This is a genomic window from Sphingopyxis witflariensis, from assembly GCF_002205635.1.
Classification (GTDB): domain Bacteria; phylum Pseudomonadota; class Alphaproteobacteria; order Sphingomonadales; family Sphingomonadaceae; genus Sphingopyxis; species Sphingopyxis witflariensis.
Genome location: NZ_NISJ01000003.1, coordinates 32397 through 145758, shown reverse-complemented (window position 1 = coordinate 145758; position 113362 = coordinate 32397). Strand labels below are relative to the sequence as shown.

Annotated in this window: 107 protein-coding genes, 1 tRNA gene and 3 pseudogenes (1 of these 111 running past the window's edge); 52 read left to right on the top strand and 59 right to left on the bottom strand. The window is 63.8% G+C overall.

The window, feature by feature from the left end; translation table 11 throughout:
* The 5 genes from CDQ91_RS07245 to CDQ91_RS07225 form a co-directional block, all read left to right on the top strand.
* Positions 1 to 1154, top strand: the 3' portion of a protein-coding gene (locus CDQ91_RS07245; RefSeq protein ID WP_088472068.1) for a D-arabinono-1,4-lactone oxidase. Its footprint begins 100 nt before the window's first position; the window shows 1154 of its 1254 coding nt (coding positions 101-1254); its start codon lies beyond the left edge, outside the window; its stop codon occupies positions 1152 to 1154.
* Positions 1151 to 2293, top strand: a complete 1143-nt coding sequence (locus CDQ91_RS07240; RefSeq protein WP_088472067.1) for a DSD1 family PLP-dependent enzyme — start codon at positions 1151 to 1153, stop codon at positions 2291 to 2293. The genes CDQ91_RS07245 and CDQ91_RS07240 overlap by 4 nt, the downstream gene beginning before the upstream one ends.
* A gap of 204 nt (positions 2294 to 2497) precedes the next feature.
* On the top strand, positions 2498 to 5014 hold the full coding sequence (locus tag CDQ91_RS07235; RefSeq protein ID WP_088472066.1) for a penicillin-binding protein 1A: 2517 nt from the start codon (positions 2498 to 2500) through the stop codon (positions 5012 to 5014).
* 89 nt (positions 5015 to 5103) lie between these two features.
* Entirely contained in the window at positions 5104 to 6231 is a 1128-nt protein-coding gene (gene prfB / locus CDQ91_RS07230) for a peptide chain release factor 2 (RefSeq protein ID WP_088472065.1), read from the top strand.
* The gene (locus CDQ91_RS07225; RefSeq protein ID WP_088472064.1) at positions 6231 to 6944 is read left to right on the top strand and encodes a class I SAM-dependent methyltransferase; all 714 of its coding nucleotides are present in this window, start codon (positions 6231 to 6233) and stop codon (positions 6942 to 6944) included. Before prfB ends, CDQ91_RS07225 begins: the two co-directional genes overlap by 1 nt.
* A gap of 38 nt (positions 6945 to 6982) precedes the next feature.
* Here CDQ91_RS07225 and CDQ91_RS07220 read toward each other — a convergent pair whose 3' ends face one another.
* The 8 genes and pseudogenes from CDQ91_RS07220 to CDQ91_RS07185 all read right to left on the bottom strand — a co-directional run bounded on the left by CDQ91_RS07220 (position 6983) and on the right by CDQ91_RS07185 (position 12881).
* On the bottom strand, positions 6983 to 7357 hold the full coding sequence (locus CDQ91_RS07220) for a DsrE family protein (RefSeq protein ID WP_237245865.1): 375 nt from the start codon (positions 7355 to 7357) through the stop codon (positions 6983 to 6985).
* A complete protein-coding gene (locus CDQ91_RS07215; RefSeq protein ID WP_088472062.1) occupies positions 7336 to 8085 on the bottom strand; it encodes a HesA/MoeB/ThiF family protein in 750 nt (249 codons plus the stop codon). The genes CDQ91_RS07220 and CDQ91_RS07215 overlap by 22 nt, the downstream gene beginning before the upstream one ends.
* A 90-nt stretch (positions 8086 to 8175) precedes the next feature.
* Positions 8176 to 8628: pseudogene (dut, locus tag CDQ91_RS07210) on the bottom strand (dUTP diphosphatase); the annotation flags it as partial.
* Positions 8600 to 9853, bottom strand: coding sequence for a bifunctional phosphopantothenoylcysteine decarboxylase/phosphopantothenate--cysteine ligase CoaBC (gene coaBC, locus CDQ91_RS07205; RefSeq protein WP_088472061.1), 1254 nt, complete (start codon positions 9851 to 9853; stop codon positions 8600 to 8602). The gene coaBC and the pseudogene dut, both read right to left, overlap by 29 nt.
* Before the next feature lie 2 nt (positions 9854 to 9855).
* Positions 9856 to 10152, bottom strand: a complete 297-nt coding sequence (locus CDQ91_RS07200; RefSeq protein ID WP_088472060.1) for a CcdB family protein — start codon at positions 10150 to 10152, stop codon at positions 9856 to 9858.
* Positions 10152 to 10397 carry a type II toxin-antitoxin system CcdA family antitoxin gene (locus CDQ91_RS07195; protein WP_088472059.1) on the bottom strand — a complete coding sequence of 82 codons (246 nt, stop codon included), beginning with the start codon at positions 10395 to 10397 and terminating at the stop codon, positions 10152 to 10154. Before CDQ91_RS07195 ends, CDQ91_RS07200 begins: the two co-directional genes overlap by 1 nt.
* 44 nt (positions 10398 to 10441) lie before the next feature.
* Positions 10442 to 11986 carry a 2-polyprenylphenol 6-hydroxylase gene (gene ubiB, locus CDQ91_RS07190; RefSeq protein WP_088472058.1) on the bottom strand — a complete coding sequence of 515 codons (1545 nt, stop codon included), beginning with the start codon at positions 11984 to 11986 and terminating at the stop codon, positions 10442 to 10444.
* A 157-nt stretch (positions 11987 to 12143) separates the two neighbouring features.
* Entirely contained in the window at positions 12144 to 12881 is a 738-nt protein-coding gene (locus CDQ91_RS07185; protein WP_088472057.1) for a class I SAM-dependent methyltransferase, read from the bottom strand.
* Positions 12882 to 12974: 93 nt separating this feature from the next.
* Between CDQ91_RS07185 and mutM the strand changes: the two genes are divergently transcribed.
* The 3 genes from mutM (at position 12975) to dnaA (ending at position 16092) form a co-directional block, all read left to right on the top strand.
* Positions 12975 to 13787, top strand: coding sequence for a bifunctional DNA-formamidopyrimidine glycosylase/DNA-(apurinic or apyrimidinic site) lyase (mutM, locus tag CDQ91_RS07180; RefSeq protein WP_088472056.1), 813 nt, complete (start codon positions 12975 to 12977; stop codon positions 13785 to 13787).
* Between the two features lie 188 nt (positions 13788 to 13975).
* Entirely contained in the window at positions 13976 to 14239 is a 264-nt protein-coding gene (gene rpsT / locus CDQ91_RS07175) for a 30S ribosomal protein S20 (RefSeq protein WP_088472055.1), read from the top strand.
* Positions 14240 to 14733: 494 nt separating this feature from the next.
* Positions 14734 to 16092, top strand: coding sequence for a chromosomal replication initiator protein DnaA (gene dnaA / locus CDQ91_RS07170; protein WP_088472054.1), 1359 nt, complete (start codon positions 14734 to 14736; stop codon positions 16090 to 16092).
* An 81-nt stretch (positions 16093 to 16173) separates the two neighbouring features.
* Here dnaA and CDQ91_RS07165 read toward each other — a convergent pair whose 3' ends face one another.
* The 4 genes from CDQ91_RS07165 to secB form a co-directional block, all read right to left on the bottom strand.
* A complete protein-coding gene (locus CDQ91_RS07165) occupies positions 16174 to 16851 on the bottom strand; it encodes a DUF4136 domain-containing protein (protein ID WP_088472295.1) in 678 nt (225 codons plus the stop codon).
* A 132-nt stretch (positions 16852 to 16983) separates the two neighbouring features.
* Entirely contained in the window at positions 16984 to 18000 is a 1017-nt protein-coding gene (trpS, locus tag CDQ91_RS07160; RefSeq protein ID WP_088472053.1) for a tryptophan--tRNA ligase, read from the bottom strand.
* Between the two features lie 18 nt (positions 18001 to 18018).
* Positions 18019 to 19617 (bottom strand): murein biosynthesis integral membrane protein MurJ, encoded by a 1599-nt coding sequence (gene murJ / locus CDQ91_RS07155; protein ID WP_088472052.1) that lies wholly within the window; start codon positions 19615 to 19617, stop codon positions 18019 to 18021.
* A 28-nt stretch (positions 19618 to 19645) separates the two neighbouring features.
* Entirely contained in the window at positions 19646 to 20161 is a 516-nt protein-coding gene (gene secB, locus CDQ91_RS07150) for a protein-export chaperone SecB (RefSeq protein ID WP_088472051.1), read from the bottom strand.
* A 274-nt stretch (positions 20162 to 20435) separates the two neighbouring features.
* Between secB and CDQ91_RS07145 the strand changes: the two genes are divergently transcribed.
* The 3 genes from CDQ91_RS07145 to CDQ91_RS07135 are packed head-to-tail and all read left to right on the top strand — an operon-like array spanning position 20436 to position 22978.
* A complete protein-coding gene (locus tag CDQ91_RS07145) occupies positions 20436 to 21065 on the top strand; it encodes a Tim44/TimA family putative adaptor protein (protein WP_088472294.1) in 630 nt (209 codons plus the stop codon).
* A 14-nt stretch (positions 21066 to 21079) separates the two neighbouring features.
* Complete coding sequence (gene mltA / locus CDQ91_RS07140) at positions 21080 to 22396, top strand: murein transglycosylase A (protein WP_419722552.1); 1317 nt, start codon at positions 21080 to 21082, stop codon at positions 22394 to 22396.
* A gap of 6 nt (positions 22397 to 22402) precedes the next feature.
* On the top strand, positions 22403 to 22978 hold the full coding sequence (locus CDQ91_RS07135; RefSeq protein WP_088472050.1) for a Smr/MutS family protein: 576 nt from the start codon (positions 22403 to 22405) through the stop codon (positions 22976 to 22978).
* Here CDQ91_RS07135 and dapE read toward each other — a convergent pair.
* Entirely contained in the window at positions 22975 to 24102 is a 1128-nt protein-coding gene (dapE, locus tag CDQ91_RS07130; protein WP_088472049.1) for a succinyl-diaminopimelate desuccinylase, read from the bottom strand. The two genes, CDQ91_RS07135 and dapE, sit on opposite strands and share 4 nt — an antisense overlap.
* Before the next feature lie 118 nt (positions 24103 to 24220).
* On the opposite strand from dapE, the gene CDQ91_RS07125 reads away from it, so the two are divergent.
* Entirely contained in the window at positions 24221 to 24688 is a 468-nt protein-coding gene (locus tag CDQ91_RS07125; RefSeq protein ID WP_088472048.1) for a cupin domain-containing protein, read from the top strand.
* Positions 24689 to 24832: 144 nt separating this feature from the next.
* On the opposite strand, the gene CDQ91_RS07120 is transcribed toward CDQ91_RS07125, so the two are convergent.
* From CDQ91_RS07120 to CDQ91_RS07010, 23 genes are all read right to left on the bottom strand, one after another.
* Positions 24833 to 25504, bottom strand: coding sequence for a glutathione S-transferase family protein (locus CDQ91_RS07120; protein WP_088472047.1), 672 nt, complete (start codon positions 25502 to 25504; stop codon positions 24833 to 24835).
* Positions 25505 to 25622: 118 nt separating this feature from the next.
* Positions 25623 to 26288 (bottom strand): ribosome biogenesis GTP-binding protein YihA/YsxC, encoded by a 666-nt coding sequence (gene yihA, locus CDQ91_RS07115; protein ID WP_088472046.1) that lies wholly within the window; start codon positions 26286 to 26288, stop codon positions 25623 to 25625.
* Positions 26285 to 28030 carry a membrane protein insertase YidC gene (gene yidC / locus CDQ91_RS07110; protein ID WP_088472045.1) on the bottom strand — a complete coding sequence of 582 codons (1746 nt, stop codon included), beginning with the start codon at positions 28028 to 28030 and terminating at the stop codon, positions 26285 to 26287. Before yidC ends, yihA begins: the two co-directional genes overlap by 4 nt.
* A gap of 56 nt (positions 28031 to 28086) precedes the next feature.
* Entirely contained in the window at positions 28087 to 28299 is a 213-nt protein-coding gene (gene yidD, locus CDQ91_RS07105; protein ID WP_088472044.1) for a membrane protein insertion efficiency factor YidD, read from the bottom strand.
* A 55-nt stretch (positions 28300 to 28354) separates the two neighbouring features.
* Positions 28355 to 28717: a ribonuclease P protein component gene (gene rnpA / locus CDQ91_RS07100; RefSeq protein ID WP_088472292.1), complete on the bottom strand. Its 363-nt coding sequence runs from the start codon at positions 28715 to 28717 to the stop codon at positions 28355 to 28357.
* Between the two features lie 20 nt (positions 28718 to 28737).
* The gene (rpmH, locus tag CDQ91_RS07095; protein ID WP_039570342.1) at positions 28738 to 28872 is read right to left on the bottom strand and encodes a 50S ribosomal protein L34; all 135 of its coding nucleotides are present in this window, start codon (positions 28870 to 28872) and stop codon (positions 28738 to 28740) included.
* Between the two features lie 128 nt (positions 28873 to 29000).
* Positions 29001 to 29318, bottom strand: a complete 318-nt coding sequence (locus CDQ91_RS07090; protein WP_088472043.1) for a hypothetical protein — start codon at positions 29316 to 29318, stop codon at positions 29001 to 29003.
* Positions 29319 to 29369: 51 nt separating this feature from the next.
* Positions 29370 to 30155 carry an alpha/beta hydrolase gene (locus CDQ91_RS07085; RefSeq protein ID WP_088472042.1) on the bottom strand — a complete coding sequence of 262 codons (786 nt, stop codon included), beginning with the start codon at positions 30153 to 30155 and terminating at the stop codon, positions 29370 to 29372.
* A 123-nt stretch (positions 30156 to 30278) separates the two neighbouring features.
* A complete protein-coding gene (locus CDQ91_RS07080; protein WP_174688477.1) occupies positions 30279 to 30932 on the bottom strand; it encodes a glutathione S-transferase family protein in 654 nt (217 codons plus the stop codon).
* On the bottom strand, positions 30932 to 31381 hold the full coding sequence (locus tag CDQ91_RS07075) for a hypothetical protein (protein WP_088472041.1): 450 nt from the start codon (positions 31379 to 31381) through the stop codon (positions 30932 to 30934). Before CDQ91_RS07075 ends, CDQ91_RS07080 begins: the two co-directional genes overlap by 1 nt.
* A complete protein-coding gene (locus CDQ91_RS07070; protein ID WP_162290833.1) occupies positions 31368 to 31865 on the bottom strand; it encodes a VOC family protein in 498 nt (165 codons plus the stop codon). The genes CDQ91_RS07075 and CDQ91_RS07070 overlap by 14 nt, the downstream gene beginning before the upstream one ends.
* Positions 31862 to 32281 (bottom strand): VOC family protein, encoded by a 420-nt coding sequence (locus tag CDQ91_RS07065; protein ID WP_088472039.1) that lies wholly within the window; start codon positions 32279 to 32281, stop codon positions 31862 to 31864. The genes CDQ91_RS07070 and CDQ91_RS07065 overlap by 4 nt, the downstream gene beginning before the upstream one ends.
* A 23-nt stretch (positions 32282 to 32304) precedes the next feature.
* The gene (locus CDQ91_RS07060; RefSeq protein WP_088472038.1) at positions 32305 to 33102 is read right to left on the bottom strand and encodes a VOC family protein; all 798 of its coding nucleotides are present in this window, start codon (positions 33100 to 33102) and stop codon (positions 32305 to 32307) included.
* 24 nt (positions 33103 to 33126) lie between these two features.
* Positions 33127 to 33843: a DUF899 family protein gene (locus CDQ91_RS07055; RefSeq protein WP_088472037.1), complete on the bottom strand. Its 717-nt coding sequence runs from the start codon at positions 33841 to 33843 to the stop codon at positions 33127 to 33129.
* A gap of 130 nt (positions 33844 to 33973) precedes the next feature.
* Entirely contained in the window at positions 33974 to 34273 is a 300-nt protein-coding gene (locus CDQ91_RS07050; protein WP_088472036.1) for a DUF6958 family protein, read from the bottom strand.
* On the bottom strand, positions 34270 to 34821 hold the full coding sequence (locus CDQ91_RS07045; protein WP_088472035.1) for a GFA family protein: 552 nt from the start codon (positions 34819 to 34821) through the stop codon (positions 34270 to 34272). Before CDQ91_RS07045 ends, CDQ91_RS07050 begins: the two co-directional genes overlap by 4 nt.
* Before the next feature lie 11 nt (positions 34822 to 34832).
* On the bottom strand, positions 34833 to 35552 hold the full coding sequence (locus CDQ91_RS22125) for a DUF1428 domain-containing protein (protein ID WP_088472034.1): 720 nt from the start codon (positions 35550 to 35552) through the stop codon (positions 34833 to 34835).
* 21 nt (positions 35553 to 35573) lie between these two features.
* Entirely contained in the window at positions 35574 to 36245 is a 672-nt protein-coding gene (locus CDQ91_RS07035; protein ID WP_088472033.1) for a glutathione S-transferase family protein, read from the bottom strand.
* Between the two features lie 33 nt (positions 36246 to 36278).
* A complete protein-coding gene (locus CDQ91_RS07030; RefSeq protein ID WP_158213631.1) occupies positions 36279 to 37238 on the bottom strand; it encodes an alpha/beta fold hydrolase in 960 nt (319 codons plus the stop codon).
* Between the two features lie 31 nt (positions 37239 to 37269).
* On the bottom strand, positions 37270 to 37488 hold the full coding sequence (locus tag CDQ91_RS07025) for a DUF4287 domain-containing protein (protein ID WP_088472031.1): 219 nt from the start codon (positions 37486 to 37488) through the stop codon (positions 37270 to 37272).
* On the bottom strand, positions 37485 to 37901 hold the full coding sequence (locus CDQ91_RS07020) for a DoxX family protein (RefSeq protein ID WP_088472030.1): 417 nt from the start codon (positions 37899 to 37901) through the stop codon (positions 37485 to 37487). Before CDQ91_RS07020 ends, CDQ91_RS07025 begins: the two co-directional genes overlap by 4 nt.
* 26 nt (positions 37902 to 37927) lie before the next feature.
* Positions 37928 to 38362 (bottom strand): VOC family protein, encoded by a 435-nt coding sequence (locus tag CDQ91_RS07015; protein ID WP_088472029.1) that lies wholly within the window; start codon positions 38360 to 38362, stop codon positions 37928 to 37930.
* Positions 38363 to 38487: 125 nt separating this feature from the next.
* Positions 38488 to 39159 (bottom strand): TetR/AcrR family transcriptional regulator, encoded by a 672-nt coding sequence (locus tag CDQ91_RS07010; protein WP_088472290.1) that lies wholly within the window; start codon positions 39157 to 39159, stop codon positions 38488 to 38490.
* 166 nt (positions 39160 to 39325) lie between these two features.
* On the opposite strand from CDQ91_RS07010, the pseudogene CDQ91_RS07005 reads away from it, so the two are divergent.
* The 4 genes and pseudogenes from CDQ91_RS07005 to CDQ91_RS06990 all read left to right on the top strand — a co-directional run.
* Positions 39326 to 39961, top strand: a pseudogene (locus CDQ91_RS07005) (magnesium chelatase domain-containing protein); the annotation flags it as partial.
* An 83-nt stretch (positions 39962 to 40044) separates the two neighbouring features.
* Positions 40045 to 41628 (top strand): recombinase family protein, encoded by a 1584-nt coding sequence (locus CDQ91_RS07000; RefSeq protein WP_088472027.1) that lies wholly within the window; start codon positions 40045 to 40047, stop codon positions 41626 to 41628.
* A 162-nt stretch (positions 41629 to 41790) separates the two neighbouring features.
* Positions 41791 to 42114 (top strand): hypothetical protein, encoded by a 324-nt coding sequence (locus CDQ91_RS06995; protein WP_088472026.1) that lies wholly within the window; start codon positions 41791 to 41793, stop codon positions 42112 to 42114.
* Positions 42115 to 42138: 24 nt separating this feature from the next.
* On the top strand, positions 42139 to 42426 hold the full coding sequence (locus CDQ91_RS06990) for an antA/AntB antirepressor family protein (RefSeq protein WP_088472025.1): 288 nt from the start codon (positions 42139 to 42141) through the stop codon (positions 42424 to 42426).
* Positions 42427 to 42440: 14 nt separating this feature from the next.
* Here CDQ91_RS06990 and CDQ91_RS06985 read toward each other — a convergent pair whose 3' ends face one another.
* Entirely contained in the window at positions 42441 to 43211 is a 771-nt protein-coding gene (locus CDQ91_RS06985; protein ID WP_088472024.1) for a DUF2971 domain-containing protein, read from the bottom strand.
* 285 nt (positions 43212 to 43496) lie between these two features.
* Between CDQ91_RS06985 and CDQ91_RS06980 the strand changes: the two genes are divergently transcribed.
* The 5 genes from CDQ91_RS06980 (at position 43497) to CDQ91_RS06950 (ending at position 48815) form a co-directional block, all read left to right on the top strand.
* Positions 43497 to 43844, top strand: a complete 348-nt coding sequence (locus CDQ91_RS06980; RefSeq protein WP_088472023.1) for a BRO-N domain-containing protein — start codon at positions 43497 to 43499, stop codon at positions 43842 to 43844.
* A 520-nt stretch (positions 43845 to 44364) separates the two neighbouring features.
* Positions 44365 to 45111 carry a hypothetical protein gene (locus tag CDQ91_RS06975; RefSeq protein ID WP_088472022.1) on the top strand — a complete coding sequence of 249 codons (747 nt, stop codon included), beginning with the start codon at positions 44365 to 44367 and terminating at the stop codon, positions 45109 to 45111.
* A gap of 3 nt (positions 45112 to 45114) precedes the next feature.
* Positions 45115 to 45324, top strand: coding sequence for a hypothetical protein (locus CDQ91_RS06970; RefSeq protein ID WP_088472021.1), 210 nt, complete (start codon positions 45115 to 45117; stop codon positions 45322 to 45324).
* A 609-nt stretch (positions 45325 to 45933) separates the two neighbouring features.
* Complete coding sequence (locus CDQ91_RS06955; RefSeq protein ID WP_088472018.1) at positions 45934 to 46125, top strand: hypothetical protein; 192 nt, start codon at positions 45934 to 45936, stop codon at positions 46123 to 46125.
* Positions 46126 to 46394: 269 nt separating this feature from the next.
* Complete coding sequence (locus tag CDQ91_RS06950) at positions 46395 to 48815, top strand: hypothetical protein (protein WP_088472017.1); 2421 nt, start codon at positions 46395 to 46397, stop codon at positions 48813 to 48815.
* A gap of 88 nt (positions 48816 to 48903) precedes the next feature.
* On the opposite strand, the gene CDQ91_RS06945 is transcribed toward CDQ91_RS06950, so the two are convergent.
* Positions 48904 to 49275 carry a hypothetical protein gene (locus CDQ91_RS06945; RefSeq protein ID WP_088472016.1) on the bottom strand — a complete coding sequence of 124 codons (372 nt, stop codon included), beginning with the start codon at positions 49273 to 49275 and terminating at the stop codon, positions 48904 to 48906.
* Between the two features lie 303 nt (positions 49276 to 49578).
* Between CDQ91_RS06945 and CDQ91_RS06940 the strand changes: the two genes are divergently transcribed.
* From CDQ91_RS06940 to CDQ91_RS06925, 4 genes and pseudogenes are all read left to right on the top strand, one after another.
* Complete coding sequence (locus tag CDQ91_RS06940) at positions 49579 to 50166, top strand: recombinase family protein (protein WP_088472015.1); 588 nt, start codon at positions 49579 to 49581, stop codon at positions 50164 to 50166.
* A 102-nt stretch (positions 50167 to 50268) separates the two neighbouring features.
* Complete coding sequence (locus CDQ91_RS06935) at positions 50269 to 51528, top strand: DUF6161 domain-containing protein (RefSeq protein ID WP_144036713.1); 1260 nt, start codon at positions 50269 to 50271, stop codon at positions 51526 to 51528.
* Between the two features lie 20 nt (positions 51529 to 51548).
* Complete coding sequence (locus CDQ91_RS06930) at positions 51549 to 52367, top strand: hypothetical protein (protein WP_088472013.1); 819 nt, start codon at positions 51549 to 51551, stop codon at positions 52365 to 52367.
* A gap of 17 nt (positions 52368 to 52384) precedes the next feature.
* Positions 52385 to 53263, top strand: a pseudogene (locus tag CDQ91_RS06925) (YifB family Mg chelatase-like AAA ATPase); the annotation flags it as partial.
* A 28-nt stretch (positions 53264 to 53291) separates the two neighbouring features.
* Here the strand turns inward: CDQ91_RS06925 and CDQ91_RS06920 are convergent.
* Entirely contained in the window at positions 53292 to 53792 is a 501-nt protein-coding gene (locus CDQ91_RS06920) for a hypothetical protein (protein WP_144036712.1), read from the bottom strand.
* A gap of 25 nt (positions 53793 to 53817) precedes the next feature.
* Between CDQ91_RS06920 and CDQ91_RS06915 the strand changes: the two genes are divergently transcribed.
* Entirely contained in the window at positions 53818 to 54312 is a 495-nt protein-coding gene (locus CDQ91_RS06915; RefSeq protein WP_088472011.1) for a hypothetical protein, read from the top strand.
* Positions 54313 to 54500: 188 nt separating this feature from the next.
* Here the strand turns inward: CDQ91_RS06915 and CDQ91_RS06910 are convergent, their stop codons facing one another.
* Together CDQ91_RS06910 and CDQ91_RS06905 are read right to left on the bottom strand one after the other, a co-directional pair.
* Positions 54501 to 54881, bottom strand: a complete 381-nt coding sequence (locus tag CDQ91_RS06910; protein ID WP_088472010.1) for a bactofilin family protein — start codon at positions 54879 to 54881, stop codon at positions 54501 to 54503.
* Between the two features lies 1 nt (position 54882).
* Complete coding sequence (locus CDQ91_RS06905; RefSeq protein ID WP_088472009.1) at positions 54883 to 56103, bottom strand: M23 family metallopeptidase; 1221 nt, start codon at positions 56101 to 56103, stop codon at positions 54883 to 54885.
* Positions 56104 to 56345: 242 nt separating this feature from the next.
* Between CDQ91_RS06905 and CDQ91_RS06900 the strand changes: the two genes are divergently transcribed.
* Positions 56346 to 57743: a methyltransferase family protein gene (locus tag CDQ91_RS06900; protein WP_088472008.1), complete on the top strand. Its 1398-nt coding sequence runs from the start codon at positions 56346 to 56348 to the stop codon at positions 57741 to 57743.
* Here the strand turns inward: CDQ91_RS06900 and CDQ91_RS06895 are convergent.
* The 3 genes from CDQ91_RS06895 to CDQ91_RS06885 all read right to left on the bottom strand — a co-directional run bounded on the left by CDQ91_RS06895 (position 57740) and on the right by CDQ91_RS06885 (position 62002).
* On the bottom strand, positions 57740 to 59113 hold the full coding sequence (locus CDQ91_RS06895) for a glutamate--cysteine ligase (protein WP_088472007.1): 1374 nt from the start codon (positions 59111 to 59113) through the stop codon (positions 57740 to 57742). The two genes, CDQ91_RS06900 and CDQ91_RS06895, sit on opposite strands and share 4 nt — an antisense overlap.
* 66 nt (positions 59114 to 59179) lie before the next feature.
* On the bottom strand, positions 59180 to 61120 hold the full coding sequence (locus CDQ91_RS06890) for a proprotein convertase P-domain-containing protein (RefSeq protein ID WP_237245861.1): 1941 nt from the start codon (positions 61118 to 61120) through the stop codon (positions 59180 to 59182).
* Positions 61121 to 61252: 132 nt separating this feature from the next.
* Positions 61253 to 62002 (bottom strand): 16S rRNA (uracil(1498)-N(3))-methyltransferase, encoded by a 750-nt coding sequence (locus CDQ91_RS06885; protein WP_088472006.1) that lies wholly within the window; start codon positions 62000 to 62002, stop codon positions 61253 to 61255.
* 169 nt (positions 62003 to 62171) lie between these two features.
* Here CDQ91_RS06885 and CDQ91_RS06880 point away from each other — a divergent pair, with 169 nt between their 5' ends.
* The 4 genes from CDQ91_RS06880 to ubiA all read left to right on the top strand — a co-directional run bounded on the left by CDQ91_RS06880 (position 62172) and on the right by ubiA (position 66009).
* The gene (locus CDQ91_RS06880; RefSeq protein WP_088472005.1) at positions 62172 to 63776 is read left to right on the top strand and encodes a pilus assembly protein; all 1605 of its coding nucleotides are present in this window, start codon (positions 62172 to 62174) and stop codon (positions 63774 to 63776) included.
* Positions 63773 to 64372: a TadE/TadG family type IV pilus assembly protein gene (locus CDQ91_RS06875; RefSeq protein WP_088472004.1), complete on the top strand. Its 600-nt coding sequence runs from the start codon at positions 63773 to 63775 to the stop codon at positions 64370 to 64372. Before CDQ91_RS06880 ends, CDQ91_RS06875 begins: the two co-directional genes overlap by 4 nt.
* Positions 64369 to 65028, top strand: a complete 660-nt coding sequence (locus CDQ91_RS06870) for a TadE/TadG family type IV pilus assembly protein (protein WP_237245860.1) — start codon at positions 64369 to 64371, stop codon at positions 65026 to 65028. The genes CDQ91_RS06875 and CDQ91_RS06870 overlap by 4 nt, the downstream gene beginning before the upstream one ends.
* A 72-nt stretch (positions 65029 to 65100) precedes the next feature.
* The gene (gene ubiA, locus CDQ91_RS06865) at positions 65101 to 66009 is read left to right on the top strand and encodes a 4-hydroxybenzoate octaprenyltransferase (protein ID WP_088472002.1); all 909 of its coding nucleotides are present in this window, start codon (positions 65101 to 65103) and stop codon (positions 66007 to 66009) included.
* On the opposite strand, the gene CDQ91_RS06860 is transcribed toward ubiA, so the two are convergent.
* The 5 genes from CDQ91_RS06860 to CDQ91_RS06840 all read right to left on the bottom strand — a co-directional run bounded on the left by CDQ91_RS06860 (position 66006) and on the right by CDQ91_RS06840 (position 72542).
* Positions 66006 to 66734 carry a class I SAM-dependent methyltransferase gene (locus tag CDQ91_RS06860; RefSeq protein ID WP_088472001.1) on the bottom strand — a complete coding sequence of 243 codons (729 nt, stop codon included), beginning with the start codon at positions 66732 to 66734 and terminating at the stop codon, positions 66006 to 66008. The genes ubiA and CDQ91_RS06860 overlap by 4 nt on opposite strands.
* Positions 66731 to 70174, bottom strand: coding sequence for a chromosome segregation protein SMC (gene smc / locus CDQ91_RS06855; RefSeq protein WP_088472000.1), 3444 nt, complete (start codon positions 70172 to 70174; stop codon positions 66731 to 66733). Before smc ends, CDQ91_RS06860 begins: the two co-directional genes overlap by 4 nt.
* Before the next feature lie 265 nt (positions 70175 to 70439).
* Entirely contained in the window at positions 70440 to 71186 is a 747-nt protein-coding gene (locus CDQ91_RS06850; protein ID WP_088471999.1) for a thioredoxin domain-containing protein, read from the bottom strand.
* A 40-nt stretch (positions 71187 to 71226) separates the two neighbouring features.
* The gene (locus CDQ91_RS06845; protein WP_088471998.1) at positions 71227 to 71952 is read right to left on the bottom strand and encodes a DsbA family protein; all 726 of its coding nucleotides are present in this window, start codon (positions 71950 to 71952) and stop codon (positions 71227 to 71229) included.
* 17 nt (positions 71953 to 71969) lie between these two features.
* Positions 71970 to 72542: a DUF721 domain-containing protein gene (locus tag CDQ91_RS06840; protein WP_237245859.1), complete on the bottom strand. Its 573-nt coding sequence runs from the start codon at positions 72540 to 72542 to the stop codon at positions 71970 to 71972.
* Between the two features lie 26 nt (positions 72543 to 72568).
* On the opposite strand from CDQ91_RS06840, the gene CDQ91_RS06835 reads away from it, so the two are divergent.
* Genes CDQ91_RS06835 through nudC form a run of 3 tightly spaced genes read left to right on the top strand, consistent with a single transcriptional unit; the run spans position 72569 to position 75749 of the window.
* Entirely contained in the window at positions 72569 to 73597 is a 1029-nt protein-coding gene (locus tag CDQ91_RS06835; RefSeq protein ID WP_088471996.1) for an A/G-specific adenine glycosylase, read from the top strand.
* Positions 73594 to 74880 carry a serine hydrolase domain-containing protein gene (locus CDQ91_RS06830; protein WP_088471995.1) on the top strand — a complete coding sequence of 429 codons (1287 nt, stop codon included), beginning with the start codon at positions 73594 to 73596 and terminating at the stop codon, positions 74878 to 74880. Before CDQ91_RS06835 ends, CDQ91_RS06830 begins: the two co-directional genes overlap by 4 nt.
* Complete coding sequence (gene nudC / locus CDQ91_RS06825; RefSeq protein ID WP_088471994.1) at positions 74880 to 75749, top strand: NAD(+) diphosphatase; 870 nt, start codon at positions 74880 to 74882, stop codon at positions 75747 to 75749. Before CDQ91_RS06830 ends, nudC begins: the two co-directional genes overlap by 1 nt.
* 136 nt (positions 75750 to 75885) lie before the next feature.
* Here the strand turns inward: nudC and CDQ91_RS06820 are convergent, their stop codons facing one another.
* The 3 genes from CDQ91_RS06820 to CDQ91_RS06810 form a co-directional block, all read right to left on the bottom strand.
* Positions 75886 to 76317 (bottom strand): DUF2497 domain-containing protein, encoded by a 432-nt coding sequence (locus CDQ91_RS06820; RefSeq protein ID WP_088471993.1) that lies wholly within the window; start codon positions 76315 to 76317, stop codon positions 75886 to 75888.
* A gap of 77 nt (positions 76318 to 76394) precedes the next feature.
* Positions 76395 to 77885: a TolC family outer membrane protein gene (locus CDQ91_RS06815; RefSeq protein WP_088471992.1), complete on the bottom strand. Its 1491-nt coding sequence runs from the start codon at positions 77883 to 77885 to the stop codon at positions 76395 to 76397.
* 38 nt (positions 77886 to 77923) lie between these two features.
* Positions 77924 to 78580 (bottom strand): protein-L-isoaspartate O-methyltransferase family protein, encoded by a 657-nt coding sequence (locus CDQ91_RS06810; RefSeq protein ID WP_088471991.1) that lies wholly within the window; start codon positions 78578 to 78580, stop codon positions 77924 to 77926.
* 245 nt (positions 78581 to 78825) lie between these two features.
* Between CDQ91_RS06810 and CDQ91_RS06805 the strand changes: the two genes are divergently transcribed.
* The 11 genes from CDQ91_RS06805 (at position 78826) to CDQ91_RS06755 (ending at position 89684) form a co-directional block, all read left to right on the top strand.
* A tRNA-Cys gene (locus CDQ91_RS06805) sits at positions 78826 to 78899 on the top strand.
* 164 nt (positions 78900 to 79063) lie between these two features.
* Positions 79064 to 80260: a tyrosine-type recombinase/integrase gene (locus CDQ91_RS06800; protein ID WP_164499241.1), complete on the top strand. Its 1197-nt coding sequence runs from the start codon at positions 79064 to 79066 to the stop codon at positions 80258 to 80260.
* Positions 80257 to 81156 carry a hypothetical protein gene (locus tag CDQ91_RS06795; RefSeq protein WP_088471989.1) on the top strand — a complete coding sequence of 300 codons (900 nt, stop codon included), beginning with the start codon at positions 80257 to 80259 and terminating at the stop codon, positions 81154 to 81156. Before CDQ91_RS06800 ends, CDQ91_RS06795 begins: the two co-directional genes overlap by 4 nt.
* A 174-nt stretch (positions 81157 to 81330) precedes the next feature.
* The gene (locus CDQ91_RS06790; protein WP_088471988.1) at positions 81331 to 81504 is read left to right on the top strand and encodes a helix-turn-helix domain-containing protein; all 174 of its coding nucleotides are present in this window, start codon (positions 81331 to 81333) and stop codon (positions 81502 to 81504) included.
* 107 nt (positions 81505 to 81611) lie between these two features.
* Positions 81612 to 82226 carry a hypothetical protein gene (locus tag CDQ91_RS06785; protein ID WP_174688476.1) on the top strand — a complete coding sequence of 205 codons (615 nt, stop codon included), beginning with the start codon at positions 81612 to 81614 and terminating at the stop codon, positions 82224 to 82226.
* A 207-nt stretch (positions 82227 to 82433) separates the two neighbouring features.
* Complete coding sequence (locus tag CDQ91_RS06780) at positions 82434 to 82802, top strand: hypothetical protein (RefSeq protein ID WP_088471987.1); 369 nt, start codon at positions 82434 to 82436, stop codon at positions 82800 to 82802.
* On the top strand, positions 82799 to 84697 hold the full coding sequence (locus CDQ91_RS06775) for a type IV secretion system DNA-binding domain-containing protein (protein ID WP_088471986.1): 1899 nt from the start codon (positions 82799 to 82801) through the stop codon (positions 84695 to 84697). Before CDQ91_RS06780 ends, CDQ91_RS06775 begins: the two co-directional genes overlap by 4 nt.
* A complete protein-coding gene (gene mobF, locus CDQ91_RS06770; protein WP_088471985.1) occupies positions 84697 to 87507 on the top strand; it encodes a MobF family relaxase in 2811 nt (936 codons plus the stop codon). Before CDQ91_RS06775 ends, mobF begins: the two co-directional genes overlap by 1 nt.
* A gap of 40 nt (positions 87508 to 87547) precedes the next feature.
* Positions 87548 to 88468 (top strand): HEPN domain-containing protein, encoded by a 921-nt coding sequence (locus CDQ91_RS06765; RefSeq protein ID WP_088471984.1) that lies wholly within the window; start codon positions 87548 to 87550, stop codon positions 88466 to 88468.
* A 218-nt stretch (positions 88469 to 88686) separates the two neighbouring features.
* Positions 88687 to 89178 carry a hypothetical protein gene (locus CDQ91_RS06760; protein ID WP_237245858.1) on the top strand — a complete coding sequence of 164 codons (492 nt, stop codon included), beginning with the start codon at positions 88687 to 88689 and terminating at the stop codon, positions 89176 to 89178.
* On the top strand, positions 89175 to 89684 hold the full coding sequence (locus CDQ91_RS06755; protein WP_088471983.1) for an RNA polymerase sigma factor: 510 nt from the start codon (positions 89175 to 89177) through the stop codon (positions 89682 to 89684). The genes CDQ91_RS06760 and CDQ91_RS06755 overlap by 4 nt, the downstream gene beginning before the upstream one ends.
* 41 nt (positions 89685 to 89725) lie before the next feature.
* Here the strand turns inward: CDQ91_RS06755 and CDQ91_RS06750 are convergent, their stop codons facing one another.
* Entirely contained in the window at positions 89726 to 90262 is a 537-nt protein-coding gene (locus CDQ91_RS06750) for an AfsR/SARP family transcriptional regulator (RefSeq protein WP_144036711.1), read from the bottom strand.
* 305 nt (positions 90263 to 90567) lie between these two features.
* Between CDQ91_RS06750 and CDQ91_RS06745 the strand changes: the two genes are divergently transcribed.
* The 3 genes from CDQ91_RS06745 to CDQ91_RS06735 all read left to right on the top strand — a co-directional run bounded on the left by CDQ91_RS06745 (position 90568) and on the right by CDQ91_RS06735 (position 98955).
* On the top strand, positions 90568 to 96537 hold the full coding sequence (locus tag CDQ91_RS06745) for an autotransporter domain-containing protein (RefSeq protein WP_158213630.1): 5970 nt from the start codon (positions 90568 to 90570) through the stop codon (positions 96535 to 96537).
* A 77-nt stretch (positions 96538 to 96614) separates the two neighbouring features.
* Complete coding sequence (locus CDQ91_RS06740) at positions 96615 to 98147, top strand: methyltransferase regulatory domain-containing protein (protein WP_088471980.1); 1533 nt, start codon at positions 96615 to 96617, stop codon at positions 98145 to 98147.
* A gap of 241 nt (positions 98148 to 98388) precedes the next feature.
* Positions 98389 to 98955: a hypothetical protein gene (locus tag CDQ91_RS06735; RefSeq protein WP_088471979.1), complete on the top strand. Its 567-nt coding sequence runs from the start codon at positions 98389 to 98391 to the stop codon at positions 98953 to 98955.
* Between the two features lie 210 nt (positions 98956 to 99165).
* On the opposite strand, the gene CDQ91_RS20960 is transcribed toward CDQ91_RS06735, so the two are convergent.
* Positions 99166 to 99681: an AfsR/SARP family transcriptional regulator gene (locus CDQ91_RS20960; RefSeq protein ID WP_144036710.1), complete on the bottom strand. Its 516-nt coding sequence runs from the start codon at positions 99679 to 99681 to the stop codon at positions 99166 to 99168.
* Positions 99682 to 100548: 867 nt separating this feature from the next.
* Here CDQ91_RS20960 and CDQ91_RS06730 point away from each other — a divergent pair.
* The gene (locus tag CDQ91_RS06730) at positions 100549 to 103641 is read left to right on the top strand and encodes a CHAT domain-containing protein (RefSeq protein WP_158213629.1); all 3093 of its coding nucleotides are present in this window, start codon (positions 100549 to 100551) and stop codon (positions 103639 to 103641) included.
* Here the strand turns inward: CDQ91_RS06730 and CDQ91_RS06725 are convergent.
* Both CDQ91_RS06725 and CDQ91_RS06720 read right to left on the bottom strand, forming a co-directional pair.
* Positions 103551 to 104900, bottom strand: coding sequence for a sensor histidine kinase (locus CDQ91_RS06725; protein WP_144036709.1), 1350 nt, complete (start codon positions 104898 to 104900; stop codon positions 103551 to 103553). The two genes, CDQ91_RS06730 and CDQ91_RS06725, sit on opposite strands and share 91 nt — an antisense overlap.
* On the bottom strand, positions 104897 to 105580 hold the full coding sequence (locus CDQ91_RS06720) for a response regulator transcription factor (protein WP_088471976.1): 684 nt from the start codon (positions 105578 to 105580) through the stop codon (positions 104897 to 104899). Before CDQ91_RS06720 ends, CDQ91_RS06725 begins: the two co-directional genes overlap by 4 nt.
* Before the next feature lie 47 nt (positions 105581 to 105627).
* On the opposite strand from CDQ91_RS06720, the gene CDQ91_RS06715 reads away from it, so the two are divergent.
* From CDQ91_RS06715 to CDQ91_RS06705, 3 genes are all read left to right on the top strand, one after another.
* Entirely contained in the window at positions 105628 to 106311 is a 684-nt protein-coding gene (locus CDQ91_RS06715) for a hypothetical protein (RefSeq protein ID WP_088471975.1), read from the top strand.
* Between the two features lie 979 nt (positions 106312 to 107290).
* Positions 107291 to 107734: a DUF2958 domain-containing protein gene (locus CDQ91_RS06710; RefSeq protein ID WP_088471974.1), complete on the top strand. Its 444-nt coding sequence runs from the start codon at positions 107291 to 107293 to the stop codon at positions 107732 to 107734.
* A gap of 98 nt (positions 107735 to 107832) precedes the next feature.
* Positions 107833 to 109566 (top strand): ParB/RepB/Spo0J family partition protein, encoded by a 1734-nt coding sequence (locus tag CDQ91_RS06705; RefSeq protein WP_088471973.1) that lies wholly within the window; start codon positions 107833 to 107835, stop codon positions 109564 to 109566.
* 308 nt (positions 109567 to 109874) lie between these two features.
* On the opposite strand, the gene CDQ91_RS06700 is transcribed toward CDQ91_RS06705, so the two are convergent.
* The 3 genes from CDQ91_RS06700 to istA all read right to left on the bottom strand — a co-directional run bounded on the left by CDQ91_RS06700 (position 109875) and on the right by istA (position 113249).
* Entirely contained in the window at positions 109875 to 110789 is a 915-nt protein-coding gene (locus CDQ91_RS06700) for a tyrosine-type recombinase/integrase (RefSeq protein WP_201791871.1), read from the bottom strand.
* A gap of 230 nt (positions 110790 to 111019) precedes the next feature.
* Positions 111020 to 111748, bottom strand: coding sequence for an IS21-like element helper ATPase IstB (istB, locus tag CDQ91_RS06695; protein WP_088471092.1), 729 nt, complete (start codon positions 111746 to 111748; stop codon positions 111020 to 111022).
* A complete protein-coding gene (istA, locus tag CDQ91_RS06690) occupies positions 111735 to 113249 on the bottom strand; it encodes an IS21 family transposase (RefSeq protein WP_088471093.1) in 1515 nt (504 codons plus the stop codon). The genes istB and istA overlap by 14 nt, the downstream gene beginning before the upstream one ends.
* Between the last annotated feature and the right edge of the window lie 113 nt (positions 113250 to 113362).

The window sequence follows — 113362 nt, the reverse complement described above, 5'->3', positions numbered from 1 at the left end:
GGGTGCGCGCGACCGGGGCGGGGCACAGCTTTATGCCTTTGTGCGAATCGGATGATACGATCATCAACCTTGACGATCTGGTGGGCGAAATAACCATTGCTGCCGATCGCCGGACTGCGCGCATTCCGGCGGGTTGGAGTATCAAGCGTCTGACCGCCGCATTGTGGGATGAGGGGCTGGCGCTCGCCAATCAGGGCGACGTCAATCCGCAGTCGCTGGCGGGCGCGCTGGCGACGGGCACCCACGGCACGGGGGCGAGCCTCGGGTCGCTCGCGACCTTCGCCAAGGGATATCGCTTGATCGGCGCCGACGGCGAGGCACGCTGGTGCGACGCCCGCAGCAACCCCGATTTGTTCGAAGCGCAGCGCCTGTCGCTCGGCCTGTTCGGGATTGCGACCGAGATAGAGATCGCGGTCGTTCCCGCTTATTATCTGGCCGAACGGCTTGAAAGGCGGCCGTGGGCCGAAATCCGTGAATCGTTTGACGAACTTGCCGACGGGCAACGGCATATCGAATTCTGGCTGTTTCCGCACAGCGATCAGGTGATTTTGAAGACGCTCACGCCGACCGACCCCTGCGATCCGCCGCCGACCACGACCGATATCGAGGAAACCGCTTTTCGCCGCGTTCTCGACATTGCGGCCAAGGCGCCCGCGCTCACTCCCTGGCTTCAGCGTGCAATGATGCGAACCCGAATCGAGGGCGAACGAAGCGGCCCGGCGCACAATATTTTCCCTTCCGACCGCACGGCGCGGTTTGAGGAGATGGAATATGAAGTGCCGCGCGCGGCGGGGCTTGCGGCGCTCGACGAAGTGATCGGGTGGATCCGGCGCGGGCGTTTGCCGGTGACATTTCCCTTCGAATATCGCACCGTCGCGGCCGACGATATCTGGATGAGTCCGATGAACGCGGGGCCGGTCGCTGCGATTTCGATGCACCAATATAACAAAATGCCCTGGGCCAAGCTGTTCGCCGACGCCGAAGCGATTTTCCGCGGCCATGGCGGACGCCCGCACTGGGCGAAGCGGCATACGCTGACCCGCGCCGATGTTGACACGCTCTATCCGATGGCTGAGCGTTATCGTGCCGTCCGCCGTGCTGCCGATCCGGGCGGCAAATTCCTCAATCCGCATCTCGAGGCGCTGTTTTCATGAGTGACGATCTGACGCTTCACGCCCATCTGGTTGGGCGGCAGGGAAGCCGCGCTGACCTTAATACTCCGGCGCTGGTGCTCAATGTCGATGCGCTCGACCGCAATATCTCCCAAATGGCGGGCCTTGTGGCGGAGCGGGGCGTCCGGCTGCGCCCCCATGCCAAGACGCACAAGAGCGTCGATATCGCGAAGCGCCAGATTGCGGCGGGGGCGGTCGGCGTCTGTTGCGCCAAGATCGGCGAGGCCGAGGTGCTGGTCGACGGCGCCATTGCGGGGATATTGATTACCTCGCCCATCGCTGCGCCGCGTGCGATCGAGCGGCTCGCATTGCTGGCGAAGCGCGCACGCGGGTTGATGGCGGTGGTCGATCATCCGCAGGTCGCGAGGCGAATTGACGCGGCGCTGGCGGCGGCCGATGCGCGGCTTGATGTCATCATCGACATTGATCCCGGCATCGCGCGCACCGGCGTTGCTTCGGCCGAAGCGGCGGTCGCGCTGGCACAGGCGATCGCCGTCGCGCCGCGCCTTCGCTATCAGGGCGTTCAATTTTATTGCGGGTCGCAACAGCATATCGAGGATTATGCCGAACGCCGATCCGCGATCGTCGAACGCACCGACTATTTGAACGAGGTCATCGCGGCGCTGACCGCGGCGGGCTTCGCACCGTCGATCGTCACCGGTTCGGGAACGGGGACGCATCATATCGATCTTGAACTCGGCACCTTCACCGAACTTCAGGCGGGCTCCTATGTGTTTATGGACAAGCAGTATCTCGATTGCGACCTGACCGGCGGCGGGGTTCCATTCGAAGTATCGCTCACCGTCGATGCGCGCGTCGTCAGCGCGAATCATTCGGGGCTCGTCACCATCGACGCTGGTTTCAAATCGCTCTCGACCGATGGCGGAGTGGCAGTGGTCCAGCGCGGCGCGCCCGAAACCGCCTTTTTCGCTTTTATGGGCGACGAACATGCGGCGCTGATCGCGCCGGACATCGGGACCCAATTGCAACCCGGTGATCCGGTGAGCCTGACCGTGCCGCACTGCGACCCGACAGTGAATCTCTACGATCATTATCATGTCGTCGCCGACGACACGCTGGTCGCGATCTGGCCCGTCAGCGCGCGCGGTCGGTCGCGCTGACGGGGTTAATTCCCCTCCCGCTTGCGGGAGGGGTTAGGGGTGGGCGCGAGCGAAGCGAGTTCCTGCCCTCTCCATGCCCACCGGGCTGCGACTAGCGAACAAGTTCGCAAGTCTCGCTGCCCCTCCCGCATATGGGAGGGGAGTTACGTCGCCCACCGCAACCATCTTCCCTTTCATCGATACAGGCGATAGAGGCTTGGACATATGGTCGCCGACAGTCCGCCCGATTTCCGCTTGCGCCTGCGCCGCGACAGCAATGCCGTCCTTGGCTGGTTTCGCGACATGTGGACCCGGCGCTGGTTCCGATGGCTTGGTTATCTGGCGCTTTCGGGCCTGCTCGGCCTTTTCCTGATCTGGCTGATTTTCGCGCGCGACCTGCCATCGGTCGATCAGCTGCGCGACTATGAACCGCCGCTGCCGACGATGGTCCGCGATGCGGAGGGTAAGCCGGTGCATGCCTATGCCCGCGAACGCCGCGTCCAGCTCGACTATAACGAATATCCCAAGACGCTCGTCAACGCCTTCCTCTCGGCCGAGGACAAGACTTTCTTCAGCCATGGCGGGATCGACTATCCCGGCATTGCGAGCGCGATCATCACCAATGTGACGAGCAGCGGCCGTCCGGTCGGCGCCTCGACGATCACCCAGCAGGTGGCAAAGAATCTGCTGCTCACCAACGAGCTGAGCTATCGCCGCAAGGTTCGTGAGGCGATCCTCGCGATGCGCATCGAAAATGCGCTGACCAAGGAACAGATTCTCGAACTCTACCTCAACGAAATTCCGCTCGGCCGCCGCAGCTTCGGCGTCCAGGCCGCGGCGCGCGCTTATTTCGACAAGGATGTCGACCAGCTCGCGCTGCACGAAATGGCCTTCCTCGCCATTCTGCCCAAAGCACCCGAAAAATATGGCCGCGCGCGCTTCGTCGACGAAGCGCTGGCGCGGCGCAATTTTGTTCTCGGTTCGATGGCGAGCAATGGCGCGATCACTGCGGCGCAGCGCGACGCGGCGCGGGCGATGCCGCTAGGGCTCACCGACAGCGGCAACCGGGCGGTCGCTCAGGTCGGCGGCTATTATATGGAAGAGGTGCGGCGCCAGCTGATCGCCGAATTCGGCGAAACCGCCGAGGACGGACGACTCAGCGTCTATGCGGGCGGCCTTTGGGTGCGCACTCCCTATGATGCCAAGATGCAGGCTGCGGCGACCAACGCGCTGCGCCGCGGCCTCATCCGCTACGACGCGGGCAAGGGCTGGTCGGGACCGATTGCGACGATCGAGGCCGACGACAAATGGGCCAGCCGCCTCGCATCCAGCTTCATCGGTATCGATTATGACGGCTGGCGAATCGCCGCCGTGGTTTCCAAATCGCCCGGCGCGGCGCAGATCGGCTTTGCCGACGGCACAACCGGTACGCTGCCCGCGGGCGCCGCGACGCTCGGCTATCGCAAGACCGGCGGCAGCGCCTTTTCGGCGATGCGCCCCGGCGACCTGATCGCGGTCAAAGCGACCGGCGGCAATTCCTACGCGCTTAAGAATATTCCCGAAGTCTCGGGCGGCTTCATCGCCGAAAGCCCGCATTCGGGACGCATCTATGCGATGCAGGGCGGCTTCGATGTCCGCCTCTCGCCCTTCAACCGCGCGACGCAGGCCGAACGCCAGCCGGGCTCGACGATCAAGCCCTTCGTTTATGCGACCGCGCTCGACAATGGCATGACCCCCGCGACGCTGATCGTCGATGGCCCCTTTTGCGTCTATCAGGGCGCCAATCTCGGCAACAAATGCTTCCGCAACTATGGCGGCGCGGGCGGTTCGGGTGAGCATACGATGCGCTGGGGCCTCGAACAGTCGCGCAACCTGATGACGGTCAAGACCGCAAGCCAGGTCGGCATGGAACCGATCGTGGAAACGATCCAGGCCATGGGCATGGGCAAACACGAACCCTATCTCTCGACCGCGCTCGGCGCCGGATCGACGACGGTCGAAAAAATCACCAATGCCTATGCGATGCTCGCCAACCACGGCCGCGAACTGAAACCGCGCGTAATCGATTATGCGCAGGATCGCCGCGGCAAGGTGATCTTCCCGAAGAACTGGAAGCCCTGCGATGGCTGTAACAAAAAGGATTGGGATGGCCGGCCGATGCCGCGCTTCGCCAAGTCGGGCAAGCAGCTGATGGACCCGATGACCGCCTATCAGGTCGTCCATATGCTCGAAGGGGTGGTCCAGCGCGGCACCGCAGTACGCCTGCGCGATCTCGGTGTGCCGCTGTTCGGCAAGACCGGTACGACGACGGGGCCGAATGATGTCTGGTTCGTCGGCGGGACCCCCAATGTCGTCGCGGGCGTCTATGTCGGTTTCGACCAGCCGCGCAACATGGGCGGCTATGCGCAGGGCGGCAGTATGGCGGCGCCTATCTTCAAGCAATTTTTCGAAGAATCGCTCGCCGACAGCCAGCCCGTTCCCTTCGTGGCGCCCAAGGGCGTGCGGATGGTGCGGATCGACCGCCAGTCGGGCCGCCGCGTCTATGGCAGCTGGCCGGGCAGCGATCCCAAGGCGTCGATCATCTGGGAGGCTTTCAAGCCCGAAAGTGAGCCGCGCCGGACGATCCGCGAAGAGGAAATCAAGCCGATCAAGCCGGCCAGGCGGCAGGACGCACCAGTTCAGCAGGGCCCGTCGCGGCGCACCGACAGCGAATTTCTGGAGGATCGCGGCGGTATCATCTGACCCGCTGGCGCTTTCTTCTTTCCACTTTTCTTTCCTTGGGGGCCGACAAGCCCTAAGGGCATGACCACTATTTTTTCAGGAGCAAAGACATGCGCGCCGAAGCGCAGGATCATATTGACAAGATCGGTGCCGCGCTGGCGCTGCTGCGCCGTTTCCTTGACTGGGACCGCGCGGTGCGCCGGCTCGATGAGCTGAACGCGAAGGTCGAGGACCCGACGCTGTGGAACGATCCCAGAGCGGCGCAAGAGGTTATGCGCGAACGCCGCCGGCTCGACGAAGCCATCAACGCGACGCGCGCGATCGAAAAGGAATGCGCCGACACCGCCGAACTGATCGAGCTCGCCGAGATGGAAGGCGACGACGCGCTGGCTGATGAAGCCGTGGCTTCGCTGGGCATTCTCGCCGCGCGAGCCGAAGTGGACAAGATCAAGGCCTTGCTCGCGGGCGAGGCCGATGCCAACGATGCCTATATCGAGGTCCATGCGGGCGCCGGCGGTACCGAAAGCCAGGACTGGGCCGAAATGCTCCAGCGCATGTACAGCCGTTGGGCCGAAAAGCGCGGGTTCAAGGTCGAGCTTGTCGAATATCAGGCGGGCGAGCAGGCTGGCATCAAATCGGCGACGATGCTGGTCAAGGGCGAGAATGCCTATGGCTATGCCAAGACCGAAAGCGGCGTCCACCGTCTGGTCCGTATCTCTCCCTATGACAGCTCGGCGCGGCGCCACACCAGCTTTTCCAGCGTCTGGGTCTATCCGGTGATCGACGATAATATCGAAATCGAGATCAACGAAGGCGACCTCAAGATCGATACGTACCGCGCCTCGGGCGCGGGTGGCCAGCACGTCAACACGACCGATTCGGCGGTGCGTATCACGCACATCCCGACCGGGATCGTCGTCGCGAGCCAGAACGACCGTTCGCAGCACAAGAACCGCGCGACCGCGATGGGGATGCTGAAGGCGCGGATGTACGAGGCCGAGCTGCAAAAGCGCGAAGCGGCGGCGTCGGGCGAATATCAGGCCAAGACCGAAATCGGCTGGGGCCATCAGATCCGTTCTTATGTCCTTCAGCCCTATCAGTTGGTGAAGGATTTGCGGACGGGTGTGACCTCGACCGCCCCCGGCGACGTGCTCGATGGCGCGCTCGATCCCTTCATGGCGGCGGCATTGTCGCAGAAGGTGACGGGCGAAAAGGTCGAAGTGGAAGATATTGACTGATGAAGCGCGCGGTCGTCCTCGCGGCGCTGTTGCTGCTCGGCGGCTGCGATGCGCCGTGGGATGACGACAGCGATCGCTTGGAGACGGCGCGCGAATTCCCGCCCGCTGACCGTCCCGTGGCGCCGACCGTCTCGACAAAATGGTCGACCGAGGAAGCGCGCGATCGCGTCAACGAGGCCGAAGATGTCATGGATTCGGCCGACGTCCGCCCCGGCATGACTGTTGCCGACCTTGGCGCGGGTGACGGCTATTATACCGTCCGTCTCGCGCCGCGCGTCGGCGCACGCGGCCGTGTGCTGGCGCAGGACATCATGCCCGAGGTGATCGAGCGGCTTGCCGATCGCGTCGCGCGCGAACGGCTTGATAATGTCTCGCTGAAACTCGGCGCGGTCGACGATCCGCGCCTGCCCGCGGCCAGCTTCGACCGCGTTTTCATGGTCCATATGTATCATGAGATCGGCGAGCCTTACGCCTTCCTGTGGCGCCTGCGCCCCGCACTGCGCAAGGGCGGGCAGGTGATCGTCGTCGACGGCGACCGGCCGATTGCCGAGCATGGCACGCCCTTCCGCCTGCTCGTCTGCGAGTTTCAGGCGGTCGGTTACAAACTCGTGTCCTATGACGATAAGCAGCATGCCGGCGGCTATCTCGCGCGCTTCGTGCCGACCGGAAAACGCCCCGCTCCCGACCAGATCACCGTCTGCGATAATCCGTAGTGACTTCCTCACTCCCGCGGGCGGGAGGGGAGTTTCCTCTAATAAACCAGCAACCGTTCCTCGGGCGCCACATCGGCCATGAAACTGACCAGCCCCCCGGCGCAGACCTGCGGTACCAGTTGGGTCGCGTTGATGCCGGCCAGCGCCATCCCCGATTGGCACACGAACAGGCGAACCTCCATCGTGATGGCTTCCGCGACCAGCCCGGCGAGGTCGGGCTGTCCCGCTGCGCGCCGCGCTTCGTCGCCAGCGAAGGCGACGGGATCGCGCAGCAACCCTGCGGCTTCGCCCTGCAGAAAGATGCGAGCCGGACGACCGAGTGCTGTCGCTGCCATCGCAGTTTCAAGCGCAGCGTAAAGCCGCTCGCCCTCGGCCCCCGCGACGATGATACTCAGCCCCGGCATATCGTGCATCCCGGATCCTTGGCGACGCCCATCTCGCGCCAGCGCCGCTCGAGCATGTCGATGATCGCGAGGCGGCCCGAAAGCGGCGGGCCCCAGCCGGTCAGTGCGCGCACCGCTTCCAAAGCCGCCATCGTTCCGATCATTCCGGCGAGCGCGCCCATCACCCCCGCTTCGGCGCAGTTGATGCCTTCGCGGTCGGGGTCGCTGCCAACAAGGCAGGCATAGCAGGGGCGGTCGGCGCGCCAGCCTTCATAAAGCGCGACCTGCCCGTCGAACGCACCGATCGCGGCGCTGAGCAGCGGAATGTGCAGCGCGACCGAGGTTCGGTTGACGGTCAGCCGGGTTCCGAAATTGTCACAGCCGTCGAGGATCAGGTTCGTGCCCGCCAGCAACGCTTCGGCATTGGCATCGCCGAGCCGTTCGACGACCGCCACCGCATCGACATGCGGGTTGATCCGCTGCGCTACCGCAGCCGCAATCTCGGCCTTCGGGGCGGCGATGTCGGCGTCGGTGAACAGCGGCTGGCGATGCAGGTTCGAAAGCTCGATCCGGTCATCGTCGATGATTGTCAGCTTACCGATGCCCGCCGCCGCCAGATAGGTGATCGCCGGACAGCCGATCCCGCCCGCGCCGATCACGGCGACATGTGCGGCCTTCAGCTTCGCCTGCCCCACGCCGCCAAAGGCCGGCAGGATGATCTGGCGGGCGTAACGGTCGAGTTCGGCGTCGCTCAGCAACGCCTATTCGCCCGATCGCCGCGTCTTGATCGCGGCCAGCGAAGCAAGCCCTGCGGGTTCGACGTCCTTGTCGAGGCTCTCGCTTGCGACCCCGGTCGACCCGAAGCCGCCGACGCCGCGTGCGGTATCGTCGAGCGTCGCCACTTCGGCGAAGGTCGCGCGCTGGACGGGGGCGGGGACGAGTTGCGCGATGCGGTCGCCGCGCTTGATGTCGAAACTCTCGTCGCCGAGGTTGGCGAGGATCACCTTCACCTCACCGCGATAGTCGCTGTCGATCGTGCCCGGCGTGTTGAGGCAGGTGATGCCATGCTTCAATGCGAGGCCCGAGCGCGGGCGCACCTGCACTTCATAACCCGGCGGGATTGCCATTGCGAAGCCCGTCGCGACCGCGTGTCGCGTTCCGGGACGGATCGTCAGCGTCTCGGCCGCGACGACATCCATCCCCGCCGCGCCGTCAGACGCATAGGCGGGCAGGGGGAGGCCGCCGCCGTTGGGCAGGCGCTGGATGGCGATTTCAATCGCGGGAAAGGGGTGTGCGGGCATCGAGGTCATCGGCAATTTTTTCCATCAGTTTGCGGGCGACGGCCTCTTTCGGCAGCCGGTCCCAGCTGTCAACGCCGTCGGGGGTGACGATATGGACGCGGTTCAATTCGCCGCCCATCGGGTCGGACGCAACGTCATTGGCGACGATCCAGTCGCAGCCCTTGCGCGCAAGCTTCGCCTGCGCATGGGCGAGAACATCGTTGGTCTCGGCGGCAAAGCCGATCAGCAGCGGCGGCCGTCTGGGACTTTTGGCGAGGCCTGCCAGAATGTCAGGATTTTCGGCGAGCGCGAGCGGCGGGACCGCGCCCGAACCGTCCTTCTTGAGCTTTTGCACCGCGGTATCGGCGGCGCGCCAGTCGGCGACCGCGGCGACCATGATCGCGGCATCGACCGGCAGACCCTGCTCGACCTCATCGGCCATTTCGCGCGCGGTTTCTACATCGACGCGGATCACGCCGGGCGGGGTCGGCAGCTCGACAGGGCCGGCGATCAGCAATACCTCAGCGCCGGCTTCAGCGGCGGCGGCGGCGATGGCGAAGCCCTGACGTCCGCTCGACCGGTTGGCGATATAGCGCACCGGGTCGATTGGCTCATGCGTCGGCCCGGCGGTGATCAGGATGCGGCGGCCGAACAGTGGGCGGTGGTTCGCCGGGGCGAAATCGGGTTGGTTCGCCAGCGTTGCGGGCGCGGCCAGCGCAGCATCGATCGCCGCCTTGATTGCTTCGGGCTCGGGAAGCCGTCCCGGCCCATATTCACCGCATGCCATCTCGCCCTCGTCGGGCTCCATCACCGTCACCCCGTCGCCGCGCAGCGTTACGACATTGCGGCGCGTCGCAGCGTGGAGCCACATGCGGACATTCATCGCTGGCGCGGCGAGCACGGGCTTGTCGGTCGCGAGCAGCAAGGTGGTCGCGAGATCGTCTGCGATCCCCGCCGCCATCTTTGCCAGCAAATCGGCGGTCGCGGGCGCAACGACGACCAGATCGGCTTCGCGGCTCAGCTGGATATGCCCCATTTCGACCTCGTCCTTCAGGTCGAACAGACTGGTATAAACCTTATTCTCGCTCAAGGCGGCGAGGGTCAGCGGCGTCACAAATTGCTCGCCCGCGCGCGTGATGACACAGCGCACGACATAGCCCGATTTCCGGAGCAACCGGACAAGCTCGATCGATTTATAGGCGGCGATACCGCCACCGATGATCAGCAGGATGCGTTTCGCCGCCATCGTCAAACCCCTGTCAGCAGCATATCGAGGGCATTCATGATCTCGAAGCTTCTGCCTTCCAACGACATGACCGTCTCACAAATCTGATTGGCCGGAATGGCCGAAGCAAATTGGGTGTACATCACATGCTGGACCTCATCGACCATGAAAAGTGGGTTGAGCCGACGTGCAACAACCTCGAACTGGTCGGCGGTAAGGAGCGGTACGACCAACCTCGTGTTGAGATGAGCGAGCAAATCGGATTGGCAATCGAGCACCAGATCGCCATCGGCCGTCCGGCATACGTCAAATTGCGCCATCAAAATTGCCGATATTTGGCGAGCGGCAGCCCATGTTTGCGGACATATTCGTTGGAGGCTTCGATCGCGGCGCGATTCTCGTCCTTCCACGCGGTTTCACGCGCTTCCTTGACCTGCGCGGCGAGTCCCGACTGACATGCTTCGCTGACATTGATCCTGAGTCGCTTGGCCTCTTCGACCAACTCGGCGTTCAGCGACACATTCGTCGCCTTCTTCGGGCCTTCGAATCGCGCGGGACGGTTCATCGCCATTCTCCTTGCGCATAAGTTATGCGCATTCACGCGAGGGTTCAACCCAGCCAGTTCAGCGCCGCCGCCCCCGCCGCCGCGCCGGCAATCGCGGTCAGCGCATAGCGCCACCAACGCTTCCGCTCGCCCTTGTCCCACATCAGCGCGATTTCGGGCAGCGGCGGCGCCGGGGGGGCGCCGCCCTTGCGCGGCAATTGCGCGTCGAGGCGGCGGATGATGTCGGGGATCAGCGCCAGCGTCTTGCCCTGTTCGCGAATTCCGTCGGCGAGCGCGGCCTCGGGGCCCAACTCGTCGCGGATCCATTCGCTGACGAACGGTCCCGACACGTCCCACATGTTGATCTTGGGATTGAGCATCGTCGCGACGCCCTCGACCATCACCATCGTCTTTTGCAGCAGCAGCAGATGCGGCTGGGTCTGCATGTCGAAATCGCGGGTGATCGCGAACAGCCCGTCGAGCATCTGCCCGACGCTGAGTTCGCTCACCGGCTTGCCGCGCATCGGCTCGCCGACCGCGCGCAGTGCGGTCGCGAATTCTTCTACGCTGTGATAGTCGGGCACATACTGCGCCTCGAAATGGATTTCGGCGACGCGGCGGTAGTTTCCGGTGGTCAGGCCATAGAGGATTTCGGCGAGCCAGTAGCGTGCCTGCCGGTTGATCCGCCCCATGATGCCAAAGTCGACCGCCGCGATCGTGCCGTCGGCTTTTACGAACAAATTGCCCTGGTGCATGTCGGCGTGGAAATAGCCCTCGGCAATCGCCTGACGCAGGAAGGCGTGGACGAGGTTGCCTGCCAGCGCCTCCATATCGTGCCCCGCTGCGACCAGCGCGTCGCGGTGCGAAATCTTGATGCCGTCGATCCAGTCGAGCGTCATCACCCGGCTGGTCGTGCGATCCCAGTCGATTGCGGGAACCTGGAAGGTCGGCACCGCGACCATCGCATCGGCGAGTTCGGACGCCGAGGCGGCCTCGCGCCGCAGGTCGAGCTCGCGCAGCGTCCAGCGGCGGAAATTGGCAATTACCTCGCGCGGGCGCAGCCGGGCCACTTCGCCGCCAAAGGCTTCGACATGCGCCGCCGCCCATTCATAGGTTTCGATGTCGCGCGCGAACTGCTTGTCGATGCCGGGGCGGCGGACTTTTACTGCGACCTGCCGGCCGTCGCTCGTCACCGCGCGGTGGACCTGTGCGATCGACGCCGACCCGACGGGTATGGGATCGAATTCGCTATAGATGGATTCGAGCGGCGCTTCGAAAGCGGCCTCGATCTCCTGCCTTATGCGTTCGAACGCGACGGGTGCGAGCGCGTCCTGCAGCATCAGCAGGTTGCGTGCGGCGTCTTCGCCGACAAGGTCGGGGCGCGTCGCGAGCGTCTGGCCCAGCTTGACTGCGGCAGGGCCGATCGCCTGGAAGGCAGCGGCATAATCGGGGTTTTTGGGCTGGATCGTCCCGAGGCGAGCGATGCGGCACAGCCGCTTGACGCTCGTGGGCGTCGTCGGCGCAGCTTCGATTCCGCGCAACGCGCCATGGCGCGCGAGGGTGCGGCCCCATTTCAGCAGGCGGAAAATATGGGTTATGGGACGTGTCATGCCTTAGTCCCCCTCCCGCTTGCGGGAGGGGTTAGGGGTGGGGCGAGCCGCAGGCGAGCGTCTGCCGTTGCGATGCCCACCCCGTTGCGACTAACGAACAAGTTCGCAAGTCTCGCTGCCCCTCCCGCGAGCGGGAGGGGATGATCTATGTCAGTTCTCACGCTTTCCACCCGCTGTGAATCGCGACGAGGCCGCCCATGATCGGTTCGACCTTCACCGAAGTGAAGCCGGCTTCGCGGATCATCTTCGCAAATGCGGGCATCGGCGGGAAGCGGCGGATCGATTCGATGAGGTAGCGATAGCTGTCCTCATCCTGCGCGATCAGCTTGCCGAGCTTGGGCACCAGATGGTGCGAATAGGCGTCATAGGCCTGCGCGAAGCCCGGCCATTCGTTGGTAGAAAATTCGAGGCAGAAGAAGCGCCCGCCATAGCGCAGCACGCGGTGGGCTTCCTTCAGCGCGGCGGGAATGTCGGTGACGTTGCGGATGCCAAAGGCGATCGTATAGGCGTCGAAAAACTGGTCGGGAAAGCTCAGCGTCTCGGCATTTTGCTCGCTCCACACCAACGTATCGATGCCGCGTTCGGCGGCGCGTTCGACGCCGACGCCCAGCATGTCTGGGTTGATGTCGGCGACGGTGATGCTCGCGCCGCTTCTTTCCATGCGGAACGCGATGTCGCCAGTGCCGCCCGCCATGTCGAGGATCGACTCGCCTTCGCGCGGCTTCACGCGGCGCACGAAGCGGTCTTTCCAGAGGCGATGCATACCGCCCGACATCGCGTCGTTCATAATGTCATATTTTTTGGCGACGCGGCTGAACACCTCGCCGACCTTGGCGGTCTTTTCGGTCGCGGCGACCTCTTCATAGCCAAAGCTGACGGTTTCTGGGGTCGACATGGAGATGCGCCTTTGCGGGGAGTGCGGGACGTGCGCCCCGGCCTTTAGCCAAGGCTTGTTCGCCAAGCAAATGCCAGTTACCGCCGGGGCACGATGCCCGAACTTCCCGAAGTCGAAACCACCGTCCGCGGGCTTGCGCCGCACCTGATCGGCCAGCGCCTGACCCGCGTCTCGACGATGCGCCCCGATTTGCGCCGGCCGTTCCCCGTTGATCTCGCCCAGCGGCTGACCGGGGCGACCGTCACCGGCCTCTCACGCCGCGCCAAATATGGCATCATCGCCACCGACCGCGACGACCATATGATCTTTCACCTCGGCATGTCGGGCAGCTGGCGGATCGGGCCGGGCGAGCCGGGCAAGCACGACCATCTGCTCATCGACACGGCGGCTGGGCAGCGGCTGATGCTTCACGATCCGCGCCGTTTTGGTTCGGTCGATCTCGTTGCAGGCGACCCGCTGACCGGCTTTCCGGCCTTTGTGTCGCTCGGACCCGAACCTTTGTCGGACGCGTTCGATGCGCTCTATCTCGCGCAGGCGCTCGGCGGCCGCCGCGCGCCGATCAAGGCGATGCTGCTCGACCAGACGATCGTCGCCGGGCTGGGCAATATCTATGTCTGCGAGGCGCTGAACATGGCGCGCATAGCCCCGACTCGCGCGGCGACCGACGTGTCGAAGGCGAAGCTCGCGGCTCTGGTGCCCGCGATAAAGGATGTGCTCGCGGCGGCGATCGCGGCGGGCGGCTCGACCTTGCGCGACTATAAGCAGCCCGATGGCGAGCTTGGCTATTTCGCCAAGGACTGGCGCGTCTATGGCGGCGAGGGCGATGCCTGCGAATGTGGCGGCACGATCGCGCGCATCGTCCAGAGCGGGCGATCGACCTTCTTTTGCCCCAAATGCCAACGGTAATGCGGGCGATATGGCGCAATAAGGATTGACCAATCGGGCCGCTCTGGCTATGCGCGCACCCTTCGAGCAGGGTTCGGTCATCCGGTCCCGGCTTTATCCGGACATTGATTCGCCGCTTTGCGCGATTCGGCTGCTTCGGGTGATGCTGCGCTCCGACTGACTTTGACCGTTTGGAAACCGAGGAATTTATGGCCAATACGCCGCAGGCAAAAAAGCGCATCCGCCGCAACCAGGCGCGCACCGTCGTCAACAAGAATCGCGTTTCGCGCATCCGCACGCTGGTGAAGAAGGTCGAGAACGCCGTCGCCGCCGGTGACAAGGACGCTGCTGCGATCGCGCTGAAGGCTGCGCAGCCCGAAATGGCACGCGGCATTGCCAAGGGCGTTCTGCACAAGAACACTGTGGCTCGCAAATATTCGCGCCTGACCAAAAGCGTCAACGCGATCGCCTGATTCGGCTTTTCGCCGACAAGCAAAACCAAAAGACCCGCCGGTACTTCCGGCGGGTCTTTTTTGTGACTCCGACAAGTCAGATTTGTTGCGCCGCGGTAAGTGACGGATTTATCGCGATTCGTTTCGGCTGCAAATTTCTCGAGTCCGGTTTGTTCAAATAAGCATCTGAAATATAACGAAAAAAAAGTGCCTCGACGATTTTTCAAGGGGTGGGTTGAGTCAAGAATTATATTTCAGAATTTTTACAGGGCCTGCCCTTGATCGACTCTCTCAACCCTGACTAGACAGTTGTGTCGTCGGCCTTCGCCGGTGGCCGCCACAATGACATGATTCGCAATTTATCGGGCTTCGGCGCGAGACAATATGCTTGCGCCTGCCGCAAGCGACGAATCGGCGCGTGGTCGGCCCAGCGAAGCCCGGCAGGGGACATCAAGGGGCGGCACAGGGTGATACGGAGCAACGACAGGCATGGCACAGACACGCAGGATCGAGCGATGAGCGGCGACGCCGCCACGCTCTGGCTGCGCGTCGCCGAGGGGCTGCGCCGTGATCTGGGTGCGCGCACCTTCGATCATTGGCTCAAGCCCGTGCGCTTTGCCGATTATTGCGCGATGTCGGGTGTGGTGACGCTCGAGACCGCCAGCCGTTTCTCGGCCAATTGGGTCAATGAACGCTTCGGCGACCGGCTCGAGCTCGCCTGGCGCCATCATCTGCCCGCAGTCCGCAGCGTGATGGTGCGCGGCGGTGCGGCGGCAAGCGATCGCGCTGCGGCTTTGGCATCGCCCGAATTGCCGGTGTTCGACACGCCGCCTGCGCCGGCGATCATGGTGCCATCGCCCTTCGACGCGCGATTGAGCTTCGACCGCTTCATCGTCGCGCGCAGCAATATCCTTGCCGCCAATGCCGCGCGCCGCATGGCGATGGCGGAAGCGCCGCAGTTCAACCCGCTCTATCTCTGCTCGGGCACCGGGCAGGGCAAGACGCACCTGCTCCACGCGATCGCACAGGATTATGCCGCGGTGCATCCGGGCGCGACCATCATCCTGATGTCGGCCGAGAAATTCATGCTCGAATTCGTCGGCGCGATGCGTGGCGGCGATATGATGGCGTTCAAGGCGCGGCTGCGGGCCGCCGACCTGCTGCTGCTCGACGATCTGCAGTTTGTGATCGGCAAAAATTCGACGCAGGAAGAATTGCTCCACACGATCGACGATCTGATGACCGCGGGCAAACGCCTCGTCGTCACCGCCGATCGCCCGCCGGCGATGCTCGACGGGGTCGAGGCGCGGCTGTTGTCGCGCCTGTCAGGCGGGCTCGTCGCCGATATCGAGGCGCCTGAGGATGATTTGCGCGAACGCATTATCCGCCAGCGGCTCGCGGCGATGCCGATGCTCGATGTGCCCGACAATGTCGTCGCCTATCTGGTCAAGCATTTCACCCGCAACATCCGCGAGCTCGAAGGCGCGCTCAACAAGCTGCTTGCCTATGCTGCGCTCACCGGGACGACGGTCGACCTCGCGCTCGCCGAAGACCGGCTCGCCGAGAATGTGCGCAGCGCGCGCCCGCGGATCACGATTGACGAGATTCAGCGTGCGGTGTGCGCCCATTACCGGCTCGACAAGTCGGAGATGGCGTCGAAGCGCCGCGTCCGCGCGATCGCCCGCCCGCGTCAGGTCGCCATGTATCTGGCGAAAGAGCTGACGCCGCGTTCCTATCCCGAAATCGGCCGCCGCTTCGGCGGGCGCGATCATAGCACGGTGATCCACGCGGTCCGCACAGTCGAGGCGCTGCGGGTCAACGATGGCGAACTCGATGCCGAAATTGCGGCGATCCGGCGCAGCCTCAACGGCTGATCGCCCGCGAACAAAATATAACAAAAAGGGCCCGCCTTCGATGTGAAGGCGGGCCCTTTTTGTTGCTTCTGACGGCCGCGCTTACTTGGGCGGCGGCGCCACGGTGATCTGCACCTTCTCGCCCGAATTGCCGGGGAAGTCGGTGAACATCGCCTCGATCAGATTGGGGATGATCAGGGTCAGATTGTTATCGCGTGACTGTGCCTCGGCGCGGCCTTCGAACAGGCGCATGCCGTCCGATGCGCGGTTGATCGTCAGCTGGAGCCCGCTGGTATAGACGGTATAGCTTTCAACGTCGTTATAGCCGGGACCGAAGCCGCCCCACATGAAGGGGTCGCGCCAGCCATAGATATAGCGGCGGCCATTGGGGCCGCGCACGACGACGGGGCGATAGCCGGGGCCATAGAAGCCGCCGCCATACCAGGGGTCATTGAAACCGGTGCTGCGCACCCGCTCACGGCCCTTGTCGATGCCATAGTTCATCCGCACGAGCAGTTCGGGCTTTTCGCCCGGCGCCGCGGCGCGATAGCCAAAGCGGGTCAGCTCGCCGGCGACGAGATTGGCATATTGGCCGAATTCGATCCCGCCATCGAGGCTCGGATCGCCGGCTTCGACGACGAAGGTCTGACCCTGCGGCGCGGGCAGCTGCGACTGGAAGCGTGCGACATCGGCGCGGAAGGGGGTGGCGCAGCCAGCGAGCGCCAGCGCGGCGCCTGTCAGGACGGCCAGACCCAGTCGCCGAAAGTTCATCTTGCTCATCATTTTGCTCCGTTTCTCGGTGCGTGCATAAGTACCGCTTTATACCATGACTATGCCGATGCGACTTAACCTTGGTTGAACCCGCTTCGTCGCAACTTTGTTCCGGGCTGGTTCATGGTCGTTGTCGCAGTTTCAACGACATAGACCAAGAACATCATAAGTGGCATCGAGCGTCGGTTTTGCAAGGGTTCGCGCCTTTTCTGCGCCCTTGTCCAGGATGGCATCGAGCGCCGCGCGATCATCCTTCAGCGCGACGAAGCGCGCATTGATCGGCCCCAGCTTCTCGACCAGCAGTTCGCCGAGCGCGGGTTTGAAGGCGCCGAAACCCTGTCCGGCATAGTCGCGCAGCACGTCGGCCGCCGAAACATCGGCCAATGTCGCGTAAATGCCGACGAGGTTGCGCGCTTCGGGACGTCCCTCAAGCCCTGCGGGCTCAGACGGCAATGGTTCGGCGTCGGTCTTCGCCTTCTTGACCTTCTGCATCATCGTGTCGGCGTCGTCGGTCAGGTTGATCCGGCTCATGTCCGACGGGTCCGACTTCGACATTTTCGATCCGCCGTCGCGCAGGCTCATGATCCGCGCGGCGCTCGACGGGATGATCGGGTCGGGCAGGGTGAAGACCGGCGCGTCGGGGGTGGCATAGTCATTGTTGAACTTTTGCGCGACGTCGCGCGCGAGTTCGAGATGCTGTTTCTGATCCTCGCCGACGGGGACGTGCGTGGCCTGATAGAGCAGCACGTCGGCCGCCTGCAGCACCGGATAGGTGTAGAGCGCCGCCGAAGCACCCTCGCGATTCTTGCCCGACTTGTCCTTGAATTGGGTCATCCGGTTGAGCCAGCCGATCCGCGCGGTGCCGTTGAGCAGCCATTGCAGCTCGGCGTGCGCCGGGACGCGCGCCTGGTTGAACAGGGTCGAGCGGTCGGGGTCGATCCCGCAGGCGACGAGCGCGGCAGTCATCGCACGCGTGTTGGCGGACAGCTCGGCGGGGACGTGCGGCATCGAAAGTGCGTGGAGATCGGCGAGGAAGAACAGGCAATCGCCGCCCGCCTTTTCGGCATCGTCCTGCATCCGCACCCAGTTGCGGATCGCGCCCAGATAATTGCCAAGGTGCAAATGTCCGGTGGGCTGGATGCCCGATACGATCCGCATGATATTCTCCTGTTTGACTTAGGGCGCGGCCTTTTTGGCGCGTCGCCGCGTGAGCATGGCGACCAGATCCTTGTCAAGCGCGCCGACAAGGAAGGCGGCGGCGAAAAACACCGCGCCGCCCGCTACGACCAGCGCGGCCAGCGACCAGATGCGATCGATGACGCCGCCGCCATAATAGGGGGCGAGCATTGGCATCATCCACCAGAGCAGCGCCGACATCGCCGCGACCGCGACGATCTGGCGCGCGACCTTGCCCGCGAGTTTCGCGGTGAAATGGAACCAGCCGCGGCGGTGGAGGACGGCGTAAAGCAACAGGCAGTTGATGCTCGCCGACACCGCCGTCGCTCCCGCCAGTCCGACGATGCCGTAACGCTCGACGACATAAAGGTTGATCGCGATATTAATGATCAGCGATGCGAGTGCGGTCCACACCGGGGTCCGCATATCCTCGCGCGCGAAAAAGCCGGGGTTCAAAATCTTGACGATGACATAGGCAGGAAGCCCCGCGACCAGCGCGACGACGATATTCGCCATGATCGCGCCATCGGCGAGCGTGAATTTGCCGCCGACGAAAAAGGCGGTGACGAAGGCGGGCGCGCAGATCGCGAGCGCGGCGGCGGCGGGCAGCGTCAGCAATGTCGCCATCTCGAACGCATTGGTCTGTAACCGCTGCGCCTCGGCATTGTCGCCGCTGTGAATATGGCGTGCCAGCATCGGCAGGATCGCAGTGCCGAGCGCGATGCCGACGATGCCCAGCGGCATCTGGTTGAGCCGGTCGGCAAGCTTGAGCAGGGTCAACGATCCCTGTGGCAGCGAGGTCGCGAAGAAGGTGTCGACGAACTGGCTGATCTGGTAAATTCCGGCGCCAAAGGTTGCGGGCAGGATCAGCATGCCGAGTTTCTTCACCTGGGGGGTGAATTTGGGTAGCCGCATATGGAGCTTCAGCCCGGCGCGGCGCACCGACCACCAAAGATAGGCAAGCTGTGCGACCCCGGCGAGGCTCACCGAAATGGCGAGCGCGACCGCGACGATGCGGTCATCGCCGCTGTCGCCGCGCAGCCACCAGCCCGCGGTGATCCCGCTGATCAGCACGATGTTGAGCAAGACCGGGGCAAGCGCGCCGGGAGCGAAGCGCGAGCGGGCGTTGAGCAGCCCCGACAGCATCGCAACCAGGCTGATCAGCGCCAGATAGGGAAAGGTCATGCGGCTGAGGAACACCGCAAGCTCGAACTTGCCGGGCACGGCCTGAAAATCGCGCGCGAGCAGCCAGACGATGCCCGGCATCGCGATCATCGCGACCGCGGAAAAGACCAGCAGCACCCACAGGAAGACGGCGAGCACATCGTCGGCGAATTTCGCCGCCGCCGCTTCGCCGCCGCCCTCGGCTTCGGAACCGTGCAGCGCGCGGCTGTACATCGGCACGAAGGCGACCGAAAAGGCGCCTTCGGCGAACAGCCGGCGAAAGGTGTTCGGCAGGGTGAAGGCGAGCTGGAAGGCGTCGGCCGCAAGCCCGGCGCCGAGCACGCGTGCGAGCAGCATGTCGCGGGCAAAGCCGAAAATGCGGCTGATCAGCGTCAGTCCGCCGATCGTCCCGACATTTTTGACAAGGCTGCTCATCGCACGCGCCCCGCCAGCTCAGCCAAAATCAGGCTTCGCCGACCGGATTTGCCATTTCGGCCTGGCCTTCGGCCTGCGCCTGGACCTGCTGCGCAAAGAGGCCGTGGAAATCGATCGGTTCGAGCAGCAGCGGCGGGAAGCCGCCGTCGCGCACGGCATCGGCGACAACGCGGCGGGCGAAGGGGAACAGAATGCGCGGTGCTTCGGCGAGGAAGAAGGGCTGAAGCTGGTCGTCGGGGACGTTGCGGACGCCGAACAGGCCGGCATATTGCAGCTCGATGACGAAGGCGGTGCCTTCGTCGGCCTTCGACGTCACGTCGATCTTCAGCGTCACTTCAAACAGGCCTTCGCCCACGCCTTCGGCGGCAATGTTGAACTGGACGTCCAGCTGCGGGGCCGACTGCCACTGGAATGCGGCGGGCGCGCTCGGATTCTCGAACGACAAATCCTTCACATATTGCGAGATCAGGCCGATCGCCGGGCTCGTGTCTTCGCCGTTCGCCTGCGGGGCCGGGTTGATGTCGGTGCTGGTCTCGTCAGCCATGATGTCGCGCTTTCGTTGGTATGAAAAAATATCCGTACCACAGGCCGTGCAAGGCCTGCGATGGACGGTTGCGGCGGCGTTAGCAGCGCGACGCGGCCAGCACAATGGGGGCGGTAATGCCCTGTCGGCGCGGTGAATCGTTGACCTGCCGCCATGCTCCGGCCAAGGGAGATTTGAAACATGGCGGCGGATCGCCTATGTAGAGATCAAGACTTTTCCACATGTCTGCATTGGACTTTTGCCTGTGACCGCTTTTTCGATCGTCTTGCTCGCCATGATTGCCGCGTTTCTCGGCATGCGGCTCTATTCGGTCCTCGGGAAACGGACCGGGCATGAACAGGAGCCCGTGCTGCCGCGTCGCGACGAGCGTGCGGCGCCGGCCCCGGTGCGGCTCGACGACAGCGACGGGCAGGCAGTTCCTGCGGTAGAGCCTTCGGGCCTGGTCTATGAGCCCGCTGCCGAAGCTGGGCTGCGCCAGTTGCTTGCGACCGATCGCAATTTCGATGCCGGGCGCTTCATGGAGGGCGCCGAGGCGGCCTATCGCATGATTCTCGAGGCATTTTGGGCGGGCGACCGCGATGTGCTGCGCGACCTGTGCGACGACGACAGCTATGAAGCCTTTGTCGAGGCGATCGAAGCACGCGAGGCGCGGGGCGAGCGGCTTGAAAACCGCCTGATGAGCGTCGATTCGGCGAAGATCACCGGGGTTGAAGTGGGGCGCACCGAAGCGCGAATCACCGTCCAGTATCGCGCCGACATCAGCGCGGTGACCCGTGACGCTGAAGGCAAGATGATCGCGGGCTCGATGAGCGATGCATCGCAGACTGACGATCGGTGGACCTTCCGCCGTAAGGTTGGCAGCAACGATCCCAATTGGCTGCTCGACGAAACCGAAGCAGCCTGATTCTTATGCCGGCGATGATGATGGCCCGCGCGCCGCGTGCGCTCGGGTTCGCTCTTCTTGTCGCCCTGCCGCTGCTTTCGGGCTGCTCTATGGCCGATCCCGGCCCTATCGCCGGCACGCCGCCGCCGCTTGCCGCGACAAAGCCCGCGCCGACCGGCACTCCGCGCCCCTATCATCCGCGCCCATCCGAAACCGGGGCGGTCGCCGCGACCCCAATCCCCGCCACCCCCAATCCGCCGCTCGCCGTACCGCCGGTTCCGGCCGACGCCACCACTGCAGCAACTGCCGGGGTCATTGCCGGGCCTGATGTCGCTTCGCTCGGCGTGTCGCCAGAGCGCGCGAGCGCTGCGCTCGCCGCCTTCCGCATCAGCTGCCCCTCGGTCCAGCGCCGTGCCGATAGCAGCGGGCTGACGCAAAATGCCGACTGGACCGAAAGCTGCGCTGCCGCCGAAAACTGGGCCGACGGTGATGCCGTCGCCTTCTTCACCCGCTATTTCGGCACGGTGCAGGTCGGTGGTGGCACCGCCTTCGTCACCGGCTATTATGAGCCTGAAATTGCAGGATCGCGGACCAGACAGGCGGGCTATGACATTCCCGTCTATCGCCGCCCCGCCGATTTGATCGACGCCGATCTCGGCCAATTTTCCGACGATCTCAAAGGCCGCAAGATTCGCGGCCGCGTCGATGGCAGCAATTTCGTGCGCTATTACGACCGCACCGCGATCGAAAGCGGCGTCCTCGACGGGCGCGGGCTCGAAATCGCTTATGCCGCCGACGCCGCCGAATTTTTCTTCCTGCAAATCCAGGGCTCGGGGCGCCTGCGGTTGCCCGACGGTCAGATCATGCGCATCGGCTATGATACGCAGAATGGCCGCGGCTATGTCGGCATCGGCAAGCTGCTGCTCGATCGCGGCGAACTCAAGCCCGGACAGGCGTCGATGCAGGGCATCCTCGACTATCTGCGCGCCGATCCCGTGCGCGGCGCGGCGGTGATGAACGAAAATCCCAGCTGGGTCTTCTTTCGCGAACTCACCGGTCCCGGTCCGCTCGGTGCGCTCGGCGTTCCGGTAACGGGCCGCGTCAGCGTCGCCGCCGATCCCAAATATGTGCCGCTGGGCGTCCCGATCTTCCTTTCGCTCGATCGTGCGGAGCCCAACGGCCTGTGGATCGCGCAGGACACCGGCGGCGCGATCAAGGGCGCCAACCGCTTCGACAGCTTCTGGGGTGCGGGCGACGATGCGCGCGCGATCGCCGGCGGCATGGCGGGGCGCGGTTCGGCGCTGCTCCTGCTGCCGCGCGCCAGCATCGCGCGGCTGTTCCCGGCGCCCTGACACGCCATGCCGCGGCGTCTCGATCCACAGGAAAGCGCGCTCTGGAAAAAGGTCGCGGCGACGGTCAAGCCGCTGCGCAAGCCCGCATCGCCGCTCGCGCCCGTCGCGCCGCCGACGGTCGCCGTGCCCAAGCCGACGCCGCGTAGCATCGCCAAACCTGCCGCCACGTCGCTGCCGCCGATCAAATTGCCGCCGCCGCGCCGCACCCATCAGGCGGCGACGCTCGATGGGCATTGGGACCGGCGGCTGCGCAAGGGGCTTGTTCGCCCCGACATGAGCATCGACCTTCATGGCCACAGCCTTGCTTCGGCGCAGTCGCTGCTCGATGACAGTATTGGCCGGGCGCTCATTCGTGGCGCGCGCGTGGTGTTGGTGGTGGCGGGACGGCTACGCCCCGGCGCCGATCGCTTGCCGCTGATGCACGGCGATCCGCGTCCGCGTGGCGCGATTCGCGCCTCGCTCCCCGACTGGCTCGCCTTCTCGCCCTACGCCGACCAGATCGTCGCGCTCCGCCCCGCGCATGTCAGCCACGGCGGCGCGGGGGCGGTCTATGTCATCCTGCGCCGTGCGCGAGAGGATTAGGCGAAGGCGCGCACCAGTATCCCGCGATAAATGGCGGCCAGTGTGTGCAGATCGGCAACCGTAACCGCCTCGTCGAGCTTGTGCATCGTGGCATTGGTCAGCCCGAATTCGACCACCGGGCACAGCGCGTGCAGGAAGCGCGCGTCCGACGTCCCGCCGGTCGTCGACATATCGGGGGCGATATCGGTTTCGGCTTGGATCGCCTCGGCGACCAGTTCGGACAAATCGCCCGGCGGGGTGAGGAAGGCTTCGCCCGAAATCTTGCCCAATATCTTGGCATTGGGTTCGATATCATGCGCGATGCGCTCGATCATCGCCACCAGATCGGCGCCCTTGTGGGCATCGTTGAAACGGATCGACAGCCGTGCGCGCGCCGAGGCGGGGATGACATTGGTCGCGCCATTGCCGACCTCGATATCGGTGAATTCGATGTTCGACGGCTGGAACCAGTCATTGCCCTCGTCGAGCACGACCGCATCGATCGCCGCCAGTATCTTGACCAGTTTCGGGATCGGATTGTCGGCGAGGTGGGGATAGGCGACATGCCCCTGCGTCCCCGGAACGTCGATCCAGATATTGACCGACCCGCGCCGTCCGATCTTCACCATATCGCCGAGCCTGTTCACCGAGGTTGGCTCGCCGACGACGATCATGTCGGGGCGGATCCCGCGGGCATCCATATGCTCCATCAGCGCGCGGGTGCCGAAGATCGCGGGGCCTTCCTCGTCGCCGGTGATGATCAGGCTGATCGTTCCGGCCTCGGCGGGCGTTTCCGCGGCGGCGGCGACAAAGGCCGCGATCGAACCCTTCATATCGACCGCGCCGCGGCCATAGAGCAGGTCGCCGCGAATCTCGGGCGCAAACGCATCGCCGGTCCAGCCGACACCCGGCGGCACGACGTCGAGATGCCCGGCAAAGCCGAAATGCTTCGGTCCCTTGCCCTTGCGCACCGCGAGGAGATTCTCGACCGGCCCGTCGGGCTCGATCCCGTCGATGAAGCGCTCGACGGTGAAGCCGAGCGGGGTTAGCGCGGCCTCCAGCACATCGAAAACCGCGCCGGTGGCGGGGGTGATGCTGGGCGCGGCGATCAGCGCCTGGGCGAGGGTGACGGGATTAATGCTCATCGCCGCCCTTTACCCGTTCGTGTCGAGCGAAGTCGAGACACCAATCGCCCTTGCGTGAGGTCGATGGGCATCTCGACTTCGCTCGATGCAAACGGCAAAAGGGGGCAGGAGGTGCCTCATGCCCAAGCTCGACCTCGACACGATTCCGCAAACCAACAGCACCGGCTACCCCGCGCCCTATGACGCACCGGTCCAGGGCCGATGGTATCGTCGTCTCGCGCCAGCCACCGGGCTCTCGGATTTCGCCGCCAGCCATGTGGTGCTCAAGCCCGGCGCCTGGTCGTCGCAGCGCCACTGGCACGATGGCGAGGATGAGATGCTGGTGATGATTTCGGGCGAGGCGGTGCTGGTCGAGGATGACGGACGCTGGCCGATGGTCGCGGGCGATATTGCGGTATGGCCGAAGGGCAGCATCAACGGCCATCATCTGATCAACGAATCGGACGCCGATTGCATCTTCGTCGCGCTGGGCGGCGGCAAGCAATATGATACCGGCGGCGGCTATTCGGACATCGACATGATGTTCACGCCCGATGGCTATTTCCACAAGGACGGCAGGCCTTACCCGACGAAGCGGATCGCGTGAAAATGAAAATCCTCCCTGCGGCGTAGCCGTGGGGAGGTGGCAGCGCGGAGCGCTGACGGAGGGGCCATGGCGCCGGCCCCTCCACCATCCGCTCCGCGGACGGTCCCCCTCCCCATCGCTTCGCGACAGGGAGGATTTGGAGGCTCACTCCTCGATCGGCCCCTCGAACTTCTCGATCACCCAATCCTCGGCCTGTGCGCCGCCGATCCATTCCTGCATATGCGGATGGCTGATCACCGCCTGGCAATAGGGCAGGGCAAAGCGCGGCAGCGGGATCGAATAAGTGATGAAGCGGGTGACGACGGGCGCGAACATCATGTCGGCGGCCGACCAGTCGCCGAACAGATAATCGCCTTCGCCGCCGAAACGCGCGCGCGCCTCGGCCCAGATTTGCAGGACGCGAATCACATCGGCCTGCACTTCGGGGAGCAGCTCGGCGGGCGGATAGATGCGGCGGATGTTCATGCTGTGGTTGCGGCGCAGCGCGGCGAAGCTCGAATGCATTTCGGCGGCCATCGACCGCGCCATCGCGCGCGCCGCCAGCCCCTCGGGCCAATAGCCCCGCGTGCTTTCGGTCTTTTCGTTGAGATAGTCGATGATCGCGAGGCTGTCCCAGACGACAATATCCTCGCCGTCCCACAGGATCGGCACCTTTCCGCCCGAGGGCGCGAACTCATCGCCTTCGCGCCGGTTCGACCAGTCCTCGTCATAGAGCGGGACGGTGATTTCCTCGAAGGGAAGGCCGCTATGCTTGGCGGCGAGCCAGCCGCGGAGGCTCCAGCTGGAGTATGCCTTGTTGCCGAGGAAGAGTTTCATAGGGTCTCCAAGTCCCCCTCCCGCTTGCGGGAGGGGCTAGGGGAGGGCCTGTTTCGGCCCGGTGTTCCCATGACATGCCCTCCCCCGACCCCTCCCGCAAGCGGGAGGGGGGAAGAAATCAGATCTCCACCGCTTCCAGCACCGCAGTGCGCAGTTCGGCGATGCCGAGACCCTTTTCGCTGCTCGTCACGATCACCTCGGGGTGCGCGGCGGCATGTTTGCGGGCTTCGGCTTCGGTCGCGGCGTGGACGGCGGCGAGTTCGCTCGCCTTGATCTTGTCGGCCTTGGTCAGGACGATGCGATAGCTCACCGCCGCGACGTCGAGCATTTCGAGAAATTCGCGGTCGACGTCCTTCATCCCGTGGCGGCTATCGATCAGAACCAGCGTGCGCTTGAGCACCGCGCGCCCGCGCAAATAGTCATTGATCAGATAGCGCCATTTCTTGACGACATCCTTTGGCGCCTTGGCAAAGCCATAGCCGGGCATGTCGACAAGCCGGAAAATCAGCGGTTCGCCGACGTCGAAATAGTTGAGCTCCTGCGTCCGCCCCGGCGTGACCGAGGTGCGCGCGAGGCTGTTGCGGTTGGTCAGCGCGTTGAGCAGCGACGACTTCCCCACATTCGAGCGTCCGGCAAATGCGATCTCGGGCATGCTCGGCGCCGGAAGATATTCCAGCGTCGGCGCCGATTTCAGGAAGGCGATCGGCCCTGAAAACAGCTTGCGCGCCCGCTCCGCCCGTTCGGGGTCGGCGCCGGGTTCGATGTCCGTGTCGATGTCACTCATTTCGTTGCCGCCGCCTTGAGGGCCGGGAACTGGCGGTACATCCACTGCTGCTGGCCGATCGACAGGATATTGTTGGTGATCCAGTAGAGCAGCAGGCCGGCCGCGAACGGCGCCATGACGAACATGAATATCCACGGCATGATCTTGAACACCTGCGCCTGCACCGGGTCGGTCGGGGCGGGGTTCAGGCGGAACTGCAGATACATGGTCACGCCCAGGATCACCGCCATCACGCCGATGCTGAGCAGCGACGGCGGCGTGAAGGGCAGCAGGCCGAACAGGTTGAGGATCATCGCCGGATCCTGCGCCGACAGATCCTTGATCCACCCGACGAAGGGCTGGTGGCGCATTTCGATCGTCAGCATCAGCACCTTGTACAGCGCATAGAAGATCGGAATCTGGATCACGATCGGCAGGCAGCCGGCCAGCGGATTGATCTTTTCATCCTTATAGAGCTTCATCAGCTCCTGCTGCATCTTCGGCTTGTCGTCCTTGTAGCGGTCCTGCAGCAGCTTCATCTTCGGCTGGACGACGCGCATCTGCGCCATCGAACGGAACTGGCGCTGCGCGATCGGGAACATCAGCAGGCGGATCACCAGGGTCAGCGCCATGATCGCAAAGCCGAAATTGCCGAGCTGCTTGAACAGCCAGTCGAGCAATTTGAAGATCGGCACCGCGAAAAATTCGAACCAGCCCCAATCGATGGCGTTCGACAGGCGGGTGATGCCCTGATCGTCCTGATACATCGACAGGGTGCTGACTTCCTTGGCACCGGCGAAGATGCGGCTGGTCGTCGTCAGCTGCTTGCCCGGTGCGACCTCTGCCAGATCGCGCGCGAAGGCGGCGCGATAGCTGTCGCCGGGAAGCGCGTTGAACGCCGCCGACACTTTTTCGCCCTTGGCGGGGACCACTGCGGCGAGCCAATATTTGTCGGTAAAGCCAAGCCATCCGGCCGCGCCATAGGACATGGTCTTGGCCGGAGCTTCGACGAGCTCGTCATAATTGGTGAAATTGGATTTGCCGTCGAGATAGCCGGTCGGGCCGACGTGGATCGTCCAGCTGTCCTGCTCGTGCGGGTCGGTCGGCGTGCCGGTGCGGTCGATATAGGTGCCGCTGCGAACCGCGACCGGCGCGGCGCCGTTGTTGGCGATCGTCTGCTTCGCGGTGATCAGATAATCTTTGTCGATGCTATATTCGATGCGAAAGCTCTGGCCGGTGGTGTTGGCCCAGCTCAGCGTCACCGGCGTCGCCGGGGTCAGCCTGGTGCCCGTCGCGGTCCAGACGGTGCTGGCGTCGGGAACGGCAAAGCCCTGCGCCGACCAGCCGAGGGTCGCGAAATAGGCGCCCTTCGTCCCCGCGGGGGAGAAGAGGCGGACCGGCGGCGAATCCTTTTTGATCGTCTGGCGATATTTGGTCAGCGTGATGTCGTCGACGCGTGCGCCGACGAGGTTGATCGACCCCTCGAGCTTGGGGGTTTCGATCGCGATGCGCTGGCCTGCGGCGAGTACCGCCTCGACCGGGCGGATCACCTGCGACGCGGGAGCGCCGGGCGTTCCCGGTGCCGGCAGCGCGCCGGGCAGCGCCGGGTTGGCGGCGGTTTCCGCGCCGCTCGTCCCCGCAACGGTTGTCGTCACATCGGGCTTGGCGGGGGTCGGAAAGAATTTCTCGGAGACGAAGTTCCAGCCGAGGAGGATGGCCACCGATAACAGGATGGCCGCGATCAGGTTACGTTTGTCGTCCACGCTCTTCTGTCTCTCTTCGTCTCAATGTCGGGGGTGATGCTGCGAGTCTGAAAACTCTATGGCACCGGGTCGTGGCCGTGGCCGCCCCAAGGATGGCAGCGCAATAGCCGCTTTGTCGCAATCCAGCCACCCTTGATCGCGCCGTAGCGCTGGAGGGCGGTGATCGCATAGGCGCTGCACGAGGGTGTATAGCGGCAGCTGGGTGGAAGGATGCGCGACGGGCCGATTTGCCAGCCGCGCGCGACCAGAATCATCAGCTTCGCGATCATGAAGAAAGCCCGGAAAACTGCGCAACTTCACTCGGGAATCGCTTTGGAGAGGCGATCATGATGGCGCAGACGATTTTTGGGCCAGCTTCTTCGCCGCGCGCTTCAGCGCCGAATCGAGATGTTCGCTGAGGTCAGCAAAGAGGATGTCGTTGCCGCCGGGGCGGCCGATCAGGACCAGGTCGGCGCCCGACAGTCCCGAAGCAGGCATTGCCGCACGCGCCAGTTCGCGAAACCGGCGCTTCATCCGGTTGCGGGTGACCGCGTTGCCGACTTTTTTGCTGACGGTATAGCCAACGCCCAGCGTTTCGTCGCTGTCGCCGCGTGGGCGGACAAGCAGGACGAAGCCGGGCATGGGATAGCGAAGGCCGCGATTCGCGGCCAGAAATTCGCTACGTTTGCTGAGGGTGCGCAGCGACATCGCCTGCGCACGCAATAGTGTCAGGCCGACAGCTTCTTGCGGCCCTGGGCGCGGCGGTTGGCCAGAATCTTGCGGCCGCCAACGGTGGCTTTGCGGGCGCGGAAACCGTGGCGACGGGCGCGTACGAGGTTGCTCGGTTGAAAGGTGCGCTTCATCGCGGTTATCCCTAAATCTCGTCAAAGGCTGTAACAGAAAAGGGCCGCCAAACGTGGGCGGCCACTGATTGAGGCGCGGATAAGCGAGAGTCGGGGCAAAGTCAATCGCCCCCGATCGCATTTGGCGATCAATCGCCATCGCTGGTTTCCGGCTTCGTCAGCCTGGCCTTCGCCCGCCGCCGCGCCGCGCTCGCGCGCTGCATCACGCGATCGGTCCAGTCGGCATAGCGCGGATGGCGCCATTTGAAACGCACATAGATACGCTTCGCCCACGCGCTGTTCTGAAGGCACAGCATCAATCCGACCGGAAACAGGATGATAAAGCCCGGACCGGGCAATATGCCGACAATCGGTGCGAGAATCATCAGCACCACACCAAGGATGAACAGCGTCAGGCGGACCTGCGCGGTCGACCGCAAACGTTGATAGAGGCCGAGCTTCGCCATGAGGGCCGATGTGGGGTGGGGAGGGTAGCGTTGCAACCACAACCCGTCGGGCTAATCCACCGCAACAAATCGCGCCATATCCTCGCGCGTCAGATAGCGCACCTCGTCGAACGGCGTGCTGTTGGTCAGCGCATAAAAGGCGCGCGCCTTGGCGTCCGGTATCCCCATTTCGCGATAATAGCTCAGATATTCGGCATGTACCGGGTCGCTCGCCGGATAGTCGTTCGCCTCGCGGCCGGTTTCGTCGGCCCAGCTATGGACGCCGAATTCGGCGTCGGGGGCGGCACTGCGCCGGGCCCCCGCGAGCCACAGTTCGACCGCGCCCGAGCGCACCGACCCGCCGCTCGGCACGACGGTTTCGATCCCCGCCCGCCGGATCGCGCGCGCGAGGATCAGGTTTGCGGCTTCGTCGAGGCTGCCGGGGCAGTCGAGCATTTCCAGCCGCTTGATCCCGGGGTGGGCGGCGAGCATCGCGGCGAACTGGCGCGGCGTCCGGCCATCGACATCGCCCGCCATGCGCGCGGTCTGGCCATTGATCACCGAAAAGGGGCCATAGCGGGCCTGGGCATGGCCAAGCGTCGCGAGCGTAGCGTGGGGCGCATAGCGGCGCGTTGCGGCCGGGGTCTCGTCGGCCAGCACTGCATCGGCCAGCGTTTCGTCATCGAGCAGCGCGGCATCCTCGTCGATCGCCCGCGCGTCGTCGCCCCTGTCTTCATAGGTCCAGCTGACGGTCGTAGTGACGATCACCATCTGCTGTGCATGCGCCGGCGCGAACGCCAGCACTGCCGCGAACAGCGCGACGATCAACGTGCGAACGAGGGCGACCGATACGATCATGATCCCGTCCTTGCGTGTGCGCGCCTACCAAGGCGTCAAGCGGCACGGTCAGCGGGATGTTAACTCTGTTGCAGGGAGGAGGTTCCCCGGCCGGGGCCGGGGAAGGGGCGGGCCACATTGTCTTCAGTCGCGGTCGGGGGCGCCGCCGGGGAAATAGCTGCGATACGGCCGTCCGCCATCGACCGCGCGTACGACCGACGGCCGGGCGAGCAGACGCGCGCGATAGGCGCGCAGATTTTCATAATGCGCCGGAATTTCATGCACCCAGTCGGCGTAGAAGAGCGACGGCGCCGCGGCGCAATCGGCCAGCGTAAAGCCCGCCGGGGTTGCCCAGCCATCGCCCGCCAGTTCCTTGTCGAGCCAGGCGTAAATCGTGTCGAGCCCGGCCTTCGCTTTTTCGACGATCATCGGCGCATGGCCTTCGGGGCCGCGGATGCGGTCGTTCACAATATCCTGCACCACCGCCATGACATGGAGGTCGAAGACGCGGTCCATCTGCCGCACCTTCAGCGCGGCATCGGCGTCCTCGGGGATCATTCGCGGTTCGGGCTGCACGCGGTCGAGATATTCGACGACGATCGACGTCTCGAACCATGTTTTGTCGCCATCGACGAGCAGCGGGAATTTGCCCGCCGGCCACAGCGCGTAGAGCTCTTTGGCATGCGCCGGAAATTCGGGGTCGACGTTGCGATATTCGAAATCGAGCCCCTTTTCATAAAGCGCGATCTGCGCCTTCCAGCTGTAGGACGAAAAGGGGTGGCCATAGAAAATCAGCATCAGCGCGCATCCTTGCGTTTGAACATCCAGCCGAGCGGCAGCCCGACGAAGAAAATATGGGGAAAGAGCGCGATCGCGCCCTTGATCATGTCGGTCGGGGGGAAGGGCGATCCAAAGCGCAGCGGCAGGACGAATGCGTTCATCACCAGATAGAGGATGAGACCATAGATGGTGCCGACGAGCCACCATGGCCATGCCACAGGCCAGCGGCCCCGCGTCGCGACAAAGGCCCATATCATCACGCCCATGATCGCGAAATGGGTCGCGAGCCCGGCGACGTCGCCGCCGAAGCCCCACGTCCGCGCACCGTCGCCGAACGGCCCGCTCGCGACCGCATGGAGCATGGACGAGACAGTGCCGCCCTGCGCCACGCTGACCGCCGCCGCATAGGCGATGTCGAGCGTGCCGCAGAGCAGCCAGGCGTCGAGGGCGGGATTACGCCGCGCCAACTTCTTCGCCCCGGATCGCGGCTTCGATCGTCGCAACGTCGATCTTCTTCATCGTCATCATCGCCTCGAACGCGCGCTTGGCGGCGGCCTTGTCGCCACCCGTCATCACTTCGGTCAGCGCGCGCGGGGTGATCTGCCACGAAATCCCCCATTTATCCTTGCACCAGCCGCACATGCTTTCCTGTCCGCCATTGCCGACGATCGCGTTCCAGTAGCGGTCGGTTTCTTCCTGATCCCTGGTGTCGATCTGGAAGGAAAAGGCCTCGCTATGTTTGAAGGTCGATCCGCCGTTGAGGCCGATGCACGGGAAACCGAGGACGGTGAACTCGACCGTGAGTACCGCGCCTTCGGGGCTGCTCGGATTGTCGGCGGGGGCGCGGTGCGCGGCGCCGACATGGCTGTCGGGGAAGGTCGCGGCATAGAAATTCGCGGCCTCTTCGGCGTCCTTGTCATACCAGAGGCAGAGGGTTGCTTTGGTCATCATCCTTCTCCTTTGAGGGGGGTGCCGATCGACCAGAGATGGCCGAAAGGGTCTTTGACCTGCGCATAGCGGTCGCCCCAGAACATATCCTCGGGACCCATCACCGCGGTGGCGCCGGCATCGACCGCGCGCTGGAACCAGGCGTCGGTGTCGTCGACCTTCAGATGCAGCGTCACCCCGTTGGGCTTGCCCGAGGGCTCGCTGACATATTCGGGAAATTCGTCGTGCATCATCAGCGAGGCGCCGTTGATGTGGAGGGTTGCGTGCATCAGCCGCACGCCGTCGTCGGCGGGCACCCGCACCTGTTCGACCGCGCCGAATGCCTTGATATAGAAATCGATCGCCTCGCTCGCGCGCTTGTCGGCAATTGCGATATGCGGGGTCAGGCCGCCGGTCGGGCCTTGATCGGGTTGTGCCATCGTCTCTCTCCTTCGCTTATATTTTAGGCTTTGCGTGGCCCGACGAAGCCGACCGCGGCGCCCTGCGGATCGATGGCGTTCATCGCAAATTCGCCGCCGGGGATTTCCATCGGTTCGTTGGTGACGGTGCCGCCATTGGCGCGAACCGCGGTCAGCGCGCGGTCGATGTCATCGACGCCGATATAATAGGACCACGCCGATACCGGCATGCCCTCCATCAGCGGCATCACCGCGCCAATCCCGACGTCGCCGCGCTGGATGAAGCGATAGGCGCCCATTTCGCCCATATCCATTTCGCCTTCCTGCCCCCAGCCGAAGTGCTTTGTGTAGAAAGCGATCGCGCCATCGGGGTCGCTCGTCGCCAGCTCGTTCCAGCGGACATGCTGTGCCTCGGTGACCGAGAAGACGTCGCTTTCGCCCTTCTCCACACCCGCGGGCGGGATCGGGTCCATGATATAGAAGGGCGCGCCCTGCGGGTCCGACACCATCGCGATCCGCCCGACGGGCAGGTCGGTCGCGGGCATCTGCACCGCGCCGCCATCGGCCTTGATCGCGATGATGGCCGCATCGACGTCGGCGACCTCGAGATAGCCGAGCCAGCACGGCCGCGCCCCGCCCGCGAGCATGTCGGCATTGAGCGCCAGCACGCCCCCGGCGTTGCCGCCGTCGCTGCGCATGATCATCCGATAATCGACGCCGCCTGCGGTGGCTTCACCATGCGAGGGAATGTTCCAGCCGACGACGGCGCCGTAAAAGGCCGCGGCGCCCGCGGGATCGCTCGTCATCAGTTCGTACCAGATGAAATTGGCTGCCTTGGTCATCGTCTCTCTCCTCGACATTTTGATTCAATAGCTGAGGCTGGGGAACCAGCTGCCGCGCCCCTCGGGGGTCATATCGAGCAGTCCCCACAAAGGATCGACGAGGTCGCCGGCGCGGTGGTGCTGGCCCGGATCCTCTGGCCCATAGGCCATCTCGCTCGCCCAGACATGGCGGACGCGGCCATCCGTCTGGTGAAAGACGTTGAAGATCGTCTCGTCCCAATTCTCGCTCGGCTTCATCCCGCGTTCGGCGCGCTTGGCGTCGGTCAGCCGGCGGGTGTCACCATAATAATCGGCCGAATAGCGGCCCTCGCCATCGGACAGGAAGCTCAGGTGCGGCCAGCGCCGCTCGCGCGCCCACGCCTCCAGCCGCGCGATCGGCGACTTGGCGACGATATAGAGCGGTGCGCGCTGGCCGACGTGCCGCGCGCTGCCGTCGATCGCGTCGAGCATATGGGTGCAGCCGGGGCAGGGCGTATCGCGGTCGGCCCCGAACATGAAGCTGTAGAGGATGATGCTGGGGCGGGTGCCGAACAGTTCGGACAGCTTCACCGGCTCGCGCCGCTGATGCGCCCCGATGCGCTCGAAGGTGTAATCTTCCGCGATTTCGCCGCCGGGCGGTAGTGCGCGGCGCTTTGCGGCGACCGCCTCGATCTGTCGGCGCAGCGCGATTTCGTCGTTCAGCAGCTCGATCCGCGCCGCGCGATAGGCGGCGCTTTCATTAGGGAAGGACAGATATTCCATGTCATTATCTCCCGAATATTTTCGTCATGCTGAACTTGTTTCAGCATTCATGGTCTGAATTCGCGGCCTCAGACCATGGACCCTGAATCAAGTTCAGGGTGACGATCCAAAAATTGCCAGCGATCACCCGTCACAGCCGGTGCAATCGCAGCGGTTTGCTATTCTCGCGGGCGATCACGCCCTTGGCCTCGAGGTCGAGCTGGACGCCCTTCAGCCACCATCCCGCTTTCGCGCCGCCGGGGAACAAATCCTCGGGCAGCAAGGGCAGCACGCCCGCCTTGATTTCCGCGACGGTCAGCCCGGGTTCCGCCCTGGGCACCACCGCCAGCAGCGCATGTTTCATCGCATCATATTTGGCCTTGTCGACGCGCACGACATGGCCGGGGCTCATGATATTGTGCATTTCGACGCGTTCGATGACTGCACTCATCGCTGAAATCCCTTCGTCGCTTCGATCGGCGGGGCGCGAAATCCCATCGCGACCCACGCCGTCAGCAACCGCCACATGAACTTGCCCGAATGGGTGGCATAATTGGGCACATCGTCCGGCAGTTCGACGCCCTCGCGCCGATCGCTCACCATCGTCCGCATCTCGACCCGCGGCCGGTCCGGCTCGGCGATGCGGCCCGAATAGACGCTCAGCCAATGTCCCTTGGTAAACTCGAGACAGATGGGCGAGTTGCAACAGCGCGACACAAAACGCCGCGTCGGCGCGTCGGGGGTCAGCCGATGCTCGCCCAGCTGCTCCGACCCCGACAGCCACACGACGCGATCCTTGCGCGCAAGGACGAACGCCGTCCCGCCGTCATTGTCCAGCACTCCCGGCGCACCGGGCAGTGCGCCGAACGCTTGCCCCGCCTGCTGGCAGCTATGGCAATAGCAGGTCGCCGCCGCGATCGGCTTGCCCGTCAGCTCCAGTGTCACCGCGCCGCATTGGCACGACGCGGTGCGCTTTTCGGGTTGATGCACGCCGGTCATCGGGCGCGCCGTCAGGCTTCGACGATCGGGGCGAAGCCGCCATAGATCATCCGCGCACCATCGAACGGCGTGTTGTCGGGATCGGGCTTCATCCGCTCGTCGGCCATCATCTTTTCCCAGCCCGCCGTGCGCGTTTCCTTGTCCGGCCATTCGACCCAGCTGTAGACGATCTGCTCGCCGTCCTTCTTGTGCGCCGCGCGGCTATAGTCGGTGACCTTGCCGTCGGGGACATCGTCGCCCCACGCCTCGACCACGCGCGTTGCGCCATATTCGAGGAACACGGCCGACGCCTTTTTCGCCAGCGCGCGATAGGCCTCCTTGTTGCCGTCGGGGACGGGCACGATATAACCGTCGACATAGCCGGTCTGGCCTTCGCCCTGATCGTCGACGATCGAATCGAAACCGCCGATGATCATCCGCTTGCCGTCGAAGGGCATATCTCCGCCCATCGCCGCCATCCGCGGGTCGCTCATCATCTTCTGGTTCGCGGCGTCGCGGGTCGCCTTGTCGGGATATTCGAACCAGCTGAACACGACGGTCTCGTCGGGCCCGGCCTGCACCGCGCCTTTGAAATCATTCACCTTGCCGTCGGGAACATCGTCGCCCCAACATTCGACCATCCGCGCCACACCAAATTCCTTGAACAGATGGGCGGCGTCGGCGGCATGCTTGCGATAGGCTTCCTTGTTGGCGGTCGGCACCGCCACGACAAATCCTTCTACATAGGTCATCGTCTCTCTCCTTCGGGGGGATCAGGCGGGTGGTCCCGCTTCTTCGCTGAAGGCGGCCAGCTGGGCCGCCAATGCTTTCTGGAACGCCGGGCGCGCGAGGCAGCGGTCGAGATAGGCCTGCAACCGCGGCTGCTCGGCGATCAGTCCGGCCTCGACGCCTTCGCGCAGGACCGACGCCATCGCGATGTCGGCGGCGGTGAAGTCGCCGACCAGATAATGTTTGTCGCCCATCGCATCGTTGAGGCGGCCGAGCCGGCCCTGAATAAATTCGATCAGGCTGGGGCGGCGCAGTTTCGCCCATTCCTCGCCACGCGCGAAAATATCGACATTGTTCAGCTCGAACAGCATCGGCTCGACGCTGTTATAGGCGGCGAAGATCCATGCGAGGGTACTGGCCCGTCCCTGCGCATCGCGCGGCATCAACCGCGCATCCTTTTCGGCGAGGTGAAGCAGGATCGCTCCGCTTTCGAACAGCCGGACGCCATCGTCGTTGAGCACGGGAACCTGACCCCATGGCTGGAACAGGAAATGGTCGGCGGGGCGGTTGATCGCGCTGATCAGATGCTCGGCATAGTCGAGGCCCAGCTCTTCGCACGCCCAGCGCGGGCGCAGGTCGCGGACATGGCCGCGCGCGAATTCGGGCACCCAGTCGAAAGCGGTAATCTCCACCGCAGCGTTCGGGTTGACGGGCATGATATTCTCCTCTCTCTTGATCGTTGGGGCGGTCTAGAAACCCGCGGGCATCGGCGGCACCTTGTCGTCGAGGAAGGCCGTCACCATCGCGGCGACTGCGGGCGCTTCGGTCATGATCCCGATGTGCGAGGTTGCGGGCAGGATCGCGAGCCGTGCCTTGGGTGCAGCGGTCAGAAAGCCCTGTGTCGCCGCCGCGACATCGCCCCCGCCGCGCAGCTTGAACAGCGCGATCGCATGGTCGAGCGTGACGCCGTCGGCATCGCCGATGATCACCATCGTCTTGCCGGGAATCGCGCGGATCGCAGCGTCGGGCCAGCCGAAGGGCGTCGCGTCGAGCGCCTTGATATTGTCGATCAGCTTCGCGAATTTCGCAGGTGCCGGCGACAGGCGCTTATACTCCGCCTCCATCGGGCTTCCGGCGAACATCGTGGGGGTGATCTGCGCGATCCCCGCCAGCACTTCGGGATACCAGCCGCCGAGGTTCGATGTCCCCGACAATATGACCTGTTTGCCGACCTTGTCCGGGTGGCGGACGGCGAGGGCGACCGCGGTCGATGCGCCCATCGAATAGCCGAGGACATCGGCCTGTTTCACGCCGAGTTTCGCAAGCACTGCGGCGGCGTCGTCGGCCATGCGGTCATAGCTCAGCGGCCCGTCGACCCCTCCCGACCGGCCGTGGCCGCGCGCATCGATCGCGATCACCGGACGCCCGGCGACGAAGGGATCGACCAGCGGCTTCATCGCGTCGGCGGACATGAAGGCGCCGTGGAGGACGAGCAGCGGAGTGCGGCCGGAGGTCAGGTCGCCGTGGACCTGATAATGGATCGCCGCGCCCGCGACATCGACATGGCCGTTTCGGGCGGCGGGGCTGGCGGGCTGGCTCGTGGCGGGGGCTTGCGCCTGCGCGGGTTGGGGCAGGGCGGACATGGCGGTCGCGAAGGCGATCAGCGCAAAGGCGCTGCCAAGCTGCGACGGGGAAAAGCGATAGGTCATCAAACTATTCCTGTTGATGGAGAGACGGAATCTAGGACCGCTTGCCTTTGATCCACGCGACGATCGACATCGCGTGGCCATGACCAAGGTCGTAATCGGCCTTCAGCCAGTCGATGATGGCGCCAGCCTTGATGCCGGGGGCGAGGCCGGCTTCGTCGGCGAGGCCCTTGTCGATCGCGATGGCCTTCAGCGCCTCCGCCGATTTGCCGGTCTTTGCCTCGACATTGTCGATATAGGCCTGAAAGCTCATGGCTTTGCTCCCGACCGAAGCGGGATCAGCGCGCGGACCCTGGGGTCACGCAGCCACAGGCCGCCCCACAGCATCAGGCCCAGATAGACGCCGAACAGGCAGTGGCTGAACAGCGGACTATTGATGCGGACATGGGTCGCAATCGCTCCGCCAAGATAGCCGGTGATCAGGATTGCGCCGAGGATGCTCGTGCGCGGCCAGATATAAAGCAGGGTCGGGATCAGCAGCAGGACCGCGAGCATGGTCATCGTCGGGACGTCGAGCGGCCATCCGAGGCTGGGCGGGGTATATTTGATCGCGACCTCGGGCGCCACGAGCTTGAGCCCAGCGTCAAAGAGGAGGAAGAGGATCACGAGGCCGCTCAATATGCAGCCGGTGATCAACTGGCCCTTGGTGGGTTGCTGGTCTGTCATCCTCTTCCTCCTCCCTTATGTTGTGGTCAGGCTGCCGCTTCCGCGGGTTCGCCGGCGGGGATCGCGGCGGGGTCCATCCACATCACTTCCCAGATATGGCCATCGGGATCCTCGAAGCTGCGGCCGTACATGAAGCCGAAATCCTGCGTCGGGGTCGGGTCGGCCTTGCCGCCGGCCTTGACCGCCTTGTCGACCTGTCCGTCGACCGCGTCGCGGCTGTCGGCCGACACGCAGAGCAGGACCTGCGCGGTGGTGTGCGCGTCGGGGATCGCCTTTGACGTGAAGGTCGCCCATTTTTCATGGGTCAGCAGCATGACATGGATCGACCCTTCGGCGACCACCATGCAGGCGGCGGTGTCGTCAGTGAAGGCGGGGTTGTTCACCGCGCCGACCGCTTCGTAAAAGGCTTTTGATTTGGGCAGGTCGGTGACCGGCAGGTTCACGAAAATCATCTGGGGCATCTTCTCTCTCCTTAAAATTGCCCGGGCGGGCTTCGGCGTCGCCCGGATTTAGTCGTGGCGGCTCTGATCCGCCGGGGTGACCTGGTCCGTATCGGTGCGGACATCGGGGGTGGGAGCGGGGTGTTTCACGCCGCGTCTCGCCGGCCGAACAGCATCCGGACATAACGCTTCAAATGGGTGACGCTTTCCCGCGCAATCGCCGGATCGTTCGTCGTTTTCGCCAGAATGAAGCTTCCCTGCAAAACCGACTGAATATGTTGCGCAAGGCCGAGCGCGGTGACGCCCTCAGGCGTGCCGTGACGCGCCATCGCCGCTTCGATATCTGGGGTCAGCGCGTTGCAATAGGCGTTGATGCTCGCCTCGCACGCCAGCCGGATCGCATCGCTCGTCGCAAAGGCTTCCTGCACCATCGTGCCGACGAAGCAGGTAAATTCCTCGACCGGCCCGTCGAGCATCGCAAAGCGGAAATCGATATGGCCGAGCAGGCGCTCGAGTGGATCGTCGAGCCTGGTGTGCGGCGGCATTTCGAACATCGGCCGCGCGCGTTCGGTCCATGCCTCGGCCGCTGCGACCGCCAGCGCCTCTTTCGATGCGAAATGGTGGAAGAAGGCGCCCTTGGTGACCCCCGCCGCGGCGCAAATCTGATCGACCGTCGTCGCGGCATAGCCCTGCTTGCGCACCGTCTGATGCGCCGCCGCGATCAACGCCGCGCGCGCACTCCCCCGCGCCGCGCGGCCCGAAGGCGGTGCGCTGGCGGCGGGCGGCGTGGTGCCGGAGGAGGGCTGATTCGGGTTCATGCGAATCGCCATACCGACTAGTTGGTATGTTGTCAAATCCTGCGACCTTATCCGCGAAGGGCGCGAGGATAGGGAAGTAGCGAAAAGACTCGACCTTCCCGTTGCTTGGCCTAAAAAGGCGCGGGGAACAAAGCGGGCACATCGTGTGCCGCTTCTGGGGGGTGCCATGGTCGCGATCGTTTCCACCGTCGCCTATCTCGGGCTCGAAGCCCGCGGGGTCGAGGTGCCGTGTCAGGTCACGCCGGGCCTGCCGCGCTTCGTCATCGTCGGCCTGCCTGACAAGGCGGTCGGCGAAAGCCGCGAGCGCGTTCGCGCCGCGATCGCGGCGATCGGGCTGTCGCTCCCGCCGAAGATCATCACCGTCAACCTGTCGCCCGCCGACTTGCCGAAGGAGGGCTCGCATTATGATCTCCCGATCGCGCTTGCGCTGCTCGGTGCGATGGGGGTGGTCGATCCCGAGACGCTCGGTTCTTATGTCGTCGTCGGCGAACTCGGCCTCGACGGCCGCGTCGCGCCATCGCCCGGCGTGCTGCTCGCCGCGATCCATGCGGGCAGCCAGGATCGCGGGCTTGTCTGCCCGGTTGCCCAAGGGCCTGAAGCGGCGTGGGCGGGGAATGTCGAGGTGCTCGCGGCGCCCGATCTCCTCTCGCTCCTCAACCATTTCCGGGGCACGGCGCTGCTCGCGCCGCCGGTGCCGGGTGTAGTCGAGGTGCCGCCGCGCGGGGTCGACCTCGCGCAGGTAAAGGGGCAGGAGACCGCGAAGCGCGCGCTCGAAATCGCCGCCGCTGGCGGGCATAATCTCTTCCAATAGGGAACGACGAGACCCGGAATAACTCCGGACTTCTGGCGTAGGAAACGCGCCGGATTTCAAAGGAACTCGTCACCATGCTGCAACTTGCTACCTCTTCCGGTGCCCTCACGGCGCCCCCGAAGGTCTACAGCTACACCCGCTTCAGCACCCCCGAACAAGCGCAGGGCGACAGCCACCGACGCCAAACGGAAGCGGCTCGCAAGTGGGCAGAGGCAAAGGGCCTCATCCTTGATGAGCGTTTGCGCCTCAATGACCTCGGCGTCTCGGCCTACCGTGGCGCAAACGCTGATGCAGATAGCGGCCTCGGCGGCTTCCTCCATGCTTGCCGGGAGGGATTGATTGCCTTCGGCTCCTATCTTCTCGTGGAGAGCCTCGACCGCATATCACGCATGACGCCGCGCCGCGTGCAGTCGATCATGAATGACATTGTTGATGCCGGGGTGACCGTGGTCACGCTTAACGACGGGCAAGAATATGATGCCGTTCGGCTCGACAGCGATCCGACCGCGCTCATGATCGGCATGATGGTGTCGTGGCGTGCCCATGAGGAAAGCAAGACCAAGGGGCGGCGTGTTGCGGCTGCGTGGCAGGAGAAGCGGCGGCGGGTCACGGCAGGTGAGGCCACCAGCTACACCTCAATGGCCCCCGCGTGGCTCTTCCGGTCCCCTGAAGGCTGGCAGCTGGTCCCCGAACGCGCCGACATCGTCTGTCGTATCTACCGCGACACCATCGGCGGCGCCGGTGAACACGCCATCGCCCAAGCCCTGAACACGGAGGGCGTGCCGGTCATGGGGCGCGGGAAGATGTGGCACAGGTCCACCGTGTCGAAGATTCTCCGCAACGTCGCCGTCATTGGCACGCTGGTGCCGGGACGGCTCGATTATGGGAGCGGCAAGAAGCGGCGGGTGATGGAGGAGCCGGTAGCAGGCTTCTATCCGGCGGCAATATCGGTTGTGGATTGGACCGCCGTGCGGGCGATCAAGGACGGAAGCATTGCCCGAGCGCGCGGCAGGTCCGCCGGTGCTGCTATCCAGAGTATGTTGGCTGGGCTGGCGCGGTGCCCCGAATGCGGGGCGGCGATGACGCGGGTCTATAAAGGGAGCCGTGTGAAGGCGGGCGCGCCGAAGCTGGTTTGCACCAAGGCAAAGGCTGGGGCGGCGGCGCATGGTTATGTGTCGGTGTCGATTGACGCCGTCCATGACGCCCTCTCGTCGGGCTGGCGCAAGTTCATCGATGACGTGCCTGCCGGAGACCGCCAGCCAGAACTCGACCGCGAAGCCTACAGCGTGCGCGGTGAGATTTCGGGTACGGAGGACCACCTTGACGAACTGGCGGCGTTGCTCGACCACACGCCATCCCTCACCCTGTCGGCCCGTGTTCAAGCTGCCGAGGCTAGCCTGTCGGCGTTGCGGTCGTCTCTCGCATCCATTGAACAGGCCCGCGCGGTCGCAGACGGTGGCCTCGTGCATTCTCGGCTGGAGGCGCTGGTGGAGGCCTTCGAGGTCGAGGAAGGCGAGCCGCTGGACTTCGGCAAGATCAATGCCGCGCTGGGGCTGCTCTTCTCGGGCATCACCGTGGATTATCGCACGGGCTGGCTATCTTTCGAATGGCGGCAGGGCGGGACGACGGAGCTAATCTACGCGATGATGCCTGCGTGACGTCTTTTCTAATCGCAGGATTGCCAAGGTGCGCGGCGAGCATTCCAGTCCCTCCCGCGCCCCTTATGCCCCTCCACGGCCCCAAACGACGCCTAAACGGTGGCTTATTCGACAGCCATGCGCGGGTTGCCTTCAACAACCCTAGGCGATACCGCGTTCTCTATGCTGAACATTCTCCTTTCGATCGCTCTATTGCTCCCGCAGGCGGCCGACGAGCAGTCCGCCGAATCTGCCGCGCTCAACACATGCCTTGTCGGTGAGGCGATGAGGCTTTCCAGTGTGAAGGAAACGGCTGACGTGGTCGGGATTGCCGTATGGGTTGCCTGTAGACAGAAGTGGGCCGAACTGAGCAGATCGATCATCCGAGCGCGCCCGACTGGGTCAGATATGGCGCTGTTGAGTGATATGCTCGACGGCGTCGAACGGAGGCATCGCGACCTAGCCGTGGCGGCTGTCGTAGAGGTCCGCTTAACAACCACTCCTTAGCACGAAGCCGCCGCCGTCCTCCCCATCACCGAAGACCACAAGGTTGATGCCCGCGCTCTCCACGAGTGGCTGGGGGTCTCAACGCCTTTCCACATGTGGATGGCGCGCATCATTGGAGATTACGGGTTTGAGGAGGGGGAGGACTTTCGAACAAATCTGTTCAAAAGCACCGGGGGGCGCCCCCGCAAGGATTACCTCCTCACACTCGACACCGCCAAAGAGATGGCGATGATTGGCAACACGCCCAAGGGCAATGCCACCCGCCGCTACTTCATCGCCGCCGAGAAGGCTGCAGCCAAGATGGCGAGCTAAGCCAATGTTTGCCTTTATTCTTCGCGAATGATGTTGAGCTTAAACTCGACAGCATCGATCGCTGTCCTGTAGACTTCCAGCGCTGGCCGCTTAGCGAGTAGGCCGCGTACAAAGGCTTCGTCATCGTCCGAAATACTCGCTCCCAAAATTATCCCAACAAGCGCTTGCGGGGGAAACGCTCGATACCCCGGCGGCTTGGCCCACTCTATCATCCGATGTTCACGTTCGTATGACCAGTGCGCGCTCTTGTGGAAAAGCGCAGACATCATGATTTCTGGATTGTTGAACTTAGTGAGGTTCACACGCGGCCTTTCTTCCTTGTATTCGACTGGAAAACCGAACCATTGGATTTTGTCGTTCGCGATTTCGTCGAAAATCAGACAGACGCCTTTGTGGCTATCTGCATAATGTCCCCACATCAGCGGATGATCCGGCACCTCTGAAAAACAAGTTGCTGCGCTGTCTCTCAGCCATTGCGGCCATTGATCCCTTAGGGCTTTTTCCATCTGCAGCGGCGGCACCGCTCGCATTTCCCGCTCTCTTTTCCTGCGTTCAACGCGCGGTCCGCCGTACACCGCAGCAGCGGCCCGCCCCCGAAACTGTTTGCGCTGCGACTCGTTGTCTCCAAAGTACAAGACCGGAAGAGAGTCGAAGGGGTCGTTGAAACTCGATGGGCTTTGCCAAAAGAGCTTATTTCCTGAAATGGCTTGCTCAATTGACGCGCGACCAAACTCGCCGAGCAGATTCCGGTATTTGTACAGACGAAGTGTTCCATCGTTTCTCATTTCGGGTCCGCCGTGCAGGTTTGGGGAGAGCGTTGATTATGTACCCGTTTCGGCCATAGGTGCAATTAGTCAGGACTCTTGGAGAAGTGATCCTCGGTCCCCCCGGTCAGGTATATCTAAGGTTACCTATAGGGCCTTCCGGTCCTCTGAAGGCAACCCAAGGGGGCCGTTTAAGATGACCATGGGTCATCCTCCTCCACCATACCCCTTACATCCTTCAGGAGTGGGCGGGAGGGCGTAAGCCCTTGGCCCTCTGTCGGATCATTGACCAAGGAAACCAGCACCATGGCACCGACTGAAACCTTCACCCTCGACTATCACGGCAATCCGCTTCGCATCGTCATGAAGGACGGCGAACCGTGGTATCTGGTTTCCGACCTCTGCCGCATCCTCAACATCTACATGCGCCCCGGCAAGCCAGTGACCAAAGAGGCAATGCGGCGCCTCCGTCCCAGCGCCAAAGACCATCATATTATCGAGACGTCCCACGGTCCCCGCGTTGCCGCCATCGTCAATCGGGATGGCCTAGCCGACCTCGCTTTCTGGGCGAAGCGTCCGGACGGCCCCGAGCCGTTTGTCTGGAGCGTCAATGAGGCGATGATCAGCGGCCGTTACGAGGCGGCAGCCGCCTGAACGCCCTCACGGTTCCTTAACGTCCCCGCAGTACCGCCAACGTGCCGCGCGGGACGCGAAAGGCCTGCGACCCGTCCCGCCGTATCCCGCGCGCGCACCTAAGGCCATCGGCCACGGGTCCGCGCTCGTGACGTCGTTTAGGCCCCTTTCGGACTCACGCAGCGCCGACACGGCCCCGCCGCTACCGACGTAGCAGGCAGGGGGGCTAACGCCCCTGTGGCCTCTCAGAATCCACTGTAGCGCCTGCGGATTAGTCCGGACTTCTGGTGAATGAAACCGCGCCCAACGGCAGCGACATTCCCGCACCCTCCACATCATTTCAGATCGGTCGAACTCCCTGCCGCTAGATCGGCGGTCGGGTCGAGTTCCCGTAGCGCCAGCCCTTCGCCCCTCGTCTTTTGTCAGGGGCGGGAGGCAGAGGGCTGGCGCGCCCTATTCCGGTGAGAACCGGATGCCGACCCCTCGGGGTCATTCCGCGCGGCATATCGCCGCATCTTCCAACAGCGAAAGCTACACCAATATGTCTGACAACACTTCTGACAATGCCGCCCCCTACACGGGCAAAGACCACGGCTTCGGCGACGACAACGCCTTGGCAAATGAGATTATCTCCTTCGACCACCTCCGCGACACCAGCGGGTCCGCAGCTGCTTCCCGGCAAGTTGGCAGCCAGACCGAGTTCAAGCCGATGCTTTCGTCCCTGTCGCCGGAAATGCGCCAGCCGATCGTCGCGCAGTTGGGCGGTCTTACGGGCGCAGCCCGCGACGCTCGCGAGGGCGAACTGGTCCTTGCGGCCATGAAGCAGCGCGCCCTCGACGTGCGGGTCCATCAAGGCCCCGGTGTCGGCGCTAACGCCTATCAGGTCGAAATGTTCGCGCAGGCCCGAAAGCTCCAGGAACTCGACCGAGAGCAGCAGCGCATTTTTGCGGACCTCGCTCAGTTCGACGGCTTCACAACCGGCGCCATCGACCCCACGACGGGCGAGCCGACCGCCGAAAAGCGGTATCGCATTCAGGGCGAACGCCGCCGACACCTTGAGGACCGGCTGGGGATGATCGCTCAGGAAGCCCTGCATATCGAAGGGGACGAAGGTTCGCGCCGGATGCGGAAGGCGCTGGAGAAGGCTATCGACGACACGAAGAAGTCGCGCGATCAGTTCGCCATCTTGCAGGAAGCCAAAGCCCGCGCCGTTCACAATGCGCGTGAGGACAAGATCAATCATCTCGCCGCAGGCTTCGTCAAGGGCGCGCGTGGGGGTCTCGGCTAAGCCATGACGCACCCGCAAACACCCGCCAGCCTCTCGTCTGGCGAAAAGGCGTGGCACGCTGTCGAGGATGACATCTCGACCGCCGTACACCCTTCGGTCCCCGACGCTGACCCTTACGGCCCCGACAGTCCCGATTACGCCGCCCGCACTCGCGAGCAGGTGATGGAACTCCCCGGTGGTCTCGTTCGGGTCGATTACGGCGCCCGCGTTTAACCTCGACAACCCGAATAAGCCCGTTAGCGCCCTGCCGGTCTCCGGCGGGGTGCTTTCGCGCGCCAGTAGGAAACCCCATGACATGACTACCAAACCCCGCGTGTCCATGCGCGCCGCGATCAATGCCAAGTGCAAATCCTGCATATATGACCCGTTTGCGAAGGGCCTCGGCTCATGGCGCGAACAGGTCGCCGACTGTTGCAGCAGCAACTGCCCGTTGCACCCAATCCGGCCCACGCCGCGCGAGAGGAAATCCGATGGCCCGGTATAAGCACGTCTCGGCGCCGGAAGGTCACCGGCATTGCCCCCGATGTCGGACGGTGAAGCCGCTCGCCGATTTCGAACCGGCACCGAAGCGCCCCTGCGGCCTTTCGGAAGGATGCCACATTTGCCTAGCTGCGGCACGGGAAGACCGCATAGCATTTCGGCAGATCACCGAAGAGAGCGCGGAGCGTATGCTTGCGATCCAGTACGGGGCGCAGGTCGATCCGACCTATGAGGCGCCTTTAAGCCCCATTCCAGAGCCGCACAGGAAGGCCGCCGAACACTTCCGGCAGTCGGACGAGGAGGCGCGTCGGCGGCGTCTCCGGCAACGCAAATGACGCCCCAATGCTGCACAGCCTGATTGGACTTATCATGACGCAGTTCCCATTTGCGGAAGCGGCCTTCGCACTGACCCGCAAAGGCGCCCGCGACCGCTTTGCCTACTCCACGGCAAGCAACCACATCTCCAATCCCGCCCTTCTCGCCCGCAAGATCGCGAACCGACGAGACGGGCGCGGACGCGGCAGCGGCAAGTAACCCGCTGAGCGCCTCGCAGGTTCCCTAATGGCCCCCTGAGGGGGCGTTAGTATCTGCGCAAAAATCCGAAGCGGGATACGCTACACGTCGCGCGGCGCTACCCCCCGTAGGGGGTGCCGTGCTGGCCGCATTGTTCCGCCGATCCTCTTCGATCGCTCTCAATGTACCCGCAGCCACCCCCATGGCCGCGATCATGTGCCCTTCGATGCGGCGCCCCCGAGAGCGTCCCCGATCCACCGCCCCGCTTGGGGCAACGAAAGATACTGACAATGGCAATGGACCTATCGCAGGTCACCCAGCGCACCGCGAACCAATCGCGGGGGCGGCTGGTGGACCGCCGCGCCTCCATCCTACCAGCCCGCCGGGACACCCGCGCGCCGGAACTCCGACCCTCGGGGGACATGCGGTCCGCCAGTCGGGGTGATGTCGGCGGGGCCGAAGCCCTTATGCGGACGCTCGGCATGGTCACGGACGCCGCGAAAGACTTCCAGTCCTACGCGGGCAACAAGTTCGCCAAGGACGAATCCGCCAATGCGGCGCGCGGTATGGCCGATCAGGCGGCCGATAATGTCGATCCTGAGTTGGCGCGCAAGTCAGCGGCGTATACCGATTCAGTCGCACGCGGTCGCACGGCTTCGGCATGGCACGACTATGCACTGGAGATGGATGAGGAACTGAATGCCCTCGTCGAGAACCAGCAGCAGCTTACAGTAGAGGAGCGGCGGGACGAGTTCACTCAGTTCCTCAACGACAAATACCGCGCCTTCGCCATCAATGACGAGACGGGGCAGTTGCAGGACTTCCTCGCTACCCCCGGTGCAATGCGTTATCTCGGGGAGAAGATGACCCAGACGCGCGGCGTCGTCGCTGCGGAAGCCACGAAGCGCATTGAAGACCGCTTCAACGTCGAGGCGCTGGGGCACTTCACGAAGAACATCCGCGACCAGTCGAAGTTCGGGGCCGTGGATTTCACCGCAGCCCTCGCGCTGATACCGCCGACAATCCCCGACAATGTGAAGCGGGCCGCGATCAAAGACACCGTGATTGAAATCGTCTCGACCTTGAAGGATCAGGACCGCGAGGTGGACGCCCGCCAGCTGCTGGATAGCGTGCTGGAGGGTGGATTCGAGATTGGTGTCGGCGGTTCGACCGACCAGACGGCCATCGACGCAATGCGCGGCCCTGTGGCCGTGGACATCCCCGCATCGGACGTCGCGCCCCCAGCTGCCCCAGCGGCCCCCGCATATTCCCGAACGGCCCTGAAGGCCAAGATACGCGGCCCTGAAAGCGGCGGTGATGACACGGCCACCAACGGCATGGGATCGTCCGCCAGCGGGCGCTACCAGTTCGTCGAAGGTACCTTCAAGCAGCTGTACAAGCGCGTCTACGGGGCCACCAGCTCGCAAGCGCGGGACGCATGGGACAGCAAGAAGTTTGATGTCGGCATCCAAGAGAAGCTGATGGACGCGCTGATAGCGGACAACGAAGCGGCGCTGGCTACGAACCGCCTGCCAATCACCGACGGGAACATGTATGTCATGCACGTTCTCGGCTCCGGCGACGGCCCCCGGTTCCTGAAGGCGCCCGCCAACTCTCCCGTTGCCGACATCCTGAGCGCCCAGATTGTCCGCCAGAACCCTACGTATTTCGGGGGCGGAAAGACGGTGGGGCAAGCATATGCCCGCATCGCCGCTGTGGTGGGTGGAGCGGCGGACGGTGCTGCCGTCGATCCCGTCGCCGACGATCCGTCCTACATCTCGCCGGGTCGCGACCTCTCCCCGCTAGAGCAGTATCTTCAGGGGCCGCGCAGTGCAGCCACAGCGCCCGTAATGACGGGCGGGCTGGCGTGGACCCAGCAGGAGCGTAACAGCCTTCTGGAAATCCGCCGGAGCTTCACGGAGACCGCGATTGCGGACTGGCATAAGAAGCGCGCGGACCAGCGCAGCGACAATGCTCACGGCATGATGATGCGCGTGTTCGGCCAAGGTGCCGCGATCACATCGCAGGACGTTACCGATTCCGCCGAACGCGGGGACATTGACGAACCGGACGCTATCACCCTCTACCGCATGTTGCGCGACGACGCGGCTCAGAAGCGGGCGGAGGCAGACCGCGCCACGCGCGAACAGCGGGAAACGGAGGCCGTTGAGGTGGAGGAGCAGGTGGAAGCCGTCACGGCACGCATTATGGCGCCGGTCTACACCGGAAAACGGAGGCCTGAAGACGCACGCAGCATGATGTTGCATGAACTGGCGAAACTGTCCCCCAAGGTCGCCCGCAGGGCACTGGCGGAGATGACGCCGACCCTCGGCGCCCTTGAGAACGCCGGGGAGCAAACCCCTCAGGCGCGCAACGCGATGGAGATGATGGACGGCCCAGGGCGCGCTGCGTTCATCAACGCTGTCGTTAGGGACGCCCGACCGAGCAGCCGAAAAGCTAAGGCGGCAAAGGCCAGTTCGTTCGTCGATCAGGCTATACAGCGGGCGCAGCGCGCCATCACTCGCGGCACTCCTCCGGATCAGGCAACCGCCGAAGCGCGGGAATGGCTGACGGGGAAAATACCCGAGTTCGGTTTGCGACGGCCGCGTCGAGCGGCATCCGGATCGCCCGCCGAAGGTCTGTCGGAATGGGAAAAGGCGGCTCACTCCGGTAACAATATCTGGGAAAATGTGACAGGCCACCGTTGGTAGAAATGTGAGGAAGCCCCGCCGGTGTCCCTGAGGGGTGCCGAGGGGGCTTCCTGTCCTGCTAAGCGCCGGTGAGGGCGGGGCGCAGTTCCTATGCCGCGCGCATGGCGGCGCGCCTTTCGCGGGCCTCGGCACGGGCAGCGTCGTCGGCGGCGCGCACTTCCTGCGGAAGGCTGGCGTATTTCGCTGCTGCCATCTCATCAATGAGACTTCCCAGCTCGGCGTGCATGCATTCCAGAGCTTCGATACGCGGATCGTGCCGCCAAGGCTCCGCCGTCTCCTCGTCCAGTTCCCGCCTTATCCGGTCTGTAAGTTCGTTCGGCTCGCCCGCGATCACTCCCACCAGCTTCTCCGCAAACTCGGCAAGCTGTCGGTCAGCGTCGCTGCCAGCAAGCATCGCAGCAATACGCGCGCGGATGGCTAAGACGTTCGGATGTTTAACGGCCTTCGTTTGTTCAGTCATGCGACCCCCTTGAGTTGAAGAGGTGGCACGTTTGGCGGAATGAAGGTTTGGACGCAAGCGGTCTAAGCTATTTTATTAAATAAAAACAGATAGTTCCGTTATCATTACTATACGGCTAATGGAACTGTTGGCGATTGCGAGGCGCAGGATAAGCCGGTTTCTGATGATCGGCGTAGAGCTGCACTGCATCGGAAACGAACGGTTTCGAGCCACCCACTACAGCTGTGTCAAAAACTAGCTTGACGATCTTTTCGATACACCTCTATATCCGAGCCACGTTTTCGACACAGGAGCTTTTCGAGCATGGCCCGCACCTTCGCATATTGCCGCGTCAGCACAGCAGACCAGACCGCCGACAATCAAATCCGCGAGCTGGAGGCGGCTGGCTTCTCCATCGATCCCAAGCGTGTCGTTACAGAGACGGTATCGGGTTCGATCCCTGCCATGGAGCGGGAAGGGTTCGCGCGGCTTGTGGACAGGCTGGAGGACGGCGACGTCCTGATCGTCACCAAGATCGACAGGCTAGGCCGCAACGCGATGGACGTCCGCGCAACCGTGGACCGGCTGGAGGGGGAGGGCGTTCGCGTCCACTGCCTCGCTCTCGGCGGCGTTGACCTGACCAGCGCAGCAGGCCGCATGGTGATGACGGTGATATGTGCCATGGCGGAGTTCGAGCGCGACCTCCTCGTCGAGCGGACACAGGCGGGCCTGTCCCGCGCGAAGGCGGAGGGTAAGGTGCTGGGGCGCCCTCGCGCCCTCAGTGACCGGCAGGAAACCGAAGTGCGCGCTAAGCGGGCCGCAGGGGCATCCCTCGGGACACTTGCGCGGGCCTATGGGGTCAGCCGGTCGGCGATCCAGCGGGCGGAGAAGCGGGAGCTGGAGGGGGCCTGAGGGTGCCCGTGGGTTTGTGCGTTCCCTTGAGATGCCCTGCTTTTTTCGATTCATCTTAGTCTAGCTATTATGATACCTCCGCCCGTTAGGGGGTGGATGTAGATGTCTGATAGAAAAATTGAGCCCATATTTGAAATCGTACTGAGTCAAAGCGGTCATGTATTCAGGCCAACAAGGTATCGCCAGTTCGTAAGATGGGCCAGGCAAGAGCGAGAGCGATGGCTTTGGCTAGAAGAGGTTGCCAGCCAACATTTTCCAGCGAGCATCCGCGAACATATTCTTTCGCAGTTGCTTGGAATCCAAGCCTTCGCAGAGCAGTTTTCCGCTGCCGACGGGCAGACCGGCGAGGTCCCCAACGACGTTCTTAAGGCGCAATACGAAGGCAACCCTCCGTCTCTCATTCACTCGACGAGCGAGTCAGGGCAGGCGATCTTGGCAATCCGGACGGCGTTGGGCGTGGAGGTCGCCGCAGTAGCGTATGGCATGCTCATCGGACACATCGGTCCCGTTTGGACGAGCCCGCTCCACGTTCGAGCGCTCTTCCTAGTATCGAACCCCAGCATGATCGGTAAGGATGCAATCAGGCAGGCGAGCAGAGTCGAGTACACGCGATGGCAGAATCAAGCCGATGCGCTCTTGGATAAGCATGGCGATCTCGTCGACCTAGAAGAAGAAACCATTGCCGGGCTTACGAAGCGAGCCGACCAAACTGCGGTTCAGGCGTTTTGGCGGATCGCGCGACGTCACGTCAAGCTGCGTCGGTCGTTGCGTACCGAGGCCGACACGTCAATCACTGGCATAAACAATGTCAAAAAGGCGTTTGCCGAGGACATGAAGCTAAAGGCATCCGTGCAGTATTGGGCCGAGAAAAAGGGAACCCATTCGACCAATAGGGGGACCGCTGTCCGACACCTAGCGATCTTCTCTGGCATTGCGGGCGTTGTGGCCCTCCTAGTCTTCTGGTTCTCAATCACGTTCATGCTCGAAGCGTCCGGCGTAAACGTGTGGGATTGGATGGTAATCAAGCCGGAAAAGGGTCGGGCTATTGCTGTATCAACCTACCTAATCATAACCGGCGCTGTCGGTACCGTTTTAACGGTGATCTTCTGGACGGCGCGAGTTTTGCTCCGCAACTACCTGACTGAGCGAAGGCTAGAGGGCGACGCAGAAGAGCGTAGGATCATGACACAGACCTACCTTGCGCTAATCAGCGAAGGCGCTGCCGATAATGAGGACAGGCTCATCATCCTCAACGCTCTGTTCCGACCCTCTCCCGACCAGCCCACCGGAGATGATGGCGGCGGCGAAGTCGCGCTGCCCGCGCTCATCGCAAAGCTCTTGGACCAGCGGGCCTCCAGATAGAGGGGGAGAGGGAGATTAACATGACGGGTGCACCGATCAGGGGAGACTTGGGGTATTATCGGAAAGCGGAGGACGAACGGCCCGCCTATGGGAACTTTCCTCGCCGGTTCTACTTCACGGTCCCCGCATGGACGCTTCGGACAACTATCGAGAGCGACGAGCTATCAACCGAGGGCGTGGAGGAGCCGTGGAGGCTCGTGCAGGCCAAGAAGGTCGAACTGTTCAAGGAGAAAACCCCTCTGCCTTTGGGATTCTCTGGCGAACCGAAGGTCAGTCTATCGGCCGAGCTGCAACAAGAGTCTGATCGCCCCATTGGTGTCATAAGCGAAACCGGTGTGCGCCCATTCGCTGGCACCATGCCGCTCTACATATCAGAGGGCGAAGACGGTTCCGGGGTTGTGACCTTGCACCCTCCGCAGGTGGACTCGCCGCACTTCGATAAGGAAATGCTCAGCTGGGATATCAAGCTGCCGCGCACGCAGATGCATTGGCTCCGTGAGGAGCTGGTTCGCCGCCCTGATGCGGCTGTGCACCTCTTCATACAGGTCGCAGCTTTCCAGTGCGAAGTCGAAAGCATAGCAACCGACTACTGGATGCGACAGACGTTCTCGTTCGAAATGGACACTTGGACGCCTATCATGGAACTTTCCGTCACCGTGGTTACCCCGGAGCGGCTGAAGGCTGACGCCGGAGAGCCGGAGGACGACTTTGACGACTTTGACGAAGTAGCTACGCCACCCCCGCCTCGCCCTGTTGACCGCTTTGCTCCCCTGCAAGCGCGCCTGAATTGGGTGATTGCGATCCTCGCATTGATCCTCTTAGGAGTGCTGTTTGGCTAATGGGTCTTGACGCTCCCAACAGGTTAATGTCGGGGCCGCCCGGCGCGGGCAAATCGCTGATGGCGGCGTGTCTGCCCGGCATCTTGCCCGATCTCACGCCGTCCGAAGCGCTGGAGGTGTCGATGATCGCCTCGGTCGCCGGAAACCTCGAGGGCGGGCGCCTCGTCCGCGCGCGGCCGTTCCGCAGCCCGCATCATTCGGCGTCGATGCCCGCGCTGGTTGGCGGCGGGCTGCGCGTCCGCCCCGGCGAGGTCAGCCTCGCGCATCTTGGCGTGCTCTTTCTCGACGAGCTTCCCGAATTTCAGCGCGGCGTCCTCGATTCGCTGCGCCAGCCATTGGAGACCGGCGAGGTCAGCGTCGCGCGCGCCAATGCCCATGTCACTTTCCCGGCGCGCGTCCAGTTGATCGCGGCGATGAACCCGTGCCGCTGCGGGCATCTGGGTGACGCGGCGCTCGCGTGCAGCCGCGCGCCGCGCTGCGCCGCCGACTATCAGGCGAAGCTGTCGGGGCCGCTGCTCGACCGCATCGACCTCCATGTCGAGGTGCAGGCGGTCAGCGCCGCCGACCTCGTCCTGCCGCCCCCCGCCGAAGGCAGCGCCGAGGTCGCCGCGCGCGTCGCGGCGGCGCGCGATGTCCAGACCGCGCGCTATGCCGACCACAAGGCGCGCACCAACGCCGAAATCGACGGCGAACTGATGGAGGCGGTCGCGACCCCTGACGAGCCGGGGCGCAAATTGCTCGCGCAGGCCGCCGAGGCGATGCGGCTTTCGGCGCGCGGCTACACCCGTATCCTGCGCGTCGGACGGACGATCGCCGACCTTGCGGGCGCCGAAGCCGTCGGGCGTCTCCATGTCGCCGAAGCGCTCAGTTACCGGCGGCAGGCGCCGCGCAGCTAAATGGTCGCAACGCTAGGCCGGCGTTTGGTCAAAACCCCGCAATGCACGAGAAAAATTTCCGCCCCGCCTTCATTCCGATGGGCTGCAGATTTTGGCGCAGACAGTGTAGGACCGCCATTGCCCGCTCCATGATATGTTCCATCTGTGAAGACAGACGATAGCATTGGACGCTTTGCCCCAGCACCGCTGACAGTCCAGCCCGAATTGCACAGCCAATAATGGGGTCTCCTGCCAATAACGGCGGAAGCTGGTCGATAATTTCTTCGACCCCGATATCGACGGCGAGCATGTCGGTAACCGGCCAACGTGCCAGTTCTTTGTGATTGTGGCGAATGATGATGATGAGGCCGCCGTCTCGATAGAGGATTGATGCAACGAGCCGTATTCGTTCGCTAAGCCCATTCTGCGCAATGCGTTCGGCGATGATGGAAAAGGACTGGCCTTCGACGGCTCCCCTCAAGGCGCGTTGGTTAATCTGTAATCTGTATTGAAATTCATCGCGTGAAACGGTGACATCAAGCAAATTCATTGCAAACTCCTTCGGCATTATTTAAATGAAAACCATGGGTCAGGAATTTTCGCAAGAACTGAATGATTGGCTTCAGGAAACGCTGCACCATTCCTTGTTGCAGCAGCCTGTGTCGTCCAGCGACAATATGGTTACGGCGCGGATTGCCGAACTGGAAAAATTTGTTGAGTTAAAAACGCTCTCGCTTCTGGAACAGCGATGGTTGCTCTGTGCGCTTTGGCTGGCGACAAATCGGGACGCAACACGCGACGCCATGCAGCAAGCAACTCTGTTGCGGCAACAATATGCGCGCCTTGCTGGCACACCGTTCGAAACAGGCGCGCGTCTCCATGCGATCCTGACGTTTGCGCCGCCGCCTTTTGCGATCACATTGGTGCCGATCAACCCGCGATCTGCACCGTTGCAGATTCGGGCGAGCGCCAGCGAAAGAGGTTGGTGGGAGGAAGTACTCGCCGCAATCAGCACGGCCGATAAATGGGCCCGGACGCGCGCCCGCATTGGCCCCTCTCCCCGCCTGTAATAGAGCGCGGGTCCGATGGCGAGCGCGTGCTTGGCCCGGCGTCGACCGGAGCGTGATCCCAATTATTTGAACAGTCACCCCGGCGAAGGCCGGGATCTCAGCCGCGCGTCGGCGTCGATCTGAGCGGCCCCGGCCTGCGTCGGGATGACGGGCAGGCAAGGATTGCGCTTCAGTCGAAGGCGGCGGCTTTAGTTCGCGACGACTTCCAGCGGCGGCGGAGCCTTGGCGACCGCGGCGCCGTGGCGGCGGTGGCTGAGTTTGCCATCGACCTTGCCGCCATTTTCGATCGTGATATTTTCATAGGTGACGTCGCCGGTGATCCGCGCGGTCGCGTGGACGATCAGCGTCTTGGCGTCGATCGATCCGTCGACCAGTCCAGCGATCTTCGCGGTTTCGGCGACGACGGCGCCCTTGATCTCGCTCGCCTCGCCCTGGACAAGGTTGGCGCATTTCAGATCGCCCTCGATCTTGCCGTCGACGTGCAGGTCGACGCTCGCCGAGACATGGCCGGTGACGACGACGTCAGATCCCAGGATCGAAAAGGTCGTATGGCGCGCGCCGGTCGCCATCTTAGCGGGCACTGCGGACGGCGGCGACGGAACCGACGCGCTCTCTGGCATCGGCTTTGACTTCGAGAACATCGGCTTTGGCCTCCAGGAAGCGGCGCGGGTTGACCGCGACGCCGTTCAAACGGACTTCGAAATGCAGGTGGCTTCCGGTCGAGCGACCGGTCGAGCCCATTTTGGCGATCTGCTCGCCCGCGGTGACCTGTGCGCCGACCCGCGACGTAAAGCCCGACAAATGGGCGTAGCGGGTCATGATGCCCTGGCCATGATCGACCTCGACGACATTGCCGTAACCCGACTTCTGCCCGACATAGACGACCTTGCCCGGTGCGGCGGCGAGGATCGGGGTGCCGATCGGGCCGGGAAAGTCGAGGCCGGCGTGCATCGCGCCGGCGCCGGTGAAGGGATCGCTGCGATAGCCATAGCTTGACGACAGCATCAGCACGTCGGCGGGCTTGCCCGAGGGCAGCGCGACGAGCGTGCGTTCGAGCACTTCCATGCGGAACAGGGCGCTTTCAAGCGCTGCAAAGGATTTGCCGAGCGCGCGGGCATGGCCCATGCGGCCGCGATAGGGGATGAAGGGGCCGCCGCGGCCGGCCGCAGCATTACGGACGAGCGCGGTGGGGTCCATGCCGAGCTTGGCGACCGCGCCCTCGGCATTGGCGGCGCGCGCGTTGACCGCGGTCAGCAGGCGCGTTGCGAAGCTTTCCTGCTGGGCTTCAAGACGCGCCAGTATCTGCGCTTCGGGCGGCAGATTGGGATCGATCATCGCGCTGGTCTTGAGCGGTGCCTTGGCGGCTTTCGCTTCGGTTCCGGCGGCGGGCTGCGCGCCCACCTCGTCGGTCACGGCGGCGGGTTCGACCCCGAAATGGATCTTCGACCATTCCTCAAGCTGTTCCTGCCGCTGTTCGAGGTCGGCGGCCACTTCGCCGACGCGATCGCGATATTGCGCAATACGCTGCTCGGCGGCGGCGGCGGCGACCTGCTTTTGCGCGACTTCGGCGCGTTCACCGGCGGTGAGGAATTGATTGACCAGCACGGTCAGCATCGTGCCCGCCCAGACGAGCAGCACGAGACCGGCGATCAACGCGACGCGCTTTTGCCAGACGGCGCTGACACGCAGGAATCGGACATGTCCGTGCGTGCGAACAAAAATTTCATGGTCCTGAAACAGCGCAGTAAAGCGCTGGCGCCATTGGCGCAGGCCCGTGGTTTTTGAGGACAAGTTGCGACCCAGTCTTATGGTTTTAATGGAGCCCTCCGCCCCGACTTGGAAGGCGCCTTAACAGCCGCATTGCGACGGTGCGAATCTTTGCACCCCGACTCGCGCCGAATCGAAACCATCGCGCGGTGAACGGTGTCAGACTATGAGAATACTGCCATTTTTGCAGGATTTTCGGCGCGAATCGGTCGATATTATTGACGGCTTGCTTACCCTTTTTGGCTAGGGCTAAGCGGGTGGAAAGCATGATCAAAATCGCACCATCCCCAGCCGGTGAAGCGGCCATCGAACCGCCGCCGGTGGACCGCGCGCGGCCGCGTTCGGCGGTCAGCGCGGGGGTCGGCCTCGTTGGACTCGCGGGGCTGACCAGCTATTTGCTGATCGCGCGCTATGCGCCCGAGATTGCGGGCTGGCTGGGCATCGACTGGGGCGACCGCGGGCCGATGAACGGGCCCAATTCGGCGATCGCGAGTGTGCTCGCCTGCGGTATCCCGATGGTGCTGTGGTCGGTTTTCGTCGACAAGGTCCACCGCAATCCCTCGACCGGGATCGACTGGGCGCAGCGCCGTCCGTGGCGCGAAACCCTTGATATCAGCCTGACCAAGCTCGCCGGCCTGTGGGCGACGTGGGGGTTGATCGCTCTCGCCTATGCGATGATGCGTTTTTACTGGGAGGGCAATTACGCCTTTTCGATGAACCTGCTGGAACGGGTCGCGCCGTGGCTGCTGCTCGTGTCGGTGCCCTATATGCTGTGGCTCGATCGCCGCATGATCGAACCGCGCGACGGATGCTATCAATTCGGCCGCTGGTTGATCGCACCCGGTCAGCCGGTCGACAGCCGCGCGATGGCGCATCATTTCCGCGCCTGGGCGGTGAAGGGGTTTTTCACCGCTTTCATGCTGTCGATCGTGCCGGGCAATTTCTCGGCGCTGGTCAGCGTGCCGATGCGCGAGATACTTGCCAATCCCTATATGACCGGGATCTGGACGATCAATTTCCTCTATCTGATCGACGTCCATATCGCGACCGTCGGCTATATCCTGACCCTGAAGCCGCTCGACGCGCATATTCGCACCGCCAACCCCTATGGCATGGCGTGGGTCGCGGCGCTGATCTGCTATCCGCCCTTCATCCTGATGAACAACGGGCCGCTCGACTATCAGGTGAACGGGGCCGACTGGGGCTATTGGCTCCAGGGGCATGACGGGCTGATGACCCTGTGGGCGATATTGCTCGTCGGCCTGATCGCCGTATACGCTTGGGCGACGATGGCGTTCGGCATCCGCTTTTCGAACCTGACGCACCGCGGGATCATCACCCACGGCCCCTATGCCTTCACGCGGCACCCGGCCTATGTGTCGAAGAATCTCAGCTGGTGGGTCGGGTCGATGCCCTTCCTCGTCACCTCGGGCGGTTGGGCCGAGGCGCTGCGCAATTGCACGCTGCTCGCACTGGTCAGCGGGGTCTATTACTGGCGCGCGAAGACCGAGGAGAAGCATCTCCTCGCCGATCCCGCCTATCAGGCCTATTGGAACTGGGCGCAGCAGCATGCACTGGTGCCACGTCTGTTCGCCCGGCTGACGGGACGCAAGCGGCCGTTGATCCGGCTCGAACCCGACGAGCGGGTCGGGCCGGTCGCTTAAAAGCTGAGTTCGTCGTAGATTTTGCTGAGATCGCCGCCCCACGCGCCTTCGTAGCGGTCGAGCAGGTCATGTGCAGGCGAGCGCCCGCGCTTGACGATCTGGCGCAGTGGCTCGAGGAAACCGACCTCATTGTCACCCATTGAATTGACCTCGGCGCGCGCGGCGAGGCCCGCGGCCGCGATGTCGAGTACCTGCGTGGCGAGTTCGCCCACGGTGCCGCCGCCGGGTGCCGGGGCGTCGAGGCCTTCGCTGGGGACGGCATCGCGGAGCGCCTGCTGTTCCTCGATGCTCCAATTCTTGACCAGATCCCATGCCGCGTCGAGCGCGCCCTGATCGTAGAGCAGGCCGACCCACAGGGCGGGCAGCGCGCAGATGCGGTTCCATGGCCCGCCGTCGGCACCGCGCATCTCGAGAAAGCTCTTCAGCCGCACTTCGGGAAAGGCGGTCGACAGATGGTCGTTCCAGTCGGAGAGGTAAGGCTTTTCGCCCGGCAGCGCGGGCAGCTCACCCTTCAGAAAGTCGCGGAAGCTCTGCCCCGCTGCATCGATATATTTGCCGTCGCGGAAGACAAAATACATCGGAACGTCGAGCATATAGTCGACGTAGCGGTCATATCCGAAGCCGTCCTCGAATACGAAGGGCAGCATGCCGGTGCGCGCGGGGTCGGTGTCGGTCCAGATATGGCTGCGGTACGACATGTAACCGTTGGGCTTGCCCTCGGTGAAGGGCGAGCTGGCGAAAAGCGCGGTCGCGAAGGGTTGCAGCGCGAGCGACACGCGGAATTTCTGCACCATGTCGGCTTCGGATGAATAGTCGAGGTTGGTCTGGATGGTGCAGGTGCGCAGCATCATGTCGAGCCCCATGGTGCCGACGCGCGGCATATGGTCGAGCATGATCTTGTAGCGGCCCTTGGGCATGATCGGCAGTTCGGCGCGCGTCTTGTCGGGCCACATGCCGAGCCCGAGGAAACCGAGGCCGAGTTCGGCACCGACTTCCTTGACCTGTTTCAGATGGCGGCCGGTTTCGGCGCAGGTCTGGTGGAGATTCTCGACCGGCGCGCCCGACAGTTCAAGCTGGCCCGCGGGTTCGAGGCTGACCGTGCCGTCGCTGCCGGCAAGCGCGATGACCTTGCCGCCCTCGATTACCGGTTCCCAGCCGAAGCGGGTCAATGCCATCAACAGGTCGTGGATGCCGCCGGGTTCGTCATAGCTTGGCGCGCGATGATCGGCAGTGCGATACACGAATTTCTCGTGCTCGGTGCCGATACGCCAGCGATCCTTGGGCTTTTCGCCCTTGATCATGGGGGCCGCGAGCTGGTCGCGGCTTTCGACGATGGGATCGTTGCTGTCCGATGCGGTGCGCGTGCTCATATCGCGCCATTATACGGTTCGGTACAGAAAGCAATCGGGGGCGTCGTCACCGGCAATATTGCGCGGCTAGTTGATCGTTACGTTAAAGCCGACCGCCATCGTTCCCGCCGCCGCCAGCATCGCGGTGACGGCCGATATGGTCGTGCCGCTGATCGACGCGCCGAACGGATCGCTCTCATCGGCGCCGCTCGCATTATCATCCTCGACCGTCGTTGCCCCCGCACAGCTCGTGCCGCTGCGCAGCGACCCGGGAACGAAGCTCGTCGTCGCGGGCAGTGCATCGGTGATATTGATTCCCGTCGCGGTGGCGCTGCCATTGTTGGTGACGAGGATGCAGTAGAGCATCGTCGCGCCGGGAATCGCTTTGGGATTGGTGGTGCCGTTCGTCGGGTCGCTGACGAGGCTGCTCGTCTTGGCGATCGTCAGATTGGCGACCGGGCGGCAGAAGCTGATGTCGTGGATCGCCATCCCCTGCTGGCCGGGATTTGCGGGCGCGAGGCTGTGGCTGCCATAGGTGATGGTGATGCTGTCGACGGGCGCGGCGAAGGTCACGACGACGGTGCCGTCCGCGCTGCCGTCGGCGGACAGCCCGTCGCCATAGGCGCTGTTGCCGATCACATAATTGGAAACGCCGTTGGTCAGCGTCGGCGTGACGGTCGCGCCATTATAGCTGCCCGTCACCGTCACGCGGTCGGCGAACTGGCCCGAGGCATAGTCGAGGTCGAACAGCCGAAACTGCGCGCCCGGAACCGCGGTCGGCAGGGTGATCGTCGAGGTGACGATGCCCGTCTGGCTGGTGAAATCGACCAGCTCGAAAATCGAATATTGGGCGGGGGACAGGCCGCCGGTGACGGTGTTCTGCCGCGTCGGCGACTGACCGCCATAGGTTGCGTTGCTCAGGAAAGCCCCGCCGCTGATGCTGATACCGACGTTCATCGTGCCGATTGCGGTCAGCGGATAGCTGGCGCTGGTTGTTCCCGCCGTCCAGCTGACGCTGTCCCAGTCGTGGATGGTGATGCCCGCCGGACAGATGAGCGCGGGCGGTGTTCCGGCAGTGCGCGTTCCCGATACGGTGAAGCTGGCCGACGCATAGTCATCCTCGCTCGCCGCACCATTGCCCGGGGTCGAGTCGAGGTCGACCACCGACGAGGCCGCGATCTCGGCGACATTGGCGATCGTTACCCCCGAAGAGGCGACGACGGTGCCGCTGATCGTCAGCGTCCGCGTCGTCCCGGGCGGGATGCTGCCGACCGTCCACAACCCGGTGCCGCTGTTGTAGGTGCCGAAGCCCGATGCGCTCGCGAAGCTGAACCCCGCAGGCAGCGTGTCGAGCACGGTCACGCCGGTTGCGGTGCTCGGCGAGGCGGCGGCATTGGTGACGCTCAGCGTATAGCTGATGCTCGCGCCCGATGCTGGCGTCGCATTGCTGACGCTCTTGCTCAGCGACAGGTCGGCGTATGCGGCCGGACGGCTGGTGAGATAGAGGTCGGCGCGCGTGAAGCTGCCATTGTCGGACGAGGGAAACTGGTCGCAAATTTCGAGCCGCCAGGTGCCGGAGGCGTTCTCGCCATTGAACGCCGACAGCGGCGCGTTGGGGCGAAAGCTGTTCTGGTACGGCGGCGCGCTGGTCGAATGATTGGTCGTGTCGCCGTCGGTGTTGACCGTCGGCGCCGCATCATCGTCGAGCCGGACATTGTAATTGTCGCCTGACAGGCTGCCGGTGTCGCCGTTGACGAGCTGGACGCGCGTACCCGCAGGCGATTGCAATGTGATGCGAAGGTCGCCGCGCCAGCTATGCGTCGCCAGCATCGCCAGATCGACGTCGCCGACAATATAGCTTGTCGCGACGGTGAAATTGCGGACGAGCGACGTCGTGCAGGGCGTCGATGCGTTGATCGTCCCTGTCGTCGTGTTGCTGTAGGTGGTTGTCGTCTGCGCCCCGGCCGGCGCGGCGACAAGCGCCATCGCCAGCGAGGCGAGCATCATCAACGCGCGCATGCACTGCATAAACTGGTCCCCACACCAGCAGTATCGGCCCTGGTCCTGCCGCTGCATGGCTCCTTTATGGACCGGGCATGGCTAACAGGCGGTTAAAGCCGGGCCGATTCTGTCCGACACCGGGACAGTTTTGGCTTTGTCTCAGCCCGTCGCGGCCCAGTCGCCATGAAGCGCCATCCACAGGCCGGTCGCGGCGATGGCGGCGGTTTCGGCGCGCAGGATGCGCGGGCCCAGCGTGATTCGCCGCGTTGCTTCACAGGCGAGCAGCAGCGCACGCTCGCGATCGGTGAAGCCGCCCTCGGGGCCGGTCAGGATCGCGGCAGGGGCGGGAGTATCGAGCGCCGTCATCGGCGTGCCCCCCGCCTCGTCGGCGAACAGCAGCGCGCGCTGCGCGGGCCACTCGCGCAGCAATTGCGGCAGCTTGACCGGTTCGGCGAGGGTGGGAACCGCGGTGCGTCCGCATTGTTCGCAGGCTTCGATAATCTGCGCCTCCAGCCGCTCGCGCTTGACCCGCTCGACGATCGTGCGCTCGGTGATCACCGGTTGCAGCCGGGCGATCCCCAGCTCGGTCGCCTTTTCGATGATCCAGTCGAGTCGCGCCTTTTTGACCGGGGCGAAGCAGAGCCACAGGTCGGGCACCTGCTCCAGCGGGCGCATCTGGCGTTCGATCTGCACCGTCAGCGATCTCTTGCCGGCGTCGGCGATCGTCGCCAGCCACTCGCCGCTGCGGTTGTCGAACAGCAGGATCGGGTCGCCGACCTTCAGTCGCATGACGTTGAGCAGATAATGGGCGGCCGGCCCGTCGATCGCGGGGGCGCCTCCGTCCGCGAGCGGCTGGTCGATGAACAGGCGGGGCGTGCTGGCGGGTGGCCAGGCTGGGGTCGCAGGCATGGCAGGGCGATAGCAGAAGGCGATTTGCCGCGCACCTCCTGTCGTTCTGCGGTCGCTCAGGGAGAGCGGAGAGGGCGATTATCGATTTGGTAAGCAGTTCCGTCCTAGTGCGAGACGAGCCGTCATGCATCTGGGTGGGCCGCATGACGGGCCAAGAGGGGTTCAGACCATGCGAGGGACCATCATCAGCCGCTTGCGGCCGGGTGCCAGCACATTCATTCGTGACGAGGGTGGCAACGCCCTGATGCTGACGGCGGCGGCGCTTCTTCCGATTCTCGGCATTGTGGGGTCGGGCGTCGATATCGGTCGCGGCTATATGGCGCAATTGCGCCTGCAGCAGGCGTGCGATGCCGGCGTGCTCGCCGGACGCCGCGCCATGGCTGGCGGGGACTATGGCAGCTCGCAAAAAGCCGAAGCGAACAAGATGTTCAACGCCAACTTCCCTGCCGGCATCTATGGCAGCGAGGCGATCAGTTTCGAGTCGGTGCCGAGCGGCACGACCGACGTCAAGGGCACCGCGAGCGCACAGCTGCCGACCGCGATCATGGCCATTTTTGACAAGCCACAGTTTGACCTGACCGCGAATTGCGCGGCCAAGCTGGAAATTTCCAACACCGACGTGATGCTCGTGCTCGACGTCACGGGGTCGATGTCGCGCACGAACGCCGGAGATTCGGTTTCGAAAATCGTGGGGCTGCGCAACGCGACGATGATATTCTTCGACACGCTGACCAAGGCGGAGATCGGGGATGGCAAGCTGCGCTTTGGCGTCGTTCCCTATAGCGGGACCGTCAATGTCGGGGCGATTTTGAACAAGGCGAATCCGGCGTGGCTGTCCGATTCAGTGAGGCTGCCGTCGCGGACGCCGCGTTACGACAAAAACGGGAAGTTCGTCGATTATACCTATGAAGACCGGACGCTCCCCGTTGCCGGAGCCAAGGGCGGCGGGACAGTGAAATTCAATACAGGAGACAAGGGGGTGGATAAATCCGCCACCTGGGATGGCTGTATCATCGAGCGGAAGACCACGGCTTTCAATGCCACGACGACCGCACCGGCGGCGGCTTATGATATGAATATCGACATGGTGCCCACGGCTGACGACGACACCAAATGGAAGCTGTTCTTTCCTGATTTCGCCTTTACGCGCGGTTCTTCGTCCTCCTCGACCGGATCGGATAAAAACAGCTTCGGTGAGAATGCGGACGACGGTGATGATACCGCGGCATGCCCGGTGCCGGCGATGAAGCTGACCGAGATGAATGACGCGGGCAAGACCGAATTCACGAACAAGATCGCGTCGCTGAGGCCGCAGGGATTTACCTATCATGACGCCGGCATGGCGTGGGGCGCGCGGCTGCTTTCGCCGGCGGGCCTTTTCGCGAACGAGAATGCGACGGCTTCGAACGGGCGCCCGATCAGCCGTCACATCATCTTCATGACCGATGGCGAAATGACCGCACCGATGGACAATTATTCGCATCAGGGCGAAGAACAGGTCATCGCCCGCATCGGGGCGACGAGCGACAGCAATGCCGTCGCGCGCCACAACAACCGCTTCGTGCAGCTTTGCGAAAAGGCAAAGAATATGCAGGTCGGTAACAATGATGCAAAGGTCACCATCTGGGTGATCGGCTTTGGCGTGACGCTGAACAGTCAGCTCACCCAATGCGCGACGCCCGGCAAGGCCTATCAGACGGGAAGCGCGGAAAAGCTCAAGGGCATATTCCAGTCGATCGCCGATCAGATTTCGCGCCTGAGGCTGTCGCAATGACCCGGGGTCTTCGCCAGCGTGCGCGCAATTTCGGTCGGCATCAGCGCGGCGTCGCGGCCATCGAGTTCGCAATAACCGCGCCGCTCTTCCTGCTCCTGTTGATGGGCATCTTTGATTTCAGCTGGCAATTTTACGCCAAACAGGTGTTGCAGGGCGCGGTGGCCAAGGCGGCCCGCGATGCGACGCTGGAATATAACGCCACGGATCAGACTGCGCTCGATGCCAAGGTTCGCAGCGAAGTGCAGAAGGTGTTCGTCAATGCCAATGTGACCTTCACGCGCAAAGTCTATGACAGCTTCGACCAGATCGGAAAGCCGGAAGCGTTCAAGGACAAGAACGGCAACAACAGCTATGACAGCGGCGAATGTTTCGAGGATTTTAACGGCAACGGCACCTGGGACTCCGATCGCGGAAAGAATGGCAATGGCGGCGCCGACGATGTCGTCCTCTATACGGCGGCAATGGAGTTCAAGCGCGTTTTGCCCGTGTGGCAGATGCTGGGCCAGCCGCAGTCGACGACGCTGACGCAGACGACGGTGCTGCGCAACCAGCCCTATCGCGCCGGCACCGACGCCAATCCGGCGAAATGCTCATGATCGCGCGCCGCAATCCTGTCCGCCTGGCCATGGCGCGCTTGTGGCGGAACCGCCGCGCCGCAGTGGCCGTCGAAATGGCCTTTGCGATTCCCGGGCTGGTTGTGCTCGGCTTTGGCGGGATAGAAATCGCGAACCTGACCCTGACCCATACACGGATCAGCCAGATCGGGCTCAGCGCCGCCGACAATGCCTCGCGCATCGCGTTCGGAAGCAGCCTGTCGCAGCCCTCGATTCGCGAAATCGACATCAATGAGGTGTTCACGGGGGTCGAAGCACAGGCCGCAGGCCTCGATTTCAAACCCAATGGCCGCATCATCCTGTCCAGTCTCGAACGCAATCCCGATGACGGGCAATGGATTCACTGGCAGCGTTGCTATGGCGATATGAAAGTCAATTCGGCCTATGGCCCGGAAGGAACGGGGATCACCGGGACCGATTTTCCCGGGATGGGGCCCGAAGGCTCCGAGGTAAAGGCGCCGGCCGGGACCGCGGTGATGTTCGTCGAGATCACCTATCAATATAAATCGCTCGTCTATGGCAAGTGGCTGAAGCCGCAGACGATCCGGTCGACCGCCGCTTTCAACATCCGCGAAGGGCGCGACCTGCAGCAGGTCTATAATCCCGCGCCAGCGGCGACGCCGTCGACCTGCACCTGATAGCGATCAGGCCGACAAGGTGAATCAGGCATTTATTGGCGAGGCGGGGGCTGCTATCGCGCGTCACCACGCATGACCGCCATCCATCCTCCCGACAGCCAGCATCAGGGGCTGATTGCCCTGCTTCCCGCCGGGGCGCGGCCCTATGCGCTGCTTGCGCGCTTCGACCGGCCAATCGGCATCTGGCTGCAATATTGGCCCTGCGCGTTCGGCGTCGCGCTCGCGGGTGGGGCGGTCAGCCATTGGCCGCTGTTCCTGTGGCTGATGCTCGGCGTCGTCGCGATGCGCAGCGCGGGGTGCGTCTATAACGACATTGTCGATCGCGACCTCGACGTGCGCGTGGCGCGCACCGCGTCGCGGCCCGTCGCGAGCGGTGCGGTTTCGGTGCGCAACGCCGCCTTGTGGATGATCTTCCTGTCGCTGCTCGGCCTGCTCGTGCTCATTCAGTTGCCGCTGGCGGCGCAGATTGTCGCGCTTGGCAGCTTGCTGCCCGTCGCCGCCTATCCGTTCATGAAGCGCATCACCTGGTGGCCGCAGGCGTGGCTGGGGCTGGTGTTCAGCTGGGGCGCGCTCGTCGCCTGGGTCGCGGTGGGCGGCATCGAGGGGCTCGCGCTGCCGTTGCTCTATGCCGGCTGCATCGCGTGGGTGATCGGATATGACACCATCTATGCGCTTCAGGACATCGAGGACGACATGATGATCGGTGTCAAATCGAGTGCGCGGGCGATGGGCCGCCATGTTCGCGGCGGGGTTGCGCTTTGCTATGGTGCCGCGCTCGCCGGTTGGGCCGGTGCCTTGTGGGCGGTGCGTCCCGATCCGCTCGTGCTGGTCGCGCTGGTCCCGGCGGCGCTGCATCTGACGGGGCAGGTGGTGACGCTCGACCCGGCCAATGGCGCCGACGCGCTCGCCAAGTTCCGCAGCAATCGTTTCGCGGGGCTGTTGGTCCTGGCCGCGATGCTGGTGGTGGGAATGGCGCCCTAAGGCTTGAATCCGCTGACGCCGGTTGCGCAGCCGAAGAAATGGCGCCGGAACTCGACCTTCAACCCCGCCTCGCGCAGCATGTCGGCAAAACGGCGCGCGTCGCCAAAATTGGTACAATAGGTACCGATCATCGCGAAATCCTGCGCCCCGCGCAGAAAGAGGCGTTCGACCAACGGAAGTATTCCCTTGAGGTAGAGCAGATATAGCGGACGCAGGAACCAGCCCTTCGGGTCCGATGCCTCGATGAAGGAAAAACGTCCGCCCGGCCGAAGGAGGCGCGCGGTCAGATCGGCAAGCTCACGTAGCTGGGTCTCGTTGAAGGTTTTGAGGCCGAAGGTCGAAAGGATGAAATCGGCCGAGGTCGCCGGCAAATTGCTCGCAAACACATCATCTTCCACAAAGGCGATGCGATGGCTCCGTTCGCGATGAAGCCTTTCCATCGCCAGCTTGTGCATGCCCGATGAAATATCGACCGCGGTGATGTCGCTGACATCGGGGTGGCGGCGAAACAGGTGTGGCCAGACTTCGCCCGTGCCTGCCATCAGGTCGAATCCCGATAAGCCGCCGGTGCCCGGCAGATCCAACCGCTCGACGCATTGGCGGCGCCATCGCTCGGTGAATCCCATCGAACAGAAGGTGCTGAACAAAATATAGCGTCGCGAACAGCGATCGAAGATCCCCTTCACGAACACCGGATCATAAATGTCGACAGCGGCTTTCGTCATTCCGCCGCGAGCAGTTCTTCGGCGCCGCCCAGATCGACCGAGACGAGCCGCGACACGCCTTTCTCGATCATCGTCACCCCGAACAGGCGGTGCATGCGCGCCATCGTCACTGCGTTGTGGGTGACGATCAGGTAACGGGTGTTGGTCTCACGCGACATCCGGTCGAGCAGGTCGCAGAAACGCTCGATATTGGCGTCGTCGAGCGGCGCATCGACTTCATCGAGGACGCAGATCGGCGCCGGATTGGTCAGGAACAGGCCGAAGATCAGCGCGACCGCGGTCAGCGCCTGTTCGCCGCCCGAGAGCAAGGTCAGCGTGCCGAGCCGCTTGCCCGGCGGTTGCGCCATAATCTCCAGCCCCGCCTCGAGCGGATCGTCCGAATCGACCAGTTCCAGATGCGCGTGCCCGCCGTTGAACAATGTCGTGAACAGCCGCTGGAAATGCCCGTTGACCGTCTCGAATGCCGCGAGCAGGCGGACGCGACCCTCGCGGTTCAAATTGCCGATCGACCCGCGCAGGCGATGGACCGCCTGCGTCAGTTCTTCGATCTCGGCGGCGCTCTTCTCGCGTTCGGTGTCGAGTTCGGCGAGTTCGTCGGCGGCGACGAGGTTGACCGGACCCAGCCGCTCGCGATCGGCGATCAGCCGGTCGTGCTGGGCCGATTCGGCGTTCGCGTCGCGGACGTCTTCGCTGTCGAACCCGGCCTTTTGGGGGAGCAGCGGTGGCGGACATTCGAACCGCTCGCCCGACAGCCGCCCCATTTCGATCCGCCGCAGTTCGGCATTTTCCGATCGCGCGACCGCCCCGGCGCGGGTTTCGCGCGCCGCGGCGACGCGCTCGCGGATCGCATTGAGCGCCGCTTCGGCCTCGCGCAGCGCCGCTTCGGCTTCGCGTTCCTGCACTTCGGCGGCGGCGGCCTTTTCGCGCAGCGCCGCCTGCTGTGCCTCCGCCGCGGTGCGCTGTTCGGCGAGCCGCTCGGGCACATTGGCGAGCTTTGCCGCTTCGGCGGCCAGCGCATCGGCGCGCTTGTCCATATCGGTGACGCGCCGCGCCGCTTCGCCCGCGCGCGCCTTCCAGCTCTTGATCTCGGCGCTCACCACCGCTTGCCGTTCGCTCAAGGCGGCGAGCGCGCGGTCGTGCGCGGTCAGCGCGTCGCGCGCGCTGACCGCATCGGTGCGGGCGCGTTCGGCGGCCTGTTCCCCGGCGTCCAGCGCGGCGCGGGCGATGCTGTCGTCGGGCAGCGCGGCGAGCGCGGCTTCCTGCGCCGCGAGCTGATCGGCCGCCTCTTTCGCCGCCTCGGCGATTTCGCCCAGCCGCCGGTCGAACATCGCCGTGGCATCGCGATGACGGTCGAGCGCTGCCTGCGCCTGATCGGCGGCGCGCAGCGCGGTGCGCCGCGCTTCGTCGGCCTGCGCAAGCTGCCTGCGCGCGGTCGCGGCATTTTCGGCGAGGGTTGCCGCGCGCGCGGCGGCCGCCTCGCGCCTGTCGCGCAGGTTCATGACTCCCAGCTCAACCTGCGGGCGCTGCGCCGCAAGCGCGTCGAGCCGGTTCTGCCGTATCAATCTTTCGCTGGCCGTCGCGCCGTCACCGCGCGACACAAAGCCGTCCCAGCGGCGCATCACGCCCTCGGTCGTCACCAGCCGTTGCCCGGTGGCCAGCGGCTGACCTTCGTCGCGGTCGGCCACCGCGACCTGCGCCAGCCGTCGTGCGAGCGCTTCCGGTGCCTTCACATATTCGGCGAGCGCCCGGGTGCCGGCGGGCAGGCCGGGGTCGTCGCCCCGCGAATCAACGCCGCCCCAGCTGCGTGCCGCGGCGCTGTCGGTTCCGGCGTCGAGATCGTCGCCCAATGCGGCGGCAAGGGCGGCTTCATAACCCGGCGCGACGCGCAGCTGGTCGAGGATGCGGTTCGCGTCGCTGCGTGCGGCAGCGAGCGCGCGTTCGAGCGTCCCCGCCTCACCGTCGAGCGCGGCGAGTGCGGCGCGCGCTTCGGCGAGTCCGGCGTCGATCGTCGCGAGGTCGGCGGCGGTGGCTTCGCGGTCGGCCTCGGCGGCCTGCAATGCCTGTTCGGCGGTCGCGATGGCGCCTTCGGCCGCTCCGGCTGCGGCTGCGCTTTCGCTCTGCTTCGCGGCAAGCGCGCTGCTGTCACCCAGCGCGGCGATTTCGGCATCGACGCGCGCCTTGTCCTGTCCGACGCGCCGTACTGCCGCCTCGGCGCTGTCGCGCGCCGACACCGCGATGCGCCGGTCGGCGGCCTCGCTCGCCGCCTTGGCGCGCGCCTGCGCCAGCGCGACCTCGGCATCGCGCAGCCGTGCCTGCGCGCTCTGGTTTGCCTCGGCGAGAACCGCCTTGCCCGCGTCGTGCGCGGCGATGTCGCGCGCCAGCGTTTTGGTTTCGGCATCGAGCGCGGTCAGCGCCGCATGTGCGTCGCGCGCCAGTTCGCCTTCGCGCGCGCGGTCGTCGGCGAGCCGTGCCTGCTGCGCCGCCAGATCGTCGAGGCGCTGGCGTGCCGCGCGCTCTTCTCCCTGCAACCGCACCTGCGTCGCGGTGACTTCGGCCAGCGCGTCGCGCTGCGCCTGTGCGTCGCTGCGCGCGGCGGCAACGCGGGTGGCGACCTCGGTCTGTGCGTGCGAAAGCTCCTCCAGCCCTTCCTGTGCGGCTTTCACCGCGGCTTCGGCGGCGTCGGCGTCGCGGCGCGCCTGATCGGCGGCGGCGGCGGCGTCGCGCCAGCGGGCATAGATCAGCCGTCCTTCGGCGATGCGAATCTCGTCGCTGAGCTTTTTATATTTTTCGGCGGCGCGCGCCTGCCGCCGCAGGGCGTTGGCGCGCACTTCCATGTCGGCGACGATTTCGGACAGGCGCGTGAGGTTGGTTTCGGTCGCGCGCAATTTCTGCTCGGCATCCTTGCGGCGGACGTGCAGTCCGGCGATCCCGGCGGCTTCCTCCAGCATCGCGCGGCGATCGGTCGGCTTGGCGGCGATGACATTGGCGATCTTGCCCTGGCTGACCAGCGCCGGGCTGTGCGCGCCGGTCGCGGCGTCGGCGAAGATCAGCGCGACATCCTTCGCGCGCACGTCGCGGCCGTTGGCGCGATAGGCCGATCCTGCGCCGCGTTCGATGCGGCGGATAACCTCGAGTTCGTCGCCGTCGCTTCCATCGGACAGGCCGGCGACGAGTGCTCCTTCGGTGTCGCAGTGCAGGGCCACTTCGGCGAAATCCCGCGAGGGGCGCGACGAGGTGCCGGCGAAGATGACGTCTTCCATCCCGCCGCCGCGCATCGATTTGGCGGAGGATTCGCCCATCACCCAGCGGATGGCCTCGAGCAGGTTGGATTTGCCGCAGCCATTGGGGCCGACGACACCGGTCAGGCCGGGTTCGATGCGAAGCTCGGTCGGTTCGACGAAGCTTTTGAAACCGGTCAGGCGCAGGCGCTTTATCTGCACGAAGATACTCCGTGCAGTGTGATGATTCGCAATGGCCGCAACTGTGCCGTCACAATTCCCCCTGGCCGACCGTCATGCCGCGCCACGCGGGGAGTCGCAAGAGGGCAGGACCGCAGCGATCCTCCCTGTCGCACAGCGATGGGGAGGGGGACCGTCCGCGAAGCGGATGGTGGAGGGGCCGGGACGGGTGCGCCATAGCCCCTCCGTCAGCGCTGCGCGCTGCCACCTCCCCACCGCTTCGCGACAGGGAGGATATTCATGCCGCTCAGCGCACGCCCATCGTGCGCAACCGGTCGCGCAGCGGGGCCCAGTTGGCAATGCCTTCGGCGAGCTGGCCGTTGATGATGAAGGACGGCGTGCCGGCGATCTTATACTGTTCGATCGCGCTGTTGGTGCTCTTCTCGAGCGCGGAAATATTGTCGAGATTGCCAAGGCAGGCGTTGACCTGATCGCCGGTCATCCCGCGCGACTGGAAGAACTGGTCGAGCTTCCACGCCTTGGCGAGCGCGGGGAAGCGCTGCGCCGGGGGAAGCGCCATCGCGGCCTCGCCGCCCTTCGGATTGGCCTGCGCGGCCGCGAACAGGTCGGCCTGCGAGGCGAAGGCATTTTCCATCAGCGGGAAAAAGCGCTCGGTCGGGGCGCAGCGGATGATCGCCGCCGCCGACGCGTCGAGCGGATCGCGGATGAAGTTGCGCATTTCCAGGCTCACCCGGCCGGTGTCGATGAAATCGCGCTTCAGCTCCTCGCTGGCATCCCTGGAAAAGTCGGCGCAATGCGAACAGGTGAGCGAGGCGAATTCGATCACCTTGATCGGAGCCTCGGGGTTGCCCATCACATAACCACCATCGGCGGTCTTGCTGACCGTCGCCGACCAGCTTTTGCCTGCAGGCGCCGCAACCTTGGCGATGACATCCTGTTCCTTGGACGGGTCGGTCTTGGCGTCGCCGCAACCGGCGAGCGCCAGCGCGCCGAGCGAGGACAGAAGGGCGATGCGCAGCGAGGCTTTGATCATGATATTCTCATCTCCGAAGATGGCGTTGTTGGCGTGACTCTTAGTTTCCCTTGATCGCCAGGTCGAGGCGGCTTTTGACGCTCGGCCAATCGCTGCCGTCGACATGGCGGCCGTTGACGAAAAAGGTCGGGGTTGCCTGAACATGGTCGGCGTTTTTGCCGATATTGGTCATGCCGGTGATTTCGGCGGCGGCGACCTCGCTGCCCAGACAGGTTTTGATCGCTGCGGCGCTATAGCCGCGCGTGCGCATCAATGCGGTCAGCCCGCTGTCGGCGGCGATCCGCTCGGCGCGTTCGGTGGTGCTGCCCTGATACCAGGGCGCCATTTGCGCTTCGGTCATTTTGATCACCTTGCCGAGCCACGTCGGCTGGGCGAGCATGATCGCGCGGTGGTTCGCAGGAAAGGCGCTTGCGCCGCCGCATCGGGCCAGCAGCGCCGCGGTCATGTCGAGCGGATCGCGGATGAGGTTGCGATATTCGACGACGACCAGCCCCTTGTCGACATAGAGCGATTTGAGCGGGACTGCGGAAATCTTTTCGAATTCGGCGCAGTGCGAGCAGGTGTAGCTGAAATATTCGACCAGCCGGACCTTGGCCGTCGGGCTGCCCATCACGAAGGCGCCGATCTCGTTGGCGGCCACCGTCGCCGAAAGGCGCGCTGCCGCGGGTTTGGCGGGCGCTGCGGCGGTGAGCAGCGTCAGCGCGGCGGCGGACAGGGTGCCGATCATCATCCGGCGTGACAGAGCGGGTGCCCGAAATTTCGACATAGGCTGCGGTGCTTCCTTCAATTGATCCGGGGAAGTTTGGTTGGTGACGCCAGCCCCGCTGCCATGCGTTCGAGCACGGTTCGCAGTTCCGGGTCGCCGATGTCGCGCAGACTATCCCCCAGTTCGGCCGGTACGGGTTTCAGCATGGCCGGTGGCTGAACGGGCGCGGCGGGCGTGACCTGGCCGTGGCTCATGCGGATCTGCGCGATCGCGGCATAGCCGAAGAAGCGGTTGACCGCGCCGATGATGTCGGGACCGACATGCTGGAGCATCGGGGCGTGCGCGCCGCTGATCGTCAGATGCAGCGTCCCGCCCGCCTTTTGGCCGGCGGGAAAGCGGATCATTGCCGGCTGGGTGACGTCGGCGAGCCGGTCGCCGACGATCTCGCGCCAGCGGCTGACCACCGAGCTTTGGATGAAGCCGAATTTGCGAAAGGCGGTGCGGCCGATTTCGGGCACGAGGTCGGAGATGGCGCGCGCTTCGCCGCCGCGTGGCCGCTCATAGGGGCGCGCGGCGGGCTTGGCGGTCTTTGCCCTGGCTTTCGTCTTTGCCTTTTTGGCGGGTTCATCCTGCCCGGTGTCTTTTACCATGTCCTGCGCCATGCCATAGGCGGGGGGTGAGCGTCCAGACTTCCCACAGCGCCGAAAATTTCGCGGGCCGCATCCTCGGCTGGTACGACCGCGCCGCGCGCGTGCTGCCGTGGCGGATTCCACCGAACAGCGGCCATGTGCCCGATCCCTATCGCGTCTGGATGGCCGAAATCATGCTCCAGCAGACGACCGTTGCGGCGGTTGCGGGCTATTTCGAGCGGTTCACCGCGCGTTGGCCCTCGGTTCAGCATCTCGCCGCCGCCGATGATGCCGACGTCATGGCGGCATGGGCGGGGCTGGGCTATTATGCCCGCGCCCGCAATCTGCTTGCCTGCGCCCGCGCGGTGGTCCGCGATCATGGGGGGCATTTTCCCGATAGCGAGGCAGGGCTTCGCGCGCTGCCGGGGATCGGCGATTACACCGCCGCTGCCGTTGCTTCGATCGCCTTTGGCCGCGCGGCGGTTGTCGTTGACGCCAATATCGAACGCGTGATCGCGCGCCACCGCAGGATCACGACACCGCTGCCCATGGCGAAGCGCGAGATTCGCGCCGCGCTCGCACCGCTTGTCCCGAACGACCGGCCGGGCGATTTCGCGCAGGCGCTGATGGATCTCGGCGCCACCATCTGCACCCCGCGCGGTCCGGCCTGCGTGATCTGTCCGGTGATGACCGATTGTATGGCGCGCGCGCGCGGCGACGCCGAAAGCCTGCCGGTCAAGCCGCCCAAAAAGGCGAAGCCGCATCGTCACGGGCTGGCTTATTGGATCGAGGAGGCCGATCGTCTTTGGCTGGTGCGCCGCCCCGACAAGGGCATGCTCGGCGGGATGCGCGCGCTGCCCGGCGGGGCTTGGGAGGATGATCCTCCGGCCGAGTCCGGTATCGCGCGCATCGACCACAGCTTCACCCATTTCGATCTGACGCTGACATTGGTGCGCCGCGAAGTCCCGCTTTCCGCAGCGGAAGGCGAATGGTGGCCGCTTTCGGATCTTGACGCGGCAGGCTTGCCGACGCTCTATCGCAAGCTGACCGACAAAATGCGGGAGAAAGACGGATGAACATGATGGTTTCGCGCCGGGCCTTGCTCGGCGGACTCGCTCTTGGCGGGGCCGCCACGATGCTGCCGCGCGCGGCGCTGGCGTGGAAAGCCGACGGCGCCTCGCTCTATCCCGCAACCAATAGCTTCATCAAAGGGTTCGTCGATCGCCGCGAACTGGCGGGCACGCTCGCCGCGGTCGGCAAGGGACAGGCGGCGGCCGAGTTTTTCGGCGCGGGCACGCTCGCGATGGATTCGCAGACCCCGGTTGGCCCCGACACGCTGTGGCGCCTCTATTCGATGACCAAGCCCGTCACCGGAATCGCAGCGATGCTGTTGATCGAAGATGGCAAGATGAAGCTCGACCAGCCGATTGCCGACTTCCTGCCCGCCTTTGCAAAGATGCAGGTGCAGAATGTGCCGGATGGATCGATCACCGAACTGCATCCGGCGAAGACGCAGATCACGGTGCGCCACCTGCTCACCCACACCGCGGGCCTGGGCTATAATATCATCCAGAAGGGGCCGATCAAAAAGGCCTATGACGATGCAGGCATCGTCGGCGGACAGGTCAGCCGCCTGCCGATTCCCGGCTTCCCGCCGGTCACTCCGGCGGCGAGCCTTGCGGAAATGGCCGACCGGCTCGCCCAATTGCCGCTCGTCTATGATCCGGGGACGCAGTGGAGCTATTCGGTCAGCCTCGACCTGTTGGGACGGGTGATCGAAGTCGCGTCGGGTCAGGCTTTCGATGCCTTTCTGAAGGCACGCCTCTTCGATCCGCTGGGGATGACCAGCACATGGTTCCGCGTTCCGGCGAGCGAAGTCGGCCGCCTCACCACCAACTATGCGCCCTTTGGCGGCGCCTTGCTTCCGATCGATCCGGCGACGAGTTCGATCTATCTCGACCCGCCACCCTATCCGTTCGGCGGCGGCGGGCTGGTATCGAGCGCGCGCGACTATGACCGCTTCCTCGCGATGCTGCTTGGCGAAGGTGCGCTTGGCGGGGCGCGGATCATGCGCCCCGAAACCGCGCGGCTCGCCATGTCGAACCTCATCGACGACAGTGTCGCGCGCAAGGGCACCTTCATCGAAGGGCAGGGTTTTGGCGCCGGCGGCCGGGTGTCGCTGGCCAGTTCGCCGACGGGCGAGGGCATTTATGGCTGGGCGGGCGCGGCGGGCACGATCGGCTTCGTCGACCGCAAGCGCGGCTATCGCGCCGCGGGCTATGCCCAATATATGCCGTCGGGCGCTTTGCCTTTTCAGGAAAAATTCGGCGAAACCTTTCAGAAGGATGTGATGGGCTGATGCCGTTGCCGCTTGGTTTCACCGGCGCGTGGCTCGACCGCGCCGACCAGTTGCGTACCGATGCGGGTGCGTTTGCTGCGACGACCACCGACCCGCGCGCGCGCTGCCTCGTGCTCGACGGGATTGATTTCGTGCCGGGCGACGGCGGCGGGCTCCGCTGGGAGCCGCTCGACCCCGCTGATGACCGCGCGTTGATGCTGCTTGGCCTCGACGATGCGGGCATCCCGCATTTTGTGCGCGAAGCACCTGCGGGCGCGCGGATCGACGCGCGCTCGCGCACCGTGATGCGGCTGCTGCCGTTGCTGTCGGGCGAAGAGGCGGCGCTTTATGGCGGCGCGCGCAGTCTGGTCGACTGGCACGCGCGGCATCGTTTCTGCGCGGTGTGCGGCACCCCGACCGAGCTGTTCCGTGGCGGCTGGGGACGGCGCTGCGGCGCGTGCAATGCCGAACATTTCCCGCGCGTCGATCCGGTCGTGATCATGCTCGCCGAATGTGATGGGCGGGTGCTCGTCGGACGTCAGGGCGGCTTTCCGCCGGGTTTCTTCTCGGCGCTCGCAGGCTTCGTCGAGCCCGGCGAATCGCTTGAGGAGGCGGTGGCGCGCGAATTGTTCGAGGAAGCGGGCATCCGCGTGTCGGACGTCAGCTATGTCGCGAGCCAGCCCTGGCCTTTCCCATCGTCGCTGATGATCGGCTGCCGCGCCGTCGCGCACGACCCTGCGCTGACGCTCGACGAAACCGAGATCGAAGCGGCGATGTGGGTCGACCGTGCCGAGGTGCGCGCCGCATTGGCGGGCGACATGGGGGCGCCCTTCATGGCGCCGCCACCGATGGCGATCGCGCGTTATCTGCTGGAAGATTGGGCGAAATAATCCTCCCTGTCGCGTAGCGATGGGGAGGGGAACCGCTCGCGAAGCGAGTGGTGGAGGGGCGGCGTCATGGCCCCTCCGTCAGCGGCTACGCCACTGCCACCTCCCCATGGCTTCGCCACGGGGAGGATCTGATTGTTTAAAGCCGGCGGCCGGTAATGCGGCTGATTTCCTTGGCCACCATCGCCTCGACCATGTCGGGCAGGTTGGTGTCGAGCCAGTCTTTCAGCATCGGGCGCAGCGCTTCGAGCACGACATCTTCCATCGAGCGTCCCTGAACGGGCGCGGCATGAGCGACGGCGGCGGCCGCGGCTGGCGCGATCGCAGCGGTCAGCGCCTCGAGCGACTGGCGCGCGGCGTCGGCGCTGGCGGTCGACACCAGCTCTTCCGCGGTCGGTGCGGCCTCGCCGGACGAAGCCGTTTCGGCCTCTGCATCATGGAGGTCGAGAATGTCTTCGTTGGCGGCGGAGCGCGGTTCGCGCGATGCACCGGGGGCATCGTCACGAGCGATAACGCGCCGAATCGACGACAAAATATCTTCCATCGACGGCTCTCGCGACATGTCGCCCATTTCTGCCCCTTTCGGATACGCCCGCAAGTGGGGCGATTAACCATGTCTTACCGGCAGCGGACGGCGCTTGCCAAGCCTTATTGTCGGGGCAGCGGATTGGTGGCGGGGACGCTGGCGTCGGCGGCGGGGACGCCGCGCGTATCGGTTGCCAGCTGCTGCGGCGCCGGATCGTCGGCCCAATCCCAGATCTCGCCCTTGACGCGATTGTAATTGGCGGCGGGATCATAGAGCGCGCCGCCCTCGATGCCGAGGTCGCGCGCTTCGGCCTTGCCCATCGCCGCGAGGACCGAAAAGGCAGCGACATAGGAGTTGCGCCGCGCCGAAACGAGCTGGACCTGGGTGTTCAGATATTCCTGTTCGGCGTTCAAAATGTCGAGGATCGACCGCGTGCCGACGCTATTTTCGGCGCGGACGCCCTCCAGCGACAGCGCATTGGCGCTGACCGCCTGTTCGGTCGCGGCGATGACGCGTTCATTCGCCTGCCAGGCGGCATAGGCGCCGCGTGTCTGTGCGATGACGCCGCGCTCGGTCGCGACATAATTTTCGATGGCCTGGCTGCTGCGCGACTGCGACTGGCGGACCTGCGCCGAACGTCGCCCGGCGGTGAAAATCGGCAGCGTCACCGATACGCCGGCCGCCGCGCTCGATGTTTCCTGCGTGACGCCGACGCCCGATACGCCGCTGGAAAGCGAACCGAGAAAATTATTATAACCGCCGCCCAGCGTCGCCGACACTTTGGGGGCCCGGCTGGCCTTTGCAACGCTGATGTCCGACCGGGTGGCGTTGACCTGAAGATTCGCCGCCTCGATGTCGGGGTTGTTGTTCAGTGCGATGGCGACGGCATCCTCGGTGCTCGCAGGCAGGTTCGGCAGCGCCGGTGGGGCTTGCAGGTCGACCGGCGCATCGCCGACGAGCCGGATATAGGATTCGCGGCTGGCGATCAGATTCGCCTCCGCGCCGCGCAGGTCGCCCTCGGCGAGTGCAAGCCGCGCTTCGGACTGGGCGACGTCGGTGCGCGTCAGGTCGCCGATTTCGAACCGGTCGCTCGTCGCCTGAAGGTTGGTGCGCAACACCGACACATTTTTCTGGTTCAGCTGGACGATCGCCTGATCGCGGATCACATCCATATAGGCGCCGACGACCTGCGAAAAAATGCTCGCTTCGGTCGCGCGCAAATCGGCCTGACCCGCCTCGACGCGATATTTTGCGGCCTCCACGGCGTTGCGCACGGCGCCGCCCTGATAGATGGGCACCGACAATTGACCGCTGGCGACGAACGAACGCGTCGGCGAGGAAAAGCTGTTGCCCGGAATGATGAGATTTTCTTCATAGTCCGCCCGCGTCGAAATGTCGGGCAGCCCAAAGCTTTTCTGGATCGGGACATTTTCGTCATTGGCGCGCTGCCCGGCGCGGGCGCCGGTCAGCGTCGGATTATTCTCATAGGCCTTTGCCAGCGCCCCTTGCAGCGTTTCGGCCTGCGCCTGCGATGACAGGGCCAGCGCACCGACCGCGAGGCCGGTCAGCCAGCGGGCATGACGGAGAGGCTGTGTCTTATTCGTATCGAGCATCGTCATGTCAGCCTGCAGCAAGGAAAGGGAAATGACCTTTAGAAGCGGAAACCGGTCGGAGCGTCGAAGCCAGGCAGCGGCGCGACGTCCATGTCGGCAAAGCTGCGCAGCGCGAGTGTGCCACCGGTCTTCACCCCCTGGACAAGCCGGGTTACCGCGCCGTCACGGCGCGCCGCGACCAGTCGGCCGCCTTCGGCCAATTGCGCGGTCAGTGCGTCGGGCAGCGTTTCGATCGCGCCGTCGATGATGATGCGGTCGAACGGAGCGGCGCCGGGTGCGCCAGCGTTCAGCGGGCCTTCGATCCAGTGGACATCGGCGACAGCGGCACGCCCGGTGGCGATCAGATCGCCCCGTTCCTCGACCGCATATACTTCGGCGCCAAGCCGCGCGAGCAGCGCCGCAGCATAGCCCGTCGCCGCGCCGATCAACAACACGCGCGTCCCCGGACGAATCGCTGCGGCGACCAGCATGCGCCCGGTCACCAGCGGCGGATTCAGCGCGCGGCCATCGCCCAGCGCGATCGCACGGTCCATATAGGCGACGCCAGCCAGTGCTGCGGGCACATAGGTTTCGCGCGGCTCGGCCGCCATCGCGCCGACGACTGCGGGGTCGATGACGTCGTTGGTGCGAAGCTGGCTGTCGATCATCGCAGCCCGCATGTCCGCGGCGGATATTTCACTCAATTTGGTCGCCATCAGCCTTTTTCCGATTCCTGGCCTCGATCTTTGCGGAGGCTGCTTTAACTCAAGCCATGCTGTATTGCAATTATAATACAGCCGTGATCCGCGCTGCGTCGCGCATAGCCGCCCGCGAAGGTGCCGCCAAGCCCGCTTCGTGCGTCGGCGATGGATGCGGAAATAGCAAAATTGCGAAACAAGCCAATTGCATTGCGAAACGGGGGCGGCTAGTGGCGCTCGAACCACGCAAAGCTGCGCATTGAGGCCCGATGGCGGAGTGGTGACGCAGAGGACTGCAAATCCTCGCACGCCGGTTCGATTCCGGCTCGGGCCTCCATAAACCTGTCAGCCGAGGTGTGCTGATGGTTGAAAAAACCCATAATTTCCGATAGTTTAGGGCCATTCGCTGATTGCCAGTGATGGCCTCTGTTCGCCTGTAGTTGCAGACGTTGGGGGCCCAATCAGGGGGCTCCGCCAAGCCTCCATGAATGCGAGGCCCCCATCGTGCTAACCGACACCGCAATTCGAAAGGCGAAGCCCAAAGAGAAGCCATACAAGGTCTCAGATTCGCAGGGCTTATACCTGCTGGTCAATCCAAGGGGTAGCAAACTGTGGCGCGTCAAATATCGCATGAACGGCGTGGAGCGGAAACTGGCGTTAGGCTCCTATCCTGAAATCACCTTGGCCGAAGCGCGTAGGGCCCGTGATGCAGCACGAAGGCAACTGGCTCATTCGATCGATCCCAATTTTGTTAAGCGCCAAGAGCGCATCGAGGCAGGCATTCGCGCTAGCAACAGCTTTTCCAGTGTGGCGCAGGAGCTGATCGAGAAGAAGGCGCGCGAGGGGATGGCGGAGCCCACGCTGGGAAAGATGCGCTGGTTCGTGAAACTGCTCGGAAACGATTACGGCAAACGGCCGGTGGCCGAGATCACCCCGCAGGAATTGTTGCACGAATTGCGAAAGCACGAGCGTCGGGGCCGACTGGAGACCGCAAATCTCTTGCGCGCCTTTGCCAGTCGAGTGTTTCGCTATGCAGTTGCGACGGCGCGGGCGGAGCGCGATCCGGCTCAATTGCTGATCGGCGCGCTGACAACCCCGAGGGTCAAGCATTTTCCGGCAATCACCGATGCGGTCACATTCGGGGCGTTGCTTCGCGCGATCGAAGATTATCAAGGTGACCCAGCCGTGATGCACGCGCTTAAGTTGACGCCTCATGTGTTCCAGCGCCCCGGCGAAATACGTCATATGGAATGGACGGAGGTAGATTTTGGCAAGGCGGTCTGGATCATTCCGGAAGGGAAGATGAAGATGCGCCAGCCTCATTCGGTGCCCTTGTCGCGGCAGTCGCTAGCGATCCTCACCAACATGCGAACCCTGTCCGGTTCTGGACGCTATGTGTTCCCGTCGATCAGATCGCGGACACGGCCGATCAGTGAGAATACGATCAATGCGACGCTCCGCCGGATGGGTTATCCCAAGGACCAGATGACGGCCCACGGCTTTCGCACATCTGCATCCTCGCTTTTGAACGAATCCGGTAAGTGGAACCCCGATGCGATCGAACGGGCGCTGGCGCACATGGTCGCGGGCAGCGTCCGGCGCATATACAACCAGTCTGCCTATTGGACTGAGCGTGTTGAAATGGCGCAATGGTGGAGCGACTATCTGGATGAATTGCGCGAAGGAGGAAATAGATGACAGGTCGCCCCGGAGAAGGTTGGAAAATCTTCGCAGACGGGGACGAAGCCGACAATGTGCCGCTCTGGAAGGTGTTGGCTCAATTCAGATCGGACGATCTGGACGAGGGCTTGAGCCTCAACGCCGCGATCATAAATCGCGCCAAGCCGTCGCCGGTTCGATATTATAACCTGGCCTTCATCATCAGCTTTGCTTTCGGGTTCCTGTCCATCCTCCTCTTGATTGGCCTCCTTGTATCGGCCCATTCGACAGCAACGGACCTCTTCTTCTACCTTACATTGGCTGCGCTAGCGGCGACGGTAGCGCCGCACCTTTGGCGGCAGGCTTATCAGTATGGCCTGAAAATCCCCGACGCGCCGTTGAAACTGCCCCACGCACCGGACAGGCTCTTCGACGAGGTGCTAGGCTATTTGCAGAAGGTGGACGGCCCGAAAGCCTATTATCTTTCGCGGCTCCGCAAGACGCGGGTTCCGCTCAACCGCAGGCTGTTTTTCGGCAGGCTGCGTTATTTCCTGTTCTCCGAACACGGCAAGGATCGGGGGATGGTCATGCGTTACCCAACGGCCATGTCGCTGCCCGCCGATCTTTATCTTCATCGCGATGATGTCGAGACGATGCTCGCGATGAGCAGACCGAAGCGCCGAGGCGGACCGGGCCGGAACACCAAATACCGGTATGACGACGCGATTATCGCGCTGATCGGTGATCCCCGACTACGCACGTTGGACGTGAAGGATCGACCGGCGGCGATTAGCACCGTCAAGGATTGGCTGGCGGAGTGGTTCGAAACAAATGCCGATGCGTCCGGTGACGTGCCGCGTCGCGACCAATTGACCCGTTATGCGGAAAAAATCTGCGCACATATTGAAACGATCGCGCCCGCCGAAGGCCGCTGACGGCACCATCGTTTTTCGATCGCTGCGAAAGGATTTTCGGACCCCCTCCTCGCATTTCTGTAATCCTCGTCATCGGCAGACTTGTACGGCTTTCCCATTGCTGGACGACACACCGGCAACCATGTGCAACTTGGCATGTCTCTCGCCGCGAATCGGCAGCAAGGAGACAAGCAAATGGAACCCATTGCCATATCGATAAATGACACCGCCAAGGCGCTCGGCGTCGGCCGGTCGTCGGTTTACGCCTTGATAAAATCCGGTGGCCTCGTCTCCATCAAGATTGGCAGGCGAACCCTGCTGACCACCGAATCCATCCGGCGCTTGGCACAATCCCGCACCGCCGTCTGACCCGCAGGCGCTCCACGGCCCCAGCCTTTTGAATGGGCGGGCCCCTCCGCGCTTGCTCCCCGAAGCACCCGAAAGCTTTGCTTCGTGATTTCACGAAAGGATTTCTCATGTCTATTTTTTGCCGCGCCCTGGACCGGCTCGCCAATCGTTTGTGGGCGGGCCGCAGGGTCACACTTCGTTTCACCGCCGACTATCGCGTCGCCGGCTTCACCTTGCCGCTCATCGAGCGACTGCTCTTGGACAACGACGATGGCGAAACCTATCGCTGCTCGATCGCGCAATGGACGCTCAATGAGCGCCCGTCCCTCCATATCTACCGGGGCGAGCTTTCAAGTTTGCGGATCGATGGCCCGTTGCAGAAGGCGGGCATGAGCTATCTTCCGCTGGGCGGATTGATCGAGGCTCCCGGCGTGACCGCGCACCTCAATCCGGTCGAAGCTCACCGGCTCGATGAGCGAGTGCAGAAAGCCATCGAGCAAACGATACTCCACTGGATCGTCGAGCAAGGCCTTTACGATCAGCCGCGACAGCACCGCGAGATCGACCGCCGCAAGGCCGACCGGGAAGCTCGCGCTATCATTGCCCGATGGGTGGCGGATCATTTCGCCAAACCGATGACTGACGCTCTACAAAACGGAAGCGATCGACCCTGCGATTGCTGCTCCAGCGAACTCGGCGGCTCCATGTGCGATGGTTGCCTGAAAGGTTTGGACCATGTCTGAACCGGTCGTTTTTGTCTCAGGGTCGCAGGGCCGCGATGCTACGCATCGGACCCGTAATTTGGATACACACCTCACGCACGGGTGCATCCAGCTTTTCCGCCACTTTTCGAGGGTGCGATCAGAGTGCGCTTCGCCGCTGCTTCGCCGAAGCGACGCTTTTCCGCCAAAATCGGAGGGTGCGATCCGCACCCTCGTGGAGGTGGCGTGATGAAGACCGTCCAACATTCCATCCGCCTGCCCGCGGCGCTCGACACGGCGCTTCGCGCGCTGGCCGACCGGGAAGGCAAGACGGTTTACGCGATGCTCCGCCGCTGCGTGAAGAAAGGGATCGATGGTCAGGTAAATCCCACCGTCAGCAGCTCAGACGATCACGAACTGGTCGCGGAGGTTGCGTCGATGAGCACGCGCCTTGCCGATGTCGAACGCCTGCTCGACCGAACCTTGCATACGGCCTGCGCTGCCTATTGCTATGCGCGCAGCGCCGCGAAGGGCGGCGGCAAAAGCGACGAGGTCATCAGCGCCGAGACGCAGCGAGCTTATGACCGACAACGGGCGGCAGCGGAGGAACGGCCATGAGCGAGCCTCATGATCTCCGGCTCCATGCCGAGACGCTGCGGCGTCATCTTCGCTACAGCCAGACGCGGCGGTTCAAACGGCATGTTGCCGTCATGCTATCATCGATCGCGCTCGGCGGTTTGGCGGCGCCCTATCTAATGCTCGACCCGAGCATCCTTCGGGACACCGGCACCCATTATCACGCGAAGATGCTGTCATGGTTTGCAGGCGACGACGGCGATCCCGGGATAGTCATCCGCTACCAGGGGACGGACTATCTGACGCCCGCTCGCACGGTCGCGACCGATCCCTATTTTGTCCGCCGGGCGAGCATCGCCAAGTCGTTTGTCATGCGCGGCGCCATGCTGGGGCTTGTAGCGTGGCTGTCAGGCTTGCTCCTGCTCCGCGATGTCGCCGCGCGCCGACGCGAACGCGCGCTCCGCGATCGCGTAATCGACGGTACCAAGGTGACGAGCGAGAAAGAGCTTGTGAAACTGACGCGAGCCGAGGCCGGTTCGCATCCGCTGGCGATCGGTCCCGTCCCCTTTCCCCGCCGCCTCGAAACTCGCCACATGGCGATGGTCGGCACGACCGGCAGCGGCAAGACGACGGTGCTGCGACAGATGCTCGACGGGATCGCCGCGCGCGGCGAAGCCGCGCTGGTCTATGACACCAGCGGCGAGTTCATCGCGCACTACTACCGGCCCGAGTGCGGCGACATCATTCTCAATCCGTTCGATGCCCGCTGCGTCTATTGGTCGCCGTTTGCCGAGATCGCGCATCCCGCCGATGCCGATCGCATAGCGCAGCAACTCGTTACCGAGACCGGGAAGCAGGACGACGACGTCTGGCTGGAAACGAGCCGCATCCTCGTCGCCAACATGATCCGGGAGCTGTGGAAGGAGAAGAAATGCACGCTGCCCGACCTGCTCGAAGCGCTGCAGAAGATGGACAAGGACAAGCTCAAGACCTGGCTCAAGGACACGTCGTCGGCGCGCACCTTCTCCGACGACGCCGACCGGGCCACCGGCAGCGTGCTCTTCATGCTCGCGAAGGCCGCGAACCTAATCCAGTTCCTTCGGATGCCAGAGGAAGGCGAAAAGGTATTTTCGTTCCGCGATTTCATCGCCGGCCTCGACGAGACGAAGGGCGCCAAGCCCTGGATCTTCGTGCCGCGGAAGGAAGAACAATTTGCGGCGCTCAAGCCTCTGCTCGCGTGCTGGCTGGAATGCGCCGCGAGCGCCATGCTGGGCCTTGCTCCGTCATCCGACCGGCGCGTCTGGTTCCTGCTCGACGAACTGGCCGACTTGCCGCGGGTCGATAATCTGACCCGCCTGCTACCTGAGGGCCGCAAGTTCGGGGCGGCGGTCGTGCTCACCTTCCAAGGCGTGGGCCAGATGCGGCATCGCTACGGCGACGACCTCGCAGAATCCATGCTTGGCTGCTGCAACACCAAGCTCTTTCTCCAGATGGGTGACGGCGAGTCCCGGCGCTGGGCGAGCGACACCATCGGCACCTGCGAGGTGGAAGTCCAGACCATGACCGGCGCGCTTGGCGATGGCGACGATAAGCCGCGGATAACGCTTGGCCGACAGCGCAAGACCCGGCCCGCCGTTTTCGAAAGCGAACTGCGCCTCGCACGCTACGAGGGCTATTTGCTGTTCCCCGATGGGTTGCCGGTCGCGCGCATCGCGCTCACCGCCGACCATATCGAGAAACGCGGTGAGCCGCGCCAGCCCGCATTCGTCGCCGCGAACCCGGAGACAACGCTCTGGCACCGGCCGTTGGAGGCGGCGCCCAAAGAAGAGTCCGACGGCGCAGTGCCGACACCGGCCGAGGAGCCGGTCGTCGAAAAGCCGAAGGTAAAGAAGAGGCCGCCAGCGCCTCCGTCCGCGGACGACGGTGGACCGATCTGATGGTCGCGTCGGTATCCGCGCTGACGAGCTCAGCGCAGGCGAGCAGCTATTATGAGGCTGACGATTATTATGCCGAAGGCGGGCTGTCGCCATCAGAATGGCAGGGCAAGGGCGCCGAGGAGCTCGGGCTGTCGGGCGATGTCGATCGCGATCGATTTCGGGAATTGCTCGATGGCAAGGTCGCGGGACAGCAGCTCGGCACAGTTCGTGACGGCCAGCTCGAACATCGCCCCGGCTGGGATGTGACGCTGAGTGCGCCCAAGTCGGTGTCGATCATGGCCGAGGTTGCGGGCGACCGGCGGCTGATCGAGGCGCATGGGCAAGCGGTGAGGACGGCGCTCGCGCATGTCGAGGCGCATATGGCCGCGACCCGTGTTCGGCATGGCGGCATCGTGATACGCGAGGCCACCGGCAATCTCGTCGTCGCGAGCTTCCAGCATGGGACGAGCCGTGCGCAGGACCCGCAACTCCACACCCACAATGTCATCATGAACGCGACACAGGGGGAGGATGGATCGTGGCGCAGCCTCGAACCGCGCGCCATCTATCAGCTCCAGAAGCAGATCGGCGCCATCTACCGGCAGGAGCTGGCCTTGAAGGTCCGCGAACTCGGTTATGAGATCGCACCGGGCAAAGAGTCGATGTTCGAGATCAAGGGTGTCTCGGCGGATGTGATAGCGGCGTTCAGCACGCGCAGCGCCGAGATCGAGGCGGCGCTCGGCGAGCGCGGAACTTCGCGCGAGGAGGCAAGCGCTGCCGAAAAGCACGTGGCCGCGCTCGATACGCGGCAGACAAAGGTGGCGACCAACCATGGCGTGCTTGTCGCCGACTGGCGCGAGACCGCCGACCGGGCGGGGTTCGATGCCGAGGCCCGGCTGGCACTGGTGCGCGAAGCCAAAGCCCAAGCGGCAAACGCTATTCACCTTCCCGATCCATCGATCGCCGATCGCGCCGTCGTCCACGCCGCCGCCAAGCTAGGCGAGAGGCAGTCGGTGTTTGCGGTCGCGGCCCTCCACGAAGAAGCGGGGCGGGTTGGACTTGGGAAGGTCGGCTATGCCGAGATTGGCGACGCGATCGGGCGGGCGGCGAAGGAGGGCGACCTGATCGACCGCACCTTCCTCGATCGGCGCGGCGCCGCGTTCGCCGGGTTCACAACCCGCCACAATATTGCCGCCGAAAGGGCGCTGCTCCGTATCGAAGCGCAGGGGCGCGGCGCCCTCGCGTCGATCGCTTCGCCTCTTGCCGCCGCCAAGGCTGTCGCCAGCGCGGCGGCGCAATCGGAGCGCGCCGGCTTTGGCTGGAATGCCGACCAGAAGACCGCGACCGAGCAGCTCCTTACCAGTCGCAATCGTATCACCGCGGTCCAAGGCTATGCCGGCACTGCCAAGACCACAACGGTACTTGCCACCTTCGCGCGCGAGGCCGAAGCGCGCGGCGTGTCGGTGGTCGCGCTGGCGCCGACCGCATCGGCGGCGATGACACTCGGCGAAGCGCTCGGCACGCGCGGCGATACCGTGGCGCGCCATCTACTCGCGCCCGAGGGTTCGGCTCCCGGCCAGCCGGTCGCCTGGATCGTCGACGAGGCCTCGCTCTTGTCGGCGCGCGATACCGCGCGGCTGTTCGAGTTGGTCGAGCAGCATGATGCCCGCGTCATCCTTGTGGGTGATGTGAAGCAGCTCGGATCGGTCGACGCCGGCGCGGCATTTGCGCAGCTTCAAAGTGCCGGCATGCAGACCGCCACGCTCGGCGAAATCGTCCGGCAGAGCAATGCAGCCGCCAAGGAGGCGGTGCTCGCCTCGATAGAAGGCGATGCGAAGAAGGCGCTCGCCGCGCTCGATCGTGGCGGCGGCCAGATCGTCGAACATGCCGATCGCGCCGGCCGCTTCGCCGCTATCGCCGAACGCTACTCCGGGCTCGACAAGGGGGCGCGGTCCCGCACGCTTGTCATTGAGCCCTCACGCGAGGGGCGCGACACGTTGACGGCGGACATAAGGGCGGCGCTGGCCAAATCGGGCGCGCTTTCCGGTCCCGCCGTCGCCATGGAAAGTCTCGTCAACAAGAGCCTCACCCGCGCCGAGGCGCGCGATCCGCTGAGCTACGACCGGGGCGATGTCGTGCGCTTCACCCGCGACTATCCCGACAAGGGCGTCGCGCGGGGCGAAGCCTATCGTGTCGAAGCGGTCGATCCGGCGAAGGCCGCCATTGCGCTGAGGTCCGAGGATGGGCGTGAGGTCGATTGGCGCCTTCGCCAATGGGGCGCCGGCAACGTGCAGGTGTTCGCGTCCCAGACAATTGACCTCAGGACCGGAGACAGCATCCGCTTTACCCGCAACGATCGCGAGGCCGGGCGGATCAACGGCGCGCGCGGCGAAGTCGCCGCGATCGATGAGCAGGCACGGACCGCAACGGTGCGTGGCGCTCGCGGTCAGATACAGACGCTCGACCTCGATACCGCGCGCGACCGGCATATCGCCCACGCTTATGTCGACACCGCATTCGCCGCGCAGGGGCGCACCGCCGATCATGTCATCATCCACGCTGACAGCCGCGCCGCCAATCTGGTCGACCAGAAGAGCTTCTATGTCGGCATCTCGCGCGCGAAGGAGTCGGCGACGATCGTCACCGATGATTGCGCGAAACTGACATCGGCGATCAACCAACGCGCCGGCGTCGTGCAGACCGCGCTATCGCAGGGACCCGCCGCAGGGGCCGCCATGGCGCAAGCAGCCATCGCTGCGCCTGCCGCCGACAAGGCAATCAGCGCGGCGGTTTCCCAGGCCGCGACTTCGCTGCCCGGCATGGGGCTTTAGCTCTTGCCAAAGCGCCCGATCTTCCCGAAGATTCCGCTACATGCGTACCGATGTCACCCATCTTCCCGCCGCTAAGCAGCGTGAACTCGAACGGATCGTCGAGACGATCTTCGAGGAGTTTCGGGGTGCGACCGAGAATGCGACCGGGCCGCGAAAGGGTGCGCGCATCCTCAAGATCATCCTGTTCGGCAGCCACGCGCGAGGCGACTGGGTCGACGCGCCGCTGTCGGCGAACCAGTATAAATCGGACTATGACATCCTCGTCATCGTCAGCCAGAAGGAGATGACCGATCGCGCCGCCTATTGGGCGAGTGCCGAGGAACGTCTCATTCGCGCGTACACGATTGAGAAGACGCTCCACACGCCAGTCAACTTCATCGTTCACAGTCTGCATGAGGTGAACGACGGGCTCTCGCATGGCCGCGTCTTCTTCATGGAAGTCGCGAAGGACGGGATCGCGCTTTACGAAGCCGATGACCGAGAGCTGGCCACACCGAAGCCGAAGACGCCTGAACAGGCGCTCGAAACGGCGCGGGAATATTTTGAGGAGCATGTCGCCAGCGCGGCAGAATTCCTTGAAGGTTACAAATTCTACATGGGGCGGGAGAGCTGGAAGAAAGCTGCCTTCCTGTTGCATCAGGCTACCGAGAATATCTACACCTGCGCCTTGCTGACGCTCAGCTTCTACTCACCTTACAACCACAATATCGCGTTCTTGCGCTCGCTGGCTGAGGGGCTGGACCGTCGTCTTTACGGTATCTGGCCCGAGGCGACGCATCGCGAGCGGTCGATGTTCCAGAAGCTGAAAGAAGCGTACACGAAGGCAAGGTACTCAAAACACTATCGGATCAGCGAAGAGGAACTCGCGTGGCTCGGCGAGCGCGTGGAGGAACTGGGCCGTGTCGTCCATCAGGTCTGCTCGGACAAGATCGCCGAGCTTGAGGCGGCGGCGCGCCGATAGGCGCTGGGCTGGCCCGCTTGCCGGGACTCCCCGAGTCTGGCATAACCGTCGGCACGGGATGGAACGACTGGCGGCCATTCCGGGGATTATCCTGCCAGGCATCATGTAGGTCCGGCCGCGTGTCGGACGGTTGCTGATAGCCGCTCAGGCGGCACCACAGCGAACACCGCTTGCCTATCCGCGCGCAATCGCGCGGACCGCCGCGGTGCGAGCTGCAAATGACACCCCCCATAACCGACGTTTACGCGCGCGAAGTCGTGATGGCGCGCGTCGGCCACCTCATCCGGCGCAAGCAGCGCGAAATCGAGCGTATCACCCGCATCCTGCGCGGCCAGTTCGACCCCTCGCAGGTTCAGGCGCCCGAGCCCGGACGCATCAAGCGCATCATCCTCATCGGTCCATATGCACGGCGATCTTGGTACGAAGACAGCCGAACGATCGAATTTTCCGATTATGAATTCTGGGTCGTCGTCAATCATCCGCTCTTCACTGACGAGCTTTGTTGGCGGCGCGCGCGGGCGACATTCGACCGCGAACTGGGCAATCGCTGTGCGATCGATATCGAGATCTACTCGAAGTCCGACGTTCGCGCGGCAAAGGCCGAGCGCGACACCTTCATTCTCGATCGGATCGAGGGCGGGATCACCCTCTATCGCGCGTCGCGCGATGCACCGCTGCCCATCGGCGAGTGCGGGGGAGACCGGCCATGACCGCCGCAGGACCCTACCCCACGTTCGAAGCATTCTACCGGGCGGAGCATGGTCGGATGTTCCACTTCTTCCGGAGGAAAGTTGGGCGTGATGAAGCTCCGGACCTCGTGCAGGAGGCATTTACCTGTGTCCTGCGAAGCGGGGCTTTCGATAGGCTCGAAAATCCCAATGGCTATTTGACGCGGACGGCTCGCAATCTGGTGATCAACCGGGCGCGGACATGGCACCGGAAAGGGTGCGTGCTTTATCCATTGGACGAGGCCCGTGATGCTCCGCTCGCTCCCGAACAGGAATGGAAAATCGAAGGCCGAGAGCTTCGTGCGGCATATCGGCGCGCGTTACTTTCCTTGCCGCGACGGACGCGGCGGATATTCCTGATGCACCGCTTGAAGGGCTTGTCGTATCGCCAGATCGAGGTCGAACTCGGCGTCGGTGATAAATGCGTCCAATATCACATCATGCGGGCTTTGAGCCGTTGCAGGAGGGCAGTCGCCCGATTGCAATGACTTGATTCTACCCCGCTAGCGAGATCGTCGAGGCGCATAATCTATTCCGGAATGGGCGGATTTTCGGGCCGGGTTTGACTGCCGTTGGCAGAGTTGGCGTTCGCGGGAGGCGAAATCTTTCTGTCCGCCGGTAGGGAGCTCGACAGGTCGGCGATATTGTTGCGCATTTCCCTAAGCCAATCTTCGAATGACTCTTCTCCGGCTATGTCGATCCCCTCGAGAAATTCACTGGTGGACCATGCAACGATCTCTTCGTTCCGGATATCGATGTCGATCATGGACAGATTGAGGCGCACCGTTCGCGAGGTTGCCTCGACGAGGGGGAAAGGAGCGCCCGCGGTAAGTTTGCGTAACCGATGCAGTTCAAGCCGCAGGCTGGCCTGCGCCTGACGCAATTCTCTCGAACCCCAGAGCTTGTCTTGGATCCATGCTCGCCATCGCTCGCCGGAATTGGCGCTGGCGAGGAGGGCAAGCAGTGCGATTGCCTTCTTGCTGGTCACGTCGAGCCGCTCTCCGTTCGGCGCCGCCAAATGAAATGCTCCTAAAAGTCGTAGCCGATAGCGGGCCATCCCGTTCACCCCCACCTCCCTTCCCAATCCCCGCACGGGAAACCGTGTTGCCCGGCTCGGATAAGACGCGGCCAAAGGCGGGAGCAATGCCGAAAAGGCATCGGACGAATTAATAACGCTACGGACACGCAATGACAACGATTCATTAACGCTCTGCAAACGCAGCAATTGGCATCTGCGTCCTTGATCGACCGAGCAACCGGTCTGAATCAGGGGGAATACTTCAACATCTATTGGTTCTCGCAGTCCTATCTGTCGCCCGCATGGCTTCGGGCGCGGTCAGTAACTCGCCATATTCAAGCAGAGGAATAATCATGACGACCAACTCCACTTCTCATTTGCGCAGTTTTCATTTGCGCAGTTTCGCCAAGGGGGCGCTGCTCGTTTCGGCGGCTTTCCCGCTGTCGGCGCTGATCGTTGCGGAGCGCGCGAGCGCCGAACAGACAGTGGAGGTCAATGCCGCGGAAGCTGCTGCGAGCGTTCAGGCGAAGATCGACGCGGCCAAGGCGACGCCGGATCGCGACATCTCGATCACGGTGACGTCGAAGGGGACGGTTACGGGGCCGGGCACGATCGGCATCTCGCCAATCGCGGGACAGGGCGACGGTGCAATCGTCTTCGGCAACGCCGGCAGCATCGGTGCGGTCGATAAGGCCGGCGCGGTGACGGATTCGGTTGGCGTTGTGCTCAACGGGTCGCCGGCTAAGGCGGATAATACGCTGACTGCCACTAATAGCGGGTTGGTCACCGGCGGTTTTTCGGCGACCGGCTTTGGTGGCACCGTGTCGCTCGACAATAGCGGAACCATCCACAACGGCGTCATTCTTGCCGGCAAGAGTGACGTGAAGATCGCTTCGACCGGCGCCGTTCGCTCGGGCAATGTCGTGGTTGCCGCGGTGGAGACGACCAAATCTACCGTTTCGGGTGACACCACGACCGACGTCACTGCCAGCGGCAACGCGACCGGTACGGTCGGCGATGTGGCGAGCGCCGACGGCAAGACCAAGGGCAACGTCACCTTCTTCGGCCAATCCGGCAACGCCGACGGCACGGTGACCGGCGCCGCCGGCACTGTGTTGGCTTATTCGGGTGGTGCCTCGCGCACGATCCAAAACACGTTCGTCGCCGCGCCGCCGGCCGGAAAAACGACCATCACCAACGAATCCAACACGACTTACGCCCCCGGCTCCGCCAAGCTTGCGACGACCGCGAAGAGCAAGGTCGATGAGGTCCTCGGCTTTGCCAACGGCGATGTCGAGATCGCGGTCGCGGGAAGCGTCGTCAACGATGTCCGGGCGAGCCTCCTCGGCAACATCAACAGCATGAACAAAACCACCGTGACGCTTGACGGTGCCGGCGGCCTGGTCGAGCAGGTGTTCGCTTCGAGCACAGCCTCTGTTGCCGGCAATTCCAAGATATCAGTTGCTGAGGGCGCGTCGGTCGGCGGAAACGTCAATGCGACGGCAAGCGGCGACGCTTCGGTCGAAAATGCCGGAGAGGTTGAAGGCACGTTGACCGCCAACGCCGGCAGCGGCGGCGCCAATTCCTTCGAACAGACCGAAATCTTCGACGGCAAGGGCGTCAGGCTGAGCTACGTCTCGAAGCAGATCGATGCGCCGGTTGTCGGCAGCGCAACCGTCGTCATCGCGGAGACCGGTTCGACCGGCGGGTCGGTACTGGCTACGGCGACCAAGGATGCTTCGGTCGATAATGGCGGTTCGGTCGGCGGCAGTCTGACCGCGAACGCTGGGACCGGCAACACCCGGGCCATCGACCAGGAACTGGTTTACGACAAGACCGGCGCGCTCGTCCTGAGCAACGTCTATGAGGAGTCAAATACCCGGTCGAAGGGCAATGCTTCGGTCGTCGTTGCGGCGGGCGCCGAAATCGATGGCGGCGTCGTCGCGAACGCGACGCAGGATATCACGATCAACAACGCCGGAACCATCGGCAGCGGTGTGACGGGCAATTCGTCGGGCAGCGACTCGACCTACGTCCGTACCGAACTGACGCCGGAGGCCGTCATCGACGCGAAAGCGGGTACGACCACGACCAAATATAGCGAGGTGATCGAAACGACGAACGCCAACGCGACGGGCAAGATCGACTTCACGAACGCAGCCGGCGGCGTCGTCGGTTTCAACGGCGTCGGCACCGTGGATCTGAACGCGGGCGGCGACATCACCATCCTTAATCAGGGCGAGGTTCGCGGCATCACCAATGCGCGGAGCAGCGGCGGGAAATCGGCCGGCAGCACATCCTACAAATCGACTTCGATCGTCGACGGCAAGGGCGGCAGCAGCTTCACCGAGGAACGCGCGAGCAGCAACAGCTACACCGCAACCGGCGGCAGCGTGACCGGCACCTATGCCGGTGCAAACGGTACGACCAATTTCGGCTCGCCTACCGTCGGCAATGTCACGCAGGTCGCGGATCTCGCGAGCACCGTCACCGTGACCGGATCGATTTTCGGCGATGTCCGTTCGACGGCCGGTAACTCGAACGTGGCGGGAACGCTGAGCAAGAACAGCAGCAGCGAAACGACCGTGCTCGACGTCGACGCCAGCGGCACGCGCCGCGGTGAATATGCCGACTCCTATGAAGAGACGGCGATCAGCGGCGGCGACAGCAAGGTTGTGATTGCGGGGCGGGTCGCAGTCAGTGAAAATGCGGGGGGAAGCGCTAACGTCATCTCGCAGGGCACGAACAGTTCGTCAGTCGCCGTGAGCGGCTCGGTCGAGCAGAACGTCACCAGCAATTCCTTCGGCGCCCGCGCGTCCAAGTCCAACAATGCTGGCGGCTTTGCCCAGACCTTCACCAAGGGCGCGCCCGTCACCGATGAACTGAGCGCCAAATTCGGCAATTCGGTCGTCGTGACCGACGGTGTCGCGTCGGCGTCGATCACCGGGAAGGCGACGGCCAACCGCGACACCGTCGGCGGTTCGGTCTCGGTCAATGGCGTGAAGTCGGCAACCGTTGACGTTGCGAGCAAGGCTGTCGTCGGCGGCAATCTGTTCGTGAACGCTGGCAATGGCGCCGACAGCGAATCGGCGACCGAACAGACCTATGTCCGCGATGCGAAGACCGGCGTGGCCACCGCCTCGGAAAAGATCGTCTCGACCAGCGGTGCCGCGGCGGCGCAGGGCAATGCCGCGGCGACAATCGCCGGCACCGTCGAAGGCGGCACCTATGTGAACGCCGGACGGGGCAACGCAACCGTCACCCTGACCGGTGTTTCGGAGGACTATGTCACCGCTATCGCGGACGGCAACGTCACCAAGACCACGGTCGAGCGCGAATGGACCGGCAAGACAAAGTCGGCGTCCGAAAACTTCGGTACGCTCGTCGGCAGCTTGACCGGCCGCACGCTCGAAGAAAGTGTCACCACCGAAATCACGAGGGTCGGCGGAAAGGCAACCGTTCTCGTCGACACGGCGCAGGCGCTGAAGGACAAGGCCGCCGTTGCGACCGATGATGTCTATGCATCTGGTGTGAGCGGTGCCTCGGTCGAAATCACCAAGGGCTCGATCGTCGCCAGCGATGTCGAAGCCGAAAGCGTCGCCTTCAACAGCGTGACAACCAGCACGACGAGCAACGATGGCAAGGGCACCGTTAATCTGGCGAGCGAGACGAAGACGACGATCGTCGGCGGCCCCGCAAGTGTCACCAATGCCGGGCTGATCGGCGACGATGTCTTCGTCACCAGCGCGACTTCGGCCACGGTGACCAACACCGGCAAGATCGGCGATAATGTGTCGGCTTCGGCGATCGTCGACGGTTTCAACTCGAGCAGCGAAACCACCAATTTCGGCAAGGCTTCGCTCCAAACGGCGACGGTCGTCTCCACGCCTGTCGTGGCGCTGGGTAAGGCCAGCGTGACGAACGCCGCGGGAGCGACCATCGGCGGCGACATTGAGGTCGAAGCTGGTGAAGGCACGGTAACGAACAACGGCACGGTTCGCGGCACCACCTTCCTCGGCCGGAATATCGACACGGCTATCCGCACCGAGGTCCGCACCGATACGTCGACCGAGGAGAGCTATGCGCCGGCGGCGGCGCTGCTTGCGCAGGCCTACACGGTCAACCAGAATGGCGTATCGGGCGGTTTCGATGTACGCGGCGGTCTCGACAATGATCTGACCGGAGAAGGCCGGGTCAAGACGAGCGACGTGAAGGCGACGATCAACCTCAATTCGGGGTCGGCGACGCTCGGCAGCATCTTCGGCGAGGTCGACGAGGACGGCAACCGGACGACGAATACCACGGTCAATCTTGTCGGCTCGGGCTTCCTCGGCGCCGATGCGATCCTCTACCCGAACCAAAAATGGCCGGTCGGCGACGACAAACCCAATCCGGTTCTGTCGCTTGGGAAAGATGCACAGGATCTGTTCGGCGGATCGAACTATCAGGTGCGCGTCGTCGGGGTCGAAACGCTCAACAAGGAGGGCGCGGGTACGTTCGTCATCAATGGCGCGGCCTATGAACCCGCTCTCCCGGGCGGCAAGCCGAGCTACACTCTTGATGTCGGTAACTTCAACATCAAGGCAGGCGAGGTCCAGCTGACGACGAGCCAGGCGACAGACGCTGAGTTCGGGGTCCGCGGCAATATCAACAACGCCGCGACGCTCGTTCTCGGTCGCCGCATCACCCCGGGACAGAATCAGTTCGGCAACAGCCTCGTCGGCCAGACCGAATTGATCGACGGCATCACCGTCCGTCAGGTCGGCGACTATAACCAGACCGCGGCGGGCACGACCGTCGTTGGCCTGACGCCGACGCTGGTCCGCGTTTATCGCACTGCGGTTGGTAATGGTGACTCGCTGCCCGAGCCGCTGGCTCCGGTCGCGGGCAATGTGTCGGTAGGCTATTTCACCACGCCGGCGCTCGCAGATGCTGAGGTCGATCCTTCGCGGGTCAACATCACGGGCAATCTGAACCTGGCCGGGAAGGTCGCGGTGAACGTCTATCGTGACAGCCTCTACGCCAACGGCGATGGCTATACGCTGTTCACCTACACCGGCACGGGGGCTGTTTCGGCCGCCGCTGCACCGACCCTGACTTCGCCCTTCGTGGGCTTCACCCTGGTGCACGACACGGCGAAGAAGGAAGTGCGTCTGGAAGTGAAGCGCAGCAGCTATGCCGGCGGGGCGAACAACCCCAACGCCGTTGCCGCTGCGACCGGTCTCGACTCGGCGCTCGCCTCGGCGATCACGAAGATCCGTACCGACGCCGCCGGCGGCGCAGGCTTCGCTTCGGTGACCGAACTCGGTTATGCGCAGGACATCGCCAACGTCGCGACGGCGCTCGATTTCCGCCTGTCGTCGGATCAGGCTGCGCAGCTCTTCAACGAGCTGTCGTCGGGTGAGGTCTACGGGTCGCTGGCGGCTGTCGATCAGAACGGCGTCTTCGGGCAGATGCTCGACGTCATGACGAACCGTCGTTCGTTCGGCGGCGATCTGGCGACGCAGCTCTGGCTCAATCCGGTCGGTAACTGGGCGAAATATGGCGATGGCGATGCCTTTGGCGCCTCGGACATCCGGGCGAACAGCTATGGTCTCGCGGGCGGTGTCGACTTCGCTTATGCGGCCGACGGGGCCTTCGGCTTCGGCGGTGCCTATGCCGAGCATGACATCGCCGCACGCGGCACGCCGGAAGCGGTCGATGGTCGTACCTGGACCGTGGGTGCCTATGTCACGCAGGGCTTCGGGCCGATCTATGCAAATGCGAAGCTCGCTTATGGCTGGACCAACTATGACGCAACCCGCACGATGGGCCTGTTGGCCCGGACGGCAGAGGCATCGATCAACGCCAAGCAGTTCGATGTCAGCCTCGAGGCCGGCTACGATTATCGCACCGGCAGCGTGACGATCACGCCGTACGGCAAGCTGGTTCTGCGCCGGACGTCGCTCGAAGGCTTCACCGAGACCGGTGCGGGCGCGTTCAGCCTCGACGTCGAAGGCCGCAAGAAGACGGTCTTCTCGCCGGTCCTCGGCGTGAAGCTCGGCACCGAAACCGAGCTTTCGGACAGCGTCACGCTGCGTCCCTTCGCGCGGGCCTCCTATACCTTCCAGGGTAACCTGCCGAGCGACATCACCGCGCGCTATGTCGGCGGCGGCGATGCGTTCATCCTGAAAGGCGCCGAGCCCGACAGCTTCGGCATGATCGAGGCAGGGTTCGAAGCGAAGGTGGCGGACAGGCTGAACCTGTTCTTCACCAGTAGCCAGACGTTCGGAGGGGATAACAAGGTAACCGGCCTACGTGGCGGCGTAACCTTCCAGTTCTGAGCTCAACTGGGTCCACTGGGGTTACCCCCGAGGGGGGCGCGTCCAAGACGCGTCCCCCATATTTTTTGGAGAGTGATATGTGGAATGCGGGGTATGTTTCGGAGGTTGATTATATTTATGGATACTTCTCGGAACTCGCGCCGGTTCGGCTCAAGTTCGCGCTGCTGTCACGGGGTATTTTTCACGACGTCGGGGATTGTCCCAATTATCTTGAGCTTGGATTCGGTCAGGGCGTGTCGCTGAACATCAATGCAGCGACCTCGTCTGGTTACTTTTTCGGGACGGACTTCAACCCTTCGCAGAGTGTCTATGCATCGCAAGTCGCGCGAGCGAGCGGAAAGCCGGTGCGCATTTATGACGATAGTTTCGAAGAGTTTGCTCGCCGCGAAGATCTGCCGCAATTCGATGTCATCGCTTTGCACGGCATCTGGTCGTGGGTCAGCGGCGAAGCGCGAGACGCCATCGTCGAGATTGTCCGCACGAAGCTAAAGCCAGGCGGCATTTTGTACGTGAGCTATAATTGCAAGCCGGGCTGGGCTCCGATCGAACCGCTGCGTCATCTGCTCAGCCTCCATGCTGAAAAGGCGGCGACGGGTGGCCTGCTTGCCCGTGTTGAAGATTCGCTCCATTTCGCGCAACGTCTAGTCGATACGAATACAGGCTATTTTGCCCAATATCCGACGATCGGGAACATGGTGCAGGGGATCGGGAAGCTCGACCGCAACTATGTGTCGCACGAATATTTCAACCGGCATTGGTTGCCTGAATCCTTTTCCGAGGTATCGGCGCGCCTTGCCGAGGCCAAGATGGATTTCGCCGCATCTGCCAATCTGATCGATAACATGCCGGGGCTAGGCGTGCCATCGCACTGTCAGGAGCTTCTTGCGGGCATTTCGGATCCCGCGCTGTACGAAACAACACGCGATTATCTCGTCAACAGCCAGTTTCGGCGCGACATCTATGTCAAAGGCAAGCGCCAGATGACGGTCGCCGAGATTGCCGATCGGCTAGAGGAATACAGCTTTCTGACCTTGGCCGATTTGAAGGAACTGCCGTTGTCGCTTTCGACACCCGCCGGCTCGGCAACATTGCGCGAGGAAATATACCGGCCTGTGTGGAAGGCGCTTCTTGAAGCGAAGGGCGCGGTCATTTCGTTCAGCGCGCTTGCAGATACGGTGGCGAAGAATGGGGTCACGCGGGGGCAGCTTGCGGAGGCGCTCTTCGTGCTGACCGGGCGCGGAGACATAGCGCCTGCGAGTCAGTCAGCGACAGCCGATCAGGACATAGCGGCATCGCAGGCGCTCAACCACGAGCTTTGCCGACGCTCGAGGTACACAGCCGGCGCGAATAATCTGGCGGCACCGCGAATTGGCGCTGCTGTCAGCGTAACGCGGGTACAGCAACTCGTCCTGCTCGCCTTGTGGGATGGAGAAAAGGAGATTGAGGCAACGGTCTGGGGCTGGCTCTCGGCGCAGGGCGAGCGTCTGGTCAGCGATGGCAAAACCCTGGATACGGCCGAGGAAAATATCAATGAAATCGGGAAAATACGCAAAGAGGTATCGACCCGTCTCATGCCGCTTCTGCAGCGACTTGGAGCGGCGCCCGAGTGACCGGGCTACTCCCTAGCATGTCGGTTCTGCGGATCGCACGGCGAGTGTAATTGGTCTTTCGAGGCCGCAATGTTTTCTAGGTCGAAAAACAAAGAAATATCTGGAATGTAATAAGCGACAACGCGGATGGCCGGGGGGCTCAATTCGCGGCAGGGCGCAAGTATCAGTGGGTCGAATCGTAGGGCGGGCTTCTCGTTTCTCGGGAGGTCTGCTCGCTTCTTCGACGTGGGGGATATCGTTCATGCCGAATTCCATCGCTTCGCGAGAGCGTCTGAATTTTTTGGGTAGTTCCTATGTCGGTGCCGCCGGCAAGGTCCGCCCGCTATACTGGGAACCGCGCGGGCGGGCATACCGGCTGTCGCTTCTCGGCGCGTTTCGGCTGCTCGCCCCGAGCGGAGAGCGTCTGGAACTTGGAAGCATGAAGGCGATGGCCCTGCTCGCATTGCTTGCCACGGCGCCCACCGGTGAGCGATGGCGCTCCTGGCTTCAGGAAAAACTATGGGGCTCCCTTGAATCGCAACGGGCGCAAGCGGGGCTACGACGCGAATTGCATCGTCTCCGGAAGCTGACGGTTCCTTACGGCGTTTCGCTGCTGCGCGCCGATTTCCGAGTCGTTCGCCTGAACCTTGCCGTCATCGATGTCGATATCCGGCAGAATCTGAGCCTCAACTCTGCGGAATTCCTTGAGGGGCTTGAAGTGGTGGGCGAAGATCATTTCGAAGACTGGCTGACAGAAATGCGCGGCAATCTCGTTAGTGTGGTCCAGGAAATCAGTGATGATCGTCATGGGTGGGGCATCGACTTTTGAGGTGTGTGCGGGGCGCATATAGACGATGAGAAAAGGAAAAGTCACCTTACTTATTATTTGGCGAACGGTGCGTTACTGAGGTACCCGTATTCAGCCCGCTATCACATTGATCGGTATTGATCCCCCTGAACAGTGAAGGTAGTGACTACGTCAGCGGTATTTTTCTTTTTGCAGGTAGCGTTCGGCCAGCGCATAGCGGCGTATTGTTTTCTATATTGAAAGAGATTCTGACGTCGGGGTCCTATTCGCTGTCCCGAATCGATGCTCTGTGGGTTCGCCTCCCCTGGAGATCATCTCGGAGAACTGGGATATGTTACTTCGCATCTCCCTCAGCCATTCTTCAAACGATTCTTCCCCAGCAATATCTATGCCCTCCAAAAATTCACCCGGATAATGCGTAGAAATCGCTCTGTTTCGTATATCGATATCAATTGCATTCAGATTGAGTCGAACCGACCGCGATGTTGTTTCTATCAGCGGCGACGGCGAGGTAGACGTCAGCTTCCGCAAAAGAAACAATTCCCGTCGCAGGCTGGCTTGTCCTTGCGGCAGCGCGCGCGAGCCCCAAAGCTTGTCTTGAAGCCACGTGCGCCATCGCTCGCCCGTTCTGGCACTGGCAAGCAGGCCGAGCAGCGCAACTGCCTTTTTGCTGGCTACGCTAAGACGCTGGCCGTCTGGCGCAATCAAATGAAAGGCTCCCATCAATTGGAGCTGATAGCGAGCCATTCCGTTCACTCTCACTTCGTGTCCTGCCATTAGGAACGGGCCGATCGATCCGAAGGAGAGGTGCGGTAAACCAATATCAACTTGTGCCACGTGCTACAGTTGGCGCGGCTCCGCCTGGACATCGTCCTCGGCCTCCGAAGGGGTGGGGCGATAACGTCAGCGGGAAGAGAGATCATACCCCAAGCGGGGTAGGGCGGCCAGTTGCCGCGCCTCGTCTGGCGATGATATTTCCAGGGCCATAAATTGCCTGACCGTTTCATTCTATTCACCCCTCACCACGACCCAACCGCCGGGGGTGGGACATTGATCGGCATCATTTTAGAACGACCGCAACGTCCAAGCACTTGACAAAACTCGTCAGAAAGACGTCCGCTGGCTTTGCTGACGGGGGCTTTCCGGCGCAGGCGCCAATCAGAACGGCGCCGCGCCAGCCGAAGGGAAGATCGAACGTATGGCAATGGGCTGGGGTGAAACAGGTCCGCAACGTCGAGTTTGGGCGATAGGATGCTCAGCCACTCTGGGCTTTCTCGCCTCTTCGGCTCTTTGCCGGTGCGGAACTGACAAATGGTGCCAGCTATCCGGATTTTCATCGGCCTCACTACCGAGTTGTGTCACCGAACCCGAACGAGGCAATCGCATCGGGGACTCGTGGCGTTCGCAGGAGGAGGCGGGCGACCGGGAGCTTCCGCTCCGATCGCCTTTGCGTGGCCGGCGCGGCGGCAGGAGGCCCGACCAATGGCGGCGGTTCCCTTCAACGACCGGATGGCGGCCTGTTTCTGCCGCCGAGCTGGAGGCGTGGCCGTTAGAAGATTGACGCGTCCCTTTTGTCACTCCAGACTTTTCGGAATAGACGGGGCAGGGGGGACAATGACGAAATTCCGGGGGAGGCCGAACGGCGGTCGCACAGTTTTGCCGTCCGCCATTTTTTCCGCGCTGCTGGGAATGGCCGGCATCGGCTGGACCGCGCCGGCGGGAGCCGCGGATTCGGACGCGGTGATGGTCGCGCCCAGCGCCGCCTATACCGCCGCCTATGAAGCGGGCGACTTTCGTACCTCGACCCGGCTCGCCAAGGCGGAACTCGATGCATGCCGGGCACGTGCCGACCTGCCGCCCCGGTCATGCTACCAGCTTTGGAACGAATTGCTCGATAGCGGCCTTTACGCGCAGGACGATGTGCTGGTCGAAGCCGAAGGCCTGGCGTTTCTCGCGGCCGCGGAAGCAACGGACGGGCCGGACAGCGAGGCGATTGCGTCCGCGTCGGGCCTTCTGGCATCGCTATACCTGCGTCGCGGCCGCTATGAGGAGGCGGCCGTGCTTCGTGCCCGGGATATTGCGATCACGCGCAAGCTGTTCGGCCCCGATCACCCCGATTTGGCTGTCAGCCTGGGAAACGAGGGGGTGCTGCTGGACTATATGGGCCGCTACAAGGAGGCGGAGGATCGCTATCGCCAAGCCATCGCCATAGCCGAACGGGGCGGGGAGGAGAGCGCGCCACTTTTGGCCGCCCAGTTCAACAATCTGGCCCGCAATCTTGATAATCAGGGCCGGCTCGAAGAATCCGCCGCGCTCTCCGCCCAGGTCATCGAGCTCCAGTCGCGCCTTTATCCCGCGACGCATCCCGTGCGGGCGACGACGCTGCACAACCGCGCCATCGTGCTGCGCCAGCTCAACCGTTTCGACGAGGCGGAAACGCTGTCGCGCGAATCCTATGCCATCTATCTCGAACGCCTGGGGCCCGACAGCCGCGACACGCGCAAGGCCGAACTGGGTCTTGCCAAGACGCTTGCGACGCTTGGCCGCCCCCGGGCGGCCGAGCAATTGTTCCTGAGCAACATGGACTATGCCCGCGAACTGGCGCCGGCGCGCGAGCAGCCCTTTACGTTCGTCGCCTATGCCGATTTTCTGGTGAGCGAGGGGCGCCCCGGCGAAGCGATCCCGCTGCTGCACGAGGCACTATCGATCCTCGACGCCAGCAGCCGGGAATCGGGCGCCGATCCTGCGGTCGTCGCCAAGACCCGGCTGACGATGGCCGAAACGCTGCAGGCGGCCGGCCGATTGGAAGAGGCCGAGGCCGAAGCACGGCAGGCACTCGCCGGGTTCGTCACCGCGAATGCGCTTCTGCGCTTCGACATCCAGGCGGTGCTGGCGTCCATTCTGGCCCAGCGCGACAAGAGGGCCGAGGCAATAACTCTCTATCGCGCCATCCTGCCCGGATATGAGAGGCTGCTTCCGGCGGCGCATTGCCAGACGCTGAACCTGCGCGCCGGGCTCGCGAAGCTCCTGGCGCGCGACCCCGCAACGCTGCGCGAAGCGCTGACGCTGCTGGAAGAGGCCGCGGGGCAATCGCTGACGCGCGAGACGATCGACAGCTTCGGTTCGGCGGACGGACTGGGCCCCGGTAAAGGCTTGTGCAACATCGCCGAAACCGAGATCGACGTCGTTGCGGCGATGCTTGATGCCGGCGAGATGACCGAAGGCGCGGCAACGTTGCGCAGCTTCGCCGCCGCGCAGCGCGCGCACCGCAGCGCCGCGATCCGCGCGCGAGACCTTGTGCAGGCGACGATCAGCGCCGGAGACGACGGGTTGGCGAGCCTCGAACGCGAGCGTTTCCTCCTCGCCCGGCAGATCGTGAAGGACGAGCGCTATCTGATCCGGGCGCTCCGTGACCATCCCGACGGTACGGAACTTCGCTATACCGCCACCAGCCTCGCCGAGGCGCGCCTCCGTTTCGATGCGCTGAGTCAGCGGATTCGTGCGGACTACCCCGATTTTGAAGTCGCGTTGCGGCCGGTCCCGCTGGACATCGCGACGCTCCGACAAGGCCTGCAGCGCGATGAAGCGTTGCTTCTTGCGCTGCCGACGGCGCGCGCCAACCATGTGTGGCTTGTCACATCACGCGGGATCTGGTGGCGCAGGGGCGGCCTGTCGAACGAGCAATTCGGCGGCGCGATCGCCGCGCTCAAGGTCTCGCTGCAGCCCGCGTCAGGCGAAATCGCGCGCGGTCAAATGGACACGCGCGGGGCTGCGCTCGGCGCCTTCGACCGCGACGCCGCCGACCGGCTGGGACGGGATCTGTTCGGTGCTTTCGGCGATCAACTCGCCGACGTCCGAAGCCTGCGCGTGGTTCAGTCCGGCCCGCTGGCTCATCTCCCGCTATCGCTGCTGCGCTGGAACGGCGACTGGATCGTCGATCGTTTTCGCATCACGCGCCTGCCGTCGGTGGCGAGCATCACGGCGGGCAGCGGACCGGGAATAGCCGCGGGAGGAATCGTTGCCCTCGGCGCGGTCGGTTCCGCCGATCCATTGTTGCCACCGCTCGCGGGCGCGGAACGCCAGCTCGACGATCTGGCGCGCATATTCGGCGCGGCAGCGACGGTGCGCAAGGGCGAAGCGGCCACGAAAGGCTGGCTGGCCTCTGCACCGGAGGTCGCCTCGGCTGCGGTCATCATTTTCGCGACGCACAGCACGCGCGTGCCCGGCCCGGTTGTCGAGCCGGCGCTGCAACTGGCACCCGAAACGGGGGCGACGGCGAATGACGGGCTGTTGTCGCTGACCGACATCGGCAGCCTGCGCCTCGATCATCCGCTGGTCGTGCTGACCGCCTGCGATACGGCGACCGCGATGCCGGGAGACGCCGATCCCCTCAGCAGCTTCGCGCGGGCCTTTTTCCTCGCGCGCGCGCGCAATCTGCTGGTGAGTCACTGGCCGCTCGACGATGCCGCCGCCCATGTCCAGATGCGCGATTTTTTTTCGCGGGTTGGCGCCGATCCCGAGGTCGATCTCGCCGACGCGCTGCGCAAGTCGGCGATCGCGCTGCGCGATGATCCCTCGGGCCGCTGGCGCCATCCGCGGTATTGGGCGGCACTTTCCTACGTCGCCGGGGGGGGCGGAGTTTCTGCGGATTCGGGGGCGAAACGAACCGCGACCGTCAACCCACCGCGCTCGCGATCGGCGAAGTGAACCTGCGCATCGTGGCGTTCCGCGATACGCAGCACCAGCGCGAGGCCTAGGCCGGTCCCTGCGACCTCGTGCGTTGCCTGGCCCCGCGCAAGCAGCATCCCCGGCGTTTCCGGGAAGTTGGCAAGGCCTTGTCCCTTGTCGGATATTTCCAGCAGCGCGCCGTCGGCATCGGCGCGGACCCGCAGGCGAACGGAGCTTCCCGGTGGTGAATATTTGAGGGCGTTATCGACCAGATTTGCCGTGAGCCGTTCGATCAGCGCCCGCTCGCCCATGATGAAAGCGGGATGCAGGCTCCGCTCCAGTTCGATCTCCTTGCTTTCGGCGACCTCGCCGAAAAGTTCGGCGATCTCGGAGGCGACCTCGTGCAGCGGTACGCGTTCGACCTTCAGGTCGCGAATCCGCATCCCGGTAATGAACAGGACACCGTCGATCATCTGCAACAGGCCGTCGATCGTCCCGCGCGCTAGCAAAAAGGCCTGGACCGGATCGTCCGGCCGTCCCTGAATCGCCGTTGCCGCCTTTGCCACCGGTCCGCGCAATTCATGCGCGATCTGTTCGGCGATCAACTCATGATGCCGCAACTTCTCGCGCACGAGATCGAGCAGCGCGTCGACGCGTGCCGACACCCGGCCCAGCGGATCGCGGCGGCGGTCGTCGATCCGGACGGAACGGCGACCCTGGCTGAAGGCGGCAAGCGTCGCTTCGATTGCCGCAATTCGCTTTTCGGCCCCGTGGATCGAAAGGAAGGCAAAGATCAGCCCGCCCGCCAGGATGATGACGGTAACGCCCCCGACGACCTGGATCGTCTGGTCGCGAAGCGTGGCGAAACCCTCGATCCGGCGCCCGGTGAAGAGCAGGAAATGACCATCGAGCAGCATCACCTGTCCGATCAGGACCGGTGACTCGCCGGCGGCAACGATCGGTTTTCCGGTGGGAGTGCGCGGGATGCTCCGGGGCCAGTGCTCCATGTTGCCGGCCAGCGTGGCGCCATTTTCAGGATCTACCAGCAAATAGGCCAAACCGCCCGACGCGCCGCGGACGCCCCTGTCTTCCAGCACTTCGATCGCGGTGACGACCCCGTCGACGTCGGTCAGCCGCGTCAGCGCCGCGACATCGGCGTTCACTTCGTTTTCCGCGCTGCGCATCATCTGGTCGCGCGTGGTGATAAGGAAAAGCCCCGCGGTACCCGGCAGGATCGCGAGCAGCGCCAACAGCAGCAATGCACGTCGCCATGACCAGCGGGACAGCTGTTTAATCACCCGAGCGCCAGCCTGTACCCGACCCCGGGCACCGTCGCCACGACCTCGAAACCGGTGACTTCCCTTATGTCCTTGCGCAGCCGCGACACCCCTGCCTGGATCGGCTGGGCCTGGGTGTCGAGGTTTCGCCATTTGGCCCACACCCGGTGCCACAACGCGTCCTGCGTGACGATGTCGCCATCCGCTTCGACCAGCATCAGCAGGATGTCGAAACCTTGCCCTCTGAGGTTGATCCGGCGGTCGAACCAGTGCGCGCACCGGAACTGGCGGCTGAGATGCAGAGGCCCCGCATGGACCATGTCGGCGTCGGCCACCGCGATGCGTCGCCGGATCGCGCGAATCCGCGCACATAATTCGTCGCCGTCGAAGGGTTTGGCCAGATAGTCGTCCGCGCCTTCGTCCAGCGCCGCTGCGGCGCTGTGCTGACGCGCGAACTGGGTCAGCATCAGAACCGGTTCGGGCGATTTCTGGCGGCGAAGCTGCAGCAGCACGTCCGCCCCCGTCATCGGCGAATTGGCGATATGCATGTCGAGGATCACGGCATCGAACGCGGTGCGGCCAAGGCCGGCGAAGAAATCCTCGCCTGTACGAAAGAAGCTGCCTTGCCAGCCAGCGGCGTCGAATGTCCGGCGAATGCGATCAATCCAGTAGCTTTCATCTTCGAGTATCGCGATATGCATAGGCTGCGCTTTCCCCCCGGATCATTTCATACTAGGCTAATCCCTCTATGAATGCATTTGACGAATCCCGTCAGGCAAGGAAATGGCCCCGGCTTTCGCGGCGGTCCGCAACGGTCTTCGCCGGGCTGGTCGCCGGTGCTCTCGCACCCGGGCTCGCGGGAGCGGAAGAGTCGCCGCCCAGCGCGGTCGAGTGGCTGGCGAGGGCAGATATCGCGCGCGAACAGGCCTATGCCGCGCCCGATCCGCAGCGACGCGCCGAAGCGCTGGTCTCCTCCGCCGAGATGTTGAGCTGGGCGAAAGGGCAGGTTTTCCTGCCGGGCGGCGGCGTCGCTTCGATCGACTATGAGACGCGATTGGCGGAAGCGCGGCAGGCGGTCGAGAAGGCTGGCGACAGCCGTGACGATCTGCTCGACCGGCTGGCCCGGCTTCCGGGCATCGACCGCGGACGCGAAGGGGGGCGGCAGAAGGTCGTCCAGCGGTCCGGTGATCCGGACTCCATCAACATCCGCTTTGAAGGCGGCGCGCCCGCGATCGTCTATGCCCGTACGCAATTTCCGGCCCCGCTTCGCTTGCGTGTGCGTGACGAGGCCGGCAATATCCTCTGTAACGAGGAACGCGTGCGCGGACGCGTCCTGTGCCGCTGGCGTCCGCTCAGCCGGCAGAGCGTCGTCGTCGATACCATCACACCCAACGGCGGAAACGCCGGAGCGATCAGCATCTTCACCAACTGAACCCGCGAAAGTCCTCAGCGGTGACGACACTTTCATCGTGGGCAACGAGGCGACGGCTGACTCGACGCTGCTGAGAAACCGGCTGATTTTGCAGGCTCGACCGAGCAGGAAGTCCAACAGGGGAACTGGCCGTGTTCGAGGTGGAGCGGTGGGGTAGCGGCTGCATCCGCGCGCAAGGCCCTGAGGGCAGCTCTCCGTGCTGGTGCGATGCCCCAACGGCTGACGGGCGGGAGCGGTCGACCGGCGTTCGCCGCGACAAGGAGCAATGACTCATTAGATTGGGTGGGGATGGTCTGAAAAGAAGTTCCGACGATTGTCGCCAAGTCAAACCGAAGGCGCCAATGCTGCACGTGTGACGACCCTATCCCTTCTCTTCAGCACGACGATGGTATCGTCTTTAACCCACTCATTCTTGACTGAACGAGAGTTAGAAAGGGGGAAGCCCTCCCCTGACGACCGGCCCCTAGTCCGTCCTTACCCCTTCCGCAGGGGCTGGACGCTCCTGCGACGCCCCGGAAATTGTGCGCGGTTGAAAATGGGCGCTCGCTGTCGGCGGCAAACACCGACAGGGATCGCGCGTTTGTTCGGACCGCGCTGCGCACTCGGCCGAGCTATCTTGGCGTTGCGGCGGCTAAGCACATCTGCGCACGCACGCCGCACCGCCTGCGGCCCGCCCGAGAGCGCGTTCCTTCTCTATATCCGCCGGAACGGCGAATAAGTCCTCGTCGCTGACGATCATGTCGGCGCCGCGCGGCGCGCGGCGGCGTTGTCGATCGGCCTCCCGTCTGTCGCTGGGTTGGCCGGCTCTCCCCTCTGAGCGCGTCCCGGCGCTCCGCAAGCCGCTCAAGCGGCTCTTCCTCTTCGTTCCAGCCCTTCGGGTGCGGGCCGCCTTTCTGGCCGCGCCCGACAGGTCGTTCTCGCCGCCCACCCCCGCTCCGCCGGGGGCCTGATGGTTAGGGGGGCGGGAATGGAGGATGACATGGGAAAGACCAACGAACGCCGTGATGGGGGCAAGCTCCTGTCCACTGAACTTCATGATGCCTTGCGCGCCAATGACGAGGCGCGGCGTGCTGCCGTGATGGCGGGTGCGGTGGAACCGGACTTCGCGCCGGTTGCCAAGCTCTTCTCGCCGGTCGGTGCGGCGACATGGCTCGCGACCGAATTAGGCGAGGATGGCGATACACTGTTTGGGTTGGCCGATCTTGGTTTCGGCTGTCCCGAACTCGGTTCGTTCAGCCTGTCCGAACTGGCATCGGCGCGCTTGCCTTTCGGTCTCGGTATCGAGCGCGATCTTGGCTTTACGTCCGAGGTTGCGTTGTCCGGCTGGACCGCTGCGGCGCGCCGCGCGGGATCGATCATCACCGCCGAACAGAATTTCAGCCGTGCCGCGCGCGGCGACGAACTTCCGAAGTCCGAGGGCTGAGGCTGACGCGGGCGGCGCGTCTCGCCGCCAAACCTAAGCCGGTCCGCCCAATCGCGAAACTCGACGGACCGGCACCTTCCAAAAGAAAGGTGAAGACAATGAAACTCGACTTTATCGACCTTGGCAAGCTGTCGATCAGCAAGACCAATATGCGCTACGCCAAGAAGGCGCCCGATGTGGGAGACATTCTGCCTACTGTCCGGGCGCGCGGGGTTCTTGTTCCCCTGATCGTCCGGCCGAACTGCGCCGAGGGTGCGTTCGAGATCGTGGCGGGCGCGCGACGCTTCACGGCGGCGAACATCGTTGCGGGTGAAAGGGGCGAAGCCGAACCGCTGCCCTGCGCGATCCTCGAAGAAGGCGATGATGCCGCCGCGCTCGAAGCCTCGTTGATCGAGAATGTCGCACGGCGCGATGCCGACGAGGTCACCCAATGGGTCACCTACACGCGGCTGGTCCGCGAAGGCCGGAGCGTTGCCGATATTTCCGATACGTTTGGCATGCCCGAGGCAATGGTGAAGCGCATCCTCGCGCTCGGCAATCTCTTGCCGCGCATCCGTTCGCTCTATGCGAAAGAGAAGATCAGCGCAGGCACGGTGCGGCACCTGACCATGGCATCCAAATCGCAGCAGCGCGCATGGCTGGCACTGTTCGATGACGCGGACGCCTATTGCCCGCAGGGTCAGCAACTCAAGAACTGGCTGTTCGGCGGCGGCGCGGTCAGTGCGGCTCATGCGCTGTTCGACGTCGAGGCGAGCGGCCTCGCGATCATCGCCGACCTGTTCGGGGACGAGCGCTATTTCGCGGACAGCGATGCTTTCTGGGCAGCGCAGCTTGCCGCAGTCGAAGAACGGCGGGCGCGCTTTCTGGACGCGGGGTGGAACGAGGTCATTGTCCTGCCCAAGGGCTATTACTTCCGCGAATGGGAGCATCGCCACGCCGCGAAGCGCAAGGGCGGGCGCGTCTATATCGAGGTCCGCGATAGCGGCGAGGTCGATATCCACGAGGGCTACGTCACCGCGAAGGAAGCAGCGCGGATCGAAAAGGGCGAGAAGATCGAAGCCGCGCCCAAAGCGCCGCGTCCCGAACTCACTTCGCGGATGCAGACCTATGTTGATCTTCATCGCCATGCGGCTGTGCGCGCTGAACTCACCGGCCATCCGGCGGTTGCGCTGCGTCTGATGGTTGCCCATGCCATCGCGGGTTCGCCGCTCTGGAATGTGCGGGTCGAACCGCAGTCTGCGAAGGATGACGATGTGCGCGAGAGCGTTGAGGTCAGCAGGGCCGAGGCAGTGTTCGACGAGAAGCGGCGGGCGGTGCTGGCACTACTCGGTTTCGATGCCGAGGAACCGACCGTGACCGGTGGCAATTCTATGCCGCTCGCGGACCTGTTCCAGCGGCTGCTCGACCTGCCCGATCGTGCGTTGATGGACGTGATCGCCATCGTCATGGGCGAAACGCTGTTGGCCGGGGGCGCGGCGGTTGATGCTGTCGGTCTCCACGTCGGTATCGACATGGCCGCGTGGTGGAGCGCCGACGATGCCTTCTTCGAGGGGCTTCGCGACAAGGCGGTGCTGACCGCACTGGTTGCAGACGTCGGGGGGGCCGATGTCGCCGCCCCCAACGCAAAGGAGAAGGGCGCCACCTTGAAAGCGATCGTTCGCGATCATCTGAATGGCAGCAATGGCCGCACCAAGGTCAAGGGGTGGGTGCCGAGGTGGATGGCGTTTCCACCCGCCGCCTACACCGAGCGCGGTGGGGTCGGTGCTGTGTTCGCGCACAGCAAAGCAGCCCCTCAGGAAGCCGAGGAAGAACCGCAGCGCAAAGCCGCATAAAACTAGAGGGGCGGCGATGTCATGTCGCCGCCCCCGTGCGTTGGTTTGAAAAATCGCGCGCCGCGCGCCGGTTCCGGGCTCGCGGCGCATTGAATCGTCCGTCAAATTGTCGTGGCCGGGAGATCGAGCAGTTGATACTTCTTAGGAGCCGGTTCGATTGCTTTTGAAGGAAAAAATTTTGGGGGCCTGATTGGGGGCATTGGCACGCGAATGAACTAATCATGTAATTGGAATATTTCAGAAAAGTTCGAGTTATTCGATTCCGGCTCGGCTCCATCCCTTTCGACAAGGGTATAGCTTTCAGAGATTTATCCATCCGATTTGCTAACCTTACGAACGGGGTTAGCAGATTTGCGTCTCGCCCCGTCCAATTGAAGGGCTCTCATTGCGTGGTCGGCGAGGACCGTTTTGTTCGCTTCCTTGGTATATCGGATTACTTCCCCCTCCGTTGCATGCCCTGTTATCGACATGATTTCGTTGACCGAGCACCCTGCCTCAGCCAGTCGCTTGGCCATCGCTTTCCGAAGGCCATGGGATGAACACTGCGGCAATCCTGCCTCGTTGCACCTGTCCCGCATCCAGTTGCCGAACCCGTTGGCCGTGAACGGTTTGCCATACTCGGTGACAAGGAACGTGAGGTTTTTCCGCGGCGACCCGTCCAAAACCCGCTTCAAGTCAGGATGGATCGGAATGTCCACCATCGTCGTCGTTTTCTGTTGACGGACGGCAATGCGGCCATCCTTCACATGCTGCCACCCCATTTTCACGGCATCCGATTTTCGCTGGCCGGTAAAGAGCATCAGAGCCATGGCTAATCGGGCTTTGGAACCAATTGGGTGCCTAGCCTCATATCTGGAGATTTCTTCGTCGGTCCAAGTGTGGAAGCCTTCAGACGACACTTTCAGGCCGCGCATCCCCATAAGCGGATTGTGGGGAACCATGTCGATTTCAGCGGCAAAGTTTAGGAGCGTCTTTAGCCGTTTCAACAATGAGTTTGCCGCTTGAGGGCGATCTTCCATTTTACCGATGATGGTTTTGATGTGGATACGCTTCAATCCGCTGACCGGCCAATCCCGATGCTTCTCTCCGAACTTCTCCAATATGCGGCGATAATTGCGCTGTGTTCCGTCGGCCAAGTTCAAAAATTCAGGGGCAGAATAATAGCGCCGAAGTAGGTCGCCAAAGCTGCCCGGTTCAGTGCGAGAGGTGGCGACCCGCTCCACCCGATCTCCGATACCTGCGAGGGCTTTGTGGTAGGCCAGAAAAAAGGCTTCGCTGTCAATCGGCGTGCAAACGGGACCCCCTATCGGCGCGCAAAAGGGACCCCCTTTCACGATGGCGCAAGGTTGATCGGACACGCGCCTTTGCGCTGCGCGCGGCGTAGGGAGGGCGGAGCCCGACCGGAGGCGCGCGCAGCGCAAAGCATCTTTTAATCGGAGGTCGGCGGGGGCGATCAGCTGCGGTTTTTGAAGCGCCAGCTGTCATTGCCGGTCTCGACGATGTCGCAATGGTGGGTGACGCGATCAAGGAGCGCGGTGGTCATCTTGGGATCGCCGAACACGGTGGGCCATTCGCCGAACGCGAGGTTGGTGGTGATGATGACGCTGGTCTGCTCGTAGAGCTTGCTGATCAGGTGGAACAGCAACTGGCCGCCCGAGCGGGCGAACGGCAGATATCCCAGTTCGTCGAGCACGATCAGGTCGAGGCGGGATAGCTGGGCGGCGAGAGCGCCGCTCTTGCCGATCCTGGCCTCCTCTTCGAGGCGGGTCACCAGATCGACGGTGTTGAAGTAGCGGCCTCGCGCACCCGAGCGAACGACATTGGCGGCGATGGCGATGGCCAGGTGGGTCTTGCCGGTGCCCGTGCCGCCGACCAGGACGATATTGCGCTGTGCGGGCAGGAACGCGCCACTGTGCAGCGAACGCACCAGCCCTTCATTGATCGGCGTGCCCTCGAACCGGAACGCGTCGATGTCCTTCACAACCGGCAGCCGGGCGGCCGCCATCCGGTATCGGATCGAAGCGGCATGGCGATGTGTTGCTTCCGCCCGCAGAAGGTCGGTCAGTATCTCCATCGTGGTGCGCTGGCGCTGAAGGCCGGTGGTGACCGCATCGTCGAACGCGCCCGCCATGCCCTTGAGCCCAAGCCCGCGCATCGCCTCGATCATGTCATGCCGCTGCATCGAAGGTCCTCAGCTGGTCGTAACGGGCGCAGTCGGCGATCGGCGGATGGCGCAAGGCGCTGTCCTCGGAGGTGATGATGGTGAGCGGTCGCGGCGGTTCCCGGCGCCGCGCCAGAATGTTGAGGATCAGATCATCGCTCGCCGTGCCGGTCGCCAGTGCCTCGCGCACGGCCGCTTCGACCGGCTCCAGGCCATCGGTCAGCACGGCCGACAGCACACGGACGAACCGGCGGTCGGCATCGTCGCCATGGCCAAGCTTGCGGCGCAGGCGCGCCAGCGCCGGCGGCAGATCCCAGTCCTGGAAGGGCGCGCCGTTCCGCAGCGCTCCGGGCTTGCGGGCCAGCACCGGCAGATAATGCCAGGGGTCATAGATCGTGCGGTTGCGCCCGAAGTAGCGAGGGTGCTCGGCGACAACCTCCTCGCCGCAGCGCACGACAATGCGGTCGGCATAGGCCCGGACCTGCACCGTCCGCCGCGCCACCGTCGAGAGGACCGAGTAGCGGTTGCGGTCAAAGCTGATCAGGCAGGTGCCGGTCACGGCATGCTCGCTCTCATTGAAGCCGTCGAACGGCCCCAGCATCGGTTGCAGTGCCGATCGTTCGATCTCCAGCACCTGCGCCACGGTCAGCTCGCCCTGTTCGGGATGGGCCTGACGTTCCGCCCAGCGCCGACACTCGGCCTCCAGCCAGCCATTAAGCTCTTCGAGGCTGGCGAACCGCAACCGGGGCTGGAAGAAGCGCCCCCGGATCGTCTGCACCTGGTTCTCGACCTGACCCTTCTCCCATCCCGCCGCAGGCGAGCAGGCGGTCGGCTCGACCATATAATGGTCGGTCATGATCAGGAACCGCCGGTTGAAGACCCGTTCCTTGCCGGTGAACACGCTCGTCACCGCCGTCTTCATATTATCGTAGATGCCGCGCCCTGGCACCCCGCCGAAGAAGGCAAAACCACGCGCATGCGCGTCGAACAGCATCTCCTGGCTCTCGCGAGGATAAGCCCGGACATAGACCCCGCGTGACGCGCACAGACGCATATGCGCGACCTTCACCCGCATCGGCGCCCCGGCGATCTCCACATCCTCATGGCTCCAGTCGAACTGGTAAGCCTCTCCTGGCCTGAACATTAGCGGGATGAAGGCCGTGACGCCGTCGCCGGCATCCTTGCGCCGTTCGATCTTCCATCGCGCCGCGTAGCGCCGCACGGCATCGTAAGAACCCTCAAAGCCTTCGCGCACCAGCAGATCATGGATCCGCGTCATCCGCAGCCGCTCGCGCCTGCCGCGCAGCTCGTTCTCTTCCAGCAACGTATCGAGCCGAGCCTGGAACGGCCCGATTCTAGGCAGTGGCTGAACCTTGCGCTGATAGTCGAATGCGCCTTCCGGCGCCCGGATCGCCTTGCGGATCACCTTCCGCGACACATGCAAATCCCGCGCGATCGCCTTGATCGCCTTGCCTCCAGCATACTCGCGCCGGATCCGAACCACTGTCTCCAAAACCAACATCCCGATCTCGCCGCCTGAAAATCCAGCCGGCTGCTTAAACCATCGAAATGAGGGGTCCCTTTTAGACGCCGATCACCCCGCTAACGGGGTCCTTTTTGCACGCCGATCCACAC

Coding starts and splice junctions, on each gene's coding strand:
- CDQ91_RS07145 (WP_088472294.1), top strand. CDS start 20,436: ATGATTGCCGCGTTTCTCGGCATGCGGCTCTATTCGGTCCTCGGGAAA.
- CDQ91_RS07060 (WP_088472038.1), bottom strand. CDS start 33,102: ATGACCAAGGCAGCCAATTTCATCTGGTACGAACTGATGACGAGCGAT.
- CDQ91_RS06815 (WP_088471992.1), bottom strand. CDS start 77,885: ATGCTCGATACGAATAAGACACAGCCTCTCCGTCATGCCCGCTGGCTG.
- CDQ91_RS07055 (WP_088472037.1), bottom strand. CDS start 33,843: ATGGAATATCTGTCCTTCCCTAATGAAAGCGCCGCCTATCGCGCGGCG.
- istA (WP_088471093.1), bottom strand. CDS start 113,249: ATGTTGGTTTTGGAGACAGTGGTTCGGATCCGGCGCGAGTATGCTGGA.
- CDQ91_RS07025 (WP_088472031.1), bottom strand. CDS start 37,488: ATGAGCTTTCAGGCCTATATCGACAATGTCGAGGCAAAGACCGGCAAA.
- CDQ91_RS07225 (WP_088472064.1), top strand. CDS start 6,231: ATGAAGCGCGCGGTCGTCCTCGCGGCGCTGTTGCTGCTCGGCGGCTGC.
- CDQ91_RS06710 (WP_088471974.1), top strand. CDS start 107,291: ATGGGAAAGACCAACGAACGCCGTGATGGGGGCAAGCTCCTGTCCACT.
- CDQ91_RS06755 (WP_088471983.1), top strand. CDS start 89,175: ATGACCGCCGCAGGACCCTACCCCACGTTCGAAGCATTCTACCGGGCG.
- CDQ91_RS06730 (WP_158213629.1), top strand. CDS start 100,549: ATGACGAAATTCCGGGGGAGGCCGAACGGCGGTCGCACAGTTTTGCCG.
- CDQ91_RS06975 (WP_088472022.1), top strand. CDS start 44,365: ATGTCTGACAACACTTCTGACAATGCCGCCCCCTACACGGGCAAAGAC.
- yihA (WP_088472046.1), bottom strand. CDS start 26,288: ATGAGTGACATCGACACGGACATCGAACCCGGCGCCGACCCCGAACGG.
- istB (WP_088471092.1), bottom strand. CDS start 111,748: ATGCAGCGGCATGACATGATCGAGGCGATGCGCGGGCTTGGGCTCAAG.
- CDQ91_RS06845 (WP_088471998.1), bottom strand. CDS start 71,952: ATGTCGAAATTTCGGGCACCCGCTCTGTCACGCCGGATGATGATCGGC.
- CDQ91_RS06740 (WP_088471980.1), top strand. CDS start 96,615: ATGTGGAATGCGGGGTATGTTTCGGAGGTTGATTATATTTATGGATAC.
- CDQ91_RS06870 (WP_237245860.1), top strand. CDS start 64,369: ATGATCGCGCGCCGCAATCCTGTCCGCCTGGCCATGGCGCGCTTGTGG.
- CDQ91_RS06950 (WP_088472017.1), top strand. CDS start 46,395: ATGGCAATGGACCTATCGCAGGTCACCCAGCGCACCGCGAACCAATCG.
- CDQ91_RS06875 (WP_088472004.1), top strand. CDS start 63,773: ATGACCCGGGGTCTTCGCCAGCGTGCGCGCAATTTCGGTCGGCATCAG.
- CDQ91_RS06775 (WP_088471986.1), top strand. CDS start 82,799: ATGAGCGAGCCTCATGATCTCCGGCTCCATGCCGAGACGCTGCGGCGT.
- CDQ91_RS06840 (WP_237245859.1), bottom strand. CDS start 72,542: ATGGTAAAAGACACCGGGCAGGATGAACCCGCCAAAAAGGCAAAGACG.
- dapE (WP_088472049.1), bottom strand. CDS start 24,102: ATGAGCATTAATCCCGTCACCCTCGCCCAGGCGCTGATCGCCGCGCCC.
- CDQ91_RS07000 (WP_088472027.1), top strand. CDS start 40,045: ATGCTGCAACTTGCTACCTCTTCCGGTGCCCTCACGGCGCCCCCGAAG.
- CDQ91_RS06765 (WP_088471984.1), top strand. CDS start 87,548: ATGCGTACCGATGTCACCCATCTTCCCGCCGCTAAGCAGCGTGAACTC.
- yidD (WP_088472044.1), bottom strand. CDS start 28,299: ATGATCGCGAAGCTGATGATTCTGGTCGCGCGCGGCTGGCAAATCGGC.
- CDQ91_RS07185 (WP_088472057.1), bottom strand. CDS start 12,881: ATGTCGACCCCAGAAACCGTCAGCTTTGGCTATGAAGAGGTCGCCGCG.
- rpsT (WP_088472055.1), top strand. CDS start 13,976: ATGGCCAATACGCCGCAGGCAAAAAAGCGCATCCGCCGCAACCAGGCG.
- CDQ91_RS06895 (WP_088472007.1), bottom strand. CDS start 59,113: ATGAGCACGCGCACCGCATCGGACAGCAACGATCCCATCGTCGAAAGC.
- CDQ91_RS07045 (WP_088472035.1), bottom strand. CDS start 34,821: ATGACCGGCGTGCATCAACCCGAAAAGCGCACCGCGTCGTGCCAATGC.
- CDQ91_RS06885 (WP_088472006.1), bottom strand. CDS start 62,002: ATGCCTGCGACCCCAGCCTGGCCACCCGCCAGCACGCCCCGCCTGTTC.
- ubiB (WP_088472058.1), bottom strand. CDS start 11,986: ATGACACGTCCCATAACCCATATTTTCCGCCTGCTGAAATGGGGCCGC.
- prfB (WP_088472065.1), top strand. CDS start 5,104: ATGCGCGCCGAAGCGCAGGATCATATTGACAAGATCGGTGCCGCGCTG.
- CDQ91_RS06705 (WP_088471973.1), top strand. CDS start 107,833: ATGAAACTCGACTTTATCGACCTTGGCAAGCTGTCGATCAGCAAGACC.
- CDQ91_RS07090 (WP_088472043.1), bottom strand. CDS start 29,318: ATGGCGAAGCTCGGCCTCTATCAACGTTTGCGGTCGACCGCGCAGGTC.
- CDQ91_RS07165 (WP_088472295.1), bottom strand. CDS start 16,851: ATGAGCAAGATGAACTTTCGGCGACTGGGTCTGGCCGTCCTGACAGGC.
- CDQ91_RS07010 (WP_088472290.1), bottom strand. CDS start 39,159: ATGAACCCGAATCAGCCCTCCTCCGGCACCACGCCGCCCGCCGCCAGC.
- CDQ91_RS07200 (WP_088472060.1), bottom strand. CDS start 10,152: ATGGCGCAATTTGACGTATGCCGGACGGCCGATGGCGATCTGGTGCTC.
- CDQ91_RS06890 (WP_237245861.1), bottom strand. CDS start 61,120: ATGCAGTGCATGCGCGCGTTGATGATGCTCGCCTCGCTGGCGATGGCG.
- CDQ91_RS06715 (WP_088471975.1), top strand. CDS start 105,628: ATGAATGCATTTGACGAATCCCGTCAGGCAAGGAAATGGCCCCGGCTT.
- CDQ91_RS06810 (WP_088471991.1), bottom strand. CDS start 78,580: ATGGCGACCAAATTGAGTGAAATATCCGCCGCGGACATGCGGGCTGCG.
- rpmH (WP_039570342.1), bottom strand. CDS start 28,872: ATGAAGCGCACCTTTCAACCGAGCAACCTCGTACGCGCCCGTCGCCAC.
- CDQ91_RS06745 (WP_158213630.1), top strand. CDS start 90,568: ATGACGACCAACTCCACTTCTCATTTGCGCAGTTTTCATTTGCGCAGT.
- mltA (WP_419722552.1), top strand. CDS start 21,080: ATGATGATGGCCCGCGCGCCGCGTGCGCTCGGGTTCGCTCTTCTTGTC.
- dnaA (WP_088472054.1), top strand. CDS start 14,734: ATGAGCGGCGACGCCGCCACGCTCTGGCTGCGCGTCGCCGAGGGGCTG.
- CDQ91_RS07085 (WP_088472042.1), bottom strand. CDS start 30,155: ATGATCGTATCGGTCGCCCTCGTTCGCACGTTGATCGTCGCGCTGTTC.
- CDQ91_RS07080 (WP_174688477.1), bottom strand. CDS start 30,932: ATGCTGATTTTCTATGGCCACCCCTTTTCGTCCTACAGCTGGAAGGCG.
- CDQ91_RS06735 (WP_088471979.1), top strand. CDS start 98,389: ATGCCGAATTCCATCGCTTCGCGAGAGCGTCTGAATTTTTTGGGTAGT.
- CDQ91_RS06780 (WP_088471987.1), top strand. CDS start 82,434: ATGAAGACCGTCCAACATTCCATCCGCCTGCCCGCGGCGCTCGACACG.
- CDQ91_RS07240 (WP_088472067.1), top strand. CDS start 1,151: ATGAGTGACGATCTGACGCTTCACGCCCATCTGGTTGGGCGGCAGGGA.
- CDQ91_RS20960 (WP_144036710.1), bottom strand. CDS start 99,681: ATGGCTCGCTATCAGCTCCAATTGATGGGAGCCTTTCATTTGATTGCG.
- CDQ91_RS06980 (WP_088472023.1), top strand. CDS start 43,497: ATGGCACCGACTGAAACCTTCACCCTCGACTATCACGGCAATCCGCTT.
- mutM (WP_088472056.1), top strand. CDS start 12,975: ATGCCCGAACTTCCCGAAGTCGAAACCACCGTCCGCGGGCTTGCGCCG.
- trpS (WP_088472053.1), bottom strand. CDS start 18,000: ATGCGGATCGTATCGGGCATCCAGCCCACCGGACATTTGCACCTTGGC.
- rnpA (WP_088472292.1), bottom strand. CDS start 28,717: ATGTCGCTGCGCACCCTCAGCAAACGTAGCGAATTTCTGGCCGCGAAT.
- CDQ91_RS07015 (WP_088472029.1), bottom strand. CDS start 38,362: ATGCCCCAGATGATTTTCGTGAACCTGCCGGTCACCGACCTGCCCAAA.
- CDQ91_RS07135 (WP_088472050.1), top strand. CDS start 22,403: ATGCCGCGGCGTCTCGATCCACAGGAAAGCGCGCTCTGGAAAAAGGTC.
- CDQ91_RS06820 (WP_088471993.1), bottom strand. CDS start 76,317: ATGGGCGACATGTCGCGAGAGCCGTCGATGGAAGATATTTTGTCGTCG.
- CDQ91_RS06915 (WP_088472011.1), top strand. CDS start 53,818: ATGAAAACCATGGGTCAGGAATTTTCGCAAGAACTGAATGATTGGCTT.
- CDQ91_RS06910 (WP_088472010.1), bottom strand. CDS start 54,881: ATGGCGACCGGCGCGCGCCATACGACCTTTTCGATCCTGGGATCTGAC.
- CDQ91_RS07125 (WP_088472048.1), top strand. CDS start 24,221: ATGCCCAAGCTCGACCTCGACACGATTCCGCAAACCAACAGCACCGGC.
- CDQ91_RS06795 (WP_088471989.1), top strand. CDS start 80,257: ATGACAGGTCGCCCCGGAGAAGGTTGGAAAATCTTCGCAGACGGGGAC.
- CDQ91_RS07065 (WP_088472039.1), bottom strand. CDS start 32,281: ATGGCACAACCCGATCAAGGCCCGACCGGCGGCCTGACCCCGCATATC.
- CDQ91_RS07195 (WP_088472059.1), bottom strand. CDS start 10,397: ATGAACCGTCCCGCGCGATTCGAAGGCCCGAAGAAGGCGACGAATGTG.
- murJ (WP_088472052.1), bottom strand. CDS start 19,617: ATGAGCAGCCTTGTCAAAAATGTCGGGACGATCGGCGGACTGACGCTG.
- CDQ91_RS07120 (WP_088472047.1), bottom strand. CDS start 25,504: ATGAAACTCTTCCTCGGCAACAAGGCATACTCCAGCTGGAGCCTCCGC.
- CDQ91_RS07220 (WP_237245865.1), bottom strand. CDS start 7,357: ATGCACGATATGCCGGGGCTGAGTATCATCGTCGCGGGGGCCGAGGGC.
- CDQ91_RS07070 (WP_162290833.1), bottom strand. CDS start 31,865: ATGATGACCAAAGCAACCCTCTGCCTCTGGTATGACAAGGACGCCGAA.
- secB (WP_088472051.1), bottom strand. CDS start 20,161: ATGGCTGACGAGACCAGCACCGACATCAACCCGGCCCCGCAGGCGAAC.
- coaBC (WP_088472061.1), bottom strand. CDS start 9,853: ATGGCGGCGAAACGCATCCTGCTGATCATCGGTGGCGGTATCGCCGCC.
- CDQ91_RS06760 (WP_237245858.1), top strand. CDS start 88,687: ATGACACCCCCCATAACCGACGTTTACGCGCGCGAAGTCGTGATGGCG.
- CDQ91_RS06945 (WP_088472016.1), bottom strand. CDS start 49,275: ATGACTGAACAAACGAAGGCCGTTAAACATCCGAACGTCTTAGCCATC.
- CDQ91_RS07050 (WP_088472036.1), bottom strand. CDS start 34,273: ATGAGTGCAGTCATCGAACGCGTCGAAATGCACAATATCATGAGCCCC.
- nudC (WP_088471994.1), top strand. CDS start 74,880: ATGCCGTTGCCGCTTGGTTTCACCGGCGCGTGGCTCGACCGCGCCGAC.
- CDQ91_RS06790 (WP_088471988.1), top strand. CDS start 81,331: ATGGAACCCATTGCCATATCGATAAATGACACCGCCAAGGCGCTCGGC.
- CDQ91_RS06830 (WP_088471995.1), top strand. CDS start 73,594: ATGAACATGATGGTTTCGCGCCGGGCCTTGCTCGGCGGACTCGCTCTT.
- CDQ91_RS06935 (WP_144036713.1), top strand. CDS start 50,269: ATGTCTGATAGAAAAATTGAGCCCATATTTGAAATCGTACTGAGTCAA.
- CDQ91_RS06920 (WP_144036712.1), bottom strand. CDS start 53,792: ATGAATTTGCTTGATGTCACCGTTTCACGCGATGAATTTCAATACAGA.
- CDQ91_RS22125 (WP_088472034.1), bottom strand. CDS start 35,552: ATGACCTATGTAGAAGGATTTGTCGTGGCGGTGCCGACCGCCAACAAG.
- CDQ91_RS06940 (WP_088472015.1), top strand. CDS start 49,579: ATGGCCCGCACCTTCGCATATTGCCGCGTCAGCACAGCAGACCAGACC.
- CDQ91_RS07030 (WP_158213631.1), bottom strand. CDS start 37,238: ATGACCTATCGCTTTTCCCCGTCGCAGCTTGGCAGCGCCTTTGCGCTG.
- CDQ91_RS06720 (WP_088471976.1), bottom strand. CDS start 105,580: ATGCATATCGCGATACTCGAAGATGAAAGCTACTGGATTGATCGCATT.
- CDQ91_RS07235 (WP_088472066.1), top strand. CDS start 2,498: ATGGTCGCCGACAGTCCGCCCGATTTCCGCTTGCGCCTGCGCCGCGAC.
- CDQ91_RS06955 (WP_088472018.1), top strand. CDS start 45,934: ATGCTGCACAGCCTGATTGGACTTATCATGACGCAGTTCCCATTTGCG.
- ubiA (WP_088472002.1), top strand. CDS start 65,101: ATGACCGCCATCCATCCTCCCGACAGCCAGCATCAGGGGCTGATTGCC.
- CDQ91_RS06785 (WP_174688476.1), top strand. CDS start 81,612: ATGTCTATTTTTTGCCGCGCCCTGGACCGGCTCGCCAATCGTTTGTGG.
- CDQ91_RS07020 (WP_088472030.1), bottom strand. CDS start 37,901: ATGACAGACCAGCAACCCACCAAGGGCCAGTTGATCACCGGCTGCATA.
- CDQ91_RS06995 (WP_088472026.1), top strand. CDS start 41,791: ATGCTGAACATTCTCCTTTCGATCGCTCTATTGCTCCCGCAGGCGGCC.
- CDQ91_RS06930 (WP_088472013.1), top strand. CDS start 51,549: ATGACGGGTGCACCGATCAGGGGAGACTTGGGGTATTATCGGAAAGCG.
- CDQ91_RS06880 (WP_088472005.1), top strand. CDS start 62,172: ATGCGAGGGACCATCATCAGCCGCTTGCGGCCGGGTGCCAGCACATTC.
- CDQ91_RS06900 (WP_088472008.1), top strand. CDS start 56,346: ATGATCAAAATCGCACCATCCCCAGCCGGTGAAGCGGCCATCGAACCG.
- CDQ91_RS06970 (WP_088472021.1), top strand. CDS start 45,115: ATGACGCACCCGCAAACACCCGCCAGCCTCTCGTCTGGCGAAAAGGCG.
- mobF (WP_088471985.1), top strand. CDS start 84,697: ATGGTCGCGTCGGTATCCGCGCTGACGAGCTCAGCGCAGGCGAGCAGC.
- CDQ91_RS06860 (WP_088472001.1), bottom strand. CDS start 66,734: ATGACGAAAGCCGCTGTCGACATTTATGATCCGGTGTTCGTGAAGGGG.
- CDQ91_RS06850 (WP_088471999.1), bottom strand. CDS start 71,186: ATGATCAAAGCCTCGCTGCGCATCGCCCTTCTGTCCTCGCTCGGCGCG.
- CDQ91_RS06985 (WP_088472024.1), bottom strand. CDS start 43,211: ATGAGAAACGATGGAACACTTCGTCTGTACAAATACCGGAATCTGCTC.
- CDQ91_RS07035 (WP_088472033.1), bottom strand. CDS start 36,245: ATGCCCGTCAACCCGAACGCTGCGGTGGAGATTACCGCTTTCGACTGG.